At 60.2% G+C, this 110,333-nt stretch carries 121 protein-coding genes, 1 tRNA gene and 1 pseudogene (2 of these 123 only partly in view); 31 read left to right on the top strand and 92 right to left on the bottom strand.

The genetic code is table 11. The features are described from left to right. The 4 genes from ACST81_RS14710 to dusB all read right to left on the bottom strand — a co-directional run. Positions 1-964, bottom strand: partial view of an ATP-binding protein gene (locus tag ACST81_RS14710; RefSeq protein WP_438748798.1) — the beginning only. It extends 1,310 nt beyond the left edge of the window; only the first 964 of its 2,274 coding nucleotides appear in the window; it begins with the start codon at positions 962-964; its stop codon lies beyond the left edge, outside the window. A 212-nt stretch (positions 965-1,176) separates the two neighbouring features. Then, positions 1,177-2,631 (bottom strand): nitrogen regulation protein NR(I), encoded by a 1,455-nt coding sequence (gene ntrC, locus ACST81_RS14715; protein ID WP_438748799.1) that lies wholly within the window; start codon positions 2,629-2,631, stop codon positions 1,177-1,179. Next, positions 2,628-3,785, bottom strand: coding sequence for a two-component system sensor histidine kinase NtrB (locus tag ACST81_RS14720; RefSeq protein WP_438748800.1), 1,158 nt, complete (start codon positions 3,783-3,785; stop codon positions 2,628-2,630). The genes ntrC and ACST81_RS14720 overlap by 4 nt, the downstream gene beginning before the upstream one ends. After that, positions 3,782-4,807: a tRNA dihydrouridine synthase DusB gene (gene dusB, locus ACST81_RS14725; protein WP_438748801.1), complete on the bottom strand. Its 1,026-nt coding sequence runs from the start codon at positions 4,805-4,807 to the stop codon at positions 3,782-3,784. The genes ACST81_RS14720 and dusB overlap by 4 nt, the downstream gene beginning before the upstream one ends. 243 nt (positions 4,808-5,050) lie before the next feature. Here dusB and ACST81_RS14730 point away from each other — a divergent pair, with 243 nt between their 5' ends. Next, positions 5,051-6,265: a bifunctional 2-C-methyl-D-erythritol 4-phosphate cytidylyltransferase/2-C-methyl-D-erythritol 2,4-cyclodiphosphate synthase gene (locus ACST81_RS14730; RefSeq protein WP_438748803.1), complete on the top strand. Its 1,215-nt coding sequence runs from the start codon at positions 5,051-5,053 to the stop codon at positions 6,263-6,265. Continuing rightward, positions 6,262-6,768, top strand: a complete 507-nt coding sequence (locus ACST81_RS14735; protein ID WP_438748805.1) for a CinA family protein — start codon at positions 6,262-6,264, stop codon at positions 6,766-6,768. Before ACST81_RS14730 ends, ACST81_RS14735 begins: the two co-directional genes overlap by 4 nt. Here ACST81_RS14735 and ACST81_RS14740 read toward each other — a convergent pair whose 3' ends face one another. The 17 genes from ACST81_RS14740 to ACST81_RS14820 all read right to left on the bottom strand — a co-directional run bounded on the left by ACST81_RS14740 (position 6,769) and on the right by ACST81_RS14820 (position 21,689). Continuing rightward, the gene (locus ACST81_RS14740) at positions 6,769-7,224 is read right to left on the bottom strand and encodes a type II toxin-antitoxin system RatA family toxin (protein WP_438748806.1); all 456 of its coding nucleotides are present in this window, start codon (positions 7,222-7,224) and stop codon (positions 6,769-6,771) included. It abuts the gene before it with no gap. A 5-nt stretch (positions 7,225-7,229) separates the two neighbouring features. After that, positions 7,230-7,529, bottom strand: coding sequence for a HigA family addiction module antitoxin (locus ACST81_RS14745; protein ID WP_438748807.1), 300 nt, complete (start codon positions 7,527-7,529; stop codon positions 7,230-7,232). Positions 7,530-7,632: 103 nt separating this feature from the next. Next, complete coding sequence (gene lipA / locus ACST81_RS14750) at positions 7,633-8,616, bottom strand: lipoyl synthase (protein ID WP_438748808.1); 984 nt, start codon at positions 8,614-8,616, stop codon at positions 7,633-7,635. 19 nt (positions 8,617-8,635) lie between these two features. After that, the gene (locus tag ACST81_RS14755; protein WP_438753581.1) at positions 8,636-8,881 is read right to left on the bottom strand and encodes a GlsB/YeaQ/YmgE family stress response membrane protein; all 246 of its coding nucleotides are present in this window, start codon (positions 8,879-8,881) and stop codon (positions 8,636-8,638) included. Between the two features lie 221 nt (positions 8,882-9,102). Further along, positions 9,103-10,548 carry a dihydrolipoyl dehydrogenase gene (gene lpdA / locus ACST81_RS14760; RefSeq protein WP_438748810.1) on the bottom strand — a complete coding sequence of 482 codons (1,446 nt, stop codon included), beginning with the start codon at positions 10,546-10,548 and terminating at the stop codon, positions 9,103-9,105. 123 nt (positions 10,549-10,671) lie between these two features. Continuing rightward, positions 10,672-11,253 carry a GNAT family N-acetyltransferase gene (locus ACST81_RS14765; RefSeq protein ID WP_438748812.1) on the bottom strand — a complete coding sequence of 194 codons (582 nt, stop codon included), beginning with the start codon at positions 11,251-11,253 and terminating at the stop codon, positions 10,672-10,674. Then, the gene (locus ACST81_RS14770) at positions 11,253-11,894 is read right to left on the bottom strand and encodes an SGNH/GDSL hydrolase family protein (protein ID WP_438748814.1); all 642 of its coding nucleotides are present in this window, start codon (positions 11,892-11,894) and stop codon (positions 11,253-11,255) included. Before ACST81_RS14770 ends, ACST81_RS14765 begins: the two co-directional genes overlap by 1 nt. 58 nt (positions 11,895-11,952) lie before the next feature. Continuing rightward, positions 11,953-12,195, bottom strand: a complete 243-nt coding sequence (locus ACST81_RS14775) for a hypothetical protein (protein WP_438748815.1) — start codon at positions 12,193-12,195, stop codon at positions 11,953-11,955. A gap of 124 nt (positions 12,196-12,319) precedes the next feature. Next, a complete protein-coding gene (locus ACST81_RS14780) occupies positions 12,320-13,666 on the bottom strand; it encodes a pyruvate dehydrogenase complex dihydrolipoamide acetyltransferase (protein ID WP_438748816.1) in 1,347 nt (448 codons plus the stop codon). Positions 13,667-13,682: 16 nt separating this feature from the next. Beyond that, positions 13,683-15,065, bottom strand: coding sequence for a pyruvate dehydrogenase complex E1 component subunit beta (locus tag ACST81_RS14785; RefSeq protein WP_438748818.1), 1,383 nt, complete (start codon positions 15,063-15,065; stop codon positions 13,683-13,685). Between the two features lie 21 nt (positions 15,066-15,086). After that, positions 15,087-16,133 (bottom strand): pyruvate dehydrogenase (acetyl-transferring) E1 component subunit alpha, encoded by a 1,047-nt coding sequence (gene pdhA, locus ACST81_RS14790; RefSeq protein WP_438748820.1) that lies wholly within the window; start codon positions 16,131-16,133, stop codon positions 15,087-15,089. 148 nt (positions 16,134-16,281) lie between these two features. Then, positions 16,282-16,590, bottom strand: a complete 309-nt coding sequence (locus tag ACST81_RS14795) for an FtsB family cell division protein (protein WP_438748821.1) — start codon at positions 16,588-16,590, stop codon at positions 16,282-16,284. Between the two features lie 257 nt (positions 16,591-16,847). Beyond that, entirely contained in the window at positions 16,848-18,122 is a 1,275-nt protein-coding gene (gene eno, locus ACST81_RS14800; RefSeq protein ID WP_438748822.1) for a phosphopyruvate hydratase, read from the bottom strand. A 133-nt stretch (positions 18,123-18,255) separates the two neighbouring features. Continuing rightward, positions 18,256-19,098 carry a 3-deoxy-8-phosphooctulonate synthase gene (gene kdsA / locus ACST81_RS14805; protein ID WP_438748823.1) on the bottom strand — a complete coding sequence of 281 codons (843 nt, stop codon included), beginning with the start codon at positions 19,096-19,098 and terminating at the stop codon, positions 18,256-18,258. Continuing rightward, complete coding sequence (locus ACST81_RS14810; protein WP_438748824.1) at positions 19,098-19,991, bottom strand: VOC family protein; 894 nt, start codon at positions 19,989-19,991, stop codon at positions 19,098-19,100. The genes kdsA and ACST81_RS14810 overlap by 1 nt, the downstream gene beginning before the upstream one ends. 141 nt (positions 19,992-20,132) lie before the next feature. Beyond that, positions 20,133-20,873, bottom strand: coding sequence for an SDR family oxidoreductase (locus ACST81_RS14815; protein ID WP_438748825.1), 741 nt, complete (start codon positions 20,871-20,873; stop codon positions 20,133-20,135). Positions 20,874-20,924: 51 nt separating this feature from the next. After that, complete coding sequence (locus tag ACST81_RS14820; RefSeq protein WP_438748827.1) at positions 20,925-21,689, bottom strand: SDR family oxidoreductase; 765 nt, start codon at positions 21,687-21,689, stop codon at positions 20,925-20,927. Positions 21,690-21,828: 139 nt separating this feature from the next. On the opposite strand from ACST81_RS14820, the gene ACST81_RS14825 reads away from it, so the two are divergent. Next, positions 21,829-22,740, top strand: a complete 912-nt coding sequence (locus ACST81_RS14825) for a LysR family transcriptional regulator (RefSeq protein WP_438748829.1) — start codon at positions 21,829-21,831, stop codon at positions 22,738-22,740. A gap of 6 nt (positions 22,741-22,746) precedes the next feature. Here the strand turns inward: ACST81_RS14825 and ACST81_RS14830 are convergent, their stop codons facing one another. The 13 genes from ACST81_RS14830 to ACST81_RS14890 form a co-directional block, all read right to left on the bottom strand. Then, a complete protein-coding gene (locus ACST81_RS14830) occupies positions 22,747-23,319 on the bottom strand; it encodes a transglycosylase SLT domain-containing protein (RefSeq protein WP_438748831.1) in 573 nt (190 codons plus the stop codon). 89 nt (positions 23,320-23,408) lie between these two features. Continuing rightward, positions 23,409-25,124 carry a glycoside hydrolase family 32 protein gene (locus ACST81_RS14835; protein ID WP_438748833.1) on the bottom strand — a complete coding sequence of 572 codons (1,716 nt, stop codon included), beginning with the start codon at positions 25,122-25,124 and terminating at the stop codon, positions 23,409-23,411. 695 nt (positions 25,125-25,819) lie between these two features. Continuing rightward, the gene (locus ACST81_RS14840; RefSeq protein ID WP_438748834.1) at positions 25,820-26,323 is read right to left on the bottom strand and encodes a hypothetical protein; all 504 of its coding nucleotides are present in this window, start codon (positions 26,321-26,323) and stop codon (positions 25,820-25,822) included. Next, entirely contained in the window at positions 26,310-27,704 is a 1,395-nt protein-coding gene (locus tag ACST81_RS14845; protein WP_438748836.1) for an HD domain-containing protein, read from the bottom strand. Before ACST81_RS14845 ends, ACST81_RS14840 begins: the two co-directional genes overlap by 14 nt. A gap of 320 nt (positions 27,705-28,024) precedes the next feature. Beyond that, positions 28,025-29,662, bottom strand: coding sequence for a CTP synthase (locus ACST81_RS14850; protein ID WP_438753584.1), 1,638 nt, complete (start codon positions 29,660-29,662; stop codon positions 28,025-28,027). Between the two features lie 144 nt (positions 29,663-29,806). Continuing rightward, positions 29,807-30,307, bottom strand: coding sequence for a preprotein translocase subunit SecG (gene secG / locus ACST81_RS14855; RefSeq protein WP_438748838.1), 501 nt, complete (start codon positions 30,305-30,307; stop codon positions 29,807-29,809). A 209-nt stretch (positions 30,308-30,516) separates the two neighbouring features. Beyond that, complete coding sequence (gene tpiA / locus ACST81_RS14860) at positions 30,517-31,287, bottom strand: triose-phosphate isomerase (protein ID WP_438748840.1); 771 nt, start codon at positions 31,285-31,287, stop codon at positions 30,517-30,519. Between the two features lie 381 nt (positions 31,288-31,668). Beyond that, positions 31,669-33,120: an aspartate aminotransferase family protein gene (locus ACST81_RS14865; protein ID WP_438748842.1), complete on the bottom strand. Its 1,452-nt coding sequence runs from the start codon at positions 33,118-33,120 to the stop codon at positions 31,669-31,671. Positions 33,121-33,137: 17 nt separating this feature from the next. Next, positions 33,138-34,148: an NAD-dependent epimerase/dehydratase family protein gene (locus ACST81_RS14870; RefSeq protein ID WP_438748843.1), complete on the bottom strand. Its 1,011-nt coding sequence runs from the start codon at positions 34,146-34,148 to the stop codon at positions 33,138-33,140. Beyond that, positions 34,145-34,585, bottom strand: coding sequence for a transporter (locus ACST81_RS14875; protein WP_062585451.1), 441 nt, complete (start codon positions 34,583-34,585; stop codon positions 34,145-34,147). The genes ACST81_RS14870 and ACST81_RS14875 overlap by 4 nt, the downstream gene beginning before the upstream one ends. A 94-nt stretch (positions 34,586-34,679) precedes the next feature. Continuing rightward, on the bottom strand, positions 34,680-36,002 hold the full coding sequence (locus ACST81_RS14880) for an FAD-binding protein (RefSeq protein WP_438748845.1): 1,323 nt from the start codon (positions 36,000-36,002) through the stop codon (positions 34,680-34,682). Next, the gene (locus ACST81_RS14885) at positions 35,999-37,441 is read right to left on the bottom strand and encodes a UbiA family prenyltransferase (protein WP_438748847.1); all 1,443 of its coding nucleotides are present in this window, start codon (positions 37,439-37,441) and stop codon (positions 35,999-36,001) included. Before ACST81_RS14885 ends, ACST81_RS14880 begins: the two co-directional genes overlap by 4 nt. A gap of 125 nt (positions 37,442-37,566) precedes the next feature. Further along, on the bottom strand, positions 37,567-38,451 hold the full coding sequence (locus ACST81_RS14890) for an alpha/beta hydrolase (RefSeq protein ID WP_438748849.1): 885 nt from the start codon (positions 38,449-38,451) through the stop codon (positions 37,567-37,569). A gap of 235 nt (positions 38,452-38,686) precedes the next feature. Between ACST81_RS14890 and parE the strand changes: the two genes are divergently transcribed. Further along, entirely contained in the window at positions 38,687-40,762 is a 2,076-nt protein-coding gene (parE, locus tag ACST81_RS14895; protein WP_438748851.1) for a DNA topoisomerase IV subunit B, read from the top strand. Positions 40,763-41,253: 491 nt separating this feature from the next. Continuing rightward, a pseudogene (locus tag ACST81_RS14900) lies at positions 41,254-41,697 on the top strand (hypothetical protein). Positions 41,698-41,701: 4 nt separating this feature from the next. On the opposite strand, the gene ACST81_RS14905 reads toward ACST81_RS14900, so the two are convergent. Then, positions 41,702-42,724, bottom strand: a complete 1,023-nt coding sequence (locus ACST81_RS14905; RefSeq protein ID WP_438748853.1) for an NAD-dependent epimerase/dehydratase family protein — start codon at positions 42,722-42,724, stop codon at positions 41,702-41,704. Positions 42,725-43,133: 409 nt separating this feature from the next. Next, positions 43,134-44,270 (bottom strand): DUF2336 domain-containing protein, encoded by a 1,137-nt coding sequence (locus ACST81_RS14910; protein ID WP_438748855.1) that lies wholly within the window; start codon positions 44,268-44,270, stop codon positions 43,134-43,136. Positions 44,271-44,348: 78 nt separating this feature from the next. Between ACST81_RS14910 and ACST81_RS14915 the strand changes: the two genes are divergently transcribed. Next, positions 44,349-45,056: a hypothetical protein gene (locus ACST81_RS14915; protein WP_438748857.1), complete on the top strand. Its 708-nt coding sequence runs from the start codon at positions 44,349-44,351 to the stop codon at positions 45,054-45,056. Positions 45,057-45,065: 9 nt separating this feature from the next. Here ACST81_RS14915 and ACST81_RS14920 read toward each other — a convergent pair whose 3' ends face one another. Both ACST81_RS14920 and ACST81_RS14925 read right to left on the bottom strand, forming a co-directional pair. After that, complete coding sequence (locus tag ACST81_RS14920; protein ID WP_438748859.1) at positions 45,066-45,668, bottom strand: flavin reductase family protein; 603 nt, start codon at positions 45,666-45,668, stop codon at positions 45,066-45,068. Beyond that, complete coding sequence (locus tag ACST81_RS14925) at positions 45,668-46,252, bottom strand: nitroreductase family protein (RefSeq protein ID WP_438748861.1); 585 nt, start codon at positions 46,250-46,252, stop codon at positions 45,668-45,670. Before ACST81_RS14925 ends, ACST81_RS14920 begins: the two co-directional genes overlap by 1 nt. 112 nt (positions 46,253-46,364) lie before the next feature. Here ACST81_RS14925 and ACST81_RS14930 point away from each other — a divergent pair, with 112 nt between their 5' ends. After that, the gene (locus ACST81_RS14930) at positions 46,365-47,369 is read left to right on the top strand and encodes a hypothetical protein (RefSeq protein ID WP_438748863.1); all 1,005 of its coding nucleotides are present in this window, start codon (positions 46,365-46,367) and stop codon (positions 47,367-47,369) included. A 9-nt stretch (positions 47,370-47,378) separates the two neighbouring features. Here ACST81_RS14930 and ACST81_RS14935 read toward each other — a convergent pair whose 3' ends face one another. The 6 genes from ACST81_RS14935 to ACST81_RS14960 form a co-directional block, all read right to left on the bottom strand. Beyond that, a complete protein-coding gene (locus tag ACST81_RS14935; protein WP_438748865.1) occupies positions 47,379-48,218 on the bottom strand; it encodes a lysophospholipid acyltransferase family protein in 840 nt (279 codons plus the stop codon). A gap of 196 nt (positions 48,219-48,414) precedes the next feature. Next, positions 48,415-50,403, bottom strand: a complete 1,989-nt coding sequence (gene thrS, locus ACST81_RS14940) for a threonine--tRNA ligase (protein ID WP_438748867.1) — start codon at positions 50,401-50,403, stop codon at positions 48,415-48,417. A gap of 157 nt (positions 50,404-50,560) precedes the next feature. Next, the gene (locus ACST81_RS14945) at positions 50,561-51,187 is read right to left on the bottom strand and encodes a hypothetical protein (RefSeq protein ID WP_438748869.1); all 627 of its coding nucleotides are present in this window, start codon (positions 51,185-51,187) and stop codon (positions 50,561-50,563) included. After that, positions 51,180-52,262 (bottom strand): ParA family protein, encoded by a 1,083-nt coding sequence (locus tag ACST81_RS14950; protein ID WP_438748871.1) that lies wholly within the window; start codon positions 52,260-52,262, stop codon positions 51,180-51,182. Before ACST81_RS14950 ends, ACST81_RS14945 begins: the two co-directional genes overlap by 8 nt. Positions 52,263-52,398: 136 nt before the next feature. Further along, entirely contained in the window at positions 52,399-52,752 is a 354-nt protein-coding gene (gene yidD, locus ACST81_RS14955) for a membrane protein insertion efficiency factor YidD (RefSeq protein ID WP_438753586.1), read from the bottom strand. A 474-nt stretch (positions 52,753-53,226) separates the two neighbouring features. Continuing rightward, positions 53,227-53,673 (bottom strand): iron-sulfur cluster assembly scaffold protein, encoded by a 447-nt coding sequence (locus tag ACST81_RS14960; protein WP_438748873.1) that lies wholly within the window; start codon positions 53,671-53,673, stop codon positions 53,227-53,229. A gap of 343 nt (positions 53,674-54,016) precedes the next feature. On the opposite strand from ACST81_RS14960, the gene folE reads away from it, so the two are divergent. From folE to ACST81_RS14975, 3 genes are all read left to right on the top strand, one after another. Further along, entirely contained in the window at positions 54,017-54,637 is a 621-nt protein-coding gene (gene folE, locus ACST81_RS14965; protein WP_438748875.1) for a GTP cyclohydrolase I FolE, read from the top strand. Between the two features lie 24 nt (positions 54,638-54,661). Continuing rightward, positions 54,662-55,114: a phosphoribosyl-AMP cyclohydrolase gene (hisI, locus tag ACST81_RS14970; RefSeq protein ID WP_438748877.1), complete on the top strand. Its 453-nt coding sequence runs from the start codon at positions 54,662-54,664 to the stop codon at positions 55,112-55,114. A 208-nt stretch (positions 55,115-55,322) separates the two neighbouring features. Next, entirely contained in the window at positions 55,323-56,291 is a 969-nt protein-coding gene (locus ACST81_RS14975; protein ID WP_438748879.1) for a patatin-like phospholipase family protein, read from the top strand. Between the two features lie 181 nt (positions 56,292-56,472). On the opposite strand, the gene ACST81_RS14980 is transcribed toward ACST81_RS14975, so the two are convergent. Continuing rightward, positions 56,473-56,901 carry a CBS domain-containing protein gene (locus ACST81_RS14980; protein ID WP_438748881.1) on the bottom strand — a complete coding sequence of 143 codons (429 nt, stop codon included), beginning with the start codon at positions 56,899-56,901 and terminating at the stop codon, positions 56,473-56,475. A gap of 229 nt (positions 56,902-57,130) precedes the next feature. Beyond that, on the bottom strand, positions 57,131-57,865 hold the full coding sequence (locus tag ACST81_RS14985; RefSeq protein ID WP_438753588.1) for a rhomboid family intramembrane serine protease: 735 nt from the start codon (positions 57,863-57,865) through the stop codon (positions 57,131-57,133). Between the two features lie 400 nt (positions 57,866-58,265). On the opposite strand from ACST81_RS14985, the gene ACST81_RS14990 reads away from it, so the two are divergent. The 3 genes from ACST81_RS14990 to ACST81_RS15000 all read left to right on the top strand — a co-directional run bounded on the left by ACST81_RS14990 (position 58,266) and on the right by ACST81_RS15000 (position 60,985). Beyond that, the gene (locus ACST81_RS14990) at positions 58,266-58,895 is read left to right on the top strand and encodes a PAS domain-containing protein (protein ID WP_438748883.1); all 630 of its coding nucleotides are present in this window, start codon (positions 58,266-58,268) and stop codon (positions 58,893-58,895) included. Positions 58,896-58,985: 90 nt separating this feature from the next. Further along, positions 58,986-59,594: a PilZ domain-containing protein gene (locus ACST81_RS14995; RefSeq protein WP_438748885.1), complete on the top strand. Its 609-nt coding sequence runs from the start codon at positions 58,986-58,988 to the stop codon at positions 59,592-59,594. A gap of 782 nt (positions 59,595-60,376) precedes the next feature. Continuing rightward, positions 60,377-60,985 (top strand): transglutaminase-like cysteine peptidase, encoded by a 609-nt coding sequence (locus ACST81_RS15000; protein ID WP_438748887.1) that lies wholly within the window; start codon positions 60,377-60,379, stop codon positions 60,983-60,985. 155 nt (positions 60,986-61,140) lie between these two features. Here ACST81_RS15000 and ACST81_RS15005 read toward each other — a convergent pair whose 3' ends face one another. Next, positions 61,141-61,455 carry a DUF6949 family protein gene (locus ACST81_RS15005; RefSeq protein WP_438748888.1) on the bottom strand — a complete coding sequence of 105 codons (315 nt, stop codon included), beginning with the start codon at positions 61,453-61,455 and terminating at the stop codon, positions 61,141-61,143. 148 nt (positions 61,456-61,603) lie between these two features. On the opposite strand from ACST81_RS15005, the gene ACST81_RS15010 reads away from it, so the two are divergent. The 3 genes from ACST81_RS15010 (at position 61,604) to ACST81_RS15020 (ending at position 64,400) form a co-directional block, all read left to right on the top strand. After that, entirely contained in the window at positions 61,604-62,335 is a 732-nt protein-coding gene (locus ACST81_RS15010) for a hypothetical protein (protein ID WP_438748890.1), read from the top strand. Between the two features lie 205 nt (positions 62,336-62,540). After that, positions 62,541-63,998: an SPOR domain-containing protein gene (locus ACST81_RS15015; RefSeq protein ID WP_438748891.1), complete on the top strand. Its 1,458-nt coding sequence runs from the start codon at positions 62,541-62,543 to the stop codon at positions 63,996-63,998. A 132-nt stretch (positions 63,999-64,130) separates the two neighbouring features. Further along, entirely contained in the window at positions 64,131-64,400 is a 270-nt protein-coding gene (locus tag ACST81_RS15020; protein WP_438748892.1) for a hypothetical protein, read from the top strand. 159 nt (positions 64,401-64,559) lie between these two features. On the opposite strand, the gene ACST81_RS15025 is transcribed toward ACST81_RS15020, so the two are convergent. From ACST81_RS15025 to ACST81_RS15035, 3 genes are all read right to left on the bottom strand, one after another. After that, a complete protein-coding gene (locus ACST81_RS15025) occupies positions 64,560-66,599 on the bottom strand; it encodes a calcium-binding protein (RefSeq protein WP_438748894.1) in 2,040 nt (679 codons plus the stop codon). Positions 66,600-66,745: 146 nt separating this feature from the next. Continuing rightward, complete coding sequence (locus ACST81_RS15030; protein ID WP_438748895.1) at positions 66,746-67,183, bottom strand: DUF1489 family protein; 438 nt, start codon at positions 67,181-67,183, stop codon at positions 66,746-66,748. A gap of 71 nt (positions 67,184-67,254) precedes the next feature. Further along, the gene (locus tag ACST81_RS15035; protein ID WP_438748896.1) at positions 67,255-68,655 is read right to left on the bottom strand and encodes an L-serine ammonia-lyase; all 1,401 of its coding nucleotides are present in this window, start codon (positions 68,653-68,655) and stop codon (positions 67,255-67,257) included. A 264-nt stretch (positions 68,656-68,919) separates the two neighbouring features. Here ACST81_RS15035 and ACST81_RS15040 point away from each other — a divergent pair, with 264 nt between their 5' ends. Continuing rightward, positions 68,920-69,612 (top strand): DUF599 domain-containing protein, encoded by a 693-nt coding sequence (locus tag ACST81_RS15040; RefSeq protein ID WP_438748897.1) that lies wholly within the window; start codon positions 68,920-68,922, stop codon positions 69,610-69,612. An 81-nt stretch (positions 69,613-69,693) separates the two neighbouring features. Further along, a complete protein-coding gene (locus tag ACST81_RS15045) occupies positions 69,694-70,686 on the top strand; it encodes a heparan-alpha-glucosaminide N-acetyltransferase (protein WP_438748899.1) in 993 nt (330 codons plus the stop codon). Between the two features lie 270 nt (positions 70,687-70,956). Here the strand turns inward: ACST81_RS15045 and ACST81_RS15050 are convergent, their stop codons facing one another. Together ACST81_RS15050 and mgtE are read right to left on the bottom strand one after the other, a co-directional pair. Continuing rightward, positions 70,957-71,343, bottom strand: coding sequence for a MerR family transcriptional regulator (locus ACST81_RS15050; RefSeq protein WP_325465105.1), 387 nt, complete (start codon positions 71,341-71,343; stop codon positions 70,957-70,959). 160 nt (positions 71,344-71,503) lie between these two features. Further along, a complete protein-coding gene (gene mgtE / locus ACST81_RS15055) occupies positions 71,504-72,937 on the bottom strand; it encodes a magnesium transporter (RefSeq protein ID WP_438748901.1) in 1,434 nt (477 codons plus the stop codon). A gap of 256 nt (positions 72,938-73,193) precedes the next feature. On the opposite strand from mgtE, the gene ACST81_RS15060 reads away from it, so the two are divergent. Further along, positions 73,194-73,694, top strand: a complete 501-nt coding sequence (locus ACST81_RS15060) for a peptide deformylase (RefSeq protein ID WP_438748902.1) — start codon at positions 73,194-73,196, stop codon at positions 73,692-73,694. A gap of 199 nt (positions 73,695-73,893) precedes the next feature. On the opposite strand, the gene tnpA is transcribed toward ACST81_RS15060, so the two are convergent. Further along, positions 73,894-74,322 carry an IS200/IS605 family transposase gene (gene tnpA / locus ACST81_RS15065; protein WP_438748904.1) on the bottom strand — a complete coding sequence of 143 codons (429 nt, stop codon included), beginning with the start codon at positions 74,320-74,322 and terminating at the stop codon, positions 73,894-73,896. A gap of 145 nt (positions 74,323-74,467) precedes the next feature. Further along, positions 74,468-74,552, bottom strand: a tRNA-Leu gene (locus ACST81_RS15070). A 193-nt stretch (positions 74,553-74,745) separates the two neighbouring features. On the opposite strand from ACST81_RS15070, the gene lipB reads away from it, so the two are divergent. Continuing rightward, positions 74,746-75,495 (top strand): lipoyl(octanoyl) transferase LipB, encoded by a 750-nt coding sequence (gene lipB / locus ACST81_RS15075; RefSeq protein WP_438748906.1) that lies wholly within the window; start codon positions 74,746-74,748, stop codon positions 75,493-75,495. On the opposite strand, the gene ACST81_RS15080 is transcribed toward lipB, so the two are convergent. The 3 genes from ACST81_RS15080 to ACST81_RS15090 form a co-directional block, all read right to left on the bottom strand. Then, positions 75,468-76,730, bottom strand: coding sequence for a hypothetical protein (locus ACST81_RS15080; RefSeq protein WP_438748907.1), 1,263 nt, complete (start codon positions 76,728-76,730; stop codon positions 75,468-75,470). The two genes, lipB and ACST81_RS15080, sit on opposite strands and share 28 nt — an antisense overlap. Before the next feature lie 97 nt (positions 76,731-76,827). Then, entirely contained in the window at positions 76,828-77,430 is a 603-nt protein-coding gene (locus tag ACST81_RS15085; RefSeq protein WP_438748909.1) for a hypothetical protein, read from the bottom strand. 127 nt (positions 77,431-77,557) lie between these two features. Next, the gene (locus ACST81_RS15090) at positions 77,558-78,439 is read right to left on the bottom strand and encodes a DMT family transporter (protein ID WP_438753590.1); all 882 of its coding nucleotides are present in this window, start codon (positions 78,437-78,439) and stop codon (positions 77,558-77,560) included. 321 nt (positions 78,440-78,760) lie between these two features. Between ACST81_RS15090 and ACST81_RS15095 the strand changes: the two genes are divergently transcribed. The 6 genes from ACST81_RS15095 (at position 78,761) to fghA (ending at position 82,697) form a co-directional block, all read left to right on the top strand. After that, entirely contained in the window at positions 78,761-79,159 is a 399-nt protein-coding gene (locus ACST81_RS15095; protein ID WP_438748910.1) for a helix-turn-helix domain-containing protein, read from the top strand. An 89-nt stretch (positions 79,160-79,248) separates the two neighbouring features. After that, positions 79,249-80,376 (top strand): S-(hydroxymethyl)glutathione dehydrogenase/class III alcohol dehydrogenase, encoded by a 1,128-nt coding sequence (locus tag ACST81_RS15100; RefSeq protein ID WP_438748911.1) that lies wholly within the window; start codon positions 79,249-79,251, stop codon positions 80,374-80,376. 107 nt (positions 80,377-80,483) lie between these two features. Further along, entirely contained in the window at positions 80,484-80,891 is a 408-nt protein-coding gene (locus tag ACST81_RS15105; RefSeq protein ID WP_438748912.1) for a hypothetical protein, read from the top strand. Positions 80,892-80,907: 16 nt separating this feature from the next. Next, positions 80,908-81,351, top strand: coding sequence for a hypothetical protein (locus ACST81_RS15110; RefSeq protein ID WP_438748914.1), 444 nt, complete (start codon positions 80,908-80,910; stop codon positions 81,349-81,351). Positions 81,352-81,356: 5 nt separating this feature from the next. Further along, positions 81,357-81,827: a YaiI/YqxD family protein gene (locus ACST81_RS15115; RefSeq protein WP_438748915.1), complete on the top strand. Its 471-nt coding sequence runs from the start codon at positions 81,357-81,359 to the stop codon at positions 81,825-81,827. Between the two features lie 36 nt (positions 81,828-81,863). Next, a complete protein-coding gene (gene fghA / locus ACST81_RS15120) occupies positions 81,864-82,697 on the top strand; it encodes an S-formylglutathione hydrolase (RefSeq protein WP_438748917.1) in 834 nt (277 codons plus the stop codon). Between the two features lie 324 nt (positions 82,698-83,021). Here fghA and ACST81_RS15125 read toward each other — a convergent pair whose 3' ends face one another. Then, positions 83,022-83,333, bottom strand: coding sequence for a DUF1883 domain-containing protein (locus ACST81_RS15125; protein ID WP_438748918.1), 312 nt, complete (start codon positions 83,331-83,333; stop codon positions 83,022-83,024). 151 nt (positions 83,334-83,484) lie between these two features. Here ACST81_RS15125 and crcB point away from each other — a divergent pair, with 151 nt between their 5' ends. The 4 genes from crcB (at position 83,485) to ACST81_RS15145 (ending at position 86,424) form a co-directional block, all read left to right on the top strand. Continuing rightward, complete coding sequence (crcB, locus tag ACST81_RS15130; protein WP_438748920.1) at positions 83,485-83,862, top strand: fluoride efflux transporter CrcB; 378 nt, start codon at positions 83,485-83,487, stop codon at positions 83,860-83,862. A gap of 123 nt (positions 83,863-83,985) precedes the next feature. Further along, positions 83,986-84,978, top strand: coding sequence for an RluA family pseudouridine synthase (locus ACST81_RS15135; protein ID WP_438748922.1), 993 nt, complete (start codon positions 83,986-83,988; stop codon positions 84,976-84,978). Then, positions 84,978-85,643 (top strand): HAD-IA family hydrolase, encoded by a 666-nt coding sequence (locus ACST81_RS15140; protein ID WP_438748923.1) that lies wholly within the window; start codon positions 84,978-84,980, stop codon positions 85,641-85,643. The genes ACST81_RS15135 and ACST81_RS15140 overlap by 1 nt, the downstream gene beginning before the upstream one ends. After that, a complete protein-coding gene (locus ACST81_RS15145; protein WP_438748925.1) occupies positions 85,636-86,424 on the top strand; it encodes an ATP12 family chaperone protein in 789 nt (262 codons plus the stop codon). Before ACST81_RS15140 ends, ACST81_RS15145 begins: the two co-directional genes overlap by 8 nt. A 74-nt stretch (positions 86,425-86,498) precedes the next feature. On the opposite strand, the gene sugE is transcribed toward ACST81_RS15145, so the two are convergent. The 34 genes from sugE to rpsL all read right to left on the bottom strand — a co-directional run bounded on the left by sugE (position 86,499) and on the right by rpsL (position 109,555). Next, entirely contained in the window at positions 86,499-86,813 is a 315-nt protein-coding gene (sugE, locus tag ACST81_RS15150; protein WP_325462642.1) for a quaternary ammonium compound efflux SMR transporter SugE, read from the bottom strand. Between the two features lie 232 nt (positions 86,814-87,045). Further along, the gene (locus ACST81_RS15155) at positions 87,046-88,338 is read right to left on the bottom strand and encodes a replication-associated recombination protein A (protein WP_438748927.1); all 1,293 of its coding nucleotides are present in this window, start codon (positions 88,336-88,338) and stop codon (positions 87,046-87,048) included. A gap of 94 nt (positions 88,339-88,432) precedes the next feature. Continuing rightward, entirely contained in the window at positions 88,433-89,725 is a 1,293-nt protein-coding gene (locus ACST81_RS15160) for a DegQ family serine endoprotease (RefSeq protein WP_438753593.1), read from the bottom strand. A gap of 346 nt (positions 89,726-90,071) precedes the next feature. Further along, entirely contained in the window at positions 90,072-90,497 is a 426-nt protein-coding gene (rplQ, locus tag ACST81_RS15165; protein ID WP_325462645.1) for a 50S ribosomal protein L17, read from the bottom strand. A 130-nt stretch (positions 90,498-90,627) separates the two neighbouring features. Then, positions 90,628-91,638 (bottom strand): DNA-directed RNA polymerase subunit alpha, encoded by a 1,011-nt coding sequence (locus ACST81_RS15170; RefSeq protein WP_037100639.1) that lies wholly within the window; start codon positions 91,636-91,638, stop codon positions 90,628-90,630. Between the two features lie 100 nt (positions 91,639-91,738). Further along, complete coding sequence (gene rpsK / locus ACST81_RS15175; RefSeq protein WP_018328263.1) at positions 91,739-92,128, bottom strand: 30S ribosomal protein S11; 390 nt, start codon at positions 92,126-92,128, stop codon at positions 91,739-91,741. Between the two features lie 236 nt (positions 92,129-92,364). Beyond that, positions 92,365-92,733 (bottom strand): 30S ribosomal protein S13, encoded by a 369-nt coding sequence (rpsM, locus tag ACST81_RS15180; protein ID WP_037169481.1) that lies wholly within the window; start codon positions 92,731-92,733, stop codon positions 92,365-92,367. 212 nt (positions 92,734-92,945) lie between these two features. Beyond that, on the bottom strand, positions 92,946-93,542 hold the full coding sequence (locus tag ACST81_RS15185) for an adenylate kinase (RefSeq protein WP_438748929.1): 597 nt from the start codon (positions 93,540-93,542) through the stop codon (positions 92,946-92,948). Continuing rightward, complete coding sequence (gene secY, locus ACST81_RS15190; RefSeq protein ID WP_438748931.1) at positions 93,539-94,879, bottom strand: preprotein translocase subunit SecY; 1,341 nt, start codon at positions 94,877-94,879, stop codon at positions 93,539-93,541. Before secY ends, ACST81_RS15185 begins: the two co-directional genes overlap by 4 nt. Positions 94,880-95,110: 231 nt before the next feature. Beyond that, positions 95,111-95,581 (bottom strand): 50S ribosomal protein L15, encoded by a 471-nt coding sequence (rplO, locus tag ACST81_RS15195; RefSeq protein ID WP_438748933.1) that lies wholly within the window; start codon positions 95,579-95,581, stop codon positions 95,111-95,113. Between the two features lie 13 nt (positions 95,582-95,594). Next, a complete protein-coding gene (gene rpmD / locus ACST81_RS15200; RefSeq protein WP_158475802.1) occupies positions 95,595-95,807 on the bottom strand; it encodes a 50S ribosomal protein L30 in 213 nt (70 codons plus the stop codon). A gap of 13 nt (positions 95,808-95,820) precedes the next feature. Then, positions 95,821-96,390, bottom strand: a complete 570-nt coding sequence (rpsE, locus tag ACST81_RS15205) for a 30S ribosomal protein S5 (RefSeq protein WP_438748935.1) — start codon at positions 96,388-96,390, stop codon at positions 95,821-95,823. 133 nt (positions 96,391-96,523) lie between these two features. Continuing rightward, complete coding sequence (rplR, locus tag ACST81_RS15210) at positions 96,524-96,886, bottom strand: 50S ribosomal protein L18 (RefSeq protein WP_438748937.1); 363 nt, start codon at positions 96,884-96,886, stop codon at positions 96,524-96,526. 12 nt (positions 96,887-96,898) lie between these two features. After that, positions 96,899-97,435, bottom strand: a complete 537-nt coding sequence (gene rplF, locus ACST81_RS15215; protein ID WP_438748939.1) for a 50S ribosomal protein L6 — start codon at positions 97,433-97,435, stop codon at positions 96,899-96,901. 42 nt (positions 97,436-97,477) lie between these two features. Further along, positions 97,478-97,876: a 30S ribosomal protein S8 gene (rpsH, locus tag ACST81_RS15220; RefSeq protein ID WP_037169466.1), complete on the bottom strand. Its 399-nt coding sequence runs from the start codon at positions 97,874-97,876 to the stop codon at positions 97,478-97,480. Positions 97,877-97,888: 12 nt separating this feature from the next. Next, the gene (rpsN, locus tag ACST81_RS15225; protein ID WP_037133565.1) at positions 97,889-98,194 is read right to left on the bottom strand and encodes a 30S ribosomal protein S14; all 306 of its coding nucleotides are present in this window, start codon (positions 98,192-98,194) and stop codon (positions 97,889-97,891) included. A gap of 30 nt (positions 98,195-98,224) precedes the next feature. Then, positions 98,225-98,785, bottom strand: a complete 561-nt coding sequence (gene rplE / locus ACST81_RS15230; RefSeq protein WP_438748940.1) for a 50S ribosomal protein L5 — start codon at positions 98,783-98,785, stop codon at positions 98,225-98,227. Continuing rightward, positions 98,778-99,089 carry a 50S ribosomal protein L24 gene (gene rplX, locus ACST81_RS15235; protein ID WP_438748942.1) on the bottom strand — a complete coding sequence of 104 codons (312 nt, stop codon included), beginning with the start codon at positions 99,087-99,089 and terminating at the stop codon, positions 98,778-98,780. The genes rplE and rplX overlap by 8 nt, the downstream gene beginning before the upstream one ends. Positions 99,090-99,101: 12 nt before the next feature. After that, a complete protein-coding gene (gene rplN / locus ACST81_RS15240; RefSeq protein ID WP_018328276.1) occupies positions 99,102-99,470 on the bottom strand; it encodes a 50S ribosomal protein L14 in 369 nt (122 codons plus the stop codon). 238 nt (positions 99,471-99,708) lie between these two features. After that, positions 99,709-99,945: a 30S ribosomal protein S17 gene (rpsQ, locus tag ACST81_RS15245; RefSeq protein ID WP_037100601.1), complete on the bottom strand. Its 237-nt coding sequence runs from the start codon at positions 99,943-99,945 to the stop codon at positions 99,709-99,711. A 12-nt stretch (positions 99,946-99,957) separates the two neighbouring features. Beyond that, positions 99,958-100,158 (bottom strand): 50S ribosomal protein L29, encoded by a 201-nt coding sequence (gene rpmC, locus ACST81_RS15250; RefSeq protein WP_018328278.1) that lies wholly within the window; start codon positions 100,156-100,158, stop codon positions 99,958-99,960. 12 nt (positions 100,159-100,170) lie between these two features. Next, positions 100,171-100,584, bottom strand: a complete 414-nt coding sequence (gene rplP / locus ACST81_RS15255) for a 50S ribosomal protein L16 (protein WP_062582470.1) — start codon at positions 100,582-100,584, stop codon at positions 100,171-100,173. Between the two features lie 38 nt (positions 100,585-100,622). Continuing rightward, positions 100,623-101,336 (bottom strand): 30S ribosomal protein S3, encoded by a 714-nt coding sequence (rpsC, locus tag ACST81_RS15260; RefSeq protein ID WP_062582468.1) that lies wholly within the window; start codon positions 101,334-101,336, stop codon positions 100,623-100,625. Continuing rightward, positions 101,336-101,725, bottom strand: coding sequence for a 50S ribosomal protein L22 (gene rplV, locus ACST81_RS15265; protein ID WP_056335750.1), 390 nt, complete (start codon positions 101,723-101,725; stop codon positions 101,336-101,338). Before rplV ends, rpsC begins: the two co-directional genes overlap by 1 nt. A 2-nt stretch (positions 101,726-101,727) precedes the next feature. After that, positions 101,728-102,006: a 30S ribosomal protein S19 gene (gene rpsS / locus ACST81_RS15270; protein WP_056335754.1), complete on the bottom strand. Its 279-nt coding sequence runs from the start codon at positions 102,004-102,006 to the stop codon at positions 101,728-101,730. Positions 102,007-102,021: 15 nt separating this feature from the next. Then, complete coding sequence (rplB, locus tag ACST81_RS15275; RefSeq protein WP_438748945.1) at positions 102,022-102,858, bottom strand: 50S ribosomal protein L2; 837 nt, start codon at positions 102,856-102,858, stop codon at positions 102,022-102,024. Positions 102,859-102,869: 11 nt separating this feature from the next. Next, positions 102,870-103,163 carry a 50S ribosomal protein L23 gene (locus ACST81_RS15280; protein ID WP_037100585.1) on the bottom strand — a complete coding sequence of 98 codons (294 nt, stop codon included), beginning with the start codon at positions 103,161-103,163 and terminating at the stop codon, positions 102,870-102,872. Next, on the bottom strand, positions 103,160-103,780 hold the full coding sequence (rplD, locus tag ACST81_RS15285) for a 50S ribosomal protein L4 (protein ID WP_438748947.1): 621 nt from the start codon (positions 103,778-103,780) through the stop codon (positions 103,160-103,162). The genes ACST81_RS15280 and rplD overlap by 4 nt, the downstream gene beginning before the upstream one ends. A 12-nt stretch (positions 103,781-103,792) precedes the next feature. Next, positions 103,793-104,473, bottom strand: a complete 681-nt coding sequence (gene rplC / locus ACST81_RS15290) for a 50S ribosomal protein L3 (protein WP_438748948.1) — start codon at positions 104,471-104,473, stop codon at positions 103,793-103,795. 157 nt (positions 104,474-104,630) lie between these two features. Next, entirely contained in the window at positions 104,631-104,939 is a 309-nt protein-coding gene (gene rpsJ, locus ACST81_RS15295; RefSeq protein WP_003507767.1) for a 30S ribosomal protein S10, read from the bottom strand. A 318-nt stretch (positions 104,940-105,257) separates the two neighbouring features. Next, positions 105,258-106,433: an elongation factor Tu gene (gene tuf, locus ACST81_RS15300; RefSeq protein WP_062576534.1), complete on the bottom strand. Its 1,176-nt coding sequence runs from the start codon at positions 106,431-106,433 to the stop codon at positions 105,258-105,260. A gap of 70 nt (positions 106,434-106,503) precedes the next feature. Next, a complete protein-coding gene (gene fusA / locus ACST81_RS15305) occupies positions 106,504-108,603 on the bottom strand; it encodes an elongation factor G (protein ID WP_438748951.1) in 2,100 nt (699 codons plus the stop codon). Between the two features lie 29 nt (positions 108,604-108,632). After that, entirely contained in the window at positions 108,633-109,103 is a 471-nt protein-coding gene (gene rpsG / locus ACST81_RS15310) for a 30S ribosomal protein S7 (protein WP_062582688.1), read from the bottom strand. Positions 109,104-109,183: 80 nt separating this feature from the next. Continuing rightward, a complete protein-coding gene (rpsL, locus tag ACST81_RS15315) occupies positions 109,184-109,555 on the bottom strand; it encodes a 30S ribosomal protein S12 (RefSeq protein WP_003507760.1) in 372 nt (123 codons plus the stop codon). Between the two features lie 568 nt (positions 109,556-110,123). Here rpsL and ACST81_RS15320 point away from each other — a divergent pair. Next, a protein-coding gene (locus ACST81_RS15320; protein ID WP_438748952.1) for a transcriptional regulator crosses the window boundary here: on the top strand, positions 110,124-110,333 show its 5' portion. 87 nt of this gene lie beyond the right edge of the window; only the first 210 of its 297 coding nucleotides appear in the window; it begins with the start codon at positions 110,124-110,126; its stop codon lies beyond the right edge, outside the window.

The following is a 110,333-nucleotide window of genomic DNA, read 5'->3' on the forward strand; positions in this document are numbered from 1 at the left end:
CCGCGATTGCGGTCCAGATCGCGGCCAGGAGCACGATCAGAGCGAAGCCGAGATAGAGGACGCCAAAGGCCAGTTGCAGCGATGTGCGACCGGCTTCGAGGTTTTTGTATTCGGCTGTATTTTCTTCCATCAGCCGCATCGACCGCATGACCTTGGGGTCAACGGTCCGCACGGTATAGAGATAGGCGCCCTGGATATTGTCGATCGGAATGATCGCACCGACGAGATTGGTCACTCCCGGAGGAATGAGTGTCGGTTGGCCGGAGACGGTGCTCAGAAGCGCATCCTTCGGGATGGCCGGCAGAGGCCGCTCCGTCGGAATATTGGCTTGAAGAATGGGCGATCCGTCACCGCGCACCAGGAAGGCGCCGAGCATGCCGCGCCCGCGCGCCTGCCGCGTCATCAGTTCGATGAAGCCCGTGCGGTCGAGGCTGTAGAGCTGGCGGTTGCGCTCCAGATCATTCGCCATCGAGACGGTCTGACCCTGCAGATAGCTGGCATTTTCGAGAACATAGGCCTCGGCCACATCCAGAGACGAACTGACGATCGACTGCGTTCGCAGCGAAAACCAGCGGTCGAGGCCGACATCGAGCGTGATGCTGGCAAAAATGGCGACCAGGATGGCGGGCGTGATGGCGACGATCGAGAACAGCGCGACGATGCGCACATGCAGGCGTGCTGCCGCGCGGCCACGGCTGCGAGCCTTCAGGAGGCGCAGGATTTCACGCCCGATCAGAAACAGGAGGCCGATGACGAACACTGCGTTGATCGCGGCGGAGCCGATGACGACATTGGTTTCCGGCCTGATCGGCGTCAGACCGAGCAGAATGAGCAGCGAAATGATGGCGCAGGCCAGCGCGCCGGTTGCAAGCAACAATCCAGGAAGCGCGAAAGAGGCGCGCCGGTCGTTACCGGACACTACGATCTCGTCTTTCGCCAGCGGCACAATCAGCCCTTCGGCCATCAGCAATGCATCCCCCACCCGGCATCGGCTGTTGGACGATGGCAGGTTTTCCAAGCTTCGTGGTCAAGAAATGACCGCACCGCATCCGGCTCGCCGCACGCATAGTCCGCGCCGGTGATCGGACCGTCGATGATCTCGGAAGACTCAATCGACGCCCGTGTGCTTTCTAAGCAACATATTGTGGCGAAAATGCAACGCTTTATCGCACGAAGTCAAGCACTGCGTGAACTGCGATAAACGGAAACCCCAAGTTCGCGGATTTTCTTGCGCAGCGTGTTCCGGTTCAGGCCAAGAAGATCGGCAGCCTTGATCTGGTTGCCGCGTGTCGCCGTCAAAGCCGCAAGAATCAGCGGATATTCCATCTCCGCCAAAACCCGATCATACAGGCCCGCCGGCGGCAGTCCTTCGCCGAAACCGGCGAAATATTGGCGCATGTTCTCCTCGACCGCCTGCGAGATCGACATCGAGCCGGACCGGCCGGACGTCTTCTCGATCGGGCTGTCGGGAATATCGGAGCGTAGCTCGGTTTCGATGATCTCCCTGGAGATCACATCCTGTGGATAAAGCGCGGTCAGGCGGCGAACGACGTTTTCCAGTTCGCGGACATTACCCGGCCAGGGATGCGCCTTCATCAGTTCCAGCGCTTCCTGGTCGAACCGCTTGACATCGAGCCCTTCCTTTTCCGCCTGCTGGACGAAATGGCGGACGAGATCGGGAATGTCTTCGGCGCGGTCGCGCAATGGCGGCAGTCGCAACGGCACGACGTTGAGGCGGTAATAGAGATCCTCGCGAAACAGGCCCTGGTTGATCGACTGCTTCAGGTCCTTGTTGGTTGCCGCGACAATGCGGACATCGGAGCGGATCGGCGTGCGGCCGCCGACAGTCGTATATTCGCCCTGCTGCAGCACGCGCAAAAGCCGGGTCTGCGCATCCATCGGCATGTCGCCGATTTCATCGAGGAAGAGCGTGCCGCCCTCGGCCTGCTCGAAGCGACCGGTAGAGCGGTTCTGCGCACCGGTGAAGGCGCCCTTTTCGTGACCGAACAGTTCCGATTCGATCAGGTCGCGCGGGATGGCCGCCATGTTGATGGCCACGAACGGACCGTTTCGGCGCTTGCCGTAATCATGGAGCGCACGCGCTACCAGTTCCTTGCCGGTGCCCGACTCGCCGGTGATCATCAGCGTCAGGTCGGTCTGCATCAGGCGCGCCAGAACGCGGTAGATTTCCTGCATGGCAGCGGAGCGACCGACCAGCGGCATACCGTCTTGCGTGTCATCCTCCTGCTTGTCCGGCTTGCGCTTCGGTTCGGCCAATGCCCGGCCGATGATGGCGATCAGTTCGGTCAGGTCGAAGGGTTTTGGCAGATAGTCATAAGCGCCCTTCTCCGACGCCTTGATCGCCGTCATGAACGTATTCTGCGCGCTCATCACCAGAACCGGCAGATCCGGCCGCGCCTTTTTGATGCGCGGCAGAAGATCGAAGGCGTTTTCGTCCGGCATCACCACGTCGGTCACGACGAGATCGCCGTCGCCGGCCGAGATCCACCGCCACAGCGTCGCCGCGTTCGAGGTGATGCGCACATCGTAACCGGCGCGGCTGAGCGCCTGGTTGAGCACGGTGCGGATGGCAGCGTCGTCGTCGGCGACGAGGATGGTGGCGCCAGTCATCGGGATTGTCCTTTTGTCATGGTCGGTGGTTCGCTGTCCTCGGCCGTCGGTCCTTTCGACGCGGGCATCAGGACGCGAAATGTCGTGCGGCTCGACTGGCTGTCGCACTCGACAATGCCGCCGTGGCCGCCGATGATCTTGGCGACGAGGGCAAGGCCGAGGCCCGAACCGTTGGTCTTGGTGGTGATGAAGGGATCGAAGAGATGCGGCAAGAGGTCGGCCGGAACGCCCGGCCCGTTGTCATGCACGCAGAATTCGAGCGGCAGCGAAATCTTCTCGCGCGTGCCGGCGACCGACAGGCGGATGCCCGGCCGATAGGCCGTCGTCAACAGGATCTCGCCATCCGGCTTGTCGGCCACAGCCTCAGCGGCATTTTTGATGAGGTTAAGGAAGACCTGAATCAGCTGGTCCCGATTGGCATAGACTGGAGGCAGTGACGGGTCGTAATTCTCCGTCACGCGAATCTTGCGGGCAAAGCCGGCCTTGGCTATGGCCTTCACATGGTCGAGTACCGAATGGATGTTGACCGGATGCCGATCCACCGGCCGCTCGTCGGAAAACACTTCCATACGGTCGACCAGCGAGACGATCCGGTCGGTCTCGTCGCAGATCAGCCGCGTCAACGCCCGGTCCTCGTCGTTGACCGAGGTTTCCAGCAACTGCGCGGCGCCGCGGATACCGGAGAGCGGATTCTTGATCTCGTGGGCAAGCATCGAGGCAAGACCCGTCACCGAACGCGCCGCGGCCCGATGGGTCAGCTGCCGGTCGATCTTGTCGGCCATCGAGCGCTCCTGAAAGACGACGACGACGGAGCCGGGCTCCGAAAGAACGGGCGCGACATAAAGGTCGACCAGCTTGTCGGCACCGAGACGCGGCGAACTCAGGTCGACCCGGTATTCGTTGACGGCGGCGCGGCGCTCGCGCACCTGCTCGATCAGCGTCAGCAGCGGGCTTCCAAACGGAATGAAGGCGCTAATCTCGTGGCGGGCAAGATAATTGGCACTGGCGCCGAAAAACGCTTCCGCCTCCCAGTTGGCAAAGACGACGAAACCCTTCTCGTCCACCAGGATGACCGGGTTCTGGATGGCGTTCAGTACGGCCATCGGCAATGAGTTGATGACCGTCTTGTCGTCGTCACCGATCCTATCGGTCATGCGGCGTCCTTTTCTTCGTGCCGCCCGGGCATCGCGTTGATGGCTGCCACCGTGCCGGCAAGGACGGCGTGCGGATCGGTCGATGTCATGATCGCCGCCTTGTCCTGTGGCGACAGGTGCGGCGCGAAATGGCCGAGATACCAGCCGATATGTTTTCGCGCGTGCCGCAGCCCGGTATCGGCTCCATAGAATTCCAGCATCATGGTGTAATGCTCGGCGACGATATCGGCGATCTCCCTTGTGTCCGGGTGCTCCACAGCGGTTGCCAGCACGCCGGCATGCCAAGGGCGCCCCTGGCTGGAGCGGCCGATCATGACGGCATCGGCGCCGGAGCGGCGCAGGATCTCGTCCGCATCCGCTTTCGTCACGACATCGCCATTGGCGATGAGCGGCACGGAAATCGCGTCGCGCACCGCACGGATCGCATCCCAATCCGCCTTGCCGGTGTAGAACTGCATGCGCGTGCGGCCATGAATGGTGATCATCTGCACACCGGCCTCCTCGGCGCGTTTGGCGATCAGCGGCGCATTGATGGAGTTTTCGTCCCAGCCCAGCCGCATCTTCAGGGTCACCGGCACATCGACCGCCTTGACCGTCGCTTCGATCAGCGACAGCGCATGGTCGGGATCGCGCATCAGCGCCGAGCCGGAATAGCCGCCGGTCACCTTCTTGGCCGGACATCCCATATTGATATCGATGACAGCAGCGCCGTTATCCGCGACGATCTTGGCGGCTTCCGCCATCCAATACGCCTCGCGCCCGGCAAGCTGCACCATATGCGGATCAATGCCTGAGCTTTTCAGGCGCGTCCAGCTTTCCGACGCATTGCCGACCAGTTCGCGGCTTGCTACCATTTCGGTCACCACCAGCCCGGCCCCGTAGCGCCAGGCCAGTTGCCGGAACGGCAGGTCCGTCACGCCCGACATCGGCGCAAGCACGACACGGTTTCGAAACGTAAGCCGCCCAATCCGGAACGGGGATGACAAATCCGGTATCTGCAAATGATTATCTTTCGGGCACATCTTTAGTCTGCACTATTTTTAGACATATTTCTTGAGCTTGCCAAGCGTTTTCAAACGCGCGCGACAAAATTCCATGGACAACTGGTCAAGCTCCAACCTTCACGGTACATCACAGCGGGGTTGAAGCGGTGCGCCGCAGCCAGTGAGATCCGGTGTTTCGGCACCATGACCGAACAGGCGGGCCATCCGTTCGTTCGGCATCCGATCCGAACGGCGACAGATTTGCGGGAAGCCATACAGAAGATGCAGGCAAAAGAACAGTTTTCCTGTGGCGTGGTCATTGTCGCCGCCGGCCGTGGCGAACGCGCGGGCTCGCACGTCGATGGGCCGAAGCAGTACCGCGCGATCGGCGGGCTTCCGGTCATCACCCATACGCTCGAGACATTTTCAACTTGGGAGCAGGACACGGTAATCGTCGTCGTCATTCACCCCGATGACGAAGCGCTGTTCGAGAATGCACGCGGCCTCGTTTCGAAGAACGCCGAGACCATCCGTTTCGTCCATGGTGGGCCGACACGGCAGCTTTCGGTGCTTGCCGGATTGAAGGCACTGGAAGGCTCCGGCATCACCCATGTGATGATCCACGACGCCGTCCGGCCCTTCGTTGACCATGCGCTGCTGGATCGCTGCCACGCGGCCCTTATGGATGGTGCCGAGGCAGCCCTTCCCGTCACTGCCGTTGCCGATACGCTGAAGCGCGGCGCGCCGGACGGAACCGTTGCCGAGACTGTCCCCCGCGCCGGCCTTTTCGCCGCGCAGACACCGCAATGCTTCCGCTTCGCGCCGATTCTCTCGGCGCATGAGGAAGCGGCATCATCAGGCCGTTCGGATTTCACCGATGACGCCTCAATCGCGGAATGGGCCAGCATCCCCGTTGCCCTGATCGAAGGATCGGCCGACAATGTAAAGCTGACAATCAAACGGGATATCGCCATGGCGAATGAAAAACTCAGCCGCAACGCCCTGCCCGACGTGCGCACCGGCAATGGCTACGACGTCCACCAACTGGTAGAAGGAACCGGCGTGACGCTCTGCGGCATCTTCATCCTACACGATCAGACATTGCTCGGCCATTCCGACGCCGATGTTGCCCTGCATGCCCTCACCGATGCCCTTCTCGCCACCTGCGGCGCCGGCGATATCGGCGATCATTTCCCCCCGTCCGACCCGCAATGGAAAGGCGCACCCTCGCGCATCTTCCTCGAACACGCGGCGAAAATCGTTCGCGACAATGGCGGCACGATCATGAACGCGGATATTTCCCTGATCGCCGAGGCCCCGAAAGTCGGCCCGTACCGCCAGGCGATGCGCGAGAACCTCGCCTCCATGCTCGGCATTTCACTGGATCGCTGCTCGGTAAAGGCAACCACCAACGAGACGATCGGCTTTGTCGGCCGGCGCGAGGGCATCGCCGCGATCGCCACGGCAACGGTCGTCTATGGAGGCCGAGACGCATGAGCAACTGGCCGCGCGATATCGAAGACAAGGCGAAGGGCCTGATTTCAGCTTTTTCGGAGCGTGACCTCAATGTAGCCACGGCCGAATCCTGCACCGGCGGCCTGATCGTCGGCGCCCTGACCGAGATCCCCGGTTCGTCCTCGGTGGTCGATCGCGGCTTCGTCACCTATTCCAATGAAGCCAAGATGCAGATGCTGGGCGTCGATTCGGCGACACTCGCCGCCTATGGCGCTGTCTCCCGCCAGACGGCATTGGAAATGGTCGCGGGCGCGCTTGCCCATTCACGGGCGGATGTTGCCGTGGCCGTCACCGGCATTGCCGGCCCTGGCGGCGGATCGATTGAGAAGCCTGTCGGCCTCGTCCATCTCGCCGCCTCCGCGCGCAGCGGCGGCGTGCTTCATCGCGAAATGCGCTATGGCGATATCGGCCGCGATGCGGTGCGCCTCGAAACCGTGCGTACTGCGCTTGCCATGCTGGAGGAAGTGGCCGGCAGCGCAGACTGATCAGGAGGCCGGCGTGTAGATCGCATCCGCCCGCTTTTCGAAAGCCTCGGAAAACATCCGAAAGGCCCGATCGAACATCGAGCCCATCAGCGCTCCCAAGATGCGGCTCTTGAACTCATAATCGATGAAGAAATGGACGGAACAGCCGTTCCCGGTCACGTCCTCGAAACGCCAGCGATTGTCGAGATACTTGAACGGGCCATCGATATATTTGACGTCGATGATCCGCTCGGTCTTGTTGAGCAGCACCTGCGTGGTGAAGGTCTCGCGAATGGCCTTGTAGCCAACGGTCATGTCGGCCACCAGCAATTCCCGCCGTTCGCGTTCCTTGCGGGAGCGAACGGTCAGGGCCTCGCAGAGCGGCAGGAATTCCGGATATTTCTCCACATCCGCGATCAGATCGAACATCTGGTCGGGTGTGTGATTGACGGGCCGGCGGGTCTCGAATTGTGGCATGAGGCTCAGGCGGCCCGCACCGGCGTTATAGCGTCGAGATTGCCGGCAGCGTTGTGTGCCAATGCAAGATCGTAGGAACGCTGCAAGTTGAGCCAGAATTCCGGGCTATTATCAAAATATCGCGCCAAACGAAGGGCGGTGTCGGCGGAAATTCCGTTCTCGCCACGCATGATACGTTCTATTCTCGTGCGAGGAATCCCCATGTCTTCCGCGGCTCGATAGGCGGTGATGCCATACTCCTTCAGGAAATCCTCCTTGAGGATCTCCCCCGGATGAATTGGATTTTCAGGTATGAATTGCATCATCTCTTCCTAGTGATAATCGCAAACCTCGACATCATAAACGTCACCGCCCTCGACAAGACTCGCGCTCCAACAACAGCGGAACTTAGACTCCAGATCGGCGACCCTATTCCGCCGCTGCGAGCAGCTTCCTTTCGCGCGCCGCCCGGAGCCGGGCGAAATCGTCGCCGGCATGATGCGAGGAGCGGGTCAGCGGGCTGGAAGCCACCATCAGGAAGCCCTTGGTGTAGGCAACCGTCTCGTACGATTTGAACTCGTCCGGCGTGACGAAGGCCTCGACCTTGTGGTGCTTCTTGGTCGGCTGCAGGTACTGGCCGATCGTCAGGAAATCGACGTCGGCCGTGCGAAGGTCGTCCATCAGTTGCAGCACTTCGTTGCGCTCCTCGCCGAGGCCGACCATGATGCCGGACTTGGTGAACATGGTCGGATCCAGTTCCTTGACCCGCTGCAAGAGCCGGATCGAATGGAAGTAACGCGCGCCGGGACGGACCGTCAGATAATTGCCCGGCACGGTTTCCATATTGTGGTTGAAGACATCCGGTTTGGCAGCGACGACACGCTCCAGCGCGCCCGGCTTCTTCAGGAAGTCCGGCGTCAGGATTTCGATCGTCGTCAGCGGCGACGCAGCGCGGATCGCCCAGATCACCTTCTCGAAATGCTCGGCACCGCCGTCGGCGAGGTCGTCACGATCAACAGACGTGATGACGACGTGGCTGAGACCCATCTCCCGCACGGCCTTCGCGACGTTTTCAGGCTCAGCCATATCCAGCGCATTCGGCTTGCCTGTCGAGACATTGCAGAAGGCGCAGGCGCGGGTACAGATCTCGCCCATGATCATGAACGTGGCGTGCTTCTTGTCCCAGCACTCGCCGATATTCGGGCAGCCGGCCTCCTCGCAGACCGTGACGAGCTTGTGCTCCTTCACGATCGAACGGGTTTCCTGATAGCCCTTCGAGACCGGCGCCTTCACACGGATCCATTCGGGCTTGCGCATCACCTCGTTATCGGGGCGGTGCGCCTTTTCGGGATGGCGGACGCGGGGTGCGTCTGTGGTTTCGGCGAGATTGGTTCTGTCGAGAATGGTGACCATCAATAACCTGCTTTCGACGTCAGCGTCTGACGATTTTCGCGAGGAATAGCAAAATGCACGAGCCGACGAAACCCTGCACAAGGTAACCCAGCCATCCGCTGGCAACATGGATACCGGCGCTGTCGAAGATGGCATTGGCGAGCAAGGCGCCGACGATGCCGATCACGATGTTCATGAGGATGCCGAAGCGAATATCCATCAGCTTGCCGGCAAGCCAGCCCGCCAGTCCACCGATGATAATTGCCGCGATCCAGCCGATGTCCATGAAACGTCCTTTTGCTTCTACCCACATGTGGGCGATCAAATGCCGGTTCGCAATATTCTGCCAACAGCCCCTCATCCGGCCTGTCGGCCACCTTCTCCCCGTTCACGGGGAGAAGGGATATGCCGCCCGCTCACTCCCCCTCTGGCATTGCGTGTGCCACGTCCCCTCTCCCCGCATGCGGGGAGAGGGCTAGGGTGAGGGGCAAAGCGGCAAATGCGAGATCAAGCGTTCAGCGCACGCCCATAGGCATCGAGAACTGATTCCTTCAGCGTTTCCGAGATTGTCGGATGCGGGAAGATCGTGTGCATCAGGTCTTCCTCGGTCGTTTCGAGGTTCATCGCGACCACGAAGCCCTGGATCAGTTCGGTCACTTCGGCGCCGACCAGATGCGCACCGAGCAGTTCGCCGGTCTTCTTGTCGAAAATGGTTTTGACCATGCCCTGGTCCTCGCCGAGCGCGATCGCCTTACCGTTGGCGACGAACGGGAAGCGGCCGACGCGGATGTCGCGGCCTTCGGCCTTGGCCTTGGCTTCCGTCAGGCCGACCGAAGCGACCTGCGGATTGCAATAGGTGCAGCCCGGGATCTTCAGCTTGTCCATCGGGTGGACATTCGGCAGGCCGGCGATCTTTTCAACGCAAATGACAGCCTCGTGCTCGGCCTTGTGCGCCAGCATCGGCGGTCCGGCGACGTCGCCGATCGCATAAACGCCGGGAACATTGGTCTTGCCATAGCCGTCGATGACGATGCAGCCGCGATCCGTCTTGACGCCAAGCGCCTCGAGCCCAAGATTTTCGATATTGCCCTGCACGCCGACGGCCGAAATCATCCGGTCGGCCGTGATCTTCTCGATCGAGCCGTCCTTCTTCTCGACATGGGCTGTCACCGAATTGGCAGCCTTCTCAACCTTCGTCACCTTGGCTTCAAGGATGATCTTCATGCCCTGCTTGTCGAACTGCTTCTTGGCGAAGGCGGAGATTTCCGCATCCTCGACCGGCATGACCTGGCTCATTACCTCGACGACGGTCACTTCGACGCCGAGCGTGCGGTAGAACGAGGCGAACTCGATACCGATGGCGCCCGAGCCCATGACCAGCAGCGACTTCGGCAGCGCATCCGGGTTCATCGCTTCGAAATAGGTCCAGATCAGCTTGCCATCCGGCTCGATGCCCGGCAGAGCGCGCGGACGCGCGCCGGTGGCGACGATGATGTGCTTGGCCGTATAGGTTCCCTCGCCGAGCGTATTCTTCGGTAGCGGCGCCTGCGGCTGGACGATGGTCTTGGTGGTTTTCGCCACGACGATCTCGCCCGGCTTGCTCAGCTTGGCCTCGCCCCAGATGATATCCACCTTGTTTTTCTTCATCAGGAAGCCAACGCCGCCGTTCATCCGCTCGGCAATGCCGCGCGAGCGCTTGACAATCGCAGCGAGATCCGCCGTGATCTTGCCTTCGAGCGTCAAGCCGTAATTCTTGGCGTGCTCAGCCAGATGCAACACCTCGGCGGAGCGCAGCAGCGCCTTGGTCGGGATGCAGCCCCAGTTGGAGCAGATGCCGGCCAGATGCTCGCGCTCGACCACGGCCACCTTGAGACCCAGCTGGGCCGCGCGGATCGCCGCGATATAACCGCCAGGACCGGAACCGATTACGATGACGTCGTAGGAATTTGCCATTCTGTTTCCTGCCTCTTCCTTAAGGCGTGTGGCGATCCTTCAGATTCGCTCCCACGCTTTAGCTTCCTGTTTGTATCGCATGTCCTTGCCGCAAAACCGCTGCACACTTTCGCGCGACATGCTTTAGGCCATGTTGCGGGCCAGCAAGACCCATTCATGCCTTTTGCTATCCTCAAAGAGCGGCACGGCCGGCAGCCTTGCCTTCTCCGCAAATCCGCTGGCCACATAGAGCGCCAACGCCGTTTCATTGTGGCTCTCGGTGATCAGGCTGACCCGCCCGCCCCGCGCCTTCTTCACTTCATGCGCCAGCAGCGCCTGCCCGATGCCCTTGCGGCGATGGTGCCGGTAGACACCGAGACTGTCGATGAACCGGCTGCCGATCACCTCGACCTGCAGGTCCAGGAGCGGCTTGATCACCGGATGGGCCGGCACGATGTCGCGCACGCTTTCGTCCAGGTCATAGCCGATCGACACACCGGCAATCTCGCCATTCCATTCCGCAACCGTTGCATCCTTCCAGGCGCCCGGCTCATCGTCCATCCGCATGCGCGCCCGCCCCTGTTCGAGCGCCGTATCCGCCTCGCCGCGCATCACCGCCCCGTACCAGAGCCATGTCGCGAAGCCATGCGAGGCGAGATCGACCAGAATGGCCAGATCCGCCACATCCCGAGGCTCCGCTGGCCGCAGCGACAGGGCAGCCGTCATTACAGCCCGAGCATCATCCGGACCATCGGCTCGAGGCCGCGTCCGATCGCACGGGTATTTTCCGCATCCAGATGCACCCCATCGAGCGGCGTCGTCTTCGCCACCGAGCCGGCGTCAAAGAAGCCGCAGCCCTTTTCGTCTGCCAGATCCGCATAAAGCGAAGCCAACATGGAGGACTGCTCGACACCACCGGCAAACATAGCTGCAAATGCCGCGTTGGCCGTCTCGCAGATCGCCGGCGGCGCGACGATCAATATCTCCGGCTTTTCGTCGTCGTCGAATGACCAGGCATGATGGGCGATCAGTTCGATCAACCGCTCCATGCCCTGCGTCGCACCGAACGCCGTGCCGCACAGCACCGGCTTCATGTCGTTTGCCCCGAGCATGATGATGACCAGATCGAGCGGCCCATGGCTGTGCAGAACGGTCGGCAGAATGCGGGCGCCGTTGCGATCGCAATCGGCGGTGTGATCGTCATAAACGGTGGTGCGGCCGTTCAGCCCTTCGGCGATGACATGAACGTCGGCACCCAGCGCTGACTGAAGAACCGACGGCCAGCGATCCTCCAGCGCATGACGACCGAGCGTCTCGGCATCATATCCCCAGGTCAGACTGTCACCGTAGCAGAGGACTGTTTTCATATCCGCGCTCAAAATTCCCATGCCCTCCAGGGCGCCGCGACGTCTGCCACCGCCTGAACTACTTACCTTTGGTCAGCGCCTCGACCTTGCGCTCAAGGTCGAAAATTCGTTCCTCGAAATCGCCGGTCACGAATTTCGACATCATCGTATCCGCCGTCAGCGCCTGACGAATGGTCTTCTGGCCGCTTTCCAGCTTGTCGAGTTGTTGCTTAAGGCCCGCGACTTCCCCCCGCAATTCCTTGATCTCCCCACGCATTTCACGCAGCGGCGGGATGATCATGTTTTCCGGTTCCTTGGCCATTCAAACCTCCGTCGCACCCATGTGCCGATCTCCTTGAATATGGATATCAGCCGAGAAAAAGTCACGACCCGGATTCACGTGGAAGTGGAGACGGCCGCGACAGGCGCCGCGGCCGGAAATTGCGTCACACCAGCATGCCCATCGGGTTTTCGATGTAGCGCTTGAAGGCGCCGAGCAGTTCGGCACCGAGCGCGCCATCGACGGCGCGGTGGTCGGTCGAAAGCGTGACGGTCATGACGTTGGCGACGACCATCTGGCCCTTCTTGACGACGACGCGCTCCTCGCCTGCCCCGATCGCCAGGATCGTGGCATGCGGCGGGTTGACGACGGCGGCGAAATTCTTCACGCCCATCATGCCCATATTGGAGACGGCGGTGGTACCGCCCTGAAATTCCTCGGGCTTCAGCTTGCGGTCCTTGGCGCGCTTGCCGAGATCCTTCATCTCGTTGGATATGGCCGACAGGCTCTTGGTTTCGGCCGAGCGAATGATCGGGGTGATCAGGCCGCCGGGGATCGACACGGCAACACCGACATCGGCGTGCTTGTGCTTGACCATGTTCGAGTCCGTCCAGGACACGTTGGCGTCCGGAACGTCGCGCAGCGCCAGTGCCAGCGCCTTGATGACCATATCGTTGACCGAGAGCTTGTAGACTGGCTTGCCGTCCTTCTCCGGTGCGGAGGAATTGATCTGGGCACGCAGAGCCAGCAGCGCATCCAGTTCGCAATCCACGGAGACGTAGAAATGCGGAATGGTCTGCTTGGATTCCTGCAGGCGCTTGGCGATCGTCTTGCGCATGCCGTCATGCGGCACGAGCTCGTAGGAGCCTTCGGCAAAGTTCTTGAGGACGGCTTCGTCGGATGCGCCCTTGGCAGCAGCCGGAGCCGGTGCGGCGGCAGGAGCAGCAGCGGCAGCAGCCTTGGCGCCACCACCGGCGACGGCGGTTTCGACGTCCTTCTTGATGACACGGCCATGCGGACCGGTGCCGGAAACAGCGGAGATATCGATCCCTGCTTCCTTGGCCAGACGGCGGGCGAGCGGCGACGAGAAGGTGCGCGCGCCGGACGATGCCGGGGCTCCACCGCCACCAACAAAGACACCACCGCCGTTCGTGGATACGGGTGCCGGAGCAGCAGCCTCTGCCTTTGCAGGGGCAGCTTCAGCCTTTGCCGGTTCCGCCTTGGCAGCGGGCGCAGCCTCGCCACCGGCGGCAGCGGCCGAGACATCCTCGCCGTCGGCGGCGAGGATCGCGATCAGCGCATTGACCTTGACCGCTTCGGTTCCAGCCGGAACGACGATCTTGGCAATGGTGCCTTCATCGACGGCCTCCACTTCCATGGTCGCCTTGTCGGTTTCGATCTCGCAGAGAACGTCGCCGGACGAGACCTTGTCGCCTTCCTTGACCAGCCACTTGGCGAGGTTGCCCTCTTCCATCGTGGGCGAAAGGGCCGGCATGGTGATGTTGATAGGCATCTCTGTGAACCCTCCCTTATTTGTAGCAGACGGTCTTCACCGCCTGGACGACTTCGCCGACATTCGGCAAGGCCAGCTTTTCAAGGTTGGCGGCGTAGGGCATCGGAACGTCCTTGCCGGCGATCGTCAGGACCGGCGCATCGAGATAGTCGAAGGCCTGCTGCATGACGCGGGTGGCGATTTCGGTGCCGATCGAGTTCTGCGGATAGCCCTCTTCCACCGTCACCAGGCGGCCCGTCTTCTTGACGGATTCGATGACGGTCGGCAGGTCCATCGGACGGAGCGTACGCAGGTCGATCAGTTCGACGTCGATGCCTTCCTTTTCCAGTTCGGCGGCAGCCTTGACGGCATAGGTCATGCCGATGCCGAAGGAGACGATGGTGACGTCCTTGCCCTTGCGGTGGATGCGCGCCTTGCCGATCGGCAGGACGAAATCATCCATCTTCGGCACGTCGAACGACTGACCGTAGAGGATTTCGTTTTCGAGGAAGACGACCGGGTTCGGATCGCGGATTGCCGCCTTCAAGAGGCCCTTGGCGTCGGCTGCCGTATAGGGCATGACGACCTTGAGACCCGGGATCTGGCTGTACCAGGTGGCGTAATCCTGGCTGTGCTGGGCGCCGACGCGGGCGGCAGCGCCGTTCGGGCCACGAAACACGATCGGTGCGCCCATCTGGCCGCCGGACATGTAGAGCGTCTTGGCGGCGGAGTTGATGATCTGGTCGATCGCCTGCATGGCGAAATTGAACGTCATGAATTCGACGATCGGCTTCAGGCCGGCCATCGCCGCACCGACGCCGACGCCGGCAAAGCCGTGTTCGGTGATCGGCGTATCGATGACGCGGCGGGACCCGAATTCCTGCAGCAGGCCTTGGGTGATCTTGTAGGCGCCCTGGTATTCGGCGACTTCCTCACCCATGACGAAGACATCCGCGTCACGGCGCATTTCTTCGGCCATTGCGTCGCGAAGCGCTTCACGAACCGTGGTGGAAACCATTTCGGTTCCCGCCGGAATATCCGGATCGGACGGAATGTCGGCTTTCGGCTGGGCTGCGACGGGTGCTGCCGCTTCGGACTTCGCAGGCGCGGCTTCCGCCTTTGCGGGCTCGGCGACAGGGGCAGCCGCCTTCGGAGCAGCCACATCGCTGGCGCTCTCGCCGTCCTGCAACAGCACAGCGATCGCCGTGTTGACCTTGACGTTTTCGGTGCCGGCGGCGATCAGAATCTTGCCGATCACGCCTTCGTCGACGGCTTCCACTTCCATGGTCGCCTTGTCGGTTTCGATTTCGGCGATCACGTCGCCGGAAGTAACCTTGTCACCCTCGTTTTTCAGCCATTTGCTGAGCGTGCCTTCTTCCATCGTCGGCGACAGAGCGGGCATCAGAATTTCGATAGGCATGATGTTTTCCTCGTCCCGGTCTTAAAGCAGAATGTCGGTGTAGAGCTCGGATACATCCGGCTCCGGATCCGACTGGGCAAAATCGGCGCTGTCGGCAACGATATCGCGGACGTCCTTGTCGACGGCCTTGAGGTCGTCCTCGGTCGCCCAGCCCTTCTCGATAAGACGGGCCTTCACCTGCTCGATCGGGTCATATTCCGAGCGCATCTTCTGCACTTCGTCCTTGGAGCGGTACTTCGCCGGGTCGGACATCGAATGGCCGCGGTAGCGATAGGTCAGCATTTCGAGGATGATCGGGCCCTTGCCGGAACGGCAATGCTCGAGCGCCTCGTCAGCGGCGGCCTTCACCGCACGCACATCCATGCCATCGACCTGCATGCCGGGAATGCCGAAGCCGGAACCGCGCAGCGAATAATTCGACTGGGCGGTGGCGCGGGCCGTGGACGTGCCCATGGCGTAACGGTTGTTCTCGATGATGTAGACAATCGGCAACTTCCAGAGAGCGGCCATGTTGAAGCTCTCGTAAACCTGGCCCTGGTTGGCCGCGCCATCGCCGAAATAGGCGACGGAAACGCTGTCATTGCCGCGATAGGCATTGGCGAAGGCAAGACCGGTGCCGAGCGACACCTGCGCGCCGACGATGCCGTGACCGCCGTAGAAATGCTTTTCCTTGGAGAACATGTGCATCGAACCGCCCTTCCCGTGGGAATAGCCGTTACGACGGCCGGTCAGTTCGGCCATGACGCCGCGGGCTTCCATGCCGCAGGCCAGCATGTGACCGTGGTCACGATAGGCGGTGATGACCTGGTCGCCTTCCTTCTGGGCCATCTGCATGCCGACGACGACCGCTTCCTGGCCGATGTAAAGGTGACAGAAGCCGCCGATGAAGCCCATGCCATAGAGCTGGCCGGCCTTTTCTTCGAACCGGCGAATGAGGAGCATTTCACGATAGGCCTTCATATCCTGATCGCGATCGAACTCAGCGATATTGGAGCCGGTGAAGTCCTTCTTGGCGGGCTTTGCCGCTGTCTTGCGGCTGGAAACGGACGCGGATGTTCGCGGAGCCATTCAATCCTCCCTATGGTTGGCTTTTGCAGGTACCATAGGGAAAGAATGCGATCACAGCAATGCCATATTTGCATGGCTTATATTCACATCAAGTTATTGATATTGCTTTCTTATTTTAAATTAACCTGTTTCCGGTTAATGTGGCAACTCAGTGAAAAATCACGATTTCGTCGCTCCGCGACATATTCAGTCCGAAGCGGGCTTTTTCATCGAGCATGTCGCGTTCGAGCGAGCCGTCACTCAGGAGCGCGACTTCCTTTTCCAGCGTCTGGCGCTGCGTCGTCAACTCGCCCAGGCGCGCCTGGCGCTCGATCCGCTGGCGATCGAACTTTTCGGTTGCCTTGAGGCCATATTCGCCATGAATGGAATGATAGCCGAAATAGGAGAGGAAAGCGATCGTGATGAGCGGCATCACAAACCGCCCCAGCTTCCGTTTCTTATGGTGTTTGGTCCACATCGATCATGCCCTGATACGCAATACCTCAACACGCTACCAGCCATAGATTAACCGACCGTTGACCATAAACGCCGGCGATGAAAAACCCGCGACCATCGCTGATCACGGGTTTCAGATGTTGTCGTCATCCTTGGGCCTGTCCCAAGGATCTACCGAAGCGTCTGCATGTACGCAGGCGAGGGTCGCACCGCCTGCGCCGCAGAACCGTCAGCAGATGCTCGGCACAAGGCCGAGCATGACGGCGTCTGCAAATTCAATCAACCCTTGAGGATCGAACGGCCTGCATACTTGGCCTGCGGACCAAGCTGTTCCTCGATGCGGATCAGTTGGTTGTACTTGGCGGTACGGTCGGAGCGGGCGAGCGAGCCGGTCTTGATCTGTCCGCAGTTGGTGGCAACGGCGAGGTCGGCAATGGTCGAATCCTCGGTCTCGCCCGAGCGGTGCGACATGACGGCGGAATAGCGCGCCTTGTGCGCGGTCTCGACCGCGTCGAGCGTTTCGGACAGAGAGCCGATCTGGTTGACCTTGACGAGGATCGAGTTGGCGACGCCCATCTTGATGCCGTCGCGCAGACGCGACGAGTTGGTGACGAACAGGTCGTCGCCGACGAGCTGCGTCTTGCTACCGATCTTGTCGGTCAGGTACTTCCAGCCTTCCCAGTCGTCTTCCGCCATGCCGTCTTCGATCGAGAAGATCGGGTACTTGGCAGCGAGTTCGGCGAGGTAATCGGCCATGGCTTCCGGCTCGAGCGTGCGGCCCTCGCCTTCCAGAACGTATTTGCCGTTCTTGAAGAATTCGGTCGAGGCGCAGTCGAGAGCGATGTGCATGTCGTCGCCCGGACGATAACCTGCCTTCTCGATCGACTTCATGATGAAGTCGAGGGCGGCAGGGGCCGATGCGAGACCCGGCGCGAAGCCGCCTTCGTCACCAACGTTGGTATTGTGGCCGTCGGCTGCCAGCTGCTTCTTCAGCGTGTGGAACACTTCCGAGCCCATGCGCACGGCATCACGCAGCGTGTCGGCGCCAACCGGCACGATCATGAATTCCTGGAAGTCGATCGGGTTGTCGGCATGGGCGCCGCCATTGATGATGTTCATCATCGGAACCGGCAGCAGGCGGGCGTTCGGGCCGCCGACATAGCGATAGAGCGGCAGGCCGGAGGCTTCGGCTGCAGCCTTGGCGACGGCCAGCGAGACGCCGAGGATGGCGTTGGCGCCGAGGCGCGACTTGTTCGGCGTGCCATCAAGTTCGATCATCGTCGCGTCGATGTGCAGCTGGTCTTCGGCATCCATGCCGCCGATGGCTTCGAAGATTTCGCCGTTGACGGCTTCGACGGCCTTTTCGACACCCTTGCCGAGATAACGCTTGCCGCCATCGCGCAGTTCGACGGCTTCATGCGCGCCGGTGGAAGCGCCCGAGGGAACCGCTGCGCGGCCAAAGCTGCCGTCTTCGAGATGAACGTCGACTTCGACCGTCGGGTTGCCCCGGCTATCGAGAATTTCACGGCCGATGATGTCGATGATTGCAGTCATGGTCTCTTCCCTGCTTCAAACATGGTGGTGGAGGATGGTCCTGTCATAATTCATGGACCGGAAATTACAATGGCGGGCCCGGGCAATTGCCGCCCGCACCCACGCCTTCAAGAAAAATTCACAAACGCGGCACTCAGCGCTTTGCCACCGCATCGAAGGCGAGCAGCGTTTCCAGCAGGCGCGGCATGTCCTTCAGGTGAACCATGTTCGGGCCATCGGAGGGCGCGTTGTCGGGATCCTCGTGCGTCTCGATGAACACGCCGGCGACACCAATGGCCACGGCGGCGCGCGCCAGGGTTTCGACGAATTCACGCTGACCGCCGGTGGAACCGCCCTGCCCGCCCGGCTGCTGAACCGAATGGGTGGCATCGAAGACAACGGGCGCACCGAGACCCGCCATGATCGGCAGCGAGCGCATGTCGGAGACCAGCGTGTTATAACCGAAGGACGCGCCGCGTTCGCACAGAAGCACGTTCGGGTTGCCGCTCTCGGTGAACTTGGCAAGCACGCTCTTCATGTCCCAGGGAGCCAGAAACTGGCCCTTTTTGACGTTGATGACGCGGCCGGTCCTGGCAGCGGCGATCAAAAGGTCCGTCTGGCGGCAGAGGAAAGCCGGAATCTGGAGGATATCGACGGTTGGGGCAACGAGTGCACACTGTTCTTCCGTATGAATGTCGGTGATGACCGGAAAACCATACTCTTTCTTGAGATCGGCAAAGACCTCCATCGCCTTTTCAAGGCCGATCCCGCGCTTGCCGGAGAGCGACGTGCGGTTGGCCTTGTCGAACGACGACTTATACACGTAGCCGAGGCCCAGCGACTTGCAGAGCTCGACCATCGTGCCTGCGATCATGAAGGCGTGGTCGCGGCTTTCCATCTGGCAGGGGCCGGCGATCAGCGACAGCTTCTGCGTGTTGGAAAACACCACCTGGTTCGCGCCACTGCCGGCAACGACATTTGCATTGGTCTGCATCATTATTCTCCGAATACGAAAATGACGCCCTGCCCCGGTGCTTCCGGAACGATGAGGCGATTGTCTTTTCTGATGGTGGAAACCGCATTGGCGGCAAGAAGGCGTTCAGTCGCTGCGAGATCGACAACCCTGAAGACGACACCGCGTCCGACCAGGCCACGGGAATGATCGAGTGTCTTCCGATCGAAGAAGCCCGCCATCCCGGCCTGGTTCAGGACGGAGATCTTCACGCCATTGCGTGTCTCAATATCCATGCCGAATGAGTGCGCCGAGACCTGGCGCTCGTCGACGGCTTCCTGCAGCAGGTACTGGAAATCGGTCGGGTTCGGCTCGGACAGAACCACTTCCGCCATGCCGACAACACCATTGGCATGGGTTTCGAGCGTCGAGCGATCCGCCGGCAGCGACTTCAGGCGCTGACATGTGAAAAAGAAGAAATCCGGAGAGCGCAGATCGGCTGCGAAGGACAGCCGAAAGCTGCCGACGCCTTCGGAGCCGTCCGGCAGTTTCATCGACCGCGAGAATTCCAGCAGGTCGCCGCCGGAAATGCCATTTTCGCGAAACCGAGCATCATCCGCCGCAGCGTCATCGGTGCTCAGCACGATTGCCGAGAAACCGTCCTGGCCATTGCGAAAACGATAGGCCTGATCGCGGGCAACAAAGACGTTGCCATCGAGTGCCGCTGCCTCGCAATCCTCGCGCTGGGCAATGCCCAGCGGCTCGAGATAGGTCTTGTCGGCGAGGAAGACGCAGGCGTTTTCGGTTCCGAATGGATGAATCGCATCCGCGGCGACGGTGAAGCCGAGCCGCTCATAGCGGTGTCTGGCCGTCGCCAGATCGACAACCGGCAAGACGAGATGGTCGAGCAGACGCGGGTTGCGGGAGGCAGCGCTCATGAATTTCCCTGAAACTGGTCGTTGGCAGGTGCTTTGCCCTTTTTGACCGCCGATTTCAAGGAAATGTTGGATTCGCAACTTTGTGTTGATTGCAAACGTAAGGTCCGGCGCGAAAACACCGGACCTTGCGGGATCGACCGATCAGAGGTTGCTCATGCCACCGTCGATCACCAGTTCGCTGCCGACAGTATAGGCCGACTCATCCGAGCCGAGGAAAACCACAGCCTTGGCGATTTCGCTGGGGTGACCGAAACGACCGATCGGGATCTTTGCCGTCGCCATGGCGTCGGTATCGGCGGTCGACATGCCAAGCTTGCCATAGAGCGGCGTGGCGACCGGACCGGGGCTGACGGCGTTGACGCGAATGCCGCGGCCGATCAGTTCACCGGACAGCGTCTTGGCAAAGGACAGAAGCGCCGCTTTGGTCAAGGCGTAGATGCTGGTGTTCGGCATGCCGATATGGGCATTGATCGAGGTGTTCAAGACGATGGAAGCCGGATTGGCGAACAACGGCAGCAGCGCCTGAATCAGGAAGAACGGGCCTTTGACATTGATCGCCACCGAGCGGTCGAACGCATCTTCGTCCACCTGCTCGATCGGGCGGAAATCCGCGACACCGGCATTGACGAACAGGATGTCGAGATGACCGAACGCCTTGCCGACGGTTTCGGCGATGGCCTTCTGCCCGGCGATATCGCCGGCATCGGCCTGGATGAAGAGAGCTGCGTCTCCCAGTTCGGCGCGCGCTGCCTCGATGTTTTTCGGGTTGGTGCCGGTAACGGCGACCTTCGCGCCTTCGGCGATGAACTGGCGGGCGGTTTCAAGACCGATACCGCTGGTGCCGCCGGTGATCAGGGCTGTCTTGTTCTGCAGACGTGACATGATGAAACTCCTTGGAAATGACGTGTGAGACTTTGGGCTCGGTTCGAAAAATCAGGTGCGGGTAATCGTTGCGCCACCATCAACGAGCGAGGCAGTGCCGGTCACGAAAGCCGAATCGTCGGACGCGAGGTAAAGCACCGACCTGGCAAGCTCTTCCGGTGTCGCGACGCGCTTGAGGGCATGGAGATTGGTGATGAAGGACTGCGATTCAGGCGTGTCATTCATCTCGCGATACATGGCCGTGTCAACAGCGCCGGGCAGGATCGCGTTGACGCGAACACCCTGCGGACCGAACTCGGCAGCGAGCGCCTGCGTCAAGCCGATCAGCCCGGCCTTCGAGGCGGCGTAGGCGGCGACGCCCGGAAAGGCGAAGCTGTAGCCGACGAAGGTCGAGGTGAAGATGACCGAGCCCGCGCCATGCTTGACCATTTCGGCGATCTGGTGCTTGGCGCCCAGGAACGAACCGGTGAGGTTGATGGCGATGGCATCGTTCCAGCCCTGTTCGGAAACACCGGTCGACGGGCCGGCTTCGCCGAGCGTGCCGGCATTGTTGAAGGCGACGTCGAGCCGGTCATAGGTTTCGACGGCGAGCGCAACCAACGCCTTGGCGTACTCTTCCGAGCGGACGTCGCCGGCAAGAGCGACGGCTTCGCCGCCTTCGGCCTTGATTTCGGCGACGAGGTCATCAAGTTCATTCTGGCGGCGGGCGCCAACGACGAGCTTTGCGCCTTCGGCGGCGAACAATTTTGCGGTGGCGCGGCCGATGCCGGCGCTGGCACCAGTGACGATTGCAACTTTGCTGGACAGGCGTTCCATGATCTTTTCCTCTTTAGCAGAGCGGTTGAGGGGCCGTTCTGGCGCCTCTTCATGCCGTTTGCTTGAGGGGAATATGGCTTTCTTTTATCGTTCGGATTAGTCTGCAAATCATGGAACTCGTATCCGGAAAATCCGAACGATGATAAAACTCGACGGCATTACAAGTTTTGTCGCAATCGCCGAAAGCGGCTCCATCAGCGAGGCCGCGCGGCGACTGCGGCTGTCAAAATCCGTCGTTAGCGAGCGGCTGGCCGAACTGGAGCGCAGCCTGGGCGCCGGCCTGCTGCATCGGACGACACGCAAGCTCACTTTGACAGAGGACGGAACAGCATTTCTGGAGCGGGCGAGCCGCATCGTTCAGGAGATCGAGGAGGCAGCCGCCGACATGGCGGAGCGGCGCGGAACCATTTCCGGCCCCTTGCGGATCTCGGCGCCGGTGACTTTCGGGCGGATGCATCTGGGTCCGGCGCTCTACCCGTTTCTGGCCGATCATCCAAACCTGCAACTGACGCTCGATCTCGATGACCGGCGCGTCGATGCGGCCGCCGATGGCTACGATGCCGTGGTGCGCAACGGGCCGATCGCCGATTCGCGGCTGATGGCATGGCGCCTTGCCCCGAGCCGCCGCGTTCTCGTCGCGTCCCCCGCCTATCTGCGGGAGCACGGCCGGCCGGCTTCGATCGAGGATCTGGAGCAGCACAAGGGCATTTTCTACACCAATCGCGGCGTGGCCGACTGGCGCTTTCCGACATCGGCGGGGACTGTGCTGGTGCGCGGCCGGATGGGCTTTGGCGTCAACAATGGCGACATGCTGCGGGATGCGGCTGTTTCCGGCCTCGGCATCGCTTTGGTGCCGATGTTCGTGGTCGGCGAAGCGATTGCGTCCGGGCAGTTGGAAACGATCGATATCGGCGTGCAGCCCGAACTCGAATATATCCACATCGCCCATCCGGACGGACGCCGACCGTCGGTGAAACTGCGGGCCATGGCCGACCATCTGCGCAAGGCCTTCGGCACACCGCCCTATTGGGATCCGACCTTTCCGACTTAAACGACCTCAATCGCAGGAACGCAACTGCCGGGCGTAATTGTTGGCGATGTTGGCGGAGCGGCGGGCGGCACCCTGCAGCTTGGTGTTGCCGCGATAGGCGCCTTTGCGATAGCCGCCGTCGCCGAGATAATAGGCGAGATAGAGATTGTAGGCGTCGGTCTTGGCGATGCCGGCCTTACGGGCGCTCTGAGCGTGATACCAGGCGACGAAGTGGATGGCATCGGAGAATTTCGTGCGGCGCGCCATCAGGTGTCCGGTCGAGCGCTTGTATTCCGACCAGGTTCCGTTCAGCGCCTGCGAGAAGCCGTAGGCTGTCGATTGGCGTTTCCAGGGGATGAAGCCGAACAGTTTCGTGCGCGGCGGGCGGGCATTGGGGCGGAAACCGGATTCGGTATAGATCGTCGCCATCAGGATCGGCACGGGAATGCCATATTCGCGCGACGCGTGGTTTGCGGCGCGTTGCCAGTTGTTGAACCAGCCGTCGCGCTGCTCGAAAATCGCGCAGGCATTTTGGATCTGTCTCGGGGCAGTCGCGCAGCCGGTCAGCAGCAGAAGGGCGACGATAAACGCAATACGCATCGCTCAGGTCTCTCACTTTCAGAGAGATTACTAACCGGTAAACGTTAAAAAGACGTTTTGAGGCAAATTCGAACGACCTGACTCCCCTCCTACAGCTTCAGCGCATGGACGATGGCGGAGCGCACGCTGCCGGTCTCGGCCTCCAGCCGGGCAGCATGAACCGGCTCGAATCCCTCCAGGCGCTTTGTCCCGGACCAGCGGCCATTGTCGGCGAAAACCTCGATCGAGCCTGCATCGAGAAAGATACGCAGCGACGACGGCATGGCGCCACGGGCAAGATATCGAGGGGTGCTTTCGGCGTCCGGACGATCATAGAGGATCGACAGGCCGTCCCTGTCCAACAGCACGCCAAGCGTCGTGCCGGGATGATCGAAATGCAGGATGAACGGCGCGCCGGCCGCGCCAAGTTCCAGCACGATTTCCGCCGCGCCGGTACCGAGCGGCACGGTCTCTCCCTTCAGCAACGCTGTTTCATCGAGCAACCCGGACCGCAGGGTCTCGACGGCCGGAACCGGCGGCGTCAGGACCCTGTCGCCGTCCAGCAGCATCAGTCTCGGTAGGGTCATAGCTGTGGGAAAATCGATGGCGTGGGAGACATCGGCCCAATTGGCAAGCCAGCCAATTCCGACGGGCGTTTCGCCATCGACAAACGCCTGGAAGGCGTAGTTGTCGGTGCCGAAATCCAGTTCCTGCTCGAAATCCGCCAGGAATCGCACGCCGTCGAAATGGCCAACGGCAACCAGCGTCAGGTTCTTGCGGCCGGTATCGGCATGGGTGCTGTTGACCAGCCCGTAGCTCAGCGCCCAACGGGTTTTCGGATCATCGGCAGGCCCGTTGAGCGGCAGCAGGCACGGGCACTCGATCACCGCCGTACCGAACCGTTCTTCCAGCAGCAGGGTGCCGACAAAACGCCAGCCGCCGGCGGCCGTCGGATCGTCGGTTTCGTAAAGCAGAATGACCCCTCCCTGGCCGCTGAGGCTGCCGAGCACCATCTTCCATAGACCGTCCGGCCCCTTGACGACATAGGGATCACGGAAATCGAGCGTCAGGCCAAGACCGGACGGACGATTGGCGAGGATAACCTGCGCCTCGCTGGCGGTGATGATGTTGTGCGAGGTTGCGGTCAACTGGATCTGGATTTCCGGCTCGCGCTCGATCACCTGCTCGGTGAAGAAGACGCGAATCCCGCCGTCGTTGTCGATCGGGATGGCGGAGCCGGAAAAGGCTCCGCCGCGCCGGTCCGGACGTGCCATCAGGTCTTCGGACGGGAACAGGAAGATCGGCATGTGATGCCAGTGGATGTAATCCTCGGAGATCGCATGGCCCCAATGCATCGTGTTCCAGCGCAGGCCGTGGGAATAATGCTGGTAGAACAGATGCGGCCGGCCATGGAAGCGGCCAAAGCCGTTGGGATCGTTCATCCAGCCGAAGGGCGGGCGGAAATGATAGCCGTGCGGCACGGGCGCCGGCGCATTGGCGAGGCTGGTGTGCATGACGGTGATGCCGTGGTCGACCACTTCGGCGGCATTGAAGAAATAGGCGACGGAGACGGCGGTGGTCGCGGTATCGTAAACGCAGGCAAGATCGCCGCCGCTGGTCGCTATGAACGTACGGAAGACATATTCCTCGGCATTGCCGACCTCGACCTCGCCGATCTTGTCGCCACCGAGCAGGAACGCCATCCGCCCCGGCGCATCCGCACCCGTCGCCTTCAGCCAAACGTGAAGCGTCGCGCTCACCGGAACCTCGGCCCGCAAGGTTCTGAGCGCCTCTTGGCCGGCTATGGGCGGGTTGCTGTTCAACATGCTGTCATCCTTTCGGCGCGTCTCCGACCGTGTTCCCGTTTCGACCTAGGGCCGAGGGTCAGGATGTAAAGACAGAACGCCCAACCGCGGACAACAGAAAACGTCCCCGCGCGGTGTCCGCCGTGGTTTCGAACTTCTCAGGTCATTCGGACGGGGCACTGGAAATCGCCTCTAACGAATGAAATATGACTGACGCCTTCCAGCGCCCCGTTTGGCGTTCTCTCGGGAGCTTTCCTCCCTACAGACCCCGACTTTAGACCCTCTGCCTCGGAACGACCTCGCGACATGTTTTCCCGGTTCCGGCATTCAGCAACACGGTTCCGGCACATCACCCGTCCTGTCCCGACATGTGTGCCGCACAGGCACGCCCACCCCATAAGGACGGAGGGGGTCCATGTTCCGGGGGCTCTCCTTCCGTTCCGCCTGACGTTCGGGATCCCCCGAGGCTTTCCGTGGAGCGCCAGCCCTGCCTCGCCGCAAACGTCTTGCGGTGTATCCGGGACAGGACGGGATGATCATGACATGGGAATGGGGAGCGGGGATGGATGGGGATGAGTTTTTTGTGGATACATTATTCGGTTGCAAACGGGTGTTTGCAGCCAGATATGGGCTCGTCTTTGCATTTTATAGCTGCGGCAAGCCCAAGCATTTAAGGGGCAATATCTTCTTGAGCAATTTTACGTTGCACGTCATTGTTAGACGATAGCGGGAAGCTTATCGGGCACCACGGCGTAAAGCTTACGATAGAGTTCTTTTGCTTTGACAAGACGGTCTCCATCAGACTTCTCCGGCTTGCGTCTCGCTGTCTCCGCCCATGGATCCCTGAATTCTGACGACAGAAACAGTGCTGTTGCAGCGAGTTCCAACTCTACTGAATCTGCTTCAGCAGCGGCTTTCGCCAGCTTCAGACGCTCAGATGAACCGTTCGGTGCCTCAGGAGTGGTCAACGAAAAATCCGAATAGAAGCCACCCCATGAAGCAGGATAAACTTTTTCGGAAACATTTTTCAATGCGACCGCGTCTTCGGTCGCAGTTGCAAGTTCCTCGCTAAATGGACCGTAATGCTTGTACTTGAATTTAAAGCCTTCACCGAGCTGAGCCATCTCCAGGAAAAATGATACTTTCTGGAGCTTTGTACGTCCAACTATACGCCCGCCAGCATCTCTGATGATACTTTTGACCTTTTCATTGTCTCGCATTGCTGATCTCCCCATCAACTATGGCGCTGACGATTTTCTGCGTTTCCACGTCACTTCGCGTGTAATAAACTCTGAACAGCTTGAACGGTTTCACAGCCGCAACGACAGCCGAACGTTGTTTTAGATCTACGAGCTTCCCGCCATTGGTATAAATGTTGATCCGATCGAGTGGCCCTTGCGACTCCTCGACCACCTTGTAAGGCGACCGTTGCGCTTCATCGAGGTGAATAGGAGGCATATCCTTGTCTTGACTTCCCAACCAATCGGTCAGCTTTTCCTTGATCTTCGCGCAACAAGCGTCGACCTCTTCATCGGCCTTACCCGAGTCTTCAAATGCGTGCGCGACCTTCTCCCGAATATCCAAGCATTTCCCCAACTCTCTATATCGCAACGATTGAGCGAGGCTGGCGATCGCACCATCTGAAGCTTCACACATCAACGGCAAAGCTCCCCATACGGACGTGTCATCGAGACCGAGCGCGGACTCCACATCATCAGGTTTCCAGGCAAACCGGACTATGGGATGGTTGTTCGGCAACCCAGTTGTACTTAGGCTATCACTTTGAACAAGCATGATTGTCCGGTATAGCAACTCGCCGAAAATCTTCTCCGCGCCACGTGTTGCTTTGTGGAAGTAGACTGTCGGGTAGAGCTGAAAAAGTCCAAGAACGTAGGCTTCAGCGCCAAAAATTGCTTTCGGCCCCAAGACGAAGGTTTCTATCTCGCCGATTGAAGATTCATCAACGCCAAAAGGTACGCTGGCAATTTGCAAATTTGCAATCAACCACTTGAAATCGATTCCCCCGTGCTGCGTTCCCGTCATCAGACGATCACGGCGCATATAATCGAGACGATCGGCGTCAAACTGACTTGAAACCACTGCGCGGTAGACATTTTTCTTGCCACGACCACGAATGATATCGGCCACATCATTTGCAAAGCCACTACCCAGCTCATTTAAGACAGCGCCGGCCTCACTATCACGGATAAGTATATCGCTAACATGCTCATGATCGGCCATCTTCAGGCCGAGGCGCTTACCTACGCTTTCAAAGGCATGGCTGAATGGTCCATGGCCAAGGTCATGAACCAAGGCAGCAGCAAGCGCCTGTCGCATCTTAGAAACCTCTACCTTCGACACATGCTTGCCAATGACATCCATCAACATGCGCGCAGTGTGGAACACTCCGATACTATGGGCGAACCGGGAGTGTGTTGCTCCCGGATATACCAGATCAGTAAATCCAAGCTGCTTGACGCGCCGAAGTCTTTGAAAAGGCCGTGTTTGGATGACTTTCCAAAGAACACCCTCGAATTCGTCATGATCAGTGTCGAATTCAATGAGATCATGCAATGGATCGCGAACTCGATGCCCAACCATCAAATGTTCCTATTTTGTTCTCGCTTATATTTCAAGAGAAATCTTCACTGATTCTCTCTTAAGATGCATTAGGAACATATGTGATTTATCAAATTGCGAAATGGACTATCGTAGGTTTCGAGTTCCGCTCCTAACCGAGAGCGGATTAACCGGTCTAAATACCGACTGCGCTCGACGGCACCGTTAAAGATCAATCTTTGAGCGGAGTTACCCCAGTTACTTCAAGAGTTTTTCCTCCAATAAAAACCCCGCCTGCAACGGCCTGTTGCAAGCGGGGTTCGATTGTCAGCGGATCGGCTCTCCGATCAGGGGCGTGATGCTCAAACCAACCTACTCTGCTCCACCGCCGCTTCGATGAAACTCGCAAACAGCGGGTGCGGGTCGAGCGGGCGGGACTTCAGTTCCGGGTGGTACTGGACGCCGATGAACCAGGGGTGGTCCGGGTATTCGACGGTTTCCGGCAGGACGCCGTCCGGGGACATGCCGGAGAAATCCAGGCCGCAGGCTTCCAGCCGTTCCTTGTAGTCGACGTTGACTTCGTAGCGATGGCGGTGACGCTCGGAAATGTCGGTCGAGCCGTAGATCTCGGCGATCTTGGTGCCCTTTTTCAAGCTGGCCTTGTAGGCGCCGAGACGCATGGTGCCGCCGAGATCGCCGGATGCGGCGCGTTTCTCAAGGGCATTGCCCTTGACCCATTCGGTCATCAGGCCAACCACCGGCTCTTCGGTCTTGCCGAACTCGGTCGAGGATGCCTTTTCGATGCCGGCGAGATTGCGGGCAGCCTCGACAACGGCCATCTGCATGCCGAAGCAGATGCCGAAATACGGCACTTTTCGCTCTCGGGCGAAGCGGACGGCCTGGATCTTGCCCTCGGAGCCGCGTTCGCCAAAACCGCCGGGAACGAGGATGCCGTGGACCTTTTCAAGATAGGGCGACGGGTCTTCCTTTTCGAAGACCTCCGATTCGATCCACTCAAGCTTGACCTTGATCCGGTTGGCAATGCCGCCGTGGTAAAGCGCCTCGATCAGCGATTTATAGGCGTCCTTGAGGCCGGTATATTTTCCGACGATGGCGATGGTGACCTCGCCTTCCGGCGTCCGGATGCGGTTGGCGACTTCCATCCAGTTTTCGATACGGGGCTTCGGCGCCGGCTCGATGCCGAAGGCGGCCAGAACCTCGTTGTCGAGGCCTTCCTTGTGGTAGGCGATCGGCACGTCATAGATCGAGGCGACATCGAGCGCCTGGATGACGGCGGAGGGGCGGACGTTGCAGAACAGCGACAGCTTGCGGCGCTCGGCTTCCGGGATTTCGCGATCGGCGCGCACCAGCAGGATGTCGGGATGGATGCCGAGCGCCTGCAGTTCCTTGACGGAATGCTGGGTCGGCTTGGTCTTCAACTCGCCGGCAGCGGCAATATAGGGCATCAGGGTCAGGTGGAGATAGATCGCGGTGCCGCGCGGCAGATCGTTCTTCAACTGGCGGATCGCCTCCATGAACGGCATCGCCTCGATATCGCCGACCGTGCCGCCGATTTCGCAGATGACGAAATCGAACTCGTCATTGCCTTCGGTAACGAAGGTCTTGATCTCGTTGGTGACGTGCGGAATGACCTGGACGGTGGCGCCAAGATAATCGCCGCGGCGTTCCTTGTCGATGATGTTCTTGTAGATCCGGCCGGTGGTGATGTTGTCGGTCTTGGTGGCCGAGCGGCCGGTGAAGCGCTCGTAGTGGCCAAGATCGAGATCGGTCTCCGCGCCGTCGTCGGTGACGAACACCTCGCCGTGCTGAGTCGGGCTCATCGTGCCGGGATCGACGTTCAGATAGGGGTCAAGTTTACGAAGCCGCACCCGGTAACCCCGGGCCTGCAGCAATGCTCCGAGAGCAGCTGCGGCGATCCCTTTGCCAAGGGAAGAAACCACGCCGCCAGTGATGAATACATATCGCGCCATGGGCTTCACCGGATACCGTTTCAAAAATGATTCCGCCACCGAAAAATTCATCTTCCAGAATTTTTCCGTTCAAAAAATATGGCAGTCGGAATTCAAACAAAAGAAAACCGGCGGAAGACGGGCTTCCGCCGGCGATGTTATCTGCGTTTGACCTTACTGGCCGCTCGGAACGTCCGAACTGGAGGTCGCGGGCTTGGTCTCGGTCGTGGCCGGCGTCTGCGTGGCAGGCTGCTCGGTCGTCGTTGACGCAGGAGTCTGGGTCTGCGTGGCAGGCGTCTGTGTCGCAGGCGTCTGCGTGGTGGTGCCGGACTGTGTCGGTGTCTGGGCAGGCGTTTCGCCGGCCGGCGGCGTGGCAGCACCACCCAGGTCGTTCAGGACGCCGTTGCCGGTGTTGCTCGTGCCGGGAATGCGGTCGAGAACGTCGGTGGCGTTCGGCTGGTAGCGGGACAGGATGCCCATGCCGAGCGCCAGCACGAAGAACAGCGTGGCGAGGATTGCCGTCGTGCGGGTGAGCGCATTGGCGGTGCCGCGCGCGGACATGAAGCCCGAGCCGCCGCCGATGCCCAAGCCGCCGCCTTCGGAACGCTGGATGAGCACGACGCCGATCAGCGCCAGTACGACCATGAGATAGATGACAAGCAATACGGTCTGCATTTTGTCCAGTCCTGCCTTAGATGCCGCCCTGCCCGGCCTTCCTGTCACGGAAGGAGCCGAGCGTCATCGAAAAATCGTCCGGGCGGGAGACGCAGGCGCCATTGCAAGGCACGTTTCAGCGTCCGCTCCACGCGGCAAAGATTAAGTGTTGGCGGGTGCATATACCATGCCACCGCCCATTAAAAGCCCCTACCCGTCTCCGGATGAGGTTAAGCCGTCAATTCTTCATACGCCCGGTAGATGGCGAGGAAGTCGTCGGCTTTCAAGCTGGCGCCGCCGATCAGCGCGCCGTCGACATTGGCAACGCCCATCAATTCCCGAGCATTGCCCGGTTTGACCGAGCCGCCATAGAGAATGCGCATCTTGCCGCCTTCGGCCCCGAAGCGGGCGACGAGTTCGGCGCGCTGGAAAGCATGGGCTTCCTCGACATCGGTGGCCGTGGGCGTCAGGCCGGTGCCGATCGCCCAGACCGGTTCGTAGGCGATGACGGTGTTTTCGGCCGTGGCGCTATCGGGGATCGAGTCGGCCAGCTGTCGCTTCAGGATATCAAGCGTCTGGCCGGCCTTGCGCTCGTCGCCGGTCTCACCGATGCAGATGATGGCGATGAGGTCGGCGGCATAGGCAGCCTCGGCCTTTGCCCGGACCAGCGCATCGCTTTCCTCGTGATCGGTGCGGCGTTCGGAATGGCCGACGATCACGTGGGTGCCGAAGCAATCGGCGATCATCTCGGCCGAAACATCGCCGGTATGGGCCCCGGAGACCTTTTCATGGCAATCCTGCGCGCCGATCAAGAGCGGGCTGTCGTCGCAGAGCGCGGTCGCGACGTAGAGCAGCGTCGCCGGCGGGCAGATCAGTGTCTCGACCTTTTCCGAAAGGCTTCCCTTGACGCCTTCGGCCATCGCCTTGATCTGGTCGAGCGACGCCCGCAGACCGTTCATTTTCCAGTTTCCGGCGACAAGCGGCTTCACGTCGGGCGTCATGTTATCTCCTCAAGGGCGTTGTCCTTTTCCCGGCCAAGGCCCTAGCAAATCTCCCGGGCAAAGAAAAGCGGCGGCGCGCATTAGCGGCCGCCGCCAGACTGCTGACAGAGCCATCTTTCCGCGTTTGCGGACGTCATTGAGATCTACGGAGCCACCCTCCTCTCCGTCAATTCCTGTGCTCGTCACAGGAATCCAGACAGCCCAAGCCCTTGAGCTGAAAGAGTCTTTTGACCCGACGGACGTCGGGTCGCTGGATCCCCGCCACGAGGGCGAGGATGAGGGATGGGGGGTGCCACGTTGTCAACCAGTCGACTTGGTGGGTTGTAACAAGCCCAGGCGCGGCATCGATGCCGCGCGCTTCATAAAACATGCCGGTGACGATCAGCCGAACTGCGTGCCGACGAAATCCTTGACGATGCGGACGATGCCGCGGCCGAGCAGGTCGTCCAGAGCGTCGCAGAGGTGATCGACATGCTGGCGCTCGCAGATCAGCGGCGGCAGCAGGCGGATGACGTTGCGATTGTATTCGGTGAAGGCGACCAGTGTATCGTAGTCGCGAAGCAGCAGCGCGCCGATGAAGCCCGACAGCGAACCCTTCAGCTTGTCATCCAGCACCGCCACCACCGGCCGTAGGACGAGCGGCAGTGTCTGGCTGAAGTCCTGGAACTCAAGGCCGATCATCAGGCCCTGGCCGCGCACGTCCTTGATGATCTTCGGATACTTGTCCTTGAGCGCCATCAGGCGTTCCAGCAGGTATTCGCCCTGCACGGCGGAATTCTCGATCAGGTCTTCGTCGTAGAGGACGTTGAGCGTTTCGATCGCCGTGATGCAGGCCTCGCCGATGCCGCCGAAGGTGGCATGGGCGTGGATCATCGCCGTCTTCGGCGTGCCATAGGCCTTCATGTAGATCTCGCGCCGCGCGATCATCGCGGCCATGGCCGTCTTGCCACCACCGAGCGACTTGGCGACCGCCGTGATATCCGGCACGACATTGGCATATTCGAAGGCGAAGAAGCGGCCGGAGCGACCGACTCCGCACTGCACTTCGTCAGCCACCCAGATGACGCCATGCTTGTTGCAGAGCGCACGGACGTCCTGCCAGAATTCCGGCGGCGCGATGTTGATACCGCCGCCGCCCTGGATGGTTTCCAGCACGAGGACGCCGATGGTCGGATCGCTTTCGAAGGCGCGGCGGATCGCGTCGATATCGCCGAACGGCACCTTGACGTTGTTTTCGAGCAGCTTGAACTCGCCGCGATAGAGCGGGCCGTCGGTGATGGAGAGCACGCCGCGGGTCTTGCCGTGGAACGAATTCTCGGCATAGACGATGCGCGGGCGCTTCGGGCCGGCGACGCGCTCGGCGAGCTTGATCGCGGCTTCCATCGCTTCCGAGCCGGAGGAGCCGAGGAACACCATGTCGAGGTCGCCCGGCGCGATCTCGGCCAGGTTCTTGGCAAGCGCGGCCGCATATTGCGACATGAAGGCGATGGCGATCTCGTGGCGGTTTTCGTCCTGGAACTGTTTTCGCGCAGAAATCAGGCGCTGATGGTTGTGGCCGAGCGCCAGCGAGCCGAAGCCGCCGAAGAAGTCGAGAATCTTGCGACCGTTCTGGTCGATGTAATACATGCCCTCGGCGGTCTCGACCTTGATCTTGTTGAAGCCGAGCAGCTTCATGAAGTGAAGCTGGCCCGGATTCAGATGATCCTTGAACAGCGTCGTCATGTCGGCGACGCTCAGGTCCTTGGCCTGTTCGACCGTCAGGAGGTTGGGCTTCTTGATGCCGCCATCAAGGGCGGGCGCGTCGACGGCGACGCGTTGCGGCTTATCGAGCATTGTCGTTGTCCCCTGGTTCATTCGGCCGGTACGGCGGATGTGTGTGAAAAGACCTTGCCGGCCTTCTTGGCGCGATATTCGTCGTAAGCCGCGATCAGCATGGCGCCGTCATTGTACTGCGCCTTCCAGCCCAGTTCGCTTTTCAGCTTGCCGGTCTCGCGGATGCACATTTCGTCGGCGATCAGATACTGTTCCGGATCCATGATCGGCAGGTTGACGAAATCGAAGGCGGCCAGCGTTGCCTTGACCGCAAAGGCGGGCGTCGGCAGCAGGAACGATTTCGAGCCGGCATGGACGATCAGGTCGCCGAGCAGCTTTTTCACCGACGGCGGATTGTCGGAGCCGAGATTGTATTCCGCGTTCGGCACGCCCCCCTTCCAGGCGAGACGCGCGGCTTCGGCGCAATCGAACACCGAGATGAACTGGTACGGGTTCTTGCCCGAACCGATCATCGGCACCGGCAGGTTGGCGTCGATCAGCTTGAACAGCTTTTCCAGAATGCCGAGACGCCCAGGACCGATAATGAGGCGCGGGCGAAAAATCGAGATATTCATGCCCTGCTTGCGCCATTCGGCGGCAAGCTGCTCGGTCGCCCATTTCGACTTGCCATATTCGCCCAAGGGCTTGGCCGGATGCGCCTCGGTCTGCGGCGACATGACGGTGTGGCCGTAGATCATGTCGGTGGTGAACTGCACCAGCCGGTTGGCGCCGGACTTGGCCGTCGCCTTCATGATGTTTTCGGCGCCGTAATAATTGACCGGCCAGAAGAACTGCCAGCGCTTGGAGCGCACCTGCAGCGGCGACAGCATCTTGGCGGCCATGTTGTAGACCATGTCGTCCGGGCCGATCTCGACCTGCATGACATCGTCCGGATTCGTCACGTCGCAATGAACGAAACGGGCTCGGGCATAGTGCGGCAGGTCGGACTTGGCGATATCGGCAACCAGCACCTCCTCGCCATCCTGGACAAGACGTTCCGCCAGGTGACGGCCGACGAAACCGTCACCGCCGAAAATGATATGTTTCATGATGCACTCCCGATTTTAGCTGTTTTTGCACCGGCGGCCTCCAGCGACGCTTCGTCGCCATGGGAAGACATGCCGGACTGGGCAATCAGAATGGTTCCCACGCAGATGAAGCCGATGCCGGCGATGCGCCAGGCGTTCAGGTCCTCGTGGAAAACGAAATAGGCGAAGATGGCCACCGCGACATAGGCAAGGCTGAGAAATGGATAGGCAAACGAAAGCTCGACCTTGGACAGGACGAAGAGATGCGACGCCATGGAGATGACGAAGGTCACCAGTCCGGCGAAGACCCAGGGGTTGAAGACCACCTGGAAGATGCGTGCAATGAAAGTATCAGCCGTGAAGCTCAACGGACCGAGCGACAGCATGCCTTGTTTGAGCATCAGTTGTGCGGCCGCGTTGGTGAGCACGGTGAAGAGAATGAAGACGATATATTTCATGTCGATGATCCCTGTTCCCACCCCGATCACTACACGCAAGAGCCGTACAATCCGTGAAATTCCCGCGTTTATTTAATTCAAACTTTAGCTGTTCTCATTTTGGCAGAGCCAAAGCCGTCCTGTTCCAGAAGTTGGACACCATGGCGGGATCGCGCAGTGCTTCGAGTTTCCGCCACTGAGGATAAGAAGAATCAAAGGTTTGCGGGCTCATGCGCGCATCCTTGTAGGGATTGATGGCGCCGCCGGCCTCGATCACCATCGCATCGAGCCTGTCCAAGAGCTTAAGGGTTCGTTCACCCTGATTGGCGAAATCCAAGGTCAGGGTGAAACCGGGCCGGGGGAAGGACAAAAGCCCCGCCGGCGGCTGCGCGCCAAACTTCTTCAAGACCGTCAGGAATGACGCATGTCCCGCCTTGCGTGCTGTATCCAGCAAGTTTGCGGTCAGTTCCGGCGCCATGTCGGCCGGATAGACGCTCTGGTGCTGGTAGAGCCCCTTCGGCCCATAGAGCCGGTTCCAGTGGCCGATCGCGTCGAGCGGATGGAAATAGCCCGGCCACTTCACCGTCTTCACGGTCTCGCCGCGCTTTTCCTTGCGGAAGTATAGCTCGTTGAAGGCTTTCAGCGTGACGATGTTCAAAAGGTTGAACGGTGGCGAGACCGGCACGGAAAGCTTCATGCCGCGCGGCATGTCCGGAAATTCGCAGGATGCATCGGCATGGTCGCCGGCCAGCAAGACGCCCCTGCCCGCGCGCCTGCCGGTCGCCAGCTGGTCGATCCAGGCGACGGAATATTCGTGCTCGCCATCCACCCGCTCGACCATGGCGAAATAGTCTTCGAGCCGGTCGAAGCGGATCGCGTGCTGCTGGATATGGGCCGACGGTACCTTCATCAATTGCAGGTCGACGGAGAGGATGAGCCCGGTCAGCCCCATGCCGCCGATCGTGGCCTGGAACAGGTCCGGGTTTTCCGTGGCCGAGCAGGTGAGGAGTTCGCCGGTGGAGCGCAGCAGCGTGAATGCGCGCACATGCCGGCCGAACGTACCTCGGGCATGGTGGTTCTTGCCGTGCACATCATTGGCGACGGCACCCGCGATGGTGACGGCGGCGGTGCCGGGTGTCACCGGCAGGAAGAAACGGTGCGGAATGCATTTTTCGAGGATGGCATGCAGTGTGACGCCGGCGTCACAGGAGATGATGCCCGTGCCCGGATCGAAACCGAGGATGCGGGTGCGCATCCGGCTTTCGATCAGCCGACCCTCGTCGTTGTGGCAGCTGTCGCCATAGGAGCGGCCATTGCCGAACGGCAGGAAGCCGCCGGCAGCGGCGGCTTCGCGCAGATTGTCATAGGCATCGGGAGACACGGATTGTCGAGGACGGCGATCGATCCGGCCCCAACTGTCGAACTGTTCGCCGCTCATGGGGATCCCAGTGCACCGACCAGCACGAGCGATGCCCCGACCGCCATCGTCAACAGGCTGCGCCAGTCTCGCATGATGAAGACGACCGGATCCTCGTGCAGCATGCGACGGCGGGCCAGCATCCAGATCCGCAGCAGCATGTAGAGCACGAGCGGGCAGAGCGGCCACAGCGCCCAGGGCATCGTGTACATCTCCATCATCTCCTTGCTGTGGATATAGAGCGCCAGAACCAGCGCGGCAGCAAAGGCCGAAGACACGCCCGCCTGCCCGACCATCTCGAAATCGACGGCCATGTAGCCGCGTCCCGGCACCTGATGGCCGTCGCGGCCATCATATTCGTCGAGCTCGACATAGCGCTTGACCAGCGCTAGACTGAGGAAAAAGAAGATCGAGAAGGACAGGAGCCAGAAGGACAGTTCCGTGTCGGTCGCGGCCGAGCCGGCGACGATGCGGACGGTGTAAAGGCCAGCCAGCGTGAAGACGTCGACGAGCAGCTTGCGCTTGAGCACGAACGTATAGGCGGTCGTCGCGACAGCATAGAAGCCGAGCACGAGAGCGAAATCGACCGGCAGGGCAGAGGTCAGCGACAGCGATGCGACGAGCAGGCAGAGCGCGATCGTCAGACCCATCGGCACCGACATCTGGCCGCTGGCGAGCGGTCGGTTGCGCTTGGTCGGATGGCGACGGTCGTTGGTGAGATCCGACAGGTCGTTGATGACGTAGACGGCGGAGGCGAGAAAGCTGAAGGCGAAGAAGGCGAGAATGACGTTGACCATCGCATCCATCTGCAGGATGTCGTGGTTCAGCACCATCGGCACGCCGATCAGGACGTTTTTCGCCCACTGGTGAACGCGGATCGATTTGAGCGCGGCCAGCCGGCTGACTTTGCCGATATCAAGGCGTTCGGCATCATGGCTGCGGCGCCATTTTTCGGCGGCGGCATCCGGGGCGACGACGATCGCCTTGCGGGCGGCATCGAACACCGGCACGTCGTCACGGCTGTTACCCATATAGTCGAATCCCCCCTCCCCGAAGGTTTCGATGAGCTTGTCGCGCTTGCGGTGACTGGTGAGGTTGTATTCGGGCGAACTGTGCAGGACGGACGAAAACACGCCGGTATGGACGGCAATGTCGAGCGCGACGCTTTCGGCGGCACCGGTGACGAGGATAACCTGACGGCCGCTTTCCCGCTCCCGGTCCAAGCGCTTGAGCACGGCCTCACGGTACGGCCAGTCAGCCGCCTGGCGGCCCGAGCGGGCGGCAACTTCATGCTTCAACCTGGCTTTGCCCTGTGCCGCCCAGACGAGCATGGCAAACAGCATCAGCGGATTGCGCAGGAGAATAATCGCCACGCCCTCCCAGAGCGTGTCGGCTGCTATCAGCGTGCCGTCGAGATCAACGCACAGCGGAATATGCCGTGTTTCTGTTCGAGCGTCCATGAATCCCATCCCGATAATAAGTGTCGGGACGATCCCATGATGTGCTTTCGAAAAAGCAAACGATGCAGGTCACGTCATTGCAAAACTGCGGCGGTGGTTAACAATTCGCGGAGACGTGGAAAGTATTATTTCACGCCGATCCAGTTCAGCGCATCGCGCCAGTCCGTCATGCGTATCGGCGTTCCATGCGTTCCGGTCTGAAACACGACCAGGCGCGTCGGATAGCCCGCCGCCTTGAGGCCACGATAGAATTTGACCTGGCCGATGGCGGCATAGACGTTGTCGGCGCCGCCATGGCTGAAGAAGACCGGCAGCTTGCGCTTGTAGGCCGCGCTGTCCTTGAACTGCGGGTCGGAGGGGCCACCCATGATCATCATGCCCTTCAGCGCCGCGGACGCTGCCGGATCGCGCGCAATTCCCCAACAGACGATGCTTCCCATCGACGCACAGGACAGCACGATCGGCCGGCCCGGCGACTGCGCCTGCGCGTAACCGATCAGCGCGGCGATATCGGCGACGCCGGCATCATCGAACGAGCGGACGCTTGCGGAATAATAGACGCCGCCATTGCCGACGGCGAGGTTCTTCAGCCGGTTGAAATTGCCGCCGAAGATCCAGTCGTTGGCGCCAAGACGCCGGTCGCCGCCCCGGCCGTGAATGAAGATGACGGTGAAGGCAGCGCCCCTCTCCCGGCCGACGCGGACGACATCGACACTGCGCCCGCCGGCTTCGACGGTTTCGAAGGACTGTTCATTCTTCACACCGAGCGAAACATAGGGGCGCGTCACCTTGCGCTCGGGGATCTCGTCGCGGCCGTGCAGATCGCGCATCTTGTCATAGTCGATCACCAGATAGTCGCCATTATCGCCGGTTTCGAGCACCGTACCATAGGAGAACAGTTCGTCCTTGAACGGCTTCAACGGGGCGGCCGCGACCGGACCGGACAGGATGGCCGCCAGGATCAGCACCGGAAGGGTCCGAAATATCAAATGAGCTGTGGACAGGTGCATTCTCGATGTTCCTCTTTTGATCCAAGCCTTGCCATCGGACCTTCCGCAACGCAACAGTTGGGTTTATTGAAGGCTTGATCGGCGCATCTGCAGGCACAAGAATGACCACCGGTCGCTCCGACGCCCATATTCTGGCAGAATGAGTCTGGCAGAAATTGGCCGATTCGCGCAGATATTCATGTGGCCCTGTCCCATATCGACCGGGCCGCCACACGGAAAGTACCCTGAACAGACTATGACCGACAGCGACGATCTCTTTTCAGCCTTGCCCCTGGTGCCCAAGCCTGCGACCGAGCCCGTGGTGCCCAAGCCGATCACAGCGCCTGTCGCGGCGCTCGTTGCCGAACAGCGCAGTGGCGCGTCGACAACGCTGAAGGCGGATACCGGCGATTATAATGCCTCGGCGATCGAGGTGCTCGAAGGGCTGGAGCCGGTGCGCCGTCGTCCCGGCATGTATATCGGCGGCACCGACGAAAAGGCGCTGCATCACCTGTTTGCCGAAGTCATCGACAACTCGATGGACGAGGCCGTCGCTGGCCACGCCAATTTCATCGACGTCCATCTCGACGCCGAAGGCTACCTGTCCGTCACCGATAATGGCCGCGGCATCCCGGTCGAGAACCATCCGAAATTCCCCGGCAAATCGACGCTCGAAGTCATCATGACCATCCTGCATGCGGGCGGCAAGTTCGACAGCAAGGTCTATGAGACCTCCGGCGGTTTGCACGGCGTCGGCGTTTCGGTCGTCAACGCTCTTTCGGATGTGTTGGAAGTCGAAGTCGCGCGTAACCGAAAACTCTATCGCCAGCGTTTTTCGCGCGGTATTCCGCAGGGCGGGCTCGAGGAACTGGGCGACGTCCAGAACCGGCGCGGCACGAAGGTCAAGTTCCATCCGGACCCGGACATTTTCGGCGCGCACATGAAGTTCGAGCCGGCACGCCTGTTCCGGATGGCGCGCTCCAAGGCCTATCTGTTCGGCGGCGTCGAGATTCGCTGGTCCTGCGATCCCTCGTTGGTCGAGGGAACGGACACGCCGGAAAAGGCGGTGTTTCATTTCCCCGGCGGTCTCAAGGACTATCTCCAGGCAACGATGGGCAAGGAATTCACCGTCACGCGCGAAATCTTCGCCGGCAAGACGGAAAAGACCGGCGGCCATGGGGCGCTCGAATGGGCCGTCACCTGGTATGGCGGCGACAGCGTCGTGCATTCCTATTGCAACACCATTCCGACACCGGAAGGCGGCACGCATGAGGCGGGTCTGCGCATCGCGCTGACCAAGGGCCTCAAGGCCTATGCGGAACTGACCCAGAACAAGCGGGCGGCGATCGTCACCACCGAAGACGTGATGATCTCGGCGGCCGGCATGCTGTCGGTCTTCATCCGCGAGCCGGAATTCGTCGGCCAGACCAAGGACAAGCTGGCGACCGTCGAAGCGCAGCGCATCGTCGAGAACGCGCTGCGCGATCCCTTCGACCACTTCCTCGCCGACAATCCGGGCGAAGCGCAGAAACTGCTGGAATGGGTGATCGAGCGCGCCGACGAGCGCGTGCGCCGCCGCAAGGAAAAGGAAGTCTCACGCAAATCGGCGGTGCGCAAACTGCGCCTGCCGGGCAAGCTCGCCGACTGTTCGCAGAATTCGGCCGAGGGCGCCGAACTCTTCATCGTCGAAGGGGATTCGGCCGGTGGATCGGCCAAGCAGGCGCGCAACCGCTCAAACCAGGCCATCCTGCCGCTGCGCGGCAAGATCCTCAACGTCGCCAGCGCCGGCCGTGAAAAGCTGGGCGCCAACCAGCAGATCAGCGACCTCGTGCAGGCGCTCGGCTGCGGCACGCGGTCGAAATATCGCGAGGAAGACCTGCGCTACGAACGCGTCATCGTCATGACCGACGCCGACGTGGACGGCGCCCATATCGCCTCCCTGCTGATCACCTTTTTCTATCAGGAAATGCCCGAGCTTGTTCGCGGCGGCCATCTTTATCTGGCCGTGCCGCCGCTCTATCGCATCACGCAGGGCGCGAAGACCCTTTACGCCCGCGACGACGTACATCGCGTCGAACTGATGGAAACGGAGTTCAACGGCCGCGGCAAGATCGAGATCGGCCGTTTCAAGGGCTTGGGCGAAATGATGCCGGCGCAGCTCAAGGAAACCACCATGGATCCGTCCAAGCGCACGCTGCTGAAAGTGGCCATCGACGAAGCGGATTTCGAAGGCACGCGCGATGCCGTCGATAACCTGATGGGCACCAAGGCCGACGCCCGCTTCCGCTTCATCCAGGAACGCGCCGTGTTTGCGGAAAACCTGGATATCTAGGCCGTCGTCCTGGCAATCTGATTCAAGACGCTGCCGGATTGATTCAGCTTTTCGCTCCAACTGACGGAGCGGAAAAGGTTTTTCGGGGCTGACTCTACGTCAGCTCGAATGAGGGACGATCGGGCCGCTGGATCCTCGCCTCACGGGCGATGACGGAGGAAGAGGTGGCGCCTCGGGCTGGTAGATGCCGGTTTCGAGCCGGATTGCCGAGAGGCCGGCATCGCGGGGCGGTTCTTTCTCAATGATGACGGTCACTTGGCATAGCTCCTTGCAAGATCGATTCATACATTGACACCCTTCCTAAAGGCAGGATCCGCAGGCCGACAGATGCCAGTTCTCAGGGTTCGCCTCACCACCTGAAACGCTTGGAAACAATTTGTTTCGGGGGTTTTACCCCTCTGCCTTAAATCGGAACAATGCCGTGTTTACGCCGGGGAACATGAAGCGAGCCGAGGACGGCCGCATACCTTCCAACCGGAGACATAGGCCCGATGGTTCCTGCCCTGGTCATCATGACGATCCTCGGATGCGACGACAGCGTCACCCAATGCCATTACGTTTCGACGGTGAGCGGCACCTGGACGACGATCGCCACCTGCGATGCCGAATCCGAAAAGTAGCTGCCAAAATTTTCCAACAGCAACTATCCGGTGATCGTCGCTGTCTGCGAGACATCGGACGAGCAGATGGCAAAGGCAGAAGACCCCGCCCCATCGACAAATGCCGAGCCGATGGCGATGGCAACGCCACAGGCGCAGGCAGACACGGTCCCAACGCCGCCGATTACCCAAGAGCAGCCCAGCCTGCCGCGCCGGACGCTGGCGCTTATCAGCGGCGCGATGCCGGACACGGCGAAGCTGCGGCAAACGATCACCAAGCCGGTGCACACTATCGAGGACGGCTACTCCTGGGTGGCGCGCAAGTTCACCAGATAACGCTTCAGACCAGGCCGGCGGCGATCAGGCTGTCGGCGCTGGCGCGAATGGCCTCCGCCTCCGGCCGCGGCTTCCAACCCAATACGCGGCGGGCTTTCTCATTGGATACCCGCGCGTCTCGGCCGAGTTCGGCGACGATCAGCTTCAGGCCGGGATCGAAGCGGGACGCAATGCCTGCGAGCCAGTTCGGCAGGACGAAACGCGGGATTTTACGGGCATAGGCCGGATAATCGCGCCGAAGGACCATGGCGATGTCCTTCACCGATAGTGTCTCACCGGCGATGATGAAGCGTTCGCCGATCGCCTCCGGCACCTGTAGCGCGCGGACATGGGCATCTGCCACATCGCGCACATCGACCACCGGCACCCGGAAGTCGGGTAAAGCCGGATATTTTCCGATCAGAAGCGCCCGGACGAGGCCGACGGAGGTTCCGTTTTCGCCGCCGAGCAGCGGTCCGAGGATCATGCTGGGGTTGATCACCGTCAACTGGAGCCCGCTCTCGCGGGCAAACACCCACGCGGCCTGCTCGGCGAGCGTCTTCGACTTGTAGTAGGCGGTCGCCAGCGGGCTGTCGATATCGGTCCAGTCGGCCTCGGTGAAAGGCGCCCTGCCCGATCCATAACTGACGGCGGCGGTGGAGGATGTCAGGACCACACGACGCACGCCGGCATCGCACGCCGCCCGCAGCACCCGCAGCGTGCCCTCGCGGGCCGGCGCGATCAGGTCGTTTTCGTCCTTCGGAACCTTCGAGGGAAACGGCGATGCGGTGTGGACGACGACGGTGACGTCGCAGAGCGCCGCTGCCCAGCCGGAGTTCGACAGGAGATCGGCAACGATGAAGGAAAGTTTTCCGTTCGCAGCCCCTTCAGCCGAGCGGATTGCCGCCTCCACGGCTTTCGCCCGCTTCAGGGAGCGCAGCGTGCCTCGCACCTCGTAGCCTGCGGCGAGCAGTTTCGCGGCGACATGGCGGCCGAGAAAGCCGCCGATGCCGGTCACCAGGACAAGCCCTTTCGTTTCAGCCTGCATGCGCGTCATCCCTCACCGATTCTGTCGATGCGACCTTCTCAGCCTGGAAGGGCTTCGGGAAGATGGAAACGACAGTCAACAACGGAAAACGGCGCGGGAGGACCGCGCTGTCAGATTGCCGACAAAATCTATTCTAACAACTCTGAAGGTTGCTCGGGACGTTCTGCGGCCAGCATTTCCCTCCGTCATCTCTGTGCTTGTCACAGAGATCCAGCCAGCCCGAGTCGTTGGGCTGAAAGAGTCTTTTGACCCGACGGACGTCGGGTCGCTGGATCCCGCCACGAGGGCGAGGATGAGGGAGTGTTTGGATGCCACGTCCTCAAACAATCAGCTTGGGAGTCGGTCGGCGGTCTGAACGGCGCGGGAGGACCGCGCCGTTCATCTCTTCATATGGAAGACCTTAATTAACTCAAGCCGCTTCCCGCGCGGCCAGCAGCGCGTAATCGCGAGCCGTCTGGCGCTGCTCGGCGATCGACAGTTTTTCGATGATCTCGGCAAGGCTGCCGGATGTTTCCGGCCGGGATGCGCCGCGCAGCTTCGACAGGAGGGCCGACGAGATCGAAGGCGCTACCCCTTGCGAACCGACGCGGTTCTCTCGGCGCCACAAAAGCATGGCATCGGCGAACAGAGCGCTGACATCACGGCCGAGGCCGGCGCTTTCGAATAGGGCGCGGATGGCATGAATGCGGCCGTCGGACAGGATCGAGCGGACGCGCTTCTCGGCCATGGCGGAAAGATTGACGATCGCGGCGGCGAAGAAGTCGATCTTGCCTGAGCAGAGCGCATGCATGAGGAAGGCCGGTGTCAGGCGACCGGTGATGCGCAGATGCTCGACGAGTGCCGGGATCTGATCGGCTTCGGCGGCGCCCGCCATGGAGACGGCAGCCCGGTCGCAGGCTTCGCGAGTGATGCGCTCGACGCGGCGTTCACCGATGGCCGACTGCACCAGGCCGAAACCGGACAGGGCCGCGCCAACCTTCTCGACCAGCGTCTGGCGGGCGTCGGCCGGCAGGTCATCCCGCTCCAGCAGGCAGTTGCGGACGGACCAGAGGTGACCAAGCCGGTCGCTCAGCCGCTTCAGGGTGCGGCAGGAAAAGCGGGCCTGTTCGTTCTCGAGCAGGATCAGCACCTCTTCCTCGCCGCCGATCTCGGCGATTGCCGCGGCGACCGGGCGCGACATCATCCGGCGCGCAGCGATGACGGCGCGGGTTTCCGGCGTGCCCTTGGCTGCGATATCGACGAGGTCCATGTCAGTGAGGACGGGCGAACAGGAGATGACGGCATAGGCGATTTCGGGCTGGTCCTCGGCGAGCGAAAGAACGATCGAGCGCGGAATGCGCGGGCAATCGGCGATGGCTTCGGCGAGCGCGAGCCGGACCTTTGGCGAGGGATCATCGAGCAGGAAGGTCATGGCCATTTCGGCGGCGTGAAAGTCGATCGTGTTCATTTCCGCCGTCGCATAGGCACGGCCCAGAGCCTGCGCCGCCCGAACCCGATCTCCAGTTTTCGCGGTCTCGACCCAACGAAGAAATGCTTGAATGATCACCGACGCCTCACTACACACCAACCAGCCACATCATGGTATCCACAAGGTTACCGATGAAAGGTTTAAGATTGGTTCACCATGTCCGTTAACCGTCTCGCCATGACTGCGCCGGCGCTTTGCGCGGAACACGCGGTGTTGATGTCGGCCGAGATATCGTCCGAATCGACCGTGATCGTCGATCTTGGCAGCGACTGGACGACGGACAAGGCGTGGAGCGCGGCACGGAACTTTCTTGATCGCCCCGGCGCTCTGGCCTTGGCGCTGCTGCGGATCGACAGACCGGACGATGATGCGGAACTGGCGGCGATCGCCCGGCTGACGGCCTTGCGTCCGTCCGGTTTCGTTCTCTCGGGTTGTCGGGGTACGGCCGATATCCAGATGCTTGATGTGATGCTGCGGGTAGCGGAAGCGGAGCATGGGCTCGACGCGGGATTGATCGCTATCATAGCCGAAGTCGGCGAAGAGCCCGAATTCTTCCTGTCACCGAATTCACTGCAGAGTAAGTCGCAGCGGCTTCAAGGCTTGCTATTCAACACGCAGGCCCTGACCAGGGCGACGGCAAGCGCGGCGGTGAACGCCGCTGCCGGTCGAATGGGTGCGCCGCTGCTGTTTGCCCGCGCCTCCGCCGTACTGAAGGCCCGCCAAGCCGGCATTCCCTGTCACGAAATCGTCGAGGTCAGTCTTTCCGGTAAGGATCTGCGCATCCGGCAAGAGGTGAGCCTCGCCGACGGATTTACCGGGCTCGTGGTGCGGACGCCGGAGCAGCTGGCAGCCCTTTCGGGCTGAGCATTTGTCCTATCGCTTCGGGCGGAACATCTCGAAGACATCGCCGGATTCGCAGTAATCCATGTAGCCCATGCGGCCAACCGGCCGGACCTTGGCCATATCGAAGCGTCCGTCGCGGATCGCGTCCTCGCGGATATGGATGGCGACCACCTGGCCGATCACCATGAAATTGTTGGAGAGCGTGCCATCGAGCGCCTTGGGTTGGAACATCTCCGTCACCTTGCATTCGAGCGCCGCATAGGCTTCGGCGACAAACGGGGCATTGACCAGCCTCCCGGTGACCGGCGTCAGGCCGGCAAGCTCGAATTCACTCTTCCCGCGCGGTGCCGGAGCCGAGGTGATGTTCATCGCCTCCCGCAGGTCATAACTGACGAAATTGGCGGTGAACTCGCGGGTTTCCTCGATATTGCTGACCGAATCCTTGCGGCCGGAGGACGAGAACATCACCAGTTTCGGGCTATCGCTGATAGCGTTGAAGAAGGAATAGGGCGCGAGATTGAGGCTGCCATCGGCGCCGCGCGAGCCGATCCAGCCGATCGGCCGCGGCGAGACGATCGCCTTGAACGGATCGTGGCTGAGCCCATGGGCATTTTCACCGGTTTCGTAAAACATCAGGCGTCCTTGCCGATCCAGGTGACGATATCGGCGAGTTCGGGGCGCGGCCGCTCCGTCGGCGGCACTTGCGGCGTGCCGATATGGATGAAGCCGGCAATCTTCTCGCCCGGCTGGACGCCGAGCAGCGGATGGGCCTTTTCATCGAAGGCGTACCATTCGGTCAGCCAGTTCGAGCAGTAGCCGAGCGCATTGGCTGCCATCAGCAGGTTGAGGCAGACGGCGCCGGCCGACATAAGCTGTTCCCATTCCGGGATCTTGAAATGCGGCGCGGCCTTGCTAACGACGGCAACGACGACCGGTGCACGGCTCAGGCGGGTGTTTTCCACGTTGATCATCTCTTCAGACAGGTCGGGCTTGGCCGATAGCGCCATGGCGGCAAGCTCCCTGCTCAGCCGCACCCGCTCCTCGCCGCGATAGACGATGAAGCGCCAGGGGGCGAGCTTGCCGTGATCCGGCACGCGCGAGGCAAGCGTCAGCATCTCCTCGATCTCGGCCGTTCCCGGTCCGGGGCCGGTCATCTGGAAGGCCGGGATGGAGCGGCGGGTCGAGAGATAATCACGCAGACTGATTTCAGTTTTCATCGCTGTTCATTTCCACTAGTTTGCCACCGCACGTCGCCGTCGCAGGGGTAGCCACGAAATTGCCATATCGGCGCTTCAAGTGGAGCCACACACTCAGGATGTCAACTCTCTCATGCGCATCAAGTCCGTTCACGTTCGCGCAACAATCGCGGCTCTGATTTTCGCGACCGCCAGCGGCGCGCAGGCCCAGGATCAAGCCGATCCGTTCAAGAGTTTTCCGACGATCTCGACGCCGAAGATGCCGAAGCTCAACAGCTTCAACCCGCTGACGCCGGAGGCGGCGACGCAGGGAACAACCGCCAAGGACATCCAGCTCGAGGCGCTGCTGACGGAAAAGGGCGGTCCCGTCCAGCAGGGGCTGACCTGGCGCGTCTTCAGCCCGATCCCCGGCGCCGATGGCAAGCTGCCACTGGTAGCGACATCGGAGGGCGGTTCGGCGGCGTTCCAGCTGGTGCCCGGCGAATATTTCGTCAATGTCGCGTTCGGACGCGCCGGCGCGACCCGCAAGGTCCGTGTCGCGGAAGCCGGACCGACGGAGAAGCAGGTGCTCGTGCTTGATGCCGGCGGCGTCATGCTGAACGCGGTCTCGGGCAGCGACGTGCGTATTCCACCGGGCGAACTGAGCTTCTCGATCTTTTCGACGGATGTGAAGGAAGACGGCGAGCGCGCGCTCGTGGTAGCCGATGTCAAACCGAGCACGGTGATCCGGTTGAACACCGGTACCTATCATGTCGTGTCCAACTACGGCTCGGTCAATGCGGTGATTCGCGCCGATATCCAGGTGGAAGCCGGCAAGCTGACCGAGGCGACGATCCAGCACCGGGCTGCCAAGCTGACGCTGAAACTGGTCTCGGAGCCGGGCGGCGAGGCGATTGCCGACACGGCCTGGTCGATCCTGACCTCATCGGGCGACGTGGTCAGCGAAAGCGTAGGAGCATTTCCGACACTGGTGCTGGCCGAAGGCGACTATACGGCGATCGCCCGCAACAACGAAAAGATTTTCCAGCGCGACTTCACCGTCAAGGCCGGCGTCAATACGGATGTCGAAGTGCTGTTGAACGACAAGGGACAGCAGGCCACGCCGCAGGCAGCCGATGATACCGGCGCGCAAGACTGAAGGAACGGATCAAGACGCCCTGCTGAGAAACCGCCGGCGGGGCGGCGCCATGGAGAACACGGCATCGTAAATCCGCGTCAGGATGTCCTTGCGGTCGGGAATGGCTGCAAGTTCTTCCCAGGCGATCAGCCGGCCGATGCGTGAACAGATCGTCGTTCCGGACAGGCGACGAAACTCGCGGATCAGCAGTGAAATCCGCAGAGTCAACGAGAGCTTGCTGGCGATATGGAACAGCGGGCCGTTCTGGCCTTCGAAATAGATCGGAATGACGCTCGCCTTGGCCGACTGGATCAGCTTGGCCGGAAACATCTTCCACGGCAGGTCCTCGGCACGGCCAAAACCCTTTCTCGCCGTTGCCACCCCGCCCGCCGGAAAGACGATGACGGTAACGCCCTCCTTCAACAGCCGCACGGCTTCGTTGCGCGTCCGCATGTTGAGCGCCAAGGCTTCCTTGGTCTCCTCGAACGAGATCGGCAGCGAATACGGCGCCATTTCCGGCACCTTGAGCAGTTCGTTGTTGATCAGCACGCGGAAAGGCCGGCCGAGTTGTTCGGCAAGCGACAGGACGGCGATGCCGTCGCCGATGCCGAACGGATGATTGGCGACGATGACGACGGGCGTTTCCGGCAGATGGCGCGGTGGCCATTCGCCCTGGACGCGCATGCGCACATTGATCAAGTCGAGCATCTCGCCGAAAATCCGGTCGCTGCGGCCAACGATTTCATGGCGCCAGGTGTTGTAGAGCCTGGCGTAGCGATTGCGCCCCGACAGTCCTTCCATGGACCGGATGAACCAACGTTTCAGCCGTCGATCGTTCTCGTTGGCGTAAGACAGCTCTTTGAACTGCACGTCGTTCCCCGTTTCCTGAGAAGCCTGTCCCTGAGGACACCGATACTGGCACCGCTTGCCGGCCTGGCGGCGGCGCTTGACTGTCGTCACCGATCCAAACCTGATAGTCTTCGAATGTTACAGTTTTCCGACAATGGGCCGAAGGGTGCACTTGCGCGCACCCTCCATGAGCATCACAGCAGATTTTTCACCTGCTTCAAGCGGTCGGCAGCTTGCGGGCCGCCGCCTTGCGAAGCTGGTCCGGCGGCGTTGCTTCCTGCACCAGCGAGGAAATCGCCTCGTCCAGCGTCATCGGCGTCTGCGCCTGCGAGCCGAGGCGACGGATATTGACCGTGCGCTCTTCCGCTTCCCGCATGCCGCAGACGATGATCACCGGCACCTTGGTGACCGAATGCTCGCGGACCTTGTAGTTGATCTTCTCGTTGCGGAAATCGGTCTCGACCTCAAGCCCGGCATCGCGCAGCAGTTCGGCGACTTCGTGGCCATACTCGTCGGCTTCCGACGTGATGGTGGCGACAACGACCTGCAGCGGCGAGAGCCACAACGGGAAATGGCCGGCGAAATTCTCGATCAGGATACCAAGGAAACGTTCCATCGAGCCACAGATGGCGCGGTGGATCATCACCGGCTGGGTCTTTTCCGAGTTCGAGTCGATATAGAAGGCGCCGAACCGTTCCGGCAGGTTGAAGTCGACCTGCGTCGTGCCGCACTGCCATTCACGGCCGATGGCGTCCTTCAGCGTGTATTCGAACTTCGGTCCATAGAAAGCACCCTCGCCCGGCAGGATGCCGGTCTTGATGCGGCCTTCCGACTGTGCCTCGATGGTGTTCAGGACGTCCATCATGACGCTTTCGGCGCGATCCCAGAGCTTGTCGTCGCCGACGCGCTTTTCCGGACGGGTCGACAGCTTGACCACGACTTCCTTGAAGCCGAAGTCCTGATAGACCGACAGGATGAGATCGTTGATGCGCAGGCACTCGGCCGCCATCTGCTCGTCGGTGCAGAACACATGCGCATCGTCCTGCGTGAAGCCACGCACGCGCATCAGGCCATGCAGCGCGCCCGAGGGCTCATAACGATGGACATTGCCGAATTCGGCAAGCCGGATCGGCAATTCGCGATAGGACTTCAGGCCATGTTTGAAGATCTGGATATGACCGGGGCAGTTCATGGGCTTCAGCGCAAAGACGCGCTCATCGTCGGTCTCGTCGCCGGCGACCGTCACCTTGAACATATTGTCGCGGTACCAGCCCCAGTGACCGGAGGTTTCCCAAAGCGACTTGTCGAGCACCTGCGGCGCATTGACTTCCTGGTACGTGCCAGCGAGACGGCGGCGCATATAGGCGACCAGCGTCTGGAAGACGCGCCAGCCCTTGCCATGCCAGAAGACGACGCCCGGGCCTTCTTCCTGGAAATGGAACAGGTCCATTTCGCGGCCGAGACGGCGATGGTCGCGCTTTTCGGCTTCGGCCAGCACGTGCAGATACTGATCGAGTTCTTCCTGGGTGCGCCAGGCCGTCCCGTAGATGCGCGTCAGCATCGGATTGTTCGAATCGCCGCGCCAGTAGGCACCGGCGACGCGCATCAGCTTGAACGCATTGCCGATCTGGCCGGTGGAGGCCATATGCGGTCCGCGGCAGAGGTCGAACCAGTCGCCCTGATAGTAGATCTTCAGGTCCTGATCGGCCGAGATGGCATCGACCAGTTCGACCTTGTAGGCCTCGCCCTTGTCGACGAACACCTGACGCGCCTTGTCGCGCGGCCAGACTTCCTTGGTGAAGGGCTTGTTCCGCTGGATGATTTCCTTCATCCGCTTTTCGATCTTGGGCAGATCGTCCGGCGTGAACGGCTCGTCCTTGGCGAAATCGTAATAGAAACCGTTCTCGATCACCGGGCCGATCGTGACCTGCGTGCCGGGCCAAAGCTCCTGCACGGCCTCGGCCATGACGTGGGCGGTATCGTGGCGGATCAATTCCAGCGCGCGGGCATCCTCGCGGGTGACGATTTCGAGCCTGCCGGTGACGACCGGATCGGACAGGTCTCGCAACTCGCCATCCAGCGCGATCGCGATGGCCTTCTTTGCCAGCGACTTGGAGATCGATTCGGCAACCTCACGGCCCGTCGTGCCAGCGGCATAACCGCGAATGGTGCCATCGGGAAATGTAAGGGAAACAGCGTCGGACATAAAAGTCTCCTATCCAGTCCCGCCAACGAATGCGGGTGGTGTCAGGTAAAGGCCGGCAAAGCCGGCGCGTGCGGTGCGCGGTATAGAGGGAAAGGGCGGGGATTGGAAGGCCGCGTGAGCTCCATTGGCAACACAATTTTTAATAAGCCAGCAAAAGCTATATTAACTGATTTTCTGTTTCAGCATCAATGGCGGCAGCTAAGTCTCCAATGAACTCGACTACTCGCTGGGCATCAGACCTTATGATTGGATTTGGCTGTACCGATCCTGGTGGGGTATCAACCGCATGCGCGATAAGATCACGACGATCGCCAATAAGCGTGAGCTCGTCTCGTACGTCTTGCTCGGTTCGGCTATTATAACGTCCCGTAACCTTCATGCGAGCAAAAATTCTCGCCCATTTCTCCTTTGCCGGGCAATTCCATGTATAGCTTAAAGCCTCAGATATCTTTTCAGGTTTATAAAATGACTTATATTGAATTTCAGAAAATATATGCGCTTTAAAAAATATTAATTTTTCCGATGGATTAAGTGTACCAAAATCCAATACACTTTCAAGTGGAACTTCTACCTGACGCAAGTTCGTAGTAAGAGCGGGTGGAACTCTATCGATCAACCGAAGGCCTGCTTCGGAAACGAGCTCAGTCATATATAAGTCTAGCGCAGAAATACTAACTATCCAAACATGCCTCAAAGCAAATTCGTGTCCGGACGCTTCAAAATTTTTAATACAAACTATGCCTTCAGCTAAATGTGTCTGAAAGCGTTGCGCCGCATCAGTCATGATTCACAATCGCAATTATTTTATCGCATACCGCGTTAAAAATCTCGTCGAAAGTCTCTACGTTTTGCTTGACGCCCGTTTTAACATTTCCTCTTAAATCCAAAAAACGTAAGTCGTCTTCGCTGATATCAAAAACAGGCTTTCCTAGCTCCGAAGCAATATGACTTGCCTGAGCAAAGTCGGGAACCCGAGCTAGAGCGTAAAGTCGTACCCTATCCGGATCTCTCGCAGCTTCAGGAAGCAAAATTCGGGCGGCGGCATTATACGCCTCAACATCAAAAAGGCAGCTTGCTGCTCTCAGTCTGGGAACCAGTTCTTCTTCAATTTTATTGTCTATCTGCGTGAGTCGCTCGTGATAGCGCCCAGCAGCCTTACTCTTGTGACGATTAAATCTTGAATGCAGAGCACCTATAAATTTAGCCCATCCGTCAGGTAGCGGGTATGTGGCATCAAAAAATGCCGGACCAAATTTCTCTTTCCAGTTGACCCATTTCTCGATTTCCAGTCCCAGCGTACCTAGCGACATAAGGGAAAATGGGTCTGGATTTGTCGGGACGATAAAAGCATCACTAATCATAAAGAAATTTTGATTAAGCGCCCCCAGTCCTGGATTTATATCTATTATACTATAATCTATATTATATTTCTCTTCAATCAGAGAAATAAGCTTGTGAATCGCTCCCGGCAAATTCTTGGTGACGGAAAGTGTTCCACGTGTCTCTTGGGCTAAGCTGATCTGCCCTTCGAGGGCCGATAGATCCGGATGACCGGGAAGAACGTAAAGATTATTGTTATTTTCAGCGGTAGGGCAATCAAAGCCCTCTATCGGCTGAGGCCGCCCCTCAAATATTGGGCGAACAGCGTCATAGATATTATTGAGGCGGGTATGACTTTCCTCAGCATAATATTCTTCGAAACCTCCACCAAGGGCTCTAGCTGTAAGATTTACTTGAGAGTCGCCATCGACCAGGAGGACGCGATATCCTTTCTGGGTCAATTTCCATCCCACATTATAAGCTGTAGTCGTTTTTCCTACACCACCCTTGTGATTGAAAAGTAGTACTCGGTGCGGCATAGAAATTCCTTTTTCGGCGTCGGGCGATCCAATAGACGCTGGTATCTGAATAATCGGAAGTTTGGACAGACATAAGCAGACCATGAAGATCGCTGCAAGCGATCAAACGTAAGAAGCGTCTTGATTCATTTACCGATCAGAGCCGCCAATACCGCCAGGGCGTGTACCAGTGCTTCGACCGCGGCAAACTCTCGGGCACCGGATCGAGGCCGCTCGTGCCGCCCGGGCCGCAGCGCAGGAAGCGGAACAGCACCATCCAGCCGCCGGGCCAGAGGCCGTGGCGGGCGACCGCCTCATAGCCATATTCCGAACAGGTGGGGATATGCCGGCAGGAATTGCCAATGAAGCCGGAGAGCGTCAGCTGGTAGAGCCGGATGAAGGCCATGCCGAGCAGGCGGCCGGGTGTCTTGCGGTAGGAGCCAGTGTAGTTGCGGGTACGGTAGGGGTTCGGATTCGCGGACGCATACCCCCCTCTGTCGCTGCGCGACATCTCCCCCTCAAGGGGGGAGATCGGAGCGGGCGGCGATGCCTGCGCTCCCTTTCCATGATCTGTATTCGTGGTGCATTTGCTGCACATTTCAGGCCACCGCGCAGCGAGAAGGCAATGGCTGGCAAGACGCTACCGCGCGCACCAATCTCCCCCCTTGAGGGCAGGGTAATCGCATATGGATTGCGAGGGGCGTGCGGATCTCCCTCTTCTCCCCAACGGGGAGAAGTGCCGAGCGGATGCGAGGCGATGAGGGGGGCGACGGCGAAGCCGGAGCCAAACAGGGGTGGCCTTCGGCCCCCCTCATCCGGCGCTTCGCGCCACCTTCTCCCCGCTGGGGAGAAGAGGGGGAGCAAGCCGAAGCCCATATGCGATAGCCCTGCCCTTGAGAGGGAGATGTCACGCAGTGACAGGGGGTGGTATTCTTGCTCAGAAGCCGACCGGTATCCGCACCCGAAAGCCCGCTAAAAAAATCCATCACTCCGCCGCCACCGCGCGCTTGGCCTCGATCTGGCCGATTGCATCGACCACCGCATCGAAGGTGAGCATGGTCGAGGCATGGCGCGCCTTGTAGTCCTTGACCGGCTTGAGGAACCGCATGTCCTCGAACCGTCCTGAAGGACCTTCGCCATCCGCCTTCAGCATGGCCAGCATATCTTCGCGGGCTTTGCGGACCTCGCTCGCGGTGGCGCCGATCACATGACGAGCCATGACGGACGAGGATGCCTGTCCCAGCGCACAGGCCTTCACCTCGTGGGCGAAGTCGGTCACAGTGTCGCCCTCCATCTTCAGATAGACGCGAACCTTGGATCCGCAGAGCTTGGAATGGGCGCTCGCCTCAGCATCCGCGTCCGGCAATGTGCCGCTCTTGGGAATGTTGCCGGCAAACTCGAGAATGCGGCTATTGTAGATTTCATCCATCATTTCGACGTGATCCGATGCATTTTGCGCGGTTTCAGATGATCGGCGGATGATTTTCTATCGTATCTGATAAAAAAACACAGTGTCTCCACTGACGCCCCTTTCGCATGTGTTGCTGCATATTATATGTTATGTCGTGTGGGGGCGACAGGTTCGCAAGAGCGAACGGTCGCCTGTTGTTTGGGAAACCGTGCCGGATGATCCAGAGCCCTTAACCTCTGCAAATCTGAAAGCCCCGGAGCCCGCCGACGGAAACCAGGCCTGGAAACCTCAGGTCAATGGCCAATGGCGAGTTGTCCGAAAAGATAAACGTCACGTAACCTGCGTTACGCCAAGGGGCCATTTTATGGACGCCATAGTCAAGAATTTTCCGCATTTGCCGACCTCTTCCGACGGGCGGCCGAGCCAGAAGGAAGCCGAGGACGCTGTCCGCGTGCTGCTCCGCTGGGCCGGTGACGATCCTGAGCGCGAAGGCCTGCTCGACACGCCGGCGCGCGTCGCCAAGGCCTACAAGGAGCTGTTCTCCGGCTACGATCTCGCCGCCGAGGATGTGCTTGGCCGTACTTTCGAGGAAGTGGGCGGTTATGACGACATCGTGCTCGTCAAGGATATCCCGTTCTTTTCCCACTGCGAACATCACATGGTGCCGATCATCGGCAAGGCGCATGTCGCCTACCTGCCGCACGGCAAGGTGCTCGGCCTGTCGAAGATCGCCCGCGTCGTCGATATCTACGGTCGCCGCCTGCAGACGCAGGAAACCATGACGGCACAGATCGCCAAGGCGATCGACGATACGCTGCAGCCGCGCGGCGTCGCCGTAATGATCGAGGCCGAGCATATGTGCATGGCGATGCGCGGCGTGCAGAAGCAGGGCTCGACAACGCTGACGACCACCTTTACCGGTGTCTTCAAGACCGAGCCGGCCGAACAGGCCCGCTTCATGACCATGCTTCGGGGCTTCAAGTAAGCTCCGTCACCCGGAGCCTGCCCGATGACGATCCAATTCGACCTGCCCTCCTCCAACAAGGCGGAACTGGAATCCGGTTCCGCTTTTACCCCGCGCTTCGATAGCAACGGGCTGATCACCGCTGTCGTGACCGATGCCGGCGACGGAACCCTGCTGATGGTCGCGCATATGAATGCCGAGGCGCTGGCGCTGACGATCGAGACCGGCATTGCCCATTATTACAGCCGGTCGCGCAAAAGCCTCTGGAAAAAGGGCGAAACCTCCGGCAATCTGCAAACTGTTACGGAAATCCGCACCGATTGCGACCAGGATGCGCTGTGGCTGAAAGTCCGGGTGGCCGGCCACGAGGCGACCTGCCATACCGGCCGCCGCTCCTGCTTTTACCGCACCGTGATGGCAAAGAACGGCGTCACGTCACTTAACATTGTTGATACCGAAATTCATTTCCATCCGCACGACGTCTACGGCAAAAATTAAGCATCTGGCGCTTTTTGGTTCAGTTTTTTCGTGGATTCACGAATTGGCAACCAGCATGGGCGCGTAATCCCATAACGGGCACGTTCCTTCGGGAACAACGGAAGAGGACGGTCCGAAGTAGCTTATGTGTCTTACCGGATGCGCTTGCAAAGCAGCAATGCAAGACGTCAACGGCCTGTAACAGTGTTCTGCGGCATGGAGGTGCCGGATGTTGAACTGGACATTCAATCGCAGCGGGATCACCGCAGACGCATCGGCGCCCGGCGGTCCATCCCACGCCCTCACCACGCCTCCCCCTCTCGAGACAAAACCGGCCAAGTCGAAGATCGCGCTTGCGCTTGGCGGCGGCGCCGCCCGCGGCTGGGCCCATATCGGCGTCCTCAAGGCGTTGGACGAGGAAGGCATCGACGTCGGCATGATCGCCGGCACCTCGATCGGCGCCCTCGTCGGCGGCTGCTATCTCGCCGGCAAACTCGACGAACTCGAATCCTTCGCCCGTTCGCTCACCATGCGCCGGATCGCCGGCCTGCTGGATTTCGCGATTGGCGGTGGCGGTCTGTTCGGCGGCCTCAGGCTCACCAAGCGCATGCAGGAACACCTGCGCGACATGACGATCGAAAGCCTTGACCGGCCCTTCGTCGCGGTGGCAGCCGAGGTCAATACCGGCCATGAGGTCTGGATCGGCCAGGGATCGCTGATCACCGCGATCCGTGCCTCCTACGCCCTGCCAGGCATTTTCGAGCCGGTCAAATGCAACAATCGCACGCTGATCGACGGCGCCATCGTCAATCCGGTTCCGGTTTCGGTCTGCCGCGCGCACGAGCAACAGCTCGTCGTTGCCGTCAACCTGCATTACGATCTCTACGGTCGCTCCGCCGTCATCAAGCACAATGCGGGAACGGAGACTGTCGAACAGCCGCGACCTTCGAAGAAGCCGGAAGAACAGACCCGGCTCGGCATGACCGGCGTCATGGTGCAGGCCTTCAACATCATCCAGGACCGCATTTCGCGTGCGCGGCTCGCCGGCGACCCGCCGGATTTGGCGCTGCATCCGAAGCTGAACGATATCGGCCTTTCGGAATTCCACCGTGCCGGCGAAGCCATCGACCGCGGTTATTACGAAACGAAGTCCAAGCTCTCGGAATTGCAACGACTTCAGGACGTCATGGTGCGCTGACCGCAGCACGTTGCGGATACGACGATGCCGCGCGGCTTTTACAGCGCCGCGCGTCAAATATGACGCGCAAAGGTCGCTGTAACACTTTTAATATGCTGCATAATTTTATCCTTAAATCGATTCCGATTTAAGGAATTATGCAGTAAGGCCGCGCGGCATTTCTCATTGAACAACAGGAATGTCAGCCGGCAATATAGGCCTTGATCTGCTCGGCTTCATTTTCGATGGCTCGGATGTGATGGCGCACGGCGTCGCCGATCGAGACGATGCCGACGAGACGGCCGTTCTTTTCGACCGGCAGATGGCGGGAGCGCGTGTTGTTCATGATCTCCATGATGTCATTGATGGTCATGTCCTCGTTGCAGCTATGAACCTTCGACCACATCACCGCGGAGGCAGGCTTGTCGAGACATTCGGCACCGTATTTGGCCATGGCGGCCACAACATCCCGTTCTGTCAGGATCCCGGCGATCTTGTCGCCGGGCTTGACGATGATCACGGCGCCGATGCGGTTTTCATGCAGCAGGCGGACAGCCTCGCGAACCAAGGACTGCGGATCGACCGTCACGACCTGGCGGCCTTTTTCATTCAGGATTGCTTTTACAGACATTCAAACCCTCCGTTTCAGCGACCTGAATCTGGCGGGGGCATTGGCGGACTGAAAGCACGAGACATGTGTTTCCGGTCAGGGACCAATCCGCAAGACAGAGTTCATTCCTGTCGCGTTATGCCCATCGGTAGCAAACCGAACTCCTCACGGATGCCGCCTTCGGACGAGAATGGTGCGCCACCGCCAGCGGAAAATCAAGCATTCTCCGCGCTATCGCTGATGTTGGACGTCAGTCCCGGGGGTCGAAAAGGCCGAACAGCAGAAAGCCGAACAGAAAGCCGCCAATATGCGCTTCCCAGGCGATCCCGCCCTGGCCGCCGAAGGCGAAGAGGCCAAGGCCAATCAGGAGATTGGTCAGGAACCAGATGCCGGTAAATATCACCACCGAACGATTCGACAAGGCTTCCATGATCGGCAGGCGGCGGTTGAGATGGGCAAACTGCCGGCTGATCCGGCCGCTCGGCGAAAAGACGAAACGCGCTGCTGCCCCCATCAGTCCGGCGACGACACCGGAGGCACCGACCACGACGATCATCTCGCCCCAATGGAAGGCGGTGTGCAGGGCGACCGCGGCAATGGCCGACAGGCCCCAGAAGACCGCCAGTCGCACCATGCCGATCCGCCGGATCACCGGTGCGCCGAAGGCGATCATCCAGAAGCCATTGAAGATCAGGTGATCCCATGATCCGTGCAGGATGGAATAGGTGATCGGGCTCCAGAGCCAGGCAAGATTCTGGTCCGACAGCGCATGATCGTAACGCGCCGGCAGGAAGGCGAAATTGAAGACCATTTCGTTGTCGATCGAGGCGGACAGGACATAGGTGCGCACCACATGGATGGCGACGAGCACGCCAAGGATGACAACGAGGCCGAACGGCAGGTTGAATGCGGGTTCGCGCGGCCGCTCAAGCTTTTCCGGCCCCGCGCTTTCCGGCGGCGGCGTGCCGTCCGTCTGGTCTGTCATGCTGCTCACAATTCTTTCCGCGGTTCGTTCCGCCTGATCCTGCCTCCGCTCTACACGATTCAGGAACAGGTCAAAAGCTGTGGCGGCGCGTCAGTTGCACGCATGTGGCTTGAAAAGCCGCACCATCCGAAATTGTGTGGCCTGGACGAAAAAAGGCCGTCCAGTCGAAAAACTGAACGGCCGGTGAGCCCCCAAAACCCCGAGCCCAAGTCTGTGTGCCGAAGGCAACCCTTCGTGAAGTGATGTCCTTCAATGCCACCGCGACGGCCGCCGATCAATCTAAACCAAACATTAACCTTAATATCCGGCTGGCACGAAATTCGCTCTGCTGGTCCCAGGGCAATTTTCCCTCCGCCAATCGTGCCAAACCGGCACAAGGCGTATCAAACGGAAGCAGAGCATGCGCAGCAAGACCGCCATTGAAATATACGCTTACTGGGACGAGTTGCGGGGCCACCGCGAGGTGCCCTCCCGCAACCAGATCGAACCTGCTCACATTCGCAACATTCTGGCGGACCTGTTCATTCTCGAAAAAGCCGCAAACGGCGACGTTCGCTTCCGTCTCGCCGGCACGCGTATCTGCGCGCTGTTTGCGCGGGAACTGCGCAGCACGACATTCGATGCGCTGTGGCTTGGCGAACAGACCGCCCGCCTGAGGCGCGTCGCGAATGAAGTCATGCAGCACAAGTCACCGGTGGTACTGTCGGCGTCGGCGCTCGCCAGCACGGCCGATCGCCTTCCGACCGAAATTATCCTCCTGCCGCTCAGATCTCCCGACGGCGACATCGACCGGATCATCGGCGCGCTGGTTCCGCTGACGCGGCCCCTTTGGATCGAAGCGACCCCCGTCAATTTTCTCGATCTCGACGGCATCCGCGTGCTCGATGTCGAGAAGACCAGTCTCTTTCTGCAGAACCGTCCTGAAATCCCCCTGCCCGCGCGGCAACCGGCCATGACAAACCAAGGCCTCGCGGGTACAATTCGTCGCGTTCTGCACCTCAGGGTTTTCGAAGGTGGCCGACAGGACTAACGCTATTTGCAGATCCGCGCATAAAAAAACCTTCTGTTAACGGGATCAGGTTAAAGCTGTTGGTCGGACAGACATCGCACAAGTGTGGTCATGTATTCGTTTCAGCAAGCACAGAACGGCGGCCCCAAGCAGCACAACGAAGGTGCGTTTCAGCGCGTCTCGGTGAATCTGACCGGTCGGCTGATGCTTGCAAACCATGATGAGTTCGAGTGCACCGCGATCGACATGTCGCCGGGCGATGTCCTCTTCACCTGCGATGCGCGCCCGCGTACCGGTGAACGCATCATCGCCTATGTCGATCATGTCGGCCGCCTCGAAGGCACTGTTTCGCGCCTTTCCGAAAACGCCTTCGTCATCCAGATCAACGCCACCGACCGCAAGCGCGAAAAGCTCGCGGCGCAGCTGACCTGGATTGCCAACAAGCACGAGCTCGGCCTGCCGGAAGACCGGCGGCACGATCGTCTTGCACCGCGCAAGGTCCGTACCGAAATCACGCTTGAAGACGGCAGCAAATATGTCTGCCGCATCATCGACCTGTCGCTCTCGGGCGCCGCCGTCGATATGGAAACCCGCCTGCCGCTGGGAACGCCTATCCTGCTCGGCAGCATGAAGGGACGCGTCGTGCGCCACTTCCAGGAAGGCATCGCGATCGAATTCCTCGGAATCCAGTCACGCGACGCTCTGCGGGAATTCCTCTAAAGCGTGTCGCGATCTTTCAGATTCGCTCCTTACGCTTTAGCTTTTGTTTTGGCGCATGTCTTTTCGCAAAACCGCTGCACACTTTTGCGAGACATGCTTTAGGATCAGCTTTCTGCATCCGAGCCTGCGTAAACGCGCCGGCGCACCATTTTCTCACCTCACTCAAGTCCAAAAGCTCTTGTCGTTTCGAGTGGAGCCGCGCAATGCCGGCTTGTCGGCTGGCAATTCTCTATTCGTAACCGGGCTTTCAGCTGTTAAAAGTCCTGTTCCGGGACAATGTCTCATCGTGAATCCGAAGATTTGCTCTGTCGGACGCTCCGTTCTGGCACACAAAGCGACAATTTCCGCAGATTCGCATCGTCTCGACCAAAAAAATGTGCTGGAATGAAAATAATTTTGGCATCTCCGAGCGCATTTCAGCCCTGAAATCACCACCCACTCCGAGACATAAAGTCTAGCTTCAGCGTTGCTTCGGTGCGATGGCGCTGTTACTCGGGCAGCGGTGAGCGAAGCCGTCGCATGCATCGCGGCGGGCTCTCCGACATAGGAATTCAATATCTACAATGGGTTGCATGGTTACCAATTTTTATGACCGCGGCCTATTTCCATGGATTTCAGTTAAATTTTATGCGTAATTGAGTCAAAATCGCCTTAATATTGATTAAAATTAAATTCGAGTTTTATACTTATTAGATTTGTATTTGTACTTATTTTTACTTCCGATTTTCGCGAGCAATAAAAATCTCGCTGTCATTGTCATCTCCAGAACGGGGAAACAAACAATGACAACGAAAACATTCCTGAAGGCCGGCCTGCTCGGCGCACTCTTTGCGGGACTGGCAGCACAAGTCGCCCTCGCCTTTCCGGCCAACATGACCACCGGTGGCCCGAGCAATCCGCCGGTCGGACATTATGAATTCTGCAAGAGCATGCCGCAGGAATGCCGCGCCAATCCCGGCGGCACCGAGCCGACGGTCCTCACCCGCGACGGCTGGAAGAAAATCCTCGAGGTTAACTACGACGTCAACGAGACGGTGACGCCGATGACGGACAAGGAGATCTACGGTGTCGAGGAACGCTGGACCTATCCCGATAAGGTCGGCGATTGCGAGGACTATGTGCTCCTCAAGCGCAAGAAGCTGACACAGGCGGGCTTCTCGCCATCCAACCTGCTGATCACCGTCGTGCTGCAGCCCAATGGCGAAGGCCATGCGGTGCTGACCGTCAGGACCGATCGCGGCGACTTCGTTCTCGACAACATGCGCAACAAGGTGCTGTTGTGGTCGAACACCGAATACACGTTCCTCAAGCGGCAATCGGAAAAGAATTCCGGCCGATGGGTCAAACTGCAGGATGGCCGGACCACCGCCGTCGGCAGCGTCAGCCAGTAACCGACAATTTGCGAGACAGACGCGGACCGGCTCAGGATGCCTGGTTCGCGGATGAAAAGGGCTTCGGTCAGTCCCCAACCCCGTCCCAGACCAAGGCCCTGCTGGCCGGTTCCGCTGTCCCCGGAACCGGCCTTTTTCTTTGGGCCATCACCCGATCACAGCACCTGCATTCCAAGCAGGCCGGCGCAGCGGACAATGACGACACCATAGCAGCAGGCCCATCCGAGCCCGACCATGGCGGCGAGAGCCGTATCGACGGCCGCCAGTCCGTTTTCACGACGCATCCGCAGGACCGATTGGGCAAACAAGGCCGGTCCAGCAAATATGGCCAAGAAGATGGCGAAGGGCCGGAAATTGTCGGTCCACACTTCCTGCACCGACGGCCAATGCCCGCGCGCCGCCACGCGGGCGATATCCAGCACGATGAAGGAGACACCGAAGCCGGCGGCAAGAAGGGTCAGAATCGTCACGAAATTCATCGAAAATTAACCATGTTGAAGCAGCGTTGCAGTCACTCCTCGCTGGAGCAATTTGCGTGCCGCAAAAGCTGTTTCGATTCGAGACACGGAAGCGCCCGGCGATACCCCTTCTTAACCACATGAAGAACGCAATCCGTCGATGACAAGCAATCCCGCCGCGGCCTCCGACGATCATGGCCCACTGATTTCTCCCCGTTTCGTCTATGGCCTGACGGCTGTCGTCGTCGGACTTGCGGCTCTGACGGCCACGATCAACATGAGCGGACGCTGGTATGGCGAAAAGCTGGCGCTGGCGGGACACACGACCAGCAGGGAGGCCAACGATCTGTTCATCGGGCAGGATCACCTTCGTCTGCCATCCAACGTCATCCGCTTCGAGGAACAGCGCATCACAGGCGTCGTCGAGCGCGCCGACCTCTATCTTACCTGGCCGGACATGCGAGGCTATACCGACGAGACCCGCACCCTGTTCAACGACGTCAACCAGCCGGAATCGCTGATCTTCGTCGAGATCTCGCAGAGCACCATGTCGCGCGACATGTCAGGCCGGCTGGAACCGATCTACCAGCACATTTTCGACGGCGCCGCCCTGCCCGGCCCGGCGGGACTTGAGCGTCACGTGCTGAAGGAAAATTCCGGTTATGGCGAAGAGGTTTTTTTCACCGCGCCAAGAAACGGCACCACACCCTATACCGTCCGCTGCCTGATGCCGAAGACACCTGAGATGTCGACCAGCGCCGATTGCCAGCGCGATATTCACGCGGGCCGTGATCTTGTTGTGCTTTACCGCTTTTCCAGCCAATTGCTGCCACAATGGCAGGTCATCGACAGCGCTGTCGCGAACTATGTGAACAGCAAGCTGGTTCGCTGAGATCGACCGTGGGGCAGCGCCCGAATGGGCGCCACCCGACACTTGCCGCCGGACGACCGTCCCAAATTCAAGACGTCCGATTATGGAAACCAATCATTCATCATAAACCGATTGGTAACGCTATCCCGATACAGTTTTCAGAACGGTCGTTTCTGGAGGCGACGCCCGGACGATATTTGTGAGAAATGCGATGAAGAGTAGTGCGATGTCCAAATCAATATTCAACGGTTCCGTTCAAAGCACCCCCGTTCCATTCTTCAAAAGGGCTTGCCGTCTGTTGATGGTTTCCATGGTCGCGTCGTTTGCCTTTGCGACCGCCGCTTCGGCTGCAAAATATGCAGGTATCGTTGTTGATGCCAAGACCGGCAAGGTTCTCTACAGCGAAGACGCGGACAGCCTGCGTTATCCGGCGTCGCTCACGAAGATGATGACGCTTTATTTGACCTTCGAGGCGCTGGAAGCCGGCAAGATCACCAAGAACACGCCTGTTTCCTTCTCCAAGAACGCCTCCGCGGAACCGCCGTCGAAGCTCGGCGTGCGCTCGGGCAAGTCCATCACCGTGGAACAGGCTATCCTGGCGCTGGTGACGCGCTCGGCCAACGATGCCGCGACCGCGCTTGGCGAAATGCTGGGTGGTTCCGAAGATCGCTTCGCCCGCATCATGACCAACAAGGCGCGTGCGCTCGGCATGACTCGCACCACCTATCGCAACGCCAACGGCCTGCCGAACGGTGCGCAGATGACGACGGCGCGCGACCAGGCTCGGCTCGGCATGGCGCTTCGTCAGCATTTCCCGCAGTATTACGGCTATTTCTCCACCCGTAGCTTCAAATTCGGTAAGCAGACAATCGGCAACCACAACCGCCTGCTCGGCAATGTGCGCGGCGTCGATGGCATCAAGACCGGTTTCACCAACGCTTCCGGCTTCAATCTTGTGACCTCGGCACAGGCTGACGGCCGCAGCATTGTCGGCGTCGTCCTCGGCGGCAAGTCCGGCGGCGCGCGCGACGCCCAGATGCGGGCGCTGGTTGCAAAATACATGCCTGCGGCCTCGCGCCGTGGCGGCGGCAACCTTGTTGCCGAAACGGCCGACGCCCCGACCATGCAGCAGCAGCCTGAAATGGCAGCAGCCACAACCGGTGGCAGCTTCAACCTGCCCAACAACGGCCCGGTTCCGGATTTCCGCTATAGTGGCGAGGAAACCACAAAGAGCATCGAGGTGGCCTATGCCGAGCCGGTCAAGGCCAGCGCAAACCCGGTCCTGAACGACAACGTCATGCCCAATACACTGGAAGCCCAGAGCCAGAAAATCGCCAAGGCTTCGCCGGTCCCGGCTGTCGACGTCGACAACCAGATCACCAATTCCGTTGCCAAGAAGAAGCAGGCCGTCACGGAAACCGCTTCGCAAGCCACGCCGACGGGCTGGGTCATCCAGATCGGCGCAACGCCGGACAAGGACCAGGCAATGACCATGCTTGAGAACGCCAAGGGCAAGGGCGGCAAGGCGCTGCGCGGCGCCACCCCGTTCACCGTGGCCTTCGCCAGCGGCGACGGCCATCTCTATCGGGCTCGCTTCGGCGGCTTTTCCAGCCAGAACAACGCCGTCTCGGCCTGCAAGACGCTCAAGCGCAACGGCTTCGCCTGCTGGGCAAGCCAGCAGTAAAACTTTGAAGGAACGCAAGGCTTTCCAGTGCAATTGTTGATGTTCGGATGTCCTGCGGTGAAGTTTCGATCCCCGGTGTGTTTGTTTTCCGGTGATCCTCCTCGGATTTGGTAGTGCGTAACGAGGTCAGTTATGGGAATGAATGAGAATGGTTCGGGCGTCGTCACGCCTCTTCCGGACAAGAGGCGGAAATCGCCGCGCGCCGGCCTGCATCCGCTGCATGAAGCAGCGATGCGCATCGCCGAACTCGGCAGCCGGCCACGGGCACGAACCAAGGATCTGGTGACGCTGCTTCTGACGCATGGGGCCCGCGCCTGGCGCTCGACCCAGCCGCAAGCGCAGATCCACGTGCATGTCACGTCGCCTTCCGGACATCATCCGATCCGGTTGCGGATCCGTTGAACGCTTGAAGCATCCGCAAAAGCATAAAAGCCCGGCCTTGCTGGGCTTTTATGCTTGATGTCGTCTTAAGCGCCCACGATCCTGTCCGCGCTAATCATTGGCAGGCTTCAAGACTTATGATGATCGCCAAGCAAGGCCAGCGTTACGGCTGCGCACGCTTCAGATCACGACAAAATCGACCGCCGTGATCGAAGGCGCCCCCCACAGCCAAGCGAACCGGACGGCTGCGGTCGCCCCAGTGCCGTCGGCGTCATAGAGGAGGCTCCCATTGGTGGAATTGTAGATGATCCGATCGTCCACGTCTCCAGCGGTTCCGGTCGCGTTGGATATGAACGCGGTTGCCGCGAGCGTGCCGGTCGCCAACCCCGGAAAGTTACGTGCCTCCAGACGAACCGTGTCGTCCGCGACGTTGAAGTCGGTGATCGCATCGACATTGGCACTGGCGTTCAGCGCCGAACTGAACACAAAGATGTCCTCGCCTGCGCCGCCCGTCAATGTGTCATGGCCGCCATAGCCGCGCAGCGTGTCGTTGCCCGCGCCACCATCGATGACATTGGCAAAACCGTCACCGGCCAGCGAGTCTCCATGGTCGGATCCGCGAAGATTGTCGATGAGGTAATATCTGTCGCCCGCCGCATCGCCGTTGTTGTTTGCACGATTTTGCAGGCTGGCGACAACTCTTGCCGTCGCCGTCTGGTAGGACGCGGTATCGCTGCCGCCATCGTCGGTGCCGGTGCGCGCCAAGCCCCGTAGCGTGTCCGCTCCGGCGCCGCCACACAGAACATCGTTTCCGGTGGATCCTTCGAGATAGTCATCGCCGTCGCCGCCATCGAGGGTGTCGTTTCCGATCCCCCCGTTCAGACTGTCATTGCCCGCGTCGCCGAACAGCGTGTCGTCGCCCATCTGGCCGTACAATCTGTTGACGTTGCCGTCGCCATAGAAGGTGTCGGCACGGGGCGTACCGTACAGATCCTCGATACCAACCAGGACGTCGCCTTGAGCCGTGCCGGCATTGAGGGACGAATCGACGAGTGAGACGATGGCACTGCCGCCCATGTTGCCGTAGTCGACCCGGTCGCGGCCCCCTCCGCCATCCATCTGGTCAAATCCGCTTTCGCCGATGAGAATGTCATTGCCATCGCCGCCGAAGAGCTTGTCGTTCCCCATGCCGCCGTACAACCAGTTGGCGTTGTCGTCGCCATAAAACCTGTCGCCAAAATTGGAACCGTGCAGGCCCTCGATGCCGATCAGTACATCGCCTCTGGCCTCGCCGGTATTGATCGACTGATCCGCAAGCGAGACGACGACACCGGAGGAAGAACTGTCGTAACTGGCTATGTCATCATCGCCTGCGCCGCCGTCTATCCAGTCAGCTCCCTTTCCGCCGCGGAAGGTGTCGTCGCCGTTCCCACCGGAGAGCACATCATTCCCGTCTCCGCCGTATATGATATCCCCAGAGTCGCCGCCAATGATCCGGTCATTCCCCGCTTGTCCGCTGAGAGAATTGAAGCCGCCGCCGCCGACGATCACATTGGCACCGTCGTTTCCAACCAGGGTATCGTTGTAATCCGATCCGATGATGTTCTCGATCGAGTTGTAGGTATCGATGAACGCTCCATGGGTGCCCCAGAGATCCATCAGTTGGAGCCAGACACCTGTCGATGAATCCGCGTAGGATACGGTGTCACGGCCAAGGCCGCCGCTGATATAGTTCGAGCCGTCGCCGCCGCTCAGTATGTCGTCGCCACCGCCGCCGCCTAAAGTATTCTTGCCTGCGCCGCCAATGAGGACGTCGTTTCCATCGCCTCCACGCAACTTGTCGGCCTGCGCCGATCCGAAGACGATATCCGACGCCGCCGTCGCGGTAAAATTCGCTGCCACATCAAACAGGGTCACAGTGAAGTCGTTTTCAAGCGCCGCGCCGCCAATATTGTCGTTCAGATAGTAGGAGCCGCTGTCGGTGACACCCGATGCGAGCGTGGCGGAGAATTGGAGTTCCATCGGCCCGTCCAGCGTCTGATGGACATATCCGCCGAACGCGCCGAGTTCGGCGCCTATTTCGCCGTCCCAGACATAATAGCCGAGTTCGTCGTCCAGATATCCCGCCAGATTGTAGGAAAACGACAGCGTGACCTGATTGCCGATACGCTCAACGGTGAATTGCGGCGAAACGCCGGAAACGAAATTGCTGACCAGCATGATGCCCTCCCAAGCACGACACCTTCGAAAGCCTTCAGTTATCGTATCAGGACATGGACTATTCGACAATCTTCGCGTGAACGAAAAACAGAATTCGCACCCATAGATGGAGCATTGCGAACGTAACCCGGTTCGCAGTTGTACTTCTAGAGAAGCCCCAGTTCAGCCAGTTCGCGGCGCAGGTCGAGCGGCATGTCGGCGTCTTCGGCGCCTAGGGCCGACAAATCTCGCGGCGCCTCCGCGGGCTGGAGGTAGCGCCATCCCTGGAAAGCGCGGCGCGGCTGGTAGGCCGTTTCGACGACCTCCGGAGCGAGGAACAGCTTGCAGCGACCAATGCCCTCGGCATCGGTGAAGGTTTCGATGGCGGTGATCTGTTGACGCGCCTGCACCTGGCCCTTGATCACCCAATACAGCGATCCGCCCTCGAGGATTTCTTCGCCTCGTTTGGGCACCATGCGGGTGATGTGGAACGAGTGTGGCTCAAGGCCGGCGGCGATTGCCGTCAGCGCCCGGCGGGCGACCCAGTCACGCAGGTCGTCGATCGAATCCGCCCCGACGCAGAGTTTGATAAGATGCAAGGCCATGGGCGGTGTTGAACACCCGCAGGACGGTCGCGGTCAAGCCTGTTCTCGACCGCTCCACAAATCCCTGCCGGTCAGCATTCCACCACATTGACGGCAAGGCCGCCGGTCGAGGTTTCCTTGTATTTGTCATGCATATCGACGCCGGTCTGGCGCATCGTCTCGATGCAGGCGTCGAGCGGCACGAAATGCTGGCCGTCGCCCTTGATGGCGAGCGAGGCCGCCGTCACGGCCTTGACCGCGCCCAGTGCATTGCGCTCGATGCAGGGAACCTGGACGAGGCCGGCGATCGGATCGCAGGTCATGCCGAGGTGATGTTCGAGCGCGATTTCGGCCGCGTTCTCGATCTGCTCGGGCGTGCCGCCCATGACCGCGGCAAGACCGGCCGCCGCCATGGCCGACGCCGACCCGACCTCGCCCTGACAGCCCACTTCGGCACCGGAGATCGAGGCGTTGAATTTGATAATGCCGCCAATCGCAGCGGCCGTCAGCAGATAGTCGCGGATGCCATGATGATCGGCGTCATCATGGAAATGCAGATAGTAGCGGATCGTTGCCGGAACGACACCGGCAGCGCCATTGGTCGGCGAGGTGACGACCCGGCCGCCGGCCGCGTTCTCCTCATTGACCGCCATGGCGTAGACGCTCAGCCAGTCGTTAGCGAGCAGCGGATTGACCTTGTTGGAGCGCCATTCGTCCTGCAGCTTGTCATGGATCATGCCGGCGCGGCGGCGGACCTTGAGCCCACCCGGCAGGATGCCGGCGCCGTTCAGGCCGCGGTCGATACAGCTTTTCATCGCGTCCCAAATCCGGTCAAGCCCCTCGTCGAGCTCGTCGCGCGACATCGAAACCTCTTCGTTGGCACGCTTCATCTGCGCGATCGACAGGCCGGAACGATCCGCCATGTCCAGCATCTGCCTGGCGGTAGAGAAGGGATAGGGAACCTTGACGCCGCCCGGCTTCGCCTTGCTGTTCTTCATCGCGTCCAGTTCGGTATCGGTGACGACGAAGCCGCCGCCGATCGAATAGTAGATGCGCTTCAGGAGCAGCCGGCCGTCCTTGTCGAAGGCGGAAAAGGACATGCCGTTGGCATGGCCGGGCAGCGGCACCTTCTTGTCGAAAACGAGATCGGTCTTCGGCTGGAATTCGTAGGCCGGATGGCCCGGAGGGGTGATGCGGCCGGTGCGTTCGACCTCGTCGATGATCGGATCCATGCGATCGGGATCGATGCGATCGGGCCGCTCGCCCATCAGGCCAAGGACCACCGCCCTGCCCGAGCCGTGGCCGATGCCGGTAAAGGCGAGCGAACCGTGCAGGCTGGCCTTGATCGATGCGACCGTTGCGTTGCTGGGCCGCGGCCAGTCGCTCGACAGGATCAGGTCGAGAAAGCGGTTAGCCGCCGACATCGGACCCATCGTATGGGAACTGGACGGGCCGATACCGATCTTGAAGACATCAAAAACCGAAAGAAACATTCGAACTCCGCCCTGGGGACTGGATTGGCTGGATGGCCGTACGATAGCGCCGGACCACGATCATAACATCGAAACTAGGCCATACCGCGCTCACCATCAGGCGATCAACCGACATCCGGTCACGCGCATGCGACACGAATACCGTCCTGCGGCCGGGATACCGGTACCTGCCTCATAAGTCGTCACGGCCAGCGCCGGATTTCAAGAGCCTTCGCAAACTTTCGCGATGCCTTGCAATTTTGGCAAACCATGTAAAAAAGACGCATGACACTCACCGACTATATTGCACTGGCGGTTTTCGCGCTCCTGTGGACCGGCTATAATTGGGCGACCGACGGCAAGCTGCAGCTTAAACGCGTCAGCCTGACGCGGCTGATGATGACTCACCGCCGCCGCTGGATCCTCAATTCGCTGACGCGCGACCTCAAGATGATCGACAGCCAGATCGTTGCGGGGTTGCAGGCGGGCACGGCCTTCTTCGCCTCGACGACCATCTTCGCACTCGGCGGCTGTTTCGCGCTGCTCGGTGCCACAGACCAGGTTCAGTCGATCATGAACGATCTGCCCTACGTTTTCCATGGCGGGCGCAGCAGTTTCGAACTGAAGGTCGGCGGACTTGCCTGCCTGTTCGCCTATTCGTTCTTCAAGTTCGCCTGGTCCTACCGGCTGTTCAACTACTGCTCGATCCTGATGGGCGGCATTCCGATGATGTCGGACATGGTGCATGACCGCGCCGGTGCCGAGCGGGCGGCGGAACGGGCCATCCAGGTGAATATCCTCGCTGCCAAGAATTTCAATGCCGGGCTGCGCAGCATCTTCCTGTCGATCGGCTATCTGGGCTGGTTCGTCAGCCCCTATGTGTTCATGGCCCTGACCATCTTCGTCATCTTCGTGCTGGCGCGGCGGCAATTCTACTCTGAAGCACGCGCTGCTCTTCTTGAGAACGCAAACGCCTGAAATCCTCGCAAGCACGGATGATTCGTCGCGCCTGGCGCAAGCTCGCGGCGGTATAAAGCCACCATTGGAAAAGATTGAACCATGTCGATTACCAACGCAGTCACCGAAAACGACAACGGGACGGCGCCGCCAGCGACAACCGCGCGGCCCGGCCGGCTCTGGGTGATCGACGCGCTGCGCGGCGTCGCGCTGATCGCCATGGCGAGCTATCACTTCTCCTGGGATCTTGGTTTCTTCGGCTATATCGATCCGCAGATGGTCGGCACCGGCGCATTCAAGATGTATGCCCGGATGATAGCCGGCACCTTCCTGTTCCTGGCCGGGCTCAGCCTCGTTCTCGGGCATTACCCGGTCATCCGCGTCCGCTCCTTCGCCATCCGCTTCGCCAAGATCGCCGGTGCGGCGCTGGTCATCACCATCGCCACATGGTTCGCCTTTCCGGACGCCTTCATCTTCTTCGGCATCCTGCACGCCATCGCCGCCGCCAGCCTGATCGGCCTTCTCTTCCTGCGACTGCCTCCCGTTTTGACGTTGATCGTGGCGGTTGCGGTCTTCGCGGCGCCCTTGTATCTCCGCTCACCGGTGTTCGACACACCGGCACTCTGGTGGGTCGGCCTGTCGCAGACGCTGCCGCGCTCGAACGACTACGTGCCATTGCTGCCCTGGCTTGCGCCGTTCCTTGCCGGCATCGCCGTGGCGCGCATCGCACTTCGCTTCGGCTGGTTCGACAAACTCAGGAGCGACGGCAGCGCGCGCTGGAAAACCATCCTGGCCACCGCCGGCCGCCACAGCCTGCCGATCTACCTCATACACCAGCCGCTGCTGTTCGGCTGTGTCGCCCTGTTCGCGCAGATGCTGCCCGCCGAAACGCCATTGCACGCAAGCTGCGTTTCCGCCTGCGCGGCCGACAACAGCAAAGCCTTCTGCACGGCCTTCTGTGATTGCACCGTCAAGCAACTTGCAAACAAGAATCTGTTGGAACCACTCAATGCCGGCCAGATCGACGTGGCCACGGACGAGCGCATCTTCACGATCCAGACCCAATGCACCATGGATGCGCAGGCCAAGGAATAGAAAGGCCGATCATCAAACGGTCATCCCTGGCCACCTACCCTTTATGCAGCGCCGAACTATCGTGCACGACAGCCGCTACAGCGCCGTGCGTCATATATGACGCACTCAGGTTCGCTGTAGCACTTTATACCTGCTGCATAATTTCATCCTTAAACCGATTCCGGTTTAAGGAATTATGCAGCAGTGGGTTTGCTAAGGACCACGTCCGTCGCATGGAGCATGAACAATGACGCCGCCGCCGCCGGATTTCCGCCAGGGGCGCTGCGCCGATCAGGTACCGACGCCGATTTCAGCAAGCCGCGTCAGGCAGGCTTCCTCGACATTGTTGAGCTCCTCAAGCGTTTCCTCGATGTCCTTGCGCTTCTGGTTGAGATCGTCGCGCTTTTCCTCGACACGCTTCATCAGCAGGCGCAATTGACCAGCCTCGCCCGGCGGATCGCGGTAGACCTGAATGATTTCGCGGATTTCGGCGATGGTGAAGCCGATACGGCGACCGCGCAGAATCTCCATGATCAGACGCCGATCGGCCGAGCGGAACAGCCGGGTGCGGCCACGCCGTTCCGGATGGATCAGCCCCTCATCCTCGTAGAAGCGCAGCGTCCGGGTCGAAACCCCGAATTCCCGTGTCAACTCGGTAATGGTATAATACTTGTTCACGCCTGCCTCGCCTGGAGCCGCATCTTTCACAATGCGCCGCGAAGCGACGGAAATGAAAATGCGGCTAAACTGTCGCGCCGGTCACCTCGCCTGAAACGATGCCGCTGCGATATTGAGGCTCACTCTGATTGACTTTGACGTAAAAGTCAAATTTTTCACATCAATTCATGCCGATGTGAAACCACCAGGTGGCGAGACCAAGGAAGGCAAAAAAGCCGGTCACATCCGTCACCGTCGTCACGAAAACCGCCGAGGACACGGCCGGATCGGCGCCGAACCGATCCAGCAGCAGCGGGATCATGATGCCGGCTAGCGCTGCGGCGATCATGTTGATCAACATGGCGACTGCGATGATGCCACCGATATTGACGTCCTGGAACCAGGCGCCGGCGGCGATGCCGATCAACACGCCGAACAGCAGTCCGTTCAAAAGCCCGACGCCCGCCTCGCGGCGGATAACGCGGAAGGCATTGTGAATGTCAAGATTGCGGGTCGCAAGCGCGCGCACGGTGACCGTCATCGTCTGCGACCCGGCATTGCCGCCCATGCCGGCAACAATCGGCATCAGCACAGCGAGCGCCACGATCTGCTGGATCGTGGCATCGAAAAGGCTGATGACAGAGGCGGCCAGGAAGGCCGTCAGCAAATTGACCAGCAACCAGACGACGCGCGAGCGGGAGGCATCGATGATCGAGTCGGACAGTTCTTCGTCGCCGACACCGCCGAGGCGCATCAGGTCTTCTTCCGCCTCTTCCTGGATGACATCGACGACGTCGTCGATGGTCAGTACGCCGACCAGCCGGTTGTTCTCGTCGACCACGGCAGCGGAGAGAAGGTCGTACTGCTCGAAAAGCTGGGCCGCCTCTTCCTGGTCCATCTCGGCCGGCACCGGATGATTGGTCTCGCGCATGATGGTCTCGATCTTCACCGAGCGCTTGGAACGCAAGAGGCGGTCGAGATCGAGCGCGCCCAAAAGCTTGAAGGTCGGGTCGATGACGAAGATCTGGGTGAAGCTTTCCGGAAGATCGTCGTCCTCGCGCATGTAGTCGATCGTTTGTCCGACGGTCCAGAACGGCGGCACCGCCACGAACTCCGTCTGCATACGGCGGCCCGCCGTGCTTTCCGGATAATCCAGCGAACGCCGCAATCGAACCCGTTCCGTGAAGGACAGCTTCGACAGGATCTCTTCCTGATCCTCCTGATCGAGGTCTTCCAGAATGTAGACCGCGTCGTCGGAATCCATCTCACCGAGTGCGGCGGCAATCTGTTCGTTCGGCAGGTGCTCGACAATATCGAGACGGATTGCCTCGTCGACTTCCGTCAGCGCCGAAAGATCGAAGTCATCGCCGAGCAGGGAGACGAGCGCACGGCGCTGCTCGGGCTGGATCGCTTCGAGCACGTCACCCATTTCGGACGCATGCAGGCGGGCCACGTGCTGACGCAGGTACAGGAGATCGCGGTCGGCGATCGCCGCGCCGACATGCATCAGGTAATCGGAGCGGACCGAGCCGTCTTCTGCGTAGATGTCGGAGCCGTTGTAGGCGTCGTCTTCCACGACCCTGCGCTCATTTTCCTGTTCGCCGGTTCCGCTCATGTGCCCGCCCTCAAGAGAATGTCAGCCATCCGAAAGACCGGTCAGAAGCCGGGCTGGAGCAGGAAGGCGATGTGATAGACCGGTGGCCACGGCGAACTGAAGAAGCGAGCCGCACACCTGTGCTAACCCAACAAACGGATGAGGTCCACAGGCGGTTTCATACGCCGACGGCCGGCCCCTGCACTTTTGCCCAAGCTGTTGCAAAATCATGTGAATTGTATAGCTCTTGAGACATCAGAATTGCTGGAGCCAGCCCTTGCCGATACGAACGATCCTGCGGTTTCCCGATGCGCGACTGCAGAAGCCGGCAGCCCCCGTCGAACGGTTCGACGCCGATCTTGCGGCCCTTGCCACCGACCTGCTCGATACGATGCGGGCAGCACCGGGCATCGGCATCACCGCCCCGCATATCGGCGTGCTGCAGCGGCTGACGGTGATCGAGCTCGACGCCGCCTCGGGCGTGCGGACGTATGTGAACCCTCGGATCATCCGGTCCTCAACGGAGACGATCTCGCATGTCGAGGGCAGCGTCTCCATGCCGGGGATCACCGAGGACGTGGTGCGTCCTCGCGCGATCCGCGTGCGTTACCAGACGCTCTCCGGAGATACCTTGGAAGAAGACGCCGATGGCCTCCTCTGCATCTGCCTCCAGCACGAGATCGACCAACTTGATGGAACGTTCTGGCTGCAGCGCCTGTCACGTCTGAAACGAGACCGCGCGATAAAGCGCTTCGCCAGGCAGGAAAAGGCTGGGTGATCGAACCGAAGTCGGGCGTTTCTCATGACCAGGAGGGACGGGAGATGGTCGTTCGGCGAATGACAAAACCCACACCGGTGTCCAATCTCTAATCAGATCGCTTTGGCCTATCCGTTTGAAAAGGCAAAGTCATGACCTCCACCAAAGGTGGAGGTTTGAAACGCTGCGCTTGAACCACTAGAAGTGGTTTTGTTAGCGCTTAGTAGCTACGATTGAAGAGGTCGGCAAAGTCGGAAGCTTTGTCGGCCTTTTCCTGATTGCGGATATATTGTCTGACGACCTGCTCGTTGTAGCCCGTCGTCGAAACGAAATACCCGCGTGCCCAAAAGTGATATCCCTTATAGCGGCGCTTGCGCGCGTATTTGTTCGCAACATAAAGAGCCGTCTTGCCCTTCAGAAAGCCAACAATATACGCCACTGAGTATTTCGGCGGGATCGAGATCAGCACGTGGTCGGGCATCAAATGACCCTCCTCGATTTGGCAACCCTTTTGCTGCGCCAGACGACGCAAGAGTTCCCCCAATTCACGCCGTACGTCCCCGTAGAGTCTTTTCGTCCGGTATTTGCTGCCAAAAACAACGTGATACTTACAGTCCCACGTCGCATGCGAGAGCGTCTTTTCATCCATATAACCTCCTTGTTCGAAATCTGGGCCATCCCAGTGGTTCAAGCAGGAGGTCTCTCAACTACAGTGTAGAACTCGTCCAGTCCTCCACCGTAGGTGGAGGTTTATTTATCGACATAACAAAAAACCCGGCTGAAAGCCGGGTTCTTGGTGCGGTCGAGAAGACTCGAACTTCCACGGGTTGCCCCACAGCGACCTCAACGCTGCGCGTCTACCAATTCCGCCACGACCGCATCGTGGTAGCGCCGAATTGCTCCGGCGGGGCTGCATGTAGCAAAAGCATTTGGGGGGCACAAGGGCATGATGACAGAAAGTTGTCGGTCGGATGAACTATTTCAACAGGGCCGATACGGACCCTTTGAGAATGCTGGACTCTTGGGCCTTTGCGTACCATTTAAAAACAAACGCAACTGGATTTGCCGCGCGATGCAACGCGAAAGCCTTGAAAAAACATTCCTTGCCGAACCCGACTGTCCGCCGGTGCGCTGGAGAATCGCCTCCTCCCTCGTCGATTACGATGGTGCGATCGAAACCATGGAGCGCGAGGTCGCGGCGATTTCGGCCGGAGAAGCGAACGAACTCGTCTGGCTTGTCGAGCATCCGCCGCTCTATACCGCCGGCACCAGCGCCGATTCCGCCGATCTGGTGATGCCCGACCGATTCCCGGTCCACAAGACCGGCCGTGGCGGCGAATACACCTATCATGGCCCCGGGCAACGGGTCGTCTATGTCATGCTCGACCTGAAGCGGCGCCGGCAGGACGTGCGCGCCTACGTCGCCGCAATCGAGGAGCTCGCGATCGAGACGCTGGCGAGCATGAACGTGAAGGGCGAGCGCCGCGAAGACCGGGTCGGCGTCTGGGTACGGCGGCCGGAGCGCCCTGCCCTTGCCGATGGCTCGACGGCCGAGGACAAGATTGCCGCCATCGGCATCCGGCTGCGCAAATGGGTGAGCTTTCACGGCATGTCGCTGAATGTCGATCCGGATCTCGATCATTTCGGCGGCATCGTGCCCTGCGGCATCCGTGGCTATGGTGTGACCAGCCTGGTCGATCTCGGTCTGCCGGTGATGATGACGGACGTGGATATCAAGCTGCGCCAGGCCTTCGAGCAGATTTTTGGTCCGACGGTAACCGAGGTGCTTCCCGTTCAGGAAAACAGCCGGTCCGTCGCGTAGACGATGGCATAGCTGTGCAGCACGAGGGCTGCATAGAGGCCGAAGCCACTGAAAATGCGCTGGCCGCCGGTCATCTCGTCCAGTTGATGGCGCGGCTTGACGCCGCCCTTGCCCATCAGACTGAGCAGCGCAAAGACGGCAAGGCCGGCAACCAGTGCCTGCGACGACACGCCGATGCGCCAGCCGACACCCAGGATGACCAGCGTCACCAGGAAACTGCCGACGGTCAGGCTGAGCCGCGAGCGGAACACCTGGCGAAGCACCTGGCCGCCGTCGAAACGGTTCATCGGCAGAAGATTGAGCAGGTTGAAAGCGCCGAGGATCAGGAGGAAGATCAGGATCGTCGGCCCGGAGACGAAACCGAGCAGACCCTGCCCGCCCGCCTCGTGCAGGGCAATCGCCATGGGAATGAAGAAGGCCGACATGCCTGCCCCCATCAACGCGCAGGTCGCCACCTCGAACAGCGAATTATACGGCCGTCCGCCGATGGCGACGCCACCCAGCAGAGGCACGAAGATCATCCGTACCGTCTTATGACCGAAGGCGCGGTAGGCGGCCATATGGCCGAGTTCGTGCAGGACGATGACCAGCGTCAGCAGCGCCGACAGCATCAGCCCGCTGCTGTCGAGCCCGAAGAAGGGCCACAGCAGCAGCGTCGACAGGACGGCAAGGCCACACTGGACGGCAGGATGTTCGAAGCCGGCGCGCACCGGCTTGCTCTCGCCTGTCGCAAGCCATTGCCTGAGGGCGCTGACCTCACGGCGCAGGGCGAAGAAGCGGAAGATCAGGAAGGCAAAGCCGCGATATCGGTCGGTCTGCTCGATCGTCAGTTCCACAGTGTCACCGAAATCGTCGAGACGGCGCATCTCGCGAAAATCCTTCCAGAAGGACGCGTCGAGGGCGCTGTCATCGAGGACACGGGACGTGTAGCCGTATCCGCTTTCCTCCGCCGCAATCTCGAATGTCCGAACGATCGGCTGGCCGTGCCGATCGAGATGCGTGAAAGTCTGGCGGACGTGATTTTCGGCACCGGGCAGGATTTGGCTCGTCAACACGGAATGATGCCAATCGGCAGCCGAGCCCAGCGGCGACACGGCGCTCCACACCTTTTCGGCGGGCGCGGACAAGAGAGCGCGCGCCCGCAGTGTGCGCAGACCGAGCGGCGCTGCCATCAGCAGCCAGAGCAGGCCGATATTGATGACCAGAAGCACGATCGCCGATAGGTGCGTCGTCATGTGCGTTCTCCACTGTCGTCGGCGGAACGCTAACCGCAGAGCATGAACAAATCGTGCCGGAGGCCGGATGTCGTGGGCCACCGGCCGCGCAGCGGCATCATGCGGCGACGGCGTGCTCGCTGGGCACGCCGGTCATGATACCGATCTGGTGCAGCATGCGCCGTTCCCGCTCGCTCAGGTCAGCGCCGCGCGAGCGGGCGATCGCGCTCATGACGCGGCTGATCAGATGGATATCGGCCACCTGCAAGCCATGTTGCCGGCTGCCGCGCAGGCTCGCCCAGATGCCGATATCCTCGGTCATCGCCAGGCGGATCTGTTCCAGCGCGAAGATCGAAAGACTGTCGGGAATGTGGCTGGAGATATCGACGATGTGGAACAAAAGGTCGAGTTCGATGCGCGAATTGACCACGCCACGCGTCGAGATCATCGCGATCAGCCAGTCGGCGTTCCATTCATCCATGGCGCCCTGCGGATAGCAGGTGCGGACGATGAAATTCGTCATGGTGTCGATGAAATAGTGATGCCATTCGGGGCATTTCTCGCCGCAGGATGTGTTGATCGCGAGAAGGATCATGGCGTCCTGCGACGAGGTCAGCCCCTGGACGAAGACATGCTCGCGCAGAATGTCGATATCCTCGGCCGTCAGGCGCATTTTCCCGGCGATCACGCATGCCGGATAAGAAAGACGAAGTTCTCCCATCGTTTCCTCCCGTTTCCTCATGAAACTGGAGACAAGGGTAGGACCAAGCCGTTTCCAATCCGGAAAGATTGAGTCTTAGCAGCGGCTTGCCAGATTCATTCAATTTTTACCTTTAAAACGCCCCGCCTTATCCGACCTCGGAATTTAGAAGCGCGGCGCGGCGCTCCCGCCAGATCATGAAAAGGCCGGAGCCGACGATAATGGCGATGCCGACCCATTTCGATGCGGTCGGAAACTCGTTGAAGATCAGGAAGCCGAGCGCCGTGCCGGTGATGATCTCGAAATAGTGGAAGGGCGCCAGCAGGGACACCGGCGCGGCCTGGAACGCCTTGACGACGAGAAGATGACCGTAGCCCGAAATCGTCCCGAGCGCGACCACAAGGACCCAGCCCAGTGTCGAGGTCGGCAGCGACGGCACGAAATCCACCGAGCCCATGGAATAGCCGATGGCTATCGCCAGAACCATGAACAGTGAACCGCCGATGCCGGCGATGATCTGCATGGTCATCGGGGTATCGGCATTGCCAAGCGCCCGGTTCATCAGGAGATAACAGGCGAACAGGAAGGCGCAGCCGATCGGCAGCAGCGATGTCAGGCCGAACAGTTCGAAGCTCGGCTGAATGACGATCATCGCGCCGCCGAAACCGACGACGATTGCGGTCCATCGCCGCCAGCCGACCTTTTCGCGCAATATCAACGCCGAGAGGCAGGTGAGGATGAAGGGCTCAACGAAATAAATGGCGAAGACATCCGCCAGCGGCATATATTTGACCGAGACGAAGAACAGAAGCGCGGCAGCCGCCAGAAGAACCCCGCGCAGCAGATTGAACCAGAGACGCTGCGGCTTCAGCGCGCGCAGGCCGCCGGTTGTCAACAGCAGCGGCAGCACGGAAACGAGCTGGAAGAAGAAGCGGTAGAAGGTCACCTGCCCCGGCGACATGCCTTCATAGACGGCCATGTATTTGGCGATCGCATCCATGCAGGGCAGAATGATCATGGCGACGAGCATGATCGCGAGACCTTGCAGAACCGTGTTGGCGGGCACGCGGGCGGAGGATGACGGGCTGTTCACGAGAATATTTCCTTGGGAGGGCAAGCGGAACCTTAGAGCGTTTTTTAACGCTTTCAACCACATGCCGGACTTTTCCGACAATCTGATTCAGAAAGCCGACTTGAATTGTGAAGGTGCGTCTTGGCGACATTTTTTGCCGTTGGAGGATGTTCGCCTTGCCGATCCGCGCTGTAAGCTGACGCACTTGCGATGCGACCGCCGCGCCTTGCGGTCAGTGCAGACAGGATCGTTCCGGCCACCAGGCGCAGGGAGAGACAGATGCGTTTGTCGACAGATCAAGTGATGGCGATGCTGCGGCGGCCCGCCGATAACGACACGCTCGGAGGCCGCATCTGGCGCGCCCGCGATGCGATGGGTCTCTCGGCCAAGGATCTCGCCGACCGGCTGGGGGTCAGGACCGACACGATCTCCGCCTGGGAGCGCGATCGCTCGGAGCCGCGCACCAACCGCCTGTTCATGCTCGCCGGCATGCTCGGCGTCACGCCGGCCTGGCTGATCGCCGGGCTTGGTGAGGCGCCGAAGGACGATCTCTCGAACACGCTCACCGGGCAGCTTCGCGACCAATTGGCGCAAGTGAAGAAATTGCACGAACAGACAGGAAAAGCCATCTGCGCCCTTGAGATGGAGCTCAACCGCGTCCTACAGGACATTCAGTAAATCACCATTCGATTCCACACCAATTCCGTCTTGAGCGCCGCCGGCTAGTCTGCGATTGTGGCGCCAAAATCATTTGAGGGAGACACATCATGGACGTACGCGCCGCCGTTGCGGTTGCCGCTGGCAAGCCGTTGGAGATCATGACCGTTCAGCTGGATGGTCCACGCGCCGGCGAGGTGCTGGTCGAGGTGAAGGCGACCGGAATCTGCCATACGGACGAGTTCACGCTGTCGGGCGCCGATCCGGAAGGCCTGTTTCCGGCCATCCTCGGCCATGAGGGCGCCGGCATCGTCGTCGATGTCGGGCCGGGCGTTACCTCGCTGAAGAAGGGCGATCATGTCATCCCGCTCTACACGCCCGAATGCCGCGAATGCTATTCCTGCCTGTCGCGCAAGACCAACCTCTGCACTTCGATCCGCGCGACCCAGGGCCAGGGCCTGATGCCGGACGGCACGAGCCGGTTTTCGATCGGCAAGGACAAGATCTTCCATTACATGGGCTGCTCGACCTTCGCCAATTTCACCGTGCTGCCGGAGATCGCGCTCGCCAAGGTCAATCCCGACGCCCCGTTCGACAAGATCTGCTATATCGGCTGCGGCGTGACGACCGGCATCGGCGCCGTCATCAACACCGCCAAGGTCGAGGTCGGCTCGACGGCGATCGTCTTCGGGCTCGGCGGCATCGGCTTGAACGTGCTGCAGGGCCTGCGCCTGGCCGGCGCCGACATGATCATCGGCGTCGACATCAACAATGACCGCAAGGCCTGGGGCGAGAAGTTCGGCATGACGCATTTCGTCAATCCGAAGGACGTCGGCGACGACATCGTGCCCTATCTCGTCAACCTGACCAAGCGCAACGGCGACACGATCGGCGGCGCAGACTATACGTTCGACTGCACCGGCAACACCAAGGTGATGCGCCAGGCGCTCGAAAGCTCGCATCGCGGCTGGGGCAAGTCGGTGATCATCGGCGTTGCCGGCGCCGGCCAGGAAATCTCGACCCGCCCGTTCCAACTCGTCACCGGCCGCAACTGGATGGGCACGGCGTTTGGCGGCGCGCGCGGCCGCACCGACGTGCCGAAGATCGTCGACTGGTACATGCAGGGCAAGATCCAGATCGACCCGATGATCACCCATACGATGCCGCTCGAGGACATCAACAAGGGTTTCGACCTCATGCATCGCGGCGAAAGTATTCGCAGTGTGGTGGTGTATTGATCACCCCAAAAATCGAGTTCGATTTCGGAAGGCACCAGGCTTAACAATCATAACAGCGCCGCGCCCGGCAAAGGGCGCGGCAATCGCCCATATCGAGGAGATCTGTTATGTTGATACGTTGCCTGACGGTCGCAGCCCTGCTGGCACTCACACCGATGTCTGCCATGGCCGATCCGGTCGGAACCTATGATGTCGTCGGCACCAATCCCAACAGCGGCACCGAATACAAGGGAACCGCGGAAGTGAAACGGACCGGTGAAACCTACAATGTCACCTGGACGATCGGCGACAGCAAGATCACCGGCACCGGACTTGGCGCAAAATTCGTCAGCGAAACGCGCTTCGAAATGGGTGTCGCATCCGCGGATGACATTGCCCTGTCGGTGGGGTACGTGGCACAGGACACGTCCGGCATCGCCATGTATTTCGAGCAGCCGGACGGCCATTGGGAAGGTGTCTGGACCTATGGCGGCACGACCAAGGCGACATCGGAAAAGTGGTTCCGGAAGAAGTGATGATACGAGGGGTGGAATGAACGGACAAAACTTTGGCATTGCCGGCCTGTGCTTGACGCCTGCCCTTTCCACCCCTGTGCTGACTGATCCTGTCGACACCTATGACGTCAGGGCTATTGCCTATGGAAAAGTCCCCTCCCCAACCCCTCCCCACAAGGGGGAGGGGCTTAACCCGCCGCCCGATCCGTGGTCTGAAACGAGGGCCGGCGGCTGGGTCTCTCCCCCCTTGTGGGGGAGATGGCCGACAGGCCAGAGGGGGTCTTTTTCCATATGCGATAGCCCTGCCTATGACGTGGTCGGCGTCAATCCCGATAATGGCGGCGAATATACCGGCACCGTGGCCATCGGTCGCAGTGGCGACACCTACTCCGTCACCACCCGCTCGATCGACCTGCCGAAGATGCTCGCGAGCAACGCCATGAAGCCGATGAGTAATTCGGTGACGAAAGCGGATCGATGACGGCCATGTCGGATGAACCCGCCTGCCCCAGCACCATCTATGTCGATGCCGATGCTTGCCCGGTCAAGCCTGAAATCCTGAAGGTCGCCGAACGCCACGGCCTGCCCGTCGTGCTGGTCGCCAATTCCGGTCTTCGTCCCTCGCGCGATCCGATGGTGCGCAATGTCATCGTTTCCACCGGCTTCGACGCGGCTGACGACTGGATCGCCGAACGGGCGCATGAGGGTGATATCGTTATCACCGCAGACGTGCCGCTCGCCGGCCGCTGCGTCGCCGCCGGCGCGCAGGTGACCGGCCCGACCGGCCGCATCTTCGACAAGTCCAATATCGGCATGGCGACCGCCATGCGCGATCTCGGCGCCCATCTGCGCGAGACCGGCGAAAGCAAGGGCTACAACGCCGCCTTTTCGCCGCGTGACCGCTCTGCCTTTCTCGAAACACTGGACAGGCTTTGCCGCCGCGTCAAACAGCGGTAGCGAGAATCACCGTTTCCAGCTTCAAAGGAGCTCAGCTTGAAAGTCCTGTCCCAAAATACCGCCTTTGGCGGCATGCAAGGCGTGTTTGTCCATGATTCGGCTGCCTGCAAGACGGAAATGACCTTTGCGGTCTTCGTGCCGCCGCAGGCGATTACAACGCCCTGCCCGGTCGTCTGGTATTTGTCCGGTCTCACCTGCACGCATGCCAACGTCATGGAAAAGGGCGAATATCGCCGGATGGCCGCAGAACTCGGCCTGATCATCGTCTGCCCGGATACCAGCCCGCGCGGCAACGACGTTCCCGACGAACTGACAAACTGGCAGATGGGCAAGGGCGCCGGCTTCTATCTCGATGCGACCGAAGCACCCTGGGCCGAGCATTACCAGATGTACAGCTACATCACCGAGGAACTGCCGGCCTTTGTCGCGCAGCATTTCCGTGTCGATATGGCACGTCAGGGCATTTTCGGCCATTCGATGGGCGGACACGGCGCCATGACCATCGCGCTCAAAAATCCCGGCCGCTTCAGGAGCTGCTCGGCCTTCGCCCCGATCGTCGAGCCATCGACGGCCGACTGGTCGGTCGGTGCCTTTGAAAAATATCTCGGCGCGGACAAGGCGGCCTGGCGCCAGTACGACGCCTGCGCTCTCGTTGAAGATGGCGCGCGTTTCCCGGAATTCCTGATCGATCAGGGCAAGGCGGACAGTTTTCTGGAAAAGGGTTTACGGCCCTGGCTGTTCGAGAACGCCATCGAGGGGACCGGCATCGACGTGACGTTGCGCATGCACGAGCGCTACGACCATTCCTACTATTTCATCTCGACCTTCATGGACGATCACCTGAAATGGCATGCCGAACGGCTCGGCTGAAGTTCAGGCAAGAGAATGGTGAAACCGCGTCGTTCGTACGGCGCGGTCAGATTGCTGACAAAGTCACCTTCCCCGATCTTGGACGTCATTTGGGACCTGCGGAGCCACCATCCTCTCCGTCTTTCCCGTGCTTGTCACGGGAATCCAGCGAGCCCAAGTGCTTGGGCTGAAAGAGTCTTTTGACCCGACGGACGTCGGGTCGCTGGATCCCCGCCACAAGGGCGAGGATGAGGGAGAGTGGGGCTGCCACGTCCTTAAGCAATCGGCTCGGGGATTTGTCAGCAGTCTGCCCGCGTCATTGATACGGCGCGGTTTCTTTCGAAATCAGGACGCCGACTGGAAGCGCGGCGCCGCTGCCGGCTCCACGACACGAATGCTCGATTCGCACTGGCCATGATGACCTTCCATATCGATGACGACATGCCAGTGGCCATTTTGCGGAATGACCAGCCGGATCGGCGACTTGCGGGCGACGCCGCCGACGAACTGATGCTTCAAGCCCTGCTTGTAGAGCGTGAAATTGCTCTCCGACATCAGCCGGACGTTTGCGACCACCGACAGGGCGATCTCGATGGTGACGCCGGCGCGCTGGGCCTTCAGGTCGTAATGGGTGAAATTGATCTTCTGCTTCGTCATGCAAGGTCCGCTGGAAAGTGGTCGTTCAACGGGCCTATATTAGCGGTCGCCTGTTAAGGAATCGTTTTTCATTCGGCCTGCCTCTCGATCCACTCTGCGCCGGAATGGTCCCAGACTTTTCAGCCACGACCGTTTCGGCTATGCCCTTTTTATGACCCATATTCTTCTTGTTGCCGCCGGCGGCGCGCTCGGTTCGGTGCTCCGCTACCTCGTCGGTTTGTGGACCCTGCGCAGTTTCGGACCGTCCTTTCCCTGGGGAACCCTGACGGTCAACATCACGGGGTCCTTTTTCATAGGCGTCCTTGCCGAGGCGATTGCCCGCAAGTTCGGAGCCTCGGCGGACATGCGCGTCTTCCTGATCACCGGCTTTCTCGGGGGCTATACGACCTTCTCCGCCTTCTCGCTGGACGCCATCACACTGGTGGAACGCGGCGAAGCGGTCACGGCGGCGATTTATGTGGGCTCGAGCGTCGTTCTTTCGGCAATCGCCGTGATCGCCGGGCTGGCTCTTATGCGCGCAATGGTCTAAAGGGACGTTTTCAGAGCGCTGCGCGTCCTTGGACCGGCCTGCTCTGTCACATCAGTTTGCGCACGGGTTTCCTGTCGGCACCATTGTCGAGGCGCGATGACAATTGGATGCAGGGTAAGCAAGATGGCAGGCATTGAACACAAGCAGGTCGAGACCGACGAAGCGGGCATGCGGCTCGATCGCTGGTTCAAGGTGCATTATCCGGGCCTCGGTTTCGGGCCGCTGCAGAAACTCCTGCGTTCGGGTCAGGTCCGCATTGATGGCGGCCGGGTGAAATCGGATACCCGCGTCCAGCCGGGCCAGGTCGTGCGCATCCCGCCGATGGATGTCGACCCTAAGACCAAGACCGGGCCGATTGCCGGGCGCGACCTTCGCCATGCATCCGACCACGAACTGCTGTCGCGCATGCTGCTGCATGAAGATGCCAAGGTGATCGTCCTCAACAAGCCGCCCGGTATCGCCGTCCAGGGCGGCTCCGGCATCAACCGCCATATCGACGACATGCTCGAGGCCTGGACCAGCCCCAAGGGCGAAAAGCCGCGCCTCGTTCACCGCCTCGACCGCGATACGTCCGGCGTGCTGGTGATCGCCCGTACCCGTGGCGCGGCGCAGAAGCTGACCGCCGCCTTCCGTGAACGCGACACCAAGAAAACCTATTGGGCGCTGGTCAAGGGCGTACCGCGCAAGCGCGAGGACAAGATCTCCACCTGGCTCGTCAAGGAACAGACGCCGGACGGCGATCGCATGCGCATTGCCAAGCACGGCGACGACGGCGCCGACCATGCCGTCTCCTACTACAGGATCATCGAGCAGGCCGGGCAGAATCTCACCTGGTTGGAAATGGAGCCCTATACCGGCCGTACCCATCAGTTGCGCGTCCATGCCGCCCATATCGGCCACCCGATCATCGGCGATCCCAAATATTTCGACGCGGAATACAATTGGGCCTTCCCCGGTGGCGTGCAGAACAAGCTGCATCTGCATGCCCGGCGCATCGATATCCCACATCCGGATGGCGGCCGCCTGATCATCACCGCGCCGATGCCGCAGCACATGGTCCAGAGCTGGAACCTGATCGGCTTCGACATGGCGAGCGCGCAGGAAGCCGACGACTGATGAAACTTGCCCTTTTCGATTGCGATGGAACGCTGGTCGACAGCGCCGGCCTGATCCATGAGGTGATGGCCCGGACCTTCGAGGATTTCGGCCTCGCCCGCGTGACGCTCGACGCCACCAAAAGCATCATCGGCCTGACGCTGGATATTGCCATTGCCCGGCTGATGCACCAGCCGCATGTCGACGACCGCGCCTTGGCGATGACCGCGCATTACAAGAAAATCTATGGCGGCATCCGGACCGAAATGGATTTCCGCGAGCCGCTTTTCCCGGGTATCGCCGAGATGATCACGACCCTTTCGGCGCGCGACGAACTGCTTTTGGGTGCCGTAACGGGAAAGTCACGGCGCGGGCTTGATCAGATCTGTGCAAGCCACGGGTATGAAAAGACATTCCTTGTTTCGCGGACGGCCGACGATTGTCCGTCGAAGCCGCATCCGGCGATGGTCACGGAGTGCTGCTCGGAAGCGGGCATCGACGCCAAGGATACGGTTGTCATCGGCGACGCGATCTACGACATGCAGATGGCCAAGAGCGCCGGCGCATCGGCGATCGGCGTAGCCTGGGGCTATGCGTCGGTTGCCGAACTCGTCGAAGCGGGTGCGGATCACATCGCCCGCACTCCACAGGATATTCTGGATTGGATGGAGACGCATCATGGCTGACATTCGCGAAGACCTGTCGAACGCCCTCACGGATCCGGATCCGGTGCGCCGGGCGCAGATACAGATGCTGAAGCCGCTGCCGAAGCGCTTCTACAAGACCGTGAGCGTCGGCCCGGCCGAAAGCGGCAACGGTCACGCCATCCTGCTCGACGGTCGCGCGGTTCGCACGCCGGCAAAGCAGCCCCTGACGGTCCCGACCGCTGCAGTGGCGGCCCTGCTCGCGGCCGAATGGGAAGCGCAGACGGACGAGATCAACCCGGCAACGATGCCGATCACCCGGCTGGCCAACACGGCGATCGACGGCATTTCCAAAGATACCCGCGCGGTTTTCGACGACATCCTCAACTTCGCCGGAACCGATCTGCTATGCTACCGCGCCAGCGAGCCGGAAGGCCTTGTCACCCGGCAGGCGGAGCGCTGGGATCCGGTGATCACATGGGCGGCCGATACGCTCGGTGCCCGTTTCATCCTCGCCGAAGGCATCGTCCACCAGGCGCAACCGCGCGCCGCGATCAACGGCGTTGCCGAGGCGTTGCGCGCCTTCGCGACCCCGCTCGGCCTTGCCTGCCTGCATACGATCACCACGCTGACCGGTTCCGCACTGCTTGCCATCGCATTCGCCGAACAGCGGCTGTCGGCCGAGAAAGCCTGGGTGCTGGCGCATGTCGACGAGGACTGGCAGATCGAGCATTGGGGCACGGACGACGAAGCTTTCCAGCGTCGCGAAAACCGCTGGCGGGAAATGCAGGCTGCGACCGCGACGCTCGACGCCCTGCGCTGATCTCCGGACATTACTGAATGCACGAAAGACCGCACCGTCGCCGGCGCGGTCTTTCTTTTTGCGAAAATGAAAAATCAGGCAGTCAGCTTCAAACCGGCAATGCCGGCGATGATCAGGGCGATACAACCAAGGCGCACGGCCGTCGCCGGCTCATGGAACAGGATGATGCCGAGGATCACGGTGCCGACGGTGCCGATGCCGGTCCAGACGGCGTAGGCTGTGCCGAGCGGCAGGGTGCGCACGGCAATTCCAAGCAGAACGACGCTTGCAACCATCGACAGGCCAGTCAAGACCGTGGGAATCAGCTTGGTGAATCCCTCGGTATATTTCAGGCCGATCGCCCAACCGATTTCGAGAATTCCAGCGAGAAACAGAATGATCCAGGCCATTTTACAACTCCATTTTAAGGAGCGAGGCCGTCCTCGCGGATGTTCGGGTCGATCATGTCGGATCCCGTGCAGCCGTCTGCATGGCTTCTCTATGCCATTGCCGTCTGTTCCTGACAAGTGCCCGACCCGCATGGCTGAAATGCCGACTTCATCGCCGAGCCGGGCCGCCAGTGCCTCGATGCCGCTTGTAAAACCGGGCGGGTAGGTGGCGTCGCCGGTAATCGAGCTACTTCTATTTCCGCTCCCGCTTGAGCCTTTGCCAGAATTCCAGGCGCTTCAACGTTTCGCGCTCGAAGCCGCGCTCCTGTGGCTTGTAGAATCGCGTATCCTTGGCGCGCAGCTCTTCGGGGAAGAATTCCTGGCCCGAGAAGGCGTCGGGATAATCGTGATCGTATCTGTAGCCCTCGTGATAGCCGAGATCCTTCATCAGCTTGGTCGGCGCATTGAGGATGTTTTTCGGTGGCGGGATCGAGCCGGTCTGACGGACCATGTCCAGCGCCGCATCGAAGGATCGGTAGCTGGCATTGGATTTCGGCGCGGTGGCGACATAGACGATTGCCTGGGCGATGAACAAGCGCCCTTCGGGCCAGCCGATGCGCTCGAAGGCCGTCCAGGCGGCGATGACCTGCGGCATGGCATTGGGGTCGGCCATGCCGACATCTTCGCTGGCAGCGCAGGCCAGCCGCCGGAACAGCGTCGTCGGATCCTCGCCGGCATCCACCATGCGCGCGCCCCAGTAGAGCGCCGCATCGACATCGCTGCCGCGCAGGCTCTTGTGGAAGCAGCTCAGCAGATTGTAGTGGCCATCCTGCGCCTTGTCATAGACCGGCATGCGCTTCTGCAGCGCTTTCGACAGGCGGGCGATATCGAGATCCTCGGCCTCGTTCAGCGCCAGCACGTCATCAGCCAGCCCGACCAGATAACGCCCGTCGCCATCCGCCATGTTGATCAGCGCCGCTCGGGCTTCGTCGGTCAGCGGTAGCCGCTTTCCGATGAAATTTTCGACGCGAGCAAGAAGCAGTTCCGACGATTCGGTATCGAATGGGTTCAGCGTGAAAACCTTCATCCGCGATAGAAGCGCGGCGACCAGGCTGAAGCTCGGGTTTTCCGTCGTGGCGCCGATCAGGATCACCGTGCCGTTTTCGACATGCGGCAGAAGCGCATCCTGCGTGCTTCGATTGAAGCGGTGCAGTTCGTCGATGAACAGGATAGTCTGCCGGCCGATGGTCCGGTTACTCTTTGCCGTGTCGAAGACCTTGCGCAGGTCGGCGATGCCGGACATGACGGCCGAGAGCTGGACGAATTCCATCTTCGCCGACTGCGCCACCAGCCGCGCGATCGTGGTCTTGCCGACGCCAGGCGGCCCCCAAAGGATGAAGGAGCCGACGCTACCGCTCGCCACCATGCGGGCGATCGGACCGTTCTCGCCCAGGAGATGCTGCTGGCCGATGACCTCGTCCAGCGATTCCGGACGGAGCGTATCGGCAAGCGGCCGGTGCGTCGTCTCGTCGAACAGCGTTACCATCCTGTGCTCCCAACAAGGTCCGTCGCCCTGCCAAGGACAGGGCGGTGAGCCAACAGTTCGCATGCTACGATACCGGCTGGGGCTGGCAAATCGCTCACCGGAAGAACTGGCGGATGCGCTGGCCATTCCGCTCGATCTCGACGCGCCAGAAGGACGGATCATCCTTGGCGAGCGTTTCAAGCGTCGCCGTCTTGTCGATCGGCTCGCCATTGACGGCGATGATGATATCCTTCGGCTGGAAACCGACGCGCGCTGCCGGCGATCCGCGATTGATCTCGGTAATGACGACGCCCTGCGACGAGGTCGGCATATGCAACTCGTCGGCCAGCCGTGGCGACAGGTTGCCGACGATGGCGCCGGCGAAGGGATTGCGCCCCTCGATCAGCCGCTCGTCGCGTGGCGCGGTTTCCGGCGCCTGCGCAAGCGTCAGCTCGAGGTCGCGGCTCTTGCCGTTCTCGCTGACGGTCACCTTGGCCTGATGGCCGATACCGACAGTGGTCAGGCGATAGCCGAGCGCATCCGGATGCTCGACGGCGATGCCGTTGACAGCGGTGATCACCTGCCCCGGTTTCATGCCGGCCTTTTCCGCCGGGCCGCCTTCCACGACCGAGCTCACCAGCGCGCCGCGCGCCCGGTCGAGCCCCAGTGCATCGGCAACCTCGGAGGTCACCGGCTCGAAGCTGGCGCCGATGAAGGGACGCGTGAAACTGCCATTGCCACCCTCGGCAGCCGCGACGAAGACTTTGACGAGATTGGCGGGAATGGCGAAGCCCACGCCGTTCGAGCCGCCACCGCGCGAAAAGATCGCCGTGTTGATCCCGATCAACTGACCGTTCATGTTGATCAGCCCGCCGCCGGAATTACCCGGATTGATCGCCGCGTCCGTCTGGATGAAGAAGCCAAAATCACCGGTGATGACCTGGTTGCGCGCCAGCGCAGAGACGATGCCGCTGGTCACGGTCTGGCCGACACCGAAGGGGTTACCGATCGCAAGGACGAGATCGCCGACCTCGACCGCATCGGAATCGCCGAGTGGAACGATGTCGAAGGGGCCGTCGGACTTGATCTTGAGCACCGCCAGATCGAGCCGGTCGTCCTTGAGGATGACGGTGCTTTCGAACTCCCGGCCATCGGCGAGCGCCACCTTGATGTCGTCGGCATCAGCAATCACGTGATTGTTGGTGACGACAATGCCGTTCTTGCCGACGATCACGCCGGAGCCGAGCGACGACTGCTTCTGCGACCGATTCGGCATCTGCTGGCCGAAGAACTGCTCGAAGAACGGATCATCGGCGAACGGCGAGCGTCGCTCGATGGTCTTCTCGGCATAGACGTTCACCACGGCATTGGCCGTCTGCTTGACCAGCGGCGCGAAGGAGAGCTGCATTTCCGTGCGGCTCTGCGGCAATGCCTTTTCTGGCTGCTCCTGCGACTGGGCGACGGTCGCGCCGGTGTGGAGACTATCGACGCCATCGGATTGCGCGCTACGGGCGAATCCGAAATGCACCGCGCCGGCAAAAAGCGCCAGCCCGGCCATGGTGGACAGGACGAGAGTACGGGGCGAACGGATCATGCGGGATACCTGCCGAAAGGAAATGTGGGAAACACAGATAGGACGTCAGGGATAGAAAGCAAAGACGGCGGAAGCGTGAAAATGCGCCGGCAGGTGTCCAAACGCGAAACAGCCGGGCTTTCGGCCCGGCTGTCTTGAAAAATTCCGATGAACAGAAATCTTATGCGGCGTCCGCAGCTTCTGCTTCGGCGGCAACGCGAGCGATGTCTTTGGCGCCCTTGGCCGAAGGATCGCGATCAACGAATTCGATGACGGCCAGAGCCGCGTTGTCGCCGTGACGATAGCCGGCCTTCATGATGCGCAGGTAGCCGCCGTTGCGGGTGGCGTAACGCGAGGCGATTGCATCGAACAGCTTGCCGACGACGGCAACGTCGCGGATTTGCGAGATGGCCTGACGACGGGCATGCAGGTCACCGCGCTTGCCGAGCGTGACGAGCTTCTCGACGATCGGACGGATTTCCTTTGCCTTCGGCAGGGTGGTGATGATCTGCTCATGCTCGATGAGCGAAGCAGCCATATTGGCAAACATTGCCTTGCGATGGCTTGCAGTTCTATTCAGCTTGCGGCCGGCTACACCATGGCGCATTGCTATTCTCCTTTAAATGCAGGTGCCCGTTTCGTTGTATGGGCCTGCCGTTTCCTGGCACATACAGACTTCCTCGCGGAGCCTGCTGTTTGACGGGGAAAGGCAGAGGGTTAACCTGCCTTTTGTTTGATTAATATTGGTCTTCGTAACGCTTGGCGAGATCTTCGATGTTCTCGGGTGGCCATGCCGGCACTTCCATGCCGAGGTGCAGGCCCATGGAAGCGAGAACTTCCTTGATTTCGTTCAGCGACTTGCGACCAAAGTTCGGAGTGCGAAGCATTTCGGCTTCGGTCTTCTGAATGAGATCGCCGATGTAAACGATGTTGTCGTTCTTCAGGCAGTTGGCCGAACGGACGGAAAGTTCCAGTTCGTCGACCTTCTTGAGCAGTGCCGGGTTGAACGCCAGTTCGGTAACGGCTTCTTCTTCGGCTTCCTTCTGCGGTTCGTCGAAGTTGACGAAAACGCCGAGCTGGTCCTGAAGGATGCGGGCCGCGAAAGCGACTGCATCTTCACCGGTCACCGAGCCATCGGTTTCGATCTGCATCGACAGCTTGTCGTAGTCGAGAACCTGACCTTCACGGGTGTTTTCCACCTTGTAGGACACTTTCTTGACCGGCGAATACAGGCTGTCGACCGGGATAAGGCCGATCGGTGCATCTTCCGAACGGTTGCGGTCAGCAGGAACGTAGCCCTTGCCGTTGTTGACGGTGAATTCCATGCGGATCTCGGCGCCCTCGTCGAGGGTGCAGATCACATGGTTCGGGTTGAGGATTTCGATATCGCCAACCGTCTGGATGTCACCGGCGGTCACAACGCCCGGACCCTGCTTGCGCACGACCATGCGCTTTGCGTCGTCGCCATCCATCTTGATGGCGATTTCCTTGATGTTGAGCACGATGTCCGTCACGTCTTCCCGAACGCCCGGGATGGAGGAGAACTCGTGCAGGACGCCGTCGATCTGCACTGCGGTGACAGCAGCGCCACGAAGCGACGACAGAAGAACGCGGCGAAGCGCGTTGCCGAGGGTCAGGCCAAAGCCCCGCTCCAGCGGCTCGGCAACAAGGCTAACCTTGGTGCGGCCGGAAGAGGAGAACTCGACCTTGTTCGGCTTGATCAGTTCCTGCCAGTTTTTCTGAATCATATGTCTTGCCTTCCGTTCGTTGCCACCATCCAATCGTGGCAACCGAGCCTTGAAGCGCCGGGAGAGATCGCTCTCTCACCGGCAGGATGAATGCGTAAAATTAAACGCGGCGCTTCTTGCGCGGGCGGCAGCCGTTGTGCGGGATCGGGGTCACGTCACGGATCGAGGTGATCATGAAGCCGGCAGCCTGCAGCGCCCGCAGGGCCGATTCACGGCCGGAACCCGGGCCGCAAACTTCGACTTCGAGCGTCTTCATGCCGTGTTCCTGAGCCTTCTTGGCCGCATCTTCAGCAGCCATCTGGGCTGCGAACGGGGTCGACTTGCGCGAGCCCTTGAAGCCCTTGGAACCAGCCGAGGACCAGGCAATGGCGTTGCCCTGTGCGTCGGTGATGGTGATCATCGTGTTGTTGAACGACGAATTGACGTGCGCGACGCCCGTGGAGATGTTTTTCCGTTCGCGACGGCGAACGCGTGTGGCTTCCTTGGCCATAGTATACCTTTCGTTGATCTCTGCACCGCCGTAGTGCCAGCGGCTCCACCGGGCCGGGGAAAAACCCCTGCCCTGAATTTTCAGTCATGCGCAGCGGATAAGCCAATCTGCGCGGCGATATCGTCACTGCCGTAGCTCCAGCAGCTCCACCGGAGGGACGCAACGGGGCGCCCTTCCGAAACCACAAAAGAGGCCGGCGTGGAACGCCAGCCCCTGCATTTCCCAATTCAGGGAAATTACTTCTTCTTGCCAGCAATCGCCTTTGCCGGGCCCTTGCGGGTGCGGGCATTGGTGTGCGTGCGCTGGCCGCGAACCGGCAGCGAGCGACGATGACGCAGACCGCGGTAGCAGCCCAGGTCCATCAGACGCTTGATGTTCATCGAGGTCTCGCGGCGCAGGTCGCCTTCAACCTGGTAATCGCGGTCGATAGTTTCGCGGATTGCCAGAACTTCGGCATCCGTCAGTTGGTGCACACGACGTTCAGCCGGGATACCGACCTTCTCAACGATTTCCTGTGCGAACTTCGCTCCGATCCCGTGAATGTAACGAAGCGCGATGACGACGCGCTTGCTTGTCGGGATGTTGACGCCAGCGATACGTGCCACGCGTATTCTCCTTGCTTCCCGTTGCCATCCGGCAAGAGGTTTTTGGTTTCACGCCCCCGCAGTGGAGGCGACAGTTAAAATTCTGTTCGGAACACGTCAAAAGAATCGCGCCCGGACTTCGTCTCGAAATCCGCGCCGATCCCTGCATGTTGCGAGTTAGCGCGGTCTTTGAAGGAATCGACCGCAAAAGTCAACTCCCCCGGCAGTCATTTTCAGGCATCGGCCGAAGCTGACGCCAGGATCCTGTTGATTTCGGAGGTAACGGTCTCGACCGCCGCCATTCCATCAACCGTCTTCAACGCGCCGGTCGCAGAATAGTGCTGCGACAGCGGTGCCGTCTTTTCGCGGTATTCGACAAGACGCTTCTTGAACGCTTCCGGATTGTCATCGGAACGAACCTTGCCGCCTGCGGCAATGGTTTCTGCTACGCGATTCTCGATCCGGCGTACAAGCGCATCTTCATCGACTTTCAGTTCGATGACCGAATCGAGCCGCAAGCCCTTGCCTTCCAGCATCTTGCCGAGTGCGATCGCCTGCGGAACGGTGCGTGGGTATCCATCCAGGATGAAACCCTTGGCGCAATCGGCCGAATCGATGCGGTCCGAAACAATCTCGTTGACGATCTCGTCCGATACCAGTTGACCGGCATCCATGACGGCCTTCGCACGCTTGCCCACATCCGTCTCGGCTTGAACGGCCGCCCGGAGCATGTCGCCGGTGGACAATTGCGGAATACCGTACTTTTCCGTCAGCAGCTTGGCCTGAGTTCCCTTGCCTGCTCCCGGCGGTCCCAAGAATATCAGTCTCATCGGCCCCTCTTTCCTCCACGCAGCTTTGATTTCTTGATCAGCCCCTCATACTGCTGGGCAATCAGGTGACCCTGGATCTGTGCTACAGTATCAAGGGTGACGCTGACAACAATCAAAAGCGACGTACCACCAAGGTAGAACGGCACGCCAGTCTGCGCGATCATGACTTCAGGCAGGATGCAGACGAACATCAGGTAGATGGCACCAAGCACCGTGATGCGCGTCAGCACGTAGTCGATATATTCGGCGGTGCGCTCGCCCGGGCGAATGCCGAGGATAAAGCCGCCGTGCTTCTTCAGGTTGTCGGCCGTGTCCTTCGGATTGAAGACGATGGCCGTGTAGAAGAAGGCGAAGAAGGCGATCATGGCGCCGTAGAGCACCATGTAGAGCGGCTGGCCATGGCCGAGCGCCGCAACGATCGTGGTCGCCCAGGACGGCAGGGCGGCACTGTTGGCAAAACCAGCCAGCGTTGCCGGCAGGAGCAGCAGCGACGAGGCGAAGATCGCCGGAATGACGCCGGCCGTGTTGAGCTTCAGCGGCAGGTGCGAGGTGTCGCCCTGGAACATCTTGTTGCCGACCTGGCGCTTCGGATACTGGATCAAAAGCCGCCTCTGGGCACGCTCTACAAAGACGATCAGCGCGATGACGGCGACGACCATGACAATGATCATCAGGATAAGCGGCGTCGATAGGGCGCCGGTGCGGCCGAGTTCGAGCGTGCTGGCCATGGCAGTCGGCAGATGTGCGACGATGCCGGCGAAGATGATCAGCGAAATACCGTTGCCGATGCCGCGCGAGGTGATCTGTTCACCCAGCCACATCAGGAACATGGTGCCGCCAAGCAGCGAAATGACCGTCGAGATCCGGAAGAACCAGCCGGGATCGACGACAAGGCCATTGCCGCTCTCGAGGCCGACCGCAATGCCATAGGCCTGCAGCGTGCCGAGCAGCACGGTACCGTAGCGGGTGTACTGGTTGATGACCTTGCGGCCCTGCTCGCCTTCCTTCTTCAATTGCTCAAGCGACGGAACCACGGAGGTCATCAGCTGAACAATGATGGAGGCGGAAATATACGGCATGATACCGAGGGCGAAGATCGCCATGCGCTCGACAGCGCCGCCCGAGAACATGTTGAAGAGACCGAGAATGCCACCGCTCTGGCCGGCAAAGGCTTGGGCAAAGGCTTCAGGATTGAGGCCCGGCAACGGGATATAAGTGCCGAGTCGATACACGAGAAGCGCACCAAGGGTGAACCAGAGGCGTCGTTTCAAATCTTCCGCTTTGGCGAAAGTCGCAAAATTCAAGTTGGAGGCGAGCTGTTCCGCTGCAGAAGCCATGCAATTCTCCGCGTAGCCAGTTCGGAACCCGCGGGATAACCCGGTCAGCTCCGGAAATAGCTATCTTCTTTTTATGAAAACCGGTTTGGAAAGGACTGCATCGCAATCACGCGCCTTACCGTGGTTCCCGTTCAATGTTTTGCGCCGGACAAACCGCCGCCTATTCCGTCAGGTCATATGGGCGCAAAACCGCCCGGTGTGAAGCACCCCGGGCGGTTCATGAGCAACAATTTATTCAGCAGCGCCCGAAAGCAGCTTGATCGAACCGCCAGCCTTTTCAATCTTTTCGATCGCGGGCTTGGAAGCGCCGGCAACTTCGATCGTTGCCTTTGCCTTCAGTTCACCGTCGGCCAGAACGCGAACGCCGTCCTTGGCGCGGCGAATGACACCAGCAGCTGTCAGGGCTGCGGCATCGATCGTTGCGGAAGCATCGAGCTTCTTGGCGTCGATGGCGGTCTGGATGCGGCCGAGCGACACGACAACAAAGTCCGAACGGAAGATGTTGTTGAAGCCACGCTTCGGCAGACGGCGGTAGATTGGCATCTGGCCGCCTTCGAAGCCGTTGATGGCAACGCCCGAGCGAGCCTTCTGACCCTTGACACCGCGACCACCGGTCTTGCCGGAGCCGGAGCCGATACCGCGACCAAGACGCTTGCGGTTCTTGGTCGAACCTTCGTTGTCCTTGATTTCATTCAGTTTCATGACTGTTTCCCCCTCACTTCTCGTCGACGACGCGAACGAGGTGCTGGACGGCACGGATCATGCCACGGACGGAAGGCGTATCTTCCAACGTGCGAACCCGATGCATCTTGTTCAGCCCAAGGCCGATCAGCGTCTGACGCTGAACGTTCGGGCGACGAATGGGGCTACCGATCTGTTCGACGGTAACCGTTGCCTTTTCAGACACTGTGGTAGCTTTCTTGGCCATTGTTCAGGCTCCCTTATTCTTCGGAAGCAACGCCGGCGGATGCGCGACGGCCCTGCAGAGTGGCATACTTCATGCCGCGCTGAGCTGCGATATCCTTCGGGTGCATCTGGCTCTTGAGAGCGTCGAACGTGGCGCGAATCATGTTGTACGGGTTCGACGAACCGGTCGACTTCGCAACAACGTCGTGCATGCCGAGCGTTTCGAAGACTGCGCGCATCGGACCACCGGCGATGATGCCGGTACCGGCCTTGGCGGCACGCAGCAGAACCTTGCCTGCGCCGTGACGGCCATGGACGTCGTGATGAAGCGTGCGGCCCGAACGCAGCGGAACGAAGATCAGTTCGCGCTTGGCAGCTTCGGTCGCCTTGCGGATGGCTTCCGGCACTTCGCGCGCCTTGCCATGACCGAAGCCAACCCGGCCCTTCTGGTCACCAACGACGACGAGAGCAGCAAAGCCGAAACGACGGCCGCCCTTAACGACTTTTGCGACGCGGTTGATGGCGACGAGCTTATCGACGAATTCGCTGTCGCGCTCCTCGCGGTTCTGGCGATCGTCGCGAGAACCTCTTTTTTCCTGTGCCATTGTCCTTTTCCTTTTTCTTTTCCGGGTGCAATCGGCAGATTGACAAAAGTCGCTTCGGTTTCATTGAACCGAAGCGACCGGGTATTATCCGTGCAACTTGGTCGAGTCCAGACGCGGACGCCTGGAAATTGCATCAGAAGTTCAGGCCACCCTCGCGGGCTGCCTCGGCGAGCGCCTTGACGCGGCCGTGATAGATGAAGGCGCCACGGTCAAAGACGACGTCCTTGACACCAGCCTTCGAGGCGCGCTCTGCAAGGAGCTTGCCAACGGCAGCAGCAGCTGCCGTGTCAGCGCCCGTCTTGAGCGACGAACGCAGATCCGTGTCGAGTGTCGAGGCAGACGCGAGCGTCTTGCCAGCAACATCATCGATAACCTGTGCATAGATGTTCTTCGACGAGCGATGAACGGACAGGCGCAGACGGCCGTTGGCCACTGCCTTGACTTGACGGCGCACGCGAGCGGCGCGACGCACAAGTACATCTTTTCTTGTAGCCATTTCGCGTGATCCTTACTTCTTCTTGCCTTCTTTGCGGACGATCCGCTCGCCGGCATACTTGACACCCTTGCCCTTGTAGGGCTCGGGGCCACGGTATTCGCGGATTTCCGCGGCAACCTGGCCGACCTGCTGCTTGTTGATGCCGGTGACGACGATTTCCGTCGGCTTCGGCACAGCAATGGTGATGCCTTCAGGAGTCTGGTAGACCACGTCGTGGCTGAAACCGAGAGCCAGCTGCAGGTTCTTGCCCTGGAGCGACGCGCGATAACCGACGCCGTTGATTTCGAGCTTGCGCTCGTAGCCGTCCTTGACGCCCTTGAAGATGTTTTCGATCATCGTGCGGGACATGCCCCACTTCGAGCGAGCATCCTTGGACTGGTCAACCGGAGCGACCGAAACCGCGTTGTTGTCTTCCAGCTTTACGACAACTTCATCGTTAGCAACGAAGAAGAGTTCGCCCTTCGGGCCCTTTGCAGTAACCGTCTGGCCATTAACCGTGGCCGTGACACCTGCTGGAACCGGAACGGGCTTCTTACCGATACGAGACATTGTTTTACCTTGTCTGTCCGTTATGGAGATCCTTGCGCCGTATTAGAATACGGAGCAAAGAACCTCGCCGCCTACGTTCTGTTCGCGTGCCTGATGATCGGCCATCACACCCTTCGGAGTCGAAAGGATGGTGATGCCGAGACCGTTCGCGACCTGCGGAATGGACTTGACCGAGACATAAACCCGGCGGCCCGGCTTCGATACGCGGCCGATCTCACGGATCACCGACGCACCTTCATAGTATTTCAGTTCGATGTTCAGCTCGGCCTTGCCGTTGCCGAATTCAGTTTCCGAGTAGCCGCGGATGTAGCCTTCAGCCTGAAGGACATCCAGAACGCGTGCGCGCAGCTTCGAAGCCGGAGTGGAAACACTCGACTTGCGGCGTGCAGCACCGTTGCGGATACGGGTGAGCATATCGCCCAGCGGATCTGTCATTGCCATGTGTCAGTCTCCTTACCAGCTCGACTTAACAATGCCCGGCACCTTGCCGAAATTGCCAAGTTCACGAAGCGCAATACGCGACATCTTCAGTTTGCGATAATATGCGCGCGGGCGACCGGTCACTTCGCAACGGTTGCGAATGCGGGTCTTGGAGCCGTCACGCGGCAGGCTCGCCAACTTCAGAGTCGCCTTGAAGCGATCCTCGATCGGAAGGGACTGGTTCATGATGATCGCCTTCAGGGCTGCCCGCTTGGAGGCATCCTGGGCAACCGACTTACGGCGGCGATTGTTCTTTTCAATTGCGCTCGTCTTCGCCATTCAACTTATCCTTCTGCTTGTCGTTACGGCTTACTGGCGAAACGGGAAGTTGAACTCTGTGAGCAGAGCGCGTGCTTCGTCGTCGTTCGTTGCCGTCGTGCAAACGATGATGTCCATGCCCCACATCTGATCAACCTTGTCGTAGTTGATCTCCGGGAACACAATGTGCTCCTTGATGCCCATGGCGAAGTTGCCACGGCCGTCAAAGCTCTTCGGATTCAGGCCGCGGAAATCTCGAACGCGCGGCAGCGCGATGTTGATCAGGCGATCCAGGAATTCATACATGCGAACGCCGCGCAGGGTAACCTTTGCGCCGATCGGCATGCCTTCGCGCAGCTTGAAGCCGGCGATGGAGTTGCGGGCCTTGGTGATGACCGGCTTCTGACCAGCGATGGCAGCGAGATCAGCTGCGGCAACGCTCGGCTTCTTGGAATCAGCGGTCGATTCGCCAACGCCCATGTTGATGACGATCTTGTCGAGGCGCGGGATCTGCATGACGTTGGCGTAGGAGAACTTCTCCTGCATCGCCTTGGTGATGCGCTCGACATAATCCGTCTTCAGACGGGGCTCATACTTCTTGGTGTCAGCCATCGATCGACACTCCCGAACGCTTCGAAACACGAACCTTCTTGTCGCCATCGATCTTGAAACCAACGCGGGTCGGCTTGCCGTCCTGCGGGTCAACGATCGCGATGTTCGACAGATGGATCGACGCTTCCTTGTTGATGATGCCGGCTTCCTGGCTCTGGGTCTGGCGCTGGTGACGCTTCACCATGTTCACGCCACGCACTACAGCCCGATCTTCCTTCGGCAGAACCTGGAGAACTTCTCCGGAACGGCCCTTGTCCTTGCCGGTCAATACGACGACCTTGTCGCCCTTGCGAATCTTTTGCATCTCTATCGCTCCTTACAGTACTTCTGGAGCCAGCGAGATGATCTTCATGTGGTTCTTGGCGCGGAGTTCGCGCGGAACCGGTCCGAAGATACGGGTGCCGATCGGCTCTTTCTTGTTGTCGATAAGAACGGCTGCGTTGTTATCGAACCGGATGACGCTGCCGTCCGGACGACGGATGTCCTTGGCGGTGCGAACAACAACCGCCTTCATCACATCACCCTTCTTGACGCGGCCGCGCGGAATAGCTTCCTTGATCGAAACGACGATAATGTCGCCGACCGAAGCGTACTTGCGCTTGGAGCCGCCCAGCACCTTGATGCACATGACACGACGTGCGCCGGAATTATCCGCCACGTCGAGGTTTGTTTGCATCTGAATCATGTCAGGTCGCCTTCTTGTTGTGACCGGACCGGTTGGGCCGACCTCTTCTGACGGAGGGCCCCCTGTTCCAGCTTGTCAATTTCTGTTCTCGCGCGGGATCGATCGTTGCCAGGGTGGTTTCCGAAAACGGACCTTCCGTGCGCTCAAAGCAAAAGAACGCTCGTAACCGAGCGTCCTTGCGCTGCTTCATACAGATTTTCTCGGCTGACGCAAGGGCCAGACGAGAAAGTCTTAAGAATTAGGCCTGGACGGAAACGACCGTCCAGGTCTTGTCCTTGGAGATCGGCGCGCATTCCTCGATGGAAACCTGGTCGCCGACCTTGTACTGGTTGTTCTCGTCATGCGCCTTGTACTTCTTGGACCGGCGAACGGTCTTCTGGAAGATCGGGTGCGCGAAGCGACGCTCGACGCGGACCACGACGGTCTTATCGTTCTTGTCGCTGACGACTGTGCCCTGCAGAATGCGTTTTGGCATATTCTTGGATCCTTAAGCCTTGGCTTCTGCCGCCTTCTGGCGGGCAATGGTTTTGACGCGCGCAATGTCCTTGCGGACTTCATTGATGCGCGACGACTTTTCGAGCTGGCCGGTGGCCTTCTGGAAACGCAGGTTGAACTGCTCTTTCTTCAGCTTGGCAAGCTCTTCGTTGAGCTGGTCGGCGCTGAGCGCGCGAACGGTTTCGGCTTTCATGGGCTTTACTCCTTACTCTGCAATGCGCTGTACGAAGCGCGTCTTGACAGAGAGTTTCGCAGCACCAAGGCGAAGTGCCTCGCGGGCAAGTTCTTCGCTGACGCCGTCGATTTCAAACATCATTCGGCCGGGCTTGACCTTCGCTGCCCAGTATTCGACCGAACCCTTACCTTTACCCATGCGGACTTCGGTCGGCTTCGCCGTGACCGGTACGTCTGGGAATACGCGGATCCATACACGACCCGCACGCTTCATGTGACGGGTGATCGCGCGGCGAGCCGCTTCGATTTCACGAGCGTTCACACGGTTCGGCTCCTGAGACTTCAGGCCGAATTCACCGAAAGCAAGGTCGGAACCGCCCTTGGCGACGCCCTTGATGCGTCCCTTGAACTGCTTGCGGTACTTAGTGCGCTTTGGCTGCAACATTTTTTTAATTCTCCGATATTAGCTGCCAGGAACGACTGTTACGCGTTTTCGCGACGACGGTTGTTGCTGCTGGGGCCCTGGGCATCCGCTTCGGACGAACGACGCTCGGAAGCCATCGGATCGTGCTCGAGGATTTCGCCCTTGAAGATCCAGACCTTGATGCCGCAGATACCGAAAGCGGTCTGGGCTTCAGCCACACCGTAGTCGATGTCGGCACGAAGCGTGTGCAACGGCACGCGACCTTCGCGGTACCATTCCGTACGCGCGATTTCAGCGCCGCCGAGACGGCCGCCGCAGGTGATCTTGATGCCTTCGGCGCCAAGACGCATGGCCGACTGAACAGCACGCTTCATCGCACGGCGGAAAGCCACGCGGCGTTCCAGCTGCTGGGCGATCGACTGGGCGACGAGCGTCGAGTCGACTTCCGGCTTACGGACTTCAACGATGTTGAGGTGCGTTTCCGACTTGGTCATCTCGGCGATCTTCTTGCGCAGCTTTTCGATGTCTGCGCCCTTCTTGCCGATGATCAGACCCGGGCGAGCCGAGTGGATCGTGACGCGGCACTTCTTGTGCGGACGCTCGATGACCACCTTGGCGATGCCGGCCTGCTTCAGTTCTTCCATGACGAAAGCACGGATCTTCAGGTCTTCGTGAAGAAGCTGTCCGTATTCTGCGTTATCGGCGAACCAGCGGCTGTCCCAGGTACGGTTGATGCCGAGGCGGAAGCCGATTGGATTGATCTTCTGACCCATTATGCGGCCTCCCCTTTAGCTTCGACTTCGCGAACAACGATCGTCAGATGCGCGAAAGGCTTTTCGATACGCGATGCACGGCCACGGCCACGAGCGTGAAAACGCTTCATGACGATGGACTTGCCGACGTAGGCCTCGGCAACGACGAGCGAGTCGACGTCGAGATCATGGTTGTTTTCCGCGTTGGCGATTGCGGATTCCAGCGTCTTCTTGACGGTGTCCGAAATGCGCTTGCGCGAAAATTCGAGTTCTGCCAGAGCCCGGTCGACCTTCTTGCCGCGGATCATCGCGGCAACCAGGTTGAGCTTCTGGGGGCTGACGCGGATCGTGCGCGCAACTGCCTGCGCTTCATTATCCTTCAGCCGGCGTTCGGCTTTTGCCTTGCCCATGATTACTTCCTCTTTGCCTTCTTGTCCGCACCGTGACCGTAATAGGTCCGGGTCGGAGAGAATTCACCGAACTTGTGACCGACCATGTCTTCGTTGACACTGACCGGCACATGCTTGCTGCCGTTGTAGACGCCGAACGTGAGACCGACGAACTGCGGCAGGATGGTGGAGCGACGGCTCCACATCTTGATCACTTCGTTGCGACCGCCTTCACGAACCTTCTCAGCCTTCTTGAGAAGATAGCCGTCAACAAACGGACCTTTCCATACTGAACGAGCCATTGGAGACTTCCTCTCTTACTTCTTACGCTGATGACGCGAACGCATGATGAACTTGTCGGTCGACTTGTTCGAGCGCGTGCGCTTGCCCTTGGTGGGCTTGCCCCAAGGCGATACCGGATGACGGCCACCCGAGGTGCGGCCTTCACCACCGCCGTGCGGATGGTCAACAGGGTTCATGACGACGCCGCGAACGTGCGGACGCTTGCCGCGCCACACCGAACGGCCGGCCTTGCCGTCGTTGATGTTGCCGTGGTCGGGGTTCGAAACCGCACCGATCGTTGCAAGGCAGGAGCCGTGCACGAGGCGCTGTTCACCGGAGTTCAAGCGAAGGATCGCCATACCCTGGTCACGACCGACGAGCTGGACGTAGGCGCCGGCCGAACGGGCGATCTGACCGCCCTTGCCCGGCTTCATCTCGACGTTGTGAACGATCGAACCAACCGGCATGTACTGCAGCGGCATGGTGTTGCCCGGCTTGACGTCGACCTGCTTTTCCGACGCGATGACCTTGTCGCCGGCAGCAAGGCGCTGCGGAGCGATGATATAGGCCTGTTCGCCGTCGGCATAGTTGATCAGTGCGATGAACGCCGTGCGGTTCGGATCGTATTCGATACGCTCGACCGTGCCTTCGACGTCGAACTTGCGACGCTTGAAGTCGATCAGACGGTAGGTCCGCTTGTGACCGCCGCCCTGATAGCGAACGGTGATACGGCCGGTATTGTTACGACCGCCCTTGGAGGACAGGCCCTCCGTCAGAGCCTTGACAGGCTTGCCCTTGTGCAGGCCGGACCGATCGACGATGACCAGCTGACGCTGGCTCGGGGTGGTCGGATTGAAACTTTTCAATGCCATTGTTCTATTCCTCAGAGTCCGGTGGAGACGTCGATGGTCTGACCGTCAGCGAGCGTGACGATAGCCTTCTTGACGTCCTTCTGCCGGCCCGCGAAACCGCGGAAGCGCTTCAGCTTGCCCTTGCGGACCAGCGTGTTCACAGCCGTGACCTTGACGCCGAACAGCGCTTCGATCGCAGCCTTGATTTCCGGCTTCGACGCGCCCTTGGCGACGTTGAAGATGATCTGGTTCTGTTCAGAAACCAGCGTCGACTTTTCGGTGATCGAGGGAGCCAGGATCACATCGTAGTGGCGAAGGTCAGTCATTTGAACCGCTCCTCGAGAGCTTCAACTGCAGCCTTGGACAAGACCAGCTTGCCGCGACGCAGAATATCGTAAACATTGATGCCCTGAACCGGCAGAACGTCCACATTCGGGATGTTCTGGGCAGCGAGCTTGAAGTTGCTGTCGAGCTCGGCGCCGCCGATGAACAGCACGTTGGTCAGGCCGAGCGTTGCGAATGCGCCGGTCAGCGCCTTCGTCTTGGCTTCGGCGGCAACCAGGCTGTCAACGATGATCAGCTCTTCGGCGCGCAGCTTTGCGGACAGCGCATGGCGCAGGCCGAGAGCACGAACCTTCTTCGGCAGGTCGTGGGCGTGGCTGCGAACAACCGGGCCGTGAGCCTTGCCACCGCCGCGGAACTGCGGAGCGCGAGCCGAATGGTGACGAGCGCGGCCCGTACCCTTCTGCTTGAACATCTTGGCGCCGGTGCGTGCGACTTCTGCACGACCCTTGGCCTTATGCGTACCCTGCTGCTTCTTGGCGAGCTGCCAGCGAACGACGCGGGCAATGATATCTTCGCGCGGCTCGAGGCCGAAAATCGCGTCGGACAGCGAAACCTTACCGGCTTCCTTGCCCTCGAGTGTGGTGACGTTGAGATCCATGATCTGGCCCCCTTACTTGGCTGCGCGCACGGCGGCCGGACGCGGAGCGTCAGCCGGGGTGCCGGACTTGATGGCGTCGCGAACGACGATCCATGCGCCCTTGGAGCCGGGTACGGCGCCCTTGACGAGGATCAGGCCGCGGTCTTCATCGGTGGAGACCACTTCGAGGTTCTGGGTGGTGATGCGCGTCTGGCCCATGTGACCAGCCATGCGCTTGCCCTTCCAGACCTTACCCGGATCCTGGTTGTTACCCGTCGAACCATGCGAACGGTGCGAAACGGAAACGCCGTGCGTTGCGCGCAGACCGCCGAAGTTGTGACGCTTCATGGCACCCGCGAAGCCCTTACCGACCGAGGTACCGGTCACGTCGACCAACTGGCCGGCGATGAAGTGGTTTGCGGTGAGCTCGGCACCGATGTCGATCAGGTTGTCCGACGAAACGCGGAATTCCACGACCTTTGCCTTCGGCTCGACGCTTGCGGCAGCAAACTGACCGCGCAATGGCTTGCTCGTATTCTTGACCTTGGACTGGCCGGCACCGAGCTGAACTGCGGTGTAGCCATTCTTGTCTTCCGTGCGGTGGGCAACGACCTGGCAGTTCTCCAGCCGCAATACTGTAACCGGGACATGCTCACCAGCGTCGTTATAGACGCGGGTCATCCCAACTTTCTGTGCAATCACACCTGAACGCATTGGTTCATTCCTCTTGAGAGTTAGCTCCGGAGCAAGCCCCTCGGCACCTCTGGTTTAAGGTTTCCCTCATGATCATCCGTCCAGTTGGCCGGAGAGATCAGAAGGGTCGCCCGTTTTTGGAAGCCGTTGAACCGAAGTCCACGTACCTTCCTTGTTTTTAAAGCTTGATTTCCACGTCTACGCCGGCAGCGAGATCGAGCTTCATCAGCGCGTCAACGGTCTGCGGAGTCGGATCGACGATGTCGAGGAGACGCTTGTGGGTGCGCATCTCGAACTGTTCACGGCTCTTCTTGTCCACGTGGGGCGAACGGTTGACCGTAAACTTTTCAATGCGCGTGGGAAGCGGCACCGGACCACGAACCGAAGCGCCTGTGCGCTTGGCCGTCGAAACGATTTCCCGTGTGGAGGCATCAAGAATCCGGTGATCAAACGCCTTGAGGCGGATACGGATATTCTGGCCGTTCATTCGAGTTATCCTTGTTGTTTGTTACGCGAACGCCTCGATAAAGGCATTCGTCATTCGTTTCCGGGTGCTGATGCTTCAAAGAGCACAGAAAGCAAATCGCTTCCTGTCCAGTTCTGCAATTCGACCCGCCACATATACGGAATCGGCGTCCGACACAATGACCGAACGCCTACGGAAGCACGTTTTTTTTCGCGCTCCCGCCAATTCGAGAGGCATACGGGAAAACCGCATGCTTCGACCAAAAAATGATCGGGAAACGGCACTTATGGCGTGCCGTTTCCAACCGTCGGCCTAGGCCGACGAAAACTAACGTCGAGATTACTCGACGATCGAAGCAACGATGCCGGCGCCGACGGTGCGGCCGCCTTCGCGGATCGCGAAGCGCAGCTTTTCTTCCATCGCGATCGGAACGATCAGTTCGACCGAAACCGTGACGTTGTCGCCCGGCATGACCATTTCCGTGCCTTCCGGCAGCGACACGATGCCGGTCACGTCCGTCGTGCGGAAGTAGAACTGCGGACGGTAGTTGGTGAAGAACGGCGTATGACGACCGCCTTCTTCCTTCGTCAGGATGTAGGCTTCGGCCATGAACTTCTTGTGCGGCTTGACCGAACCCGGCTTGCACAGGATCTGGCCACGCTCGACGCCGTCACGGGTGACGCCGCGGATCAGCGCGCCGATGTTGTCGCCGGCCTGACCCTGGTCGAGAAGCTTGCGGAACATTTCAACGCCGGTCACCGTCGTCTTGGTCGTCGCGCGGATGCCGACGATCTCGACTTCTTCACCGACCTTGACGATGCCACGCTCGACGCGGCCGGTCACGACCGTACCACGGCCCGAGATCGAGAACACGTCTTCGATCGGCAGCAGGAACGGCAGGTTGATCGGACGCTCAGGCGTCGGGATATAGGCGTCGACGGCAGCCATCAGCTCGCGGATCGCGTCTTCGCCGATCTTCTTGTCCGAATCTTCAAGAGCAGCCAGAGCCGAACCCTTGACGATCGGGATATCGTCGCCCGGGAAGTCGTAGGACGACAGAAGTTCGCGCACTTCCAGCTCGACGAGCTCGAGCAGCTCGGCGTCGTCAACCTGGTCGACCTTGTTCAAAAACACGACGATCGCCGGAACGCCGACCTGACGGGCGAGCAGGATGTGCTCGCGGGTCTGCGGCATCGGGCCGTCGGCAGCCGAGCAAACCAGGATCGCGCCGTCCATCTGGGCAGCACCGGTGATCATGTTCTTGACATAGTCGGCGTGGCCGGGGCAGTCGACATGGGCGTAGTGACGGGCAGCCGTCTCATACTCGACGTGTGCCGTCGAGATGGTGATGCCGCGAGCCTTTTCTTCCGGAGCGGCGTCGATCTGGTCATACGCCTTGAACTCGCCGAAATACTTCGTGATCGCCGCCGTCAGCGACGTCTTGCCATGGTCAACGTGGCCGATCGTGCCGATGTTGACGTGCGGCTTGTTGCGCTCAAATTTGCTCTTTGCCATTTCCGGCTCTCCGTTTTTTGACCCCTAACAGGGGAATTCTCTTGTTTCTGTCAGATGGCGGTAGCTCCGGTCACTTCTGACCGGAGTACTTTGCCTGGATTTCCTGCGCCACGTTCGACGGAACCGGCGAATAGTGATCGAAGGTCATCGAATACTGGGCGCGGCCCTGGCTCATCGAGCGCAGGTTGTCCACGTACTTGAACATGTTCGCCAGCGGTACGTTCGCGTTGATGACAACGGCGATACCGCGGGATTCCTGGCCCTGAATCTGGCCACGACGCGAGTTCAGGTCACCGATCACGTCGCCGACATAATCTTCCGGCGTCACGACTTCGACCTTCATCATCGGCTCGAGCAGCTGAGCGCCGGCCTTCTTGGCCGCTTCACGGAAGCAGGCGCGCGAGGCGATTTCGAAGGCGAGGACCGAGGAGTCGACGTCGTGGAAGGCGCCGTCGATCAGCGTCGCTTTGACGCCGAGCATCGGGAAGCCTGCGAGCGGACCCGAGGACAGAACGCTTTCGATGCCCTTCTGGACACCCGGGATGTATTCCTTCGGAACAGCACCACCGACGATCTTCGATTCGAACTTGAAGTCTTCGCCTTCGTCGTTCGGCTCGAATACCAGCTTCACACGCGCGAACTGGCCGGTACCACCGGACTGCTTCTTGTGCGTGTAGTCTTCCTCGTGACGCTTCGTGATGGTTTCACGATAGGCAACCTGCGGCGCGCCGACAGTTGCTTCCACCTTGAACTCACGACGCATGCGGTCGACGAGAATGTCGAGATGCAGTTCGCCCATGCCGGCGATGATCGTCTGGCCCGATTCTTCATCGGTCTTGACGCGGAACGAAGGATCCTCGGCGGCCAGGCGGTTGAGCGCGAGGCCCATCTTTTCCTGGTCGTTCTTGGTCTTCGGCTCGATGGCGATCTGGATGACCGGCTCGGGGAATTCCATGCGCTCGAGGATGACCTGCTTCAGCGGATCGCAAAGCGTATCGCCCGTGGTCGTGTCCTTGAGACCGGCCAGAGCAACGATGTCGCCTGCGAAGGCTTCTTCGATGTCTTCACGCGAGTTGGAATGCATCTGCAGCATGCGGCCGACGCGCTCACGCTTTTCCTTGACCGTGTTCATGACCGACGTGCCCTTTTCGAGCTTGCCGGAATAGATGCGGGCGAAGGTCAGCGAACCGACGAAGGGGTCGTTCATGATCTTGAAGGCAAGCATCGACAGCGGCTCTTCATCGGACGCATGGCGTTCGATATCAGCCTCGGTCTTGACGTCGATACCCTTGATCGCCGGAATATCAGCTGGCGACGGCAGATAATCGACGACGGCGTCGAGCAGCGGCTGGACGCCCTTGTTCTTGAAGGCGGTACCGCAGAACATCGGATGGAACTTGACGTCGATGGTACCGCGACGAACGAGCGCACGGATCTGCTCATTGTCGGGCATTACGCCTTCCAGATAAGCTTCCATCGCGGCTTCGTCGATATCGACGACGGTTTCGATGAGGAGTTCGCGGAACTCTGCCGCCTTTTCCTTCATGTCGTCCGGGATTTCGACAACGTCCCACTGTGCGCCAAGCGATTCGTCGCGCCAGACCAGAGCATTCATCTCGATCAGGTCGATGACGCCCTTGAAGTCGCTTTCGGCGCCGATCGGCAGCTGCATGACGACCGGGATCGCGCCGAGGCGGGACTTGATCATGTCGACCGAGCGATAGAAGTCGGCGCCGGTCTTGTCCATCTTGTTGCAGAAGATCATCCGCGGGACGTGATACTTTTCAGCCTGACGCCAGACGGTTTCGGTCTGCGGTTCGACACCGGCGTTGGCGTCGAGAAGGGCGATCGCACCGTCGAGAACGCGCAGCGAACGCTCGACTTCGATGGTGAAGTCGACGTGGCCGGGAGTGTCGATGATGTTGAAGCGACGAGCCTTGCCGTCACGGCCCTTCCAGAAGGTCGTGGTCGCAGCGGACGTGATGGTGATGCCACGCTCCTGCTCCTGCTCCATCCAGTCCATGGTGGCGGCGCCGTCATGAACTTCGCCGATCTTGTGCGACTTGCCCGTGTAATACAGAATCCGCTCGGTCGTGGTGGTCTTGCCGGCGTCGATATGCGCCATGATACCGAAATTGCGGTAGTCTTCGATTTTATATTCGCGAGCCATAATGACTGCCTTTCGAAATTGTACGTCGATTACCAGCGATAATGCGAGAATGCACGGTTGGCATCGGCCATCTTGTGCGTGTCTTCGCGCTTCTTGACGGCGCTGCCACGGTTGTTCGCAGCATCCATGAGTTCGCCGCAGAGGCGATCGATCATGGTGGTTTCGTTGCGCTTGCGGGCAGCAATGATCAGCCAGCGGATAGCGAGAGCCTGGCGGCGCTCGGGACGAACATCGACCGGAACCTGGTAGGTCGCACCACCAACGCGGCGCGAACGCACTTCAACATGCGGAGCGATGTTGTCGAGAGCGGAATGGAACACGGTCACCGGCTCCTGCTTCAGCTTCGCCTGAACCGCATCGAATGCACCGTAAACGATGCTTTCCGCGACCGACTTCTTACCATGAAGCATGATTGCGTTCATGAACTTGGTGACGACCAGATCGCCGAACTTCGGGTCCGGATTGATCTCGCGCTTTTCTGCACTGTGACGACGTGACATTGGTTTTGTCTCTCAAACTTGAACTGACGCCTTAACACGCGGAGAACCTCGCGCAGCGCCTGGAATTGTGTAACCCGAAATTACTTCGGACGCTTCGCGCCATACTTGGAGCGGCGCTGCTTGCGGTTCTTGACACCCTGGGTATCGAGTACGCCGCGGATGATGTGGTAGCGAACGCCCGGCAAGTCCTTGACGCGGCCGCCGCGGATCATGACCACGGAGTGTTCCTGAAGGTTGTGACCTTCGCCCGGAATATAGCCGATGACTTCGAAGCCATTGGTCAGGCGGATCTTGGCAACCTTACGCAGAGCCGAGTTCGGCTTCTTCGGGGTCGTCGTGTAAACGCGGGTGCAAACGCCACGCTTCTGCGGATTTTCCTGCAGGGCAGGAACCTTATTGCGCTTTACCTGTGCCTGACGCGGCTTGCGGATCAGCTGGTTTACGGTAGGCATATAACCATCCCTTACAAATGTCTCATTACCCTTGCGGGCGGATCGATGCCGTCGCCGGCGGTTTCGAACGCTTACAAATGCGCAAAACGAGGACCAGTCCGCCTCTCGGCAGATGGCCCGCAAAGAGCAGAGGACGCAATAGTTTCAGCGTCTTGCGTACAGCATTGTGGTCTTCAGCGTGCGTTTCGAACCTTGTTTGAGGCGAACTCCAGAACATGACGTTCCGAACCAGCCAGCCTCACATAGGCTCCGATGCGGCGGGGTGTACTGATTTCGGGGTGTCTCGTCAAGGGGAATTAACAAATAATCTTGGCCACGCAACGCTGACATGCCTGCAAAACAAGGCTTTTGCGGCCAGTGCGAAGCGCTCTGCCTGCCCTGCTCGTCTGAATCGTACAGGCGCGATGTTCGACTTAAGGAATCATAAAGCAATCCCACAATCCAGCGCAATTTCGAAGAATCGGTCCCTGCCCTTCACGATTCGTCGCCAAGCGGTGTTTTTTCCACGCGTTGCGGTGCTATACGCTGTAAAGTCATCCGCATGAATCTTATGACAGAGGACATTGCCATGACTGCCACTCCCGACAACGACAACAAACTCGACGGACCGATGATCTTCATCATCATCGGCAAGGCCTACGAGCAGGATGGCGACGATGACGGTGTGGATATCCACGTGATGCTGCGCGCACCGGATGACGATACCGCAGTTCGCGAAGCCCTCAATGCGCTTGCCGAGGAGGGCTTTCTCGAAGCCGATCTCGACCAGATCGGCACG

Origin of the sequence: Pararhizobium sp. O133 (genome assembly GCF_051669845.1) — a bacterium.
In the GTDB taxonomy this organism is placed as follows: Bacteria; Pseudomonadota; Alphaproteobacteria; order Rhizobiales; family Rhizobiaceae; genus Pararhizobium.

What these genes read in the sequence shown, in the direction of transcription:
- parE (WP_438748851.1), top strand. Translation starts at nt 38,687, where the DNA reads ATGACCGACAGCGACGATCTCTTTTCAGCCTTGCCCCTGGTGCCCAAG.
- ACST81_RS14875 (WP_062585451.1), bottom strand. Translation starts at nt 34,585, where the DNA reads ATGAAATATATCGTCTTCATTCTCTTCACCGTGCTCACCAACGCGGCC.
- hisI (WP_438748877.1), top strand. Translation starts at nt 54,662, where the DNA reads ATGACGATCCAATTCGACCTGCCCTCCTCCAACAAGGCGGAACTGGAA.
- dusB (WP_438748801.1), bottom strand. Translation starts at nt 4,807, where the DNA reads ATGTGCCCGAAAGATAATCATTTGCAGATACCGGATTTGTCATCCCCG.
- ACST81_RS15015 (WP_438748891.1), top strand. Translation starts at nt 62,541, where the DNA reads ATGTCCAAATCAATATTCAACGGTTCCGTTCAAAGCACCCCCGTTCCA.
- ACST81_RS14780 (WP_438748816.1), bottom strand. Translation starts at nt 13,666, where the DNA reads ATGCCTATCAACATCACCATGCCGGCCCTTTCGCCCACGATGGAAGAG.
- ACST81_RS15160 (WP_438753593.1), bottom strand. Translation starts at nt 89,725, where the DNA reads ATGCAGCTCTCCTTCGCGCCGCTGGTCAAGCAGACGGCCAATGCCGTG.
- ACST81_RS15170 (WP_037100639.1), bottom strand. Translation starts at nt 91,638, where the DNA reads ATGATTCAGAAAAACTGGCAGGAACTGATCAAGCCGAACAAGGTCGAG.
- rpmD (WP_158475802.1), bottom strand. Translation starts at nt 95,807, where the DNA reads ATGGCCAAGAAAGCTACCACAGTGTCTGAAAAGGCAACGGTTACCGTC.
- rpsK (WP_018328263.1), bottom strand. Translation starts at nt 92,128, where the DNA reads ATGGCCAAGGAAGCCACACGCGTTCGCCGTCGCGAACGGAAAAACATC.
- ACST81_RS14905 (WP_438748853.1), bottom strand. Translation starts at nt 42,724, where the DNA reads ATGCAGGCTGAAACGAAAGGGCTTGTCCTGGTGACCGGCATCGGCGGC.
- rpsQ (WP_037100601.1), bottom strand. Translation starts at nt 99,945, where the DNA reads ATGCCAAAACGCATTCTGCAGGGCACAGTCGTCAGCGACAAGAACGAT.
- rplD (WP_438748947.1), bottom strand. Translation starts at nt 103,780, where the DNA reads ATGGATCTCAACGTCACCACACTCGAGGGCAAGGAAGCCGGTAAGGTT.
- crcB (WP_438748920.1), top strand. Translation starts at nt 83,485, where the DNA reads ATGACCCATATTCTTCTTGTTGCCGCCGGCGGCGCGCTCGGTTCGGTG.
- ACST81_RS15125 (WP_438748918.1), bottom strand. Translation starts at nt 83,333, where the DNA reads ATGACGAAGCAGAAGATCAATTTCACCCATTACGACCTGAAGGCCCAG.
- ACST81_RS15080 (WP_438748907.1), bottom strand. Translation starts at nt 76,730, where the DNA reads ATGACGACGCACCTATCGGCGATCGTGCTTCTGGTCATCAATATCGGC.
- ACST81_RS14945 (WP_438748869.1), bottom strand. Translation starts at nt 51,187, where the DNA reads ATGACTGATGCGGCGCAACGCTTTCAGACACATTTAGCTGAAGGCATA.
- ACST81_RS14825 (WP_438748829.1), top strand. Translation starts at nt 21,829, where the DNA reads ATGATAAAACTCGACGGCATTACAAGTTTTGTCGCAATCGCCGAAAGC.
- ACST81_RS15085 (WP_438748909.1), bottom strand. Translation starts at nt 77,430, where the DNA reads ATGGGAGAACTTCGTCTTTCTTATCCGGCATGCGTGATCGCCGGGAAA.
- secY (WP_438748931.1), bottom strand. Translation starts at nt 94,879, where the DNA reads ATGGCTTCTGCAGCGGAACAGCTCGCCTCCAACTTGAATTTTGCGACT.
- rpsE (WP_438748935.1), bottom strand. Translation starts at nt 96,390, where the DNA reads ATGGCACAGGAAAAAAGAGGTTCTCGCGACGATCGCCAGAACCGCGAG.
- rpsH (WP_037169466.1), bottom strand. Translation starts at nt 97,876, where the DNA reads ATGGCAATGACAGATCCGCTGGGCGATATGCTCACCCGTATCCGCAAC.
- rpmC (WP_018328278.1), bottom strand. Translation starts at nt 100,158, where the DNA reads ATGAAAGCCGAAACCGTTCGCGCGCTCAGCGCCGACCAGCTCAACGAA.
- rplE (WP_438748940.1), bottom strand. Translation starts at nt 98,785, where the DNA reads ATGGCTGACACCAAGAAGTATGAGCCCCGTCTGAAGACGGATTATGTC.
- ACST81_RS14835 (WP_438748833.1), bottom strand. Translation starts at nt 25,124, where the DNA reads ATGTTGAACAGCAACCCGCCCATAGCCGGCCAAGAGGCGCTCAGAACC.
- rplX (WP_438748942.1), bottom strand. Translation starts at nt 99,089, where the DNA reads ATGCAAAAGATTCGCAAGGGCGACAAGGTCGTCGTATTGACCGGCAAG.
- ACST81_RS14730 (WP_438748803.1), top strand. Translation starts at nt 5,051, where the DNA reads ATGCAGGCAAAAGAACAGTTTTCCTGTGGCGTGGTCATTGTCGCCGCC.
- ACST81_RS15095 (WP_438748910.1), top strand. Translation starts at nt 78,761, where the DNA reads ATGCGTTTGTCGACAGATCAAGTGATGGCGATGCTGCGGCGGCCCGCC.
- ACST81_RS15100 (WP_438748911.1), top strand. Translation starts at nt 79,249, where the DNA reads ATGGACGTACGCGCCGCCGTTGCGGTTGCCGCTGGCAAGCCGTTGGAG.
- folE (WP_438748875.1), top strand. Translation starts at nt 54,017, where the DNA reads ATGGACGCCATAGTCAAGAATTTTCCGCATTTGCCGACCTCTTCCGAC.
- tnpA (WP_438748904.1), bottom strand. Translation starts at nt 74,322, where the DNA reads ATGGATGAAAAGACGCTCTCGCATGCGACGTGGGACTGTAAGTATCAC.
- rplP (WP_062582470.1), bottom strand. Translation starts at nt 100,584, where the DNA reads ATGTTGCAGCCAAAGCGCACTAAGTACCGCAAGCAGTTCAAGGGACGC.
- ACST81_RS14840 (WP_438748834.1), bottom strand. Translation starts at nt 26,323, where the DNA reads ATGCGAGACAATGAAAAGGTCAAAAGTATCATCAGAGATGCTGGCGGG.
- ACST81_RS15020 (WP_438748892.1), top strand. Translation starts at nt 64,131, where the DNA reads ATGGGAATGAATGAGAATGGTTCGGGCGTCGTCACGCCTCTTCCGGAC.
- fusA (WP_438748951.1), bottom strand. Translation starts at nt 108,603, where the DNA reads ATGGCTCGCGAATATAAAATCGAAGACTACCGCAATTTCGGTATCATG.
- ACST81_RS14810 (WP_438748824.1), bottom strand. Translation starts at nt 19,991, where the DNA reads ATGAGCGCTGCCTCCCGCAACCCGCGTCTGCTCGACCATCTCGTCTTG.
- rplN (WP_018328276.1), bottom strand. Translation starts at nt 99,470, where the DNA reads ATGATTCAGATGCAAACAAACCTCGACGTGGCGGATAATTCCGGCGCA.
- ACST81_RS15145 (WP_438748925.1), top strand. Translation starts at nt 85,636, where the DNA reads ATGGCTGACATTCGCGAAGACCTGTCGAACGCCCTCACGGATCCGGAT.
- ACST81_RS14950 (WP_438748871.1), bottom strand. Translation starts at nt 52,262, where the DNA reads ATGCCGCACCGAGTACTACTTTTCAATCACAAGGGTGGTGTAGGAAAA.
- ACST81_RS14770 (WP_438748814.1), bottom strand. Translation starts at nt 11,894, where the DNA reads ATGAAAACAGTCCTCTGCTACGGTGACAGTCTGACCTGGGGATATGAT.
- ACST81_RS15000 (WP_438748887.1), top strand. Translation starts at nt 60,377, where the DNA reads ATGACAACGAAAACATTCCTGAAGGCCGGCCTGCTCGGCGCACTCTTT.
- ACST81_RS14920 (WP_438748859.1), bottom strand. Translation starts at nt 45,668, where the DNA reads ATGTTTTACGAAACCGGTGAAAATGCCCATGGGCTCAGCCACGATCCG.
- ACST81_RS14735 (WP_438748805.1), top strand. Translation starts at nt 6,262, where the DNA reads ATGAGCAACTGGCCGCGCGATATCGAAGACAAGGCGAAGGGCCTGATT.
- ACST81_RS14820 (WP_438748827.1), bottom strand. Translation starts at nt 21,689, where the DNA reads ATGGAACGCCTGTCCAGCAAAGTTGCAATCGTCACTGGTGCCAGCGCC.
- ACST81_RS15030 (WP_438748895.1), bottom strand. Translation starts at nt 67,183, where the DNA reads ATGGCCTTGCATCTTATCAAACTCTGCGTCGGGGCGGATTCGATCGAC.
- rpsS (WP_056335754.1), bottom strand. Translation starts at nt 102,006, where the DNA reads ATGGCTCGTTCAGTATGGAAAGGTCCGTTTGTTGACGGCTATCTTCTC.
- ACST81_RS14880 (WP_438748845.1), bottom strand. Translation starts at nt 36,002, where the DNA reads ATGAGCGGCGAACAGTTCGACAGTTGGGGCCGGATCGATCGCCGTCCT.
- rplF (WP_438748939.1), bottom strand. Translation starts at nt 97,435, where the DNA reads ATGTCTCGTATCGGTAAGAAGCCCGTTCCGGTTCCAGCAGGTGTCACG.
- ACST81_RS14765 (WP_438748812.1), bottom strand. Translation starts at nt 11,253, where the DNA reads ATGACGGCTGCCCTGTCGCTGCGGCCAGCGGAGCCTCGGGATGTGGCG.
- ACST81_RS14990 (WP_438748883.1), top strand. Translation starts at nt 58,266, where the DNA reads ATGCGCAGCAAGACCGCCATTGAAATATACGCTTACTGGGACGAGTTG.
- mgtE (WP_438748901.1), bottom strand. Translation starts at nt 72,937, where the DNA reads ATGAGCGGAACCGGCGAACAGGAAAATGAGCGCAGGGTCGTGGAAGAC.
- ACST81_RS14795 (WP_438748821.1), bottom strand. Translation starts at nt 16,590, where the DNA reads ATGTGGACCAAACACCATAAGAAACGGAAGCTGGGGCGGTTTGTGATG.
- ACST81_RS14745 (WP_438748807.1), bottom strand. Translation starts at nt 7,529, where the DNA reads ATGATGCAATTCATACCTGAAAATCCAATTCATCCGGGGGAGATCCTC.
- rpsJ (WP_003507767.1), bottom strand. Translation starts at nt 104,939, where the DNA reads ATGAACGGCCAGAATATCCGTATCCGCCTCAAGGCGTTTGATCACCGG.
- lpdA (WP_438748810.1), bottom strand. Translation starts at nt 10,548, where the DNA reads ATGGCAAATTCCTACGACGTCATCGTAATCGGTTCCGGTCCTGGCGGT.
- ACST81_RS15135 (WP_438748922.1), top strand. Translation starts at nt 83,986, where the DNA reads ATGGCAGGCATTGAACACAAGCAGGTCGAGACCGACGAAGCGGGCATG.
- ACST81_RS14785 (WP_438748818.1), bottom strand. Translation starts at nt 15,065, where the DNA reads ATGCCTATCGAAATTCTGATGCCCGCTCTGTCGCCGACGATGGAAGAA.
- ACST81_RS14845 (WP_438748836.1), bottom strand. Translation starts at nt 27,704, where the DNA reads ATGGTTGGGCATCGAGTTCGCGATCCATTGCATGATCTCATTGAATTC.
- ACST81_RS14775 (WP_438748815.1), bottom strand. Translation starts at nt 12,195, where the DNA reads ATGGCCAAGGAACCGGAAAACATGATCATCCCGCCGCTGCGTGAAATG.
- eno (WP_438748822.1), bottom strand. Translation starts at nt 18,122, where the DNA reads ATGACTGCAATCATCGACATCATCGGCCGTGAAATTCTCGATAGCCGG.
- ACST81_RS15185 (WP_438748929.1), bottom strand. Translation starts at nt 93,542, where the DNA reads ATGAGACTGATATTCTTGGGACCGCCGGGAGCAGGCAAGGGAACTCAG.
- lipA (WP_438748808.1), bottom strand. Translation starts at nt 8,616, where the DNA reads ATGGTCACCATTCTCGACAGAACCAATCTCGCCGAAACCACAGACGCA.
- rplQ (WP_325462645.1), bottom strand. Translation starts at nt 90,497, where the DNA reads ATGCGCCATGGTGTAGCCGGCCGCAAGCTGAATAGAACTGCAAGCCAT.
- ACST81_RS15155 (WP_438748927.1), bottom strand. Translation starts at nt 88,338, where the DNA reads ATGGTAACGCTGTTCGACGAGACGACGCACCGGCCGCTTGCCGATACG.
- ACST81_RS15140 (WP_438748923.1), top strand. Translation starts at nt 84,978, where the DNA reads ATGAAACTTGCCCTTTTCGATTGCGATGGAACGCTGGTCGACAGCGCC.
- kdsA (WP_438748823.1), bottom strand. Translation starts at nt 19,098, where the DNA reads ATGATGCAGACCAATGCAAATGTCGTTGCCGGCAGTGGCGCGAACCAG.
- ACST81_RS14885 (WP_438748847.1), bottom strand. Translation starts at nt 37,441, where the DNA reads ATGGACGCTCGAACAGAAACACGGCATATTCCGCTGTGCGTTGATCTC.
- thrS (WP_438748867.1), bottom strand. Translation starts at nt 50,403, where the DNA reads ATGTCCGACGCTGTTTCCCTTACATTTCCCGATGGCACCATTCGCGGT.
- sugE (WP_325462642.1), bottom strand. Translation starts at nt 86,813, where the DNA reads ATGGCCTGGATCATTCTGTTTCTCGCTGGAATTCTCGAAATCGGTTGG.
- ACST81_RS15090 (WP_438753590.1), bottom strand. Translation starts at nt 78,439, where the DNA reads ATGCTCGTCGCCATGATCATTCTGCCCTGCATGGATGCGATCGCCAAA.
- ACST81_RS15040 (WP_438748897.1), top strand. Translation starts at nt 68,920, where the DNA reads ATGACACTCACCGACTATATTGCACTGGCGGTTTTCGCGCTCCTGTGG.
- rpsG (WP_062582688.1), bottom strand. Translation starts at nt 109,103, where the DNA reads ATGTCACGTCGTCACAGTGCAGAAAAGCGCGAGATCAATCCGGACCCG.
- ACST81_RS14980 (WP_438748881.1), bottom strand. Translation starts at nt 56,901, where the DNA reads ATGTCTGTAAAAGCAATCCTGAATGAAAAAGGCCGCCAGGTCGTGACG.
- ACST81_RS15045 (WP_438748899.1), top strand. Translation starts at nt 69,694, where the DNA reads ATGTCGATTACCAACGCAGTCACCGAAAACGACAACGGGACGGCGCCG.
- ACST81_RS14975 (WP_438748879.1), top strand. Translation starts at nt 55,323, where the DNA reads ATGTTGAACTGGACATTCAATCGCAGCGGGATCACCGCAGACGCATCG.
- lipB (WP_438748906.1), top strand. Translation starts at nt 74,746, where the DNA reads ATGCAACGCGAAAGCCTTGAAAAAACATTCCTTGCCGAACCCGACTGT.
- tpiA (WP_438748840.1), bottom strand. Translation starts at nt 31,287, where the DNA reads ATGACGCCCGACGTGAAGCCGCTTGTCGCCGGAAACTGGAAAATGAAC.
- rpsL (WP_003507760.1), bottom strand. Translation starts at nt 109,555, where the DNA reads ATGCCTACCGTAAACCAGCTGATCCGCAAGCCGCGTCAGGCACAGGTA.
- ACST81_RS15105 (WP_438748912.1), top strand. Translation starts at nt 80,484, where the DNA reads ATGTTGATACGTTGCCTGACGGTCGCAGCCCTGCTGGCACTCACACCG.
- rplC (WP_438748948.1), bottom strand. Translation starts at nt 104,473, where the DNA reads ATGCGTTCAGGTGTGATTGCACAGAAAGTTGGGATGACCCGCGTCTAT.
- ACST81_RS15115 (WP_438748915.1), top strand. Translation starts at nt 81,357, where the DNA reads ATGTCGGATGAACCCGCCTGCCCCAGCACCATCTATGTCGATGCCGAT.
- pdhA (WP_438748820.1), bottom strand. Translation starts at nt 16,133, where the DNA reads ATGGCTCCGCGAACATCCGCGTCCGTTTCCAGCCGCAAGACAGCGGCA.
- rplV (WP_056335750.1), bottom strand. Translation starts at nt 101,725, where the DNA reads ATGGGCAAGGCAAAAGCCGAACGCCGGCTGAAGGATAATGAAGCGCAG.
- ACST81_RS14720 (WP_438748800.1), bottom strand. Translation starts at nt 3,785, where the DNA reads ATGACCGATAGGATCGGTGACGACGACAAGACGGTCATCAACTCATTG.
- ACST81_RS15110 (WP_438748914.1), top strand. Translation starts at nt 80,908, where the DNA reads ATGAACGGACAAAACTTTGGCATTGCCGGCCTGTGCTTGACGCCTGCC.
- rplB (WP_438748945.1), bottom strand. Translation starts at nt 102,858, where the DNA reads ATGGCATTGAAAAGTTTCAATCCGACCACCCCGAGCCAGCGTCAGCTG.
- ACST81_RS14740 (WP_438748806.1), bottom strand. Translation starts at nt 7,224, where the DNA reads ATGCCACAATTCGAGACCCGCCGGCCCGTCAATCACACACCCGACCAG.
- ACST81_RS14865 (WP_438748842.1), bottom strand. Translation starts at nt 33,120, where the DNA reads ATGCTCGATAAGCCGCAACGCGTCGCCGTCGACGCGCCCGCCCTTGAT.
- rplR (WP_438748937.1), bottom strand. Translation starts at nt 96,886, where the DNA reads ATGGCTACAAGAAAAGATGTACTTGTGCGTCGCGCCGCTCGCGTGCGC.
- tuf (WP_062576534.1), bottom strand. Translation starts at nt 106,433, where the DNA reads ATGGCAAAGAGCAAATTTGAGCGCAACAAGCCGCACGTCAACATCGGC.
- rpsN (WP_037133565.1), bottom strand. Translation starts at nt 98,194, where the DNA reads ATGGCGAAGACGAGCGCAATTGAAAAGAACAATCGCCGCCGTAAGTCG.
- ACST81_RS14930 (WP_438748863.1), top strand. Translation starts at nt 46,365, where the DNA reads ATGCGCATCAAGTCCGTTCACGTTCGCGCAACAATCGCGGCTCTGATT.
- ACST81_RS14915 (WP_438748857.1), top strand. Translation starts at nt 44,349, where the DNA reads ATGTCCGTTAACCGTCTCGCCATGACTGCGCCGGCGCTTTGCGCGGAA.
- ACST81_RS14755 (WP_438753581.1), bottom strand. Translation starts at nt 8,881, where the DNA reads ATGGACATCGGCTGGATCGCGGCAATTATCATCGGTGGACTGGCGGGC.
- ACST81_RS14890 (WP_438748849.1), bottom strand. Translation starts at nt 38,451, where the DNA reads ATGCACCTGTCCACAGCTCATTTGATATTTCGGACCCTTCCGGTGCTG.
- ACST81_RS14870 (WP_438748843.1), bottom strand. Translation starts at nt 34,148, where the DNA reads ATGAAACATATCATTTTCGGCGGTGACGGTTTCGTCGGCCGTCACCTG.
- ACST81_RS14815 (WP_438748825.1), bottom strand. Translation starts at nt 20,873, where the DNA reads ATGTCACGTCTGCAGAACAAGACAGCCCTGATCACCGGCGGCACCAGC.
- ACST81_RS14985 (WP_438753588.1), bottom strand. Translation starts at nt 57,865, where the DNA reads ATGACAGACCAGACGGACGGCACGCCGCCGCCGGAAAGCGCGGGGCCG.
- ACST81_RS14960 (WP_438748873.1), bottom strand. Translation starts at nt 53,673, where the DNA reads ATGATGGATGAAATCTACAATAGCCGCATTCTCGAGTTTGCCGGCAAC.
- ACST81_RS14925 (WP_438748861.1), bottom strand. Translation starts at nt 46,252, where the DNA reads ATGAAAACTGAAATCAGTCTGCGTGATTATCTCTCGACCCGCCGCTCC.
- ACST81_RS15035 (WP_438748896.1), bottom strand. Translation starts at nt 68,655, where the DNA reads ATGTTTCTTTCGGTTTTTGATGTCTTCAAGATCGGTATCGGCCCGTCC.
- ntrC (WP_438748799.1), bottom strand. Translation starts at nt 2,631, where the DNA reads ATGACTGGCGCCACCATCCTCGTCGCCGACGACGACGCTGCCATCCGC.
- ACST81_RS15010 (WP_438748890.1), top strand. Translation starts at nt 61,604, where the DNA reads ATGACAAGCAATCCCGCCGCGGCCTCCGACGATCATGGCCCACTGATT.
- yidD (WP_438753586.1), bottom strand. Translation starts at nt 52,752, where the DNA reads ATGTCGCGCAGCGACAGAGGGGGGTATGCGTCCGCGAATCCGAACCCC.
- ACST81_RS15025 (WP_438748894.1), bottom strand. Translation starts at nt 66,599, where the DNA reads ATGCTGGTCAGCAATTTCGTTTCCGGCGTTTCGCCGCAATTCACCGTT.
- ACST81_RS15280 (WP_037100585.1), bottom strand. Translation starts at nt 103,163, where the DNA reads ATGACTGACCTTCGCCACTACGATGTGATCCTGGCTCCCTCGATCACC.
- secG (WP_438748838.1), bottom strand. Translation starts at nt 30,307, where the DNA reads ATGCAGACCGTATTGCTTGTCATCTATCTCATGGTCGTACTGGCGCTG.
- rplO (WP_438748933.1), bottom strand. Translation starts at nt 95,581, where the DNA reads ATGAAACTGAATGAAATCAAGGACAACGAAGGTTCGACCAAGAACCGC.
- rpsC (WP_062582468.1), bottom strand. Translation starts at nt 101,336, where the DNA reads ATGGGTCAGAAGATCAATCCAATCGGCTTCCGCCTCGGCATCAACCGT.
- ACST81_RS14995 (WP_438748885.1), top strand. Translation starts at nt 58,986, where the DNA reads ATGTATTCGTTTCAGCAAGCACAGAACGGCGGCCCCAAGCAGCACAAC.
- ACST81_RS14830 (WP_438748831.1), bottom strand. Translation starts at nt 23,319, where the DNA reads ATGCGTATTGCGTTTATCGTCGCCCTTCTGCTGCTGACCGGCTGCGCG.